Below are 115,343 nucleotides of genomic sequence, written 5' to 3'. Positions count from 1 at the left end.
GTCTGGACATCGGTTCGACGACGGTCAAAGCGGTGGTCCTGGCGGGGTCGACCACGCTCTACAGCGACTACCGGCGCCACAACGCCGACGTCCGTGGCGAGCTGCGCAGCCTGCTGGGCGAGATCGCCGAGCGGTTCGGTGACCAGCAGTTCCGGACCGCCGTCACCGGCTCGGCGGGCCTCTCGATCGCCGATCTGCTGGGGGTGGAGTTCGTCCAGGAGGTGATCGCCAGCACCGCCGCCATCGAACGCTTCAATCCCGAGGCGGACGTGATCATCGAACTCGGTGGCGAGGACGCGAAGATCACCTACCTGCACCCCGTCCCCGAACAGCGGATGAACGGCACCTGCGCCGGTGGGACCGGCGCCTTCATCGACCAGATGGCCACCCTGCTGCACACCGACGCCCAGGGCCTCAACGAGCTTGCCGCGCAGTACCAGCACCTCTACCCGATCGCGAGCCGTTGCGGGGTGTTCGCCAAGTCCGACCTGCAGCCGCTGCTCAACCAGGGCGCTGCTCACACCGACCTGGCCGCTTCGGTGTTCCAGGCGGTCGCCACCCAGACCATCGCCGGCCTGGCCTGCGGCCACCCGATCCGCGGCAACCTGGTCTTCCTCGGTGGGCCGCTGCACTTCCTGCCCGAACTGCGTCAGGCCTACGTCCGGTCGCTGGAAGGGCAGGTGACCTCGTTCACCACGCCGCAGGACGCCCAGCTCTACGTCGCCATGGGCGCAGCCCTGCTGGCCGGCGACACCTCCCGGCACATCCCGGGCCGCGGTAGCGGGCAGCCGCTGCGCGGCGGTTCGCCGGACGGTACCGCCACCGCCGCCGAGCTGGCCGGACGGCTCAGCCCCAAGGTGGTGATCCCGCTGGTCAGCCACCGGATGCGTCCGCTGTTCGCCGATGCCGACGAGCGGGCAGCCTTCGACGCCCGGCACGCCCAGCACGCCGTCGCCCAGGGCAGCCTGGACGAGGCGTCGGGCCCACTGTTCCTCGGCATCGACGCCGGCTCGACCACCATCAAGGCAGTGGTGCTGAATGCCGACGACACCATCGTCTACTCCCACTACCAGAGTTCCAATGACCCGGTGACCTCGGCGATCCGGATCCTGCGCGAGGTGCTGACCGGCCTGCGCCCGGACGCCTGGCTGGCCCGCGCCTGTGTGACCGGCTACGGCGAGGGCTTGGTCCAGGCTGCGCTGCGAGTCGACGACGGCGAGATCGAGACCATGGCCCACTACCGGGCCGCCGAGCACGTCAGCCCCGGGGTCACCTCGGTCATCGACATCGGCGGGCAGGACATGAAGTACCTGCGGATCCGCGGCGGCGCGATCGACTCGATCGCGGTGAACGAGGCCTGCTCATCCGGGTGTGGCTCCTTCCTGCAGACCTTCGCCGTCACGATGGGCACCGACATCGCCTCGTTCGCGCAGGCCGCCCTGGAGTCGCAGGCGCCGGTCGACCTCGGCAGCCGGTGCACGGTGTTCATGAACTCCTCGGTCAAGCAGGCCCAGCGCGAGGGCGCCTCCCAGGCCGACATCTCCGCGGGGCTGAGCTACTCGGTGATCCGCAACGCGCTCTACAAGGTGATCAAGCTCAAGGACGCCTCCCAACTGGGCGAGAAGGTGGTCGTCCAGGGCGGCACCTTCCTGAACAACGCCGTGCTGCGGGCCTTCGAACTGCTCACCGGGGCGGAGGTCGTCCGTCCGGACATCGCCGGGCTGATGGGGGCCTACGGTGCGGCGCTGACCGCCCAGAAGAACTGGCCGATCGGCGAGAAGTCGCAGGTGATCGGGCTGGACGAGCTGGACGGGTTCACCGTCGAGACCAGCCTGGACCAGTGCCGGCTGTGCCAGAACCACTGCCAGCTCACCATCTCGACCTTCAACGACGGCAGCCGGCATGTCTCCGGTAACCGCTGCGAGCGCGGCGCCAGCACCGAGGCGCGGCCGAAGAAGAGCGAGCTGCCCGACTTGTTCGACTACAAGTACCGCAGGCTGTTCGGCTACCGCCGGCTCACCGAGGACAAGGCGACCCGTGGCGAGATCGGCATCCCGCGGGTGCTCAACATGTACGAGAACTTCCCGCTGTGGTTCACCATCCTGACCAGGCTGGGCTTCCGGGTGACGATCTCGGGCCGCTCCAGCCACGACCTGTTCGAGCGCGGGATGGAGTCGATCCCGTCCGAGAACGTCTGCTACCCGGCCAAGCTCGCCCACGGGCACATCGAGTCCCTACTCGACCGCGGGATCACCACGATCTTCTACCCTTGTGTGCCGTTCGAGGCCAAGCAGGTCGAACAGGCCGACAACAACTTCAACTGCCCGGTGGTCGCCTTCTACCCGCAGTTGCTGGAGAAGAACGTCGACCGGCTGCGGGAGCCCGGGGTGCGCTACCTGGCGCCCTTCCTCAACCTCAACGACCCGGTCAAGCTCGCCGAGCGGCTGGTGGAGGTGTTCGCCGACTGGAACGTCAGCCTGGAGGAGGCCAGGGACGCCGTCCAGGCCGGCTACGAGGAGGACGCCAAGGTCAAGGCCGACATCCGGCAGGAGGGACGCCGGGCGCTGGCCTACATGGCCGAGCACAAGGTGAAGGGAATCGTGCTGGCCGGGCGTCCGTACCACGTCGACCCGGAGGTCAACCACGGCGTGCCGCAGCTGATCAACAAGCTTGGCATGGCAGTGCTCACCGAGGACTCGATCATCGATGTCGCCACCCCGGTGCTCACCCGGCCGATCCGGGTGCGCGACCAGTGGGCCTACCACACCCGGCTCTACGAGGCGGCAGCTGTCACCGCCCGCGACCCCGAACTGCACCTCGTCCAGCTGAACTCCTTCGGCTGCGGGGTGGACGCGATCACCACCGACCAGGTACAGGAGATCCTGGAGGCCGCCGGCGACGTCTACACCGTGCTGAAGATCGATGAGGTCTCCAACCTCGGCGCGGCCACCATCCGGCTGCGATCGATGAAGGCGGCCGCGGCCGAGCGCCGCGGTTCGGCAACGGTGAGCACCTTCGGCCCGCTGGTGGAGAAGAAGCTGTTCGACGAGCACGCCCGCGACAACCACGTCATCTACGCCCCGCAGATGTCGCCGATCCATTTCCGGCTGATCGTGCCGGTGATGCGCAAGGTGGGTCTGGACGTCCGGCTGCTGGAGAAGGCCTCGGCAGAGGACGTCGAGATCGGGCTGAAGTACGTCAACAACGACGCCTGCTTCCCGGCGATCATGGTGGTCGGCCAACTGGTGAACAAGATCCGGTCGGGCGAGGCCGATCCGGACAACATCTCGGTGGCGATCACCCAGACCGGCGGCATGTGCCGGGCGACCAACTACGTCGGCCTGCTGCGCAAGGCGCTGAAGGACGCCGGCTACCCCCAGGTGCCGATCCTGGCGATCAGCGTGCAGGGGCTGGAGAACAACCCGGGGTTCAAGCTCACCCCGTCCATGCTGCACCCGGCGCTGCAGTCCTTCGTGCTGGGCGACCTGCTGCAGAACGTGTTGCTGCGGGTGCGTCCCTACGAGGCCGAGGAGGGATCGGCCAAGGCGCTCTACGACAAGTGGGACCTGATCTGCCAGGAGTGGCTGCAGCACAGCGGCTACAGTCCCACCCTGGGTGGCTCGGTCGGCTACGGCCGGCTGGTCGAGCAGATCGTCCGGGAGTTCGACGCGCTGCCGCTGCTGCCACTGGCCCGCAAGCCCCGGGTTGGGCTGGTCGGCGAGATCCTGGTCAAGTTCCACCCGGACGCGAACAACCACGCCGTCGACGTGATCGAGCAGGAGGGCTGCGAGGCCGTCCTGCCCGGGATGCTGCCGTTCTTCCTGATGTCGATGTACTCGGCCGACTACCAGTACCAGACGATGGGGATCGGCAAGAAGTCGCGACACATCAAGAAGGCCGCGGTCTGGCTGATCGAGCAGTACCAGCGTCCGGTCTGGAAGGCGCTGCGGAAGACCAACGGCAAGTTCGACTCCCCGCCCACCATGGAGGCGCTCGGCGAGCGTGCGGAGGGCGTGATCTCGCTGGGCACCCGCGCCGGTGAGGGCTGGCTGCTGACCGCGGAGATGGTCGAGCTGATCGAACTGGGGGCGCCGAACATCATCTGCGCCCAGCCGTTCGCCTGCCTGCCCAACCACGTTGTCGGCAAGGGCATGTTCGCTGAACTGCGGCGCCGGTTCCCGCAGGCCAACATCGTCTCGGTGGACTATGACCCCGGGGCCTCGGAGGTGAACCAGCTCAACCGGATCAAGCTGATGGTGGCCACCGCCCACAAGCACCACGACCAGGCATCTGGCCAGGCGGCTCAGGGGGAGCCGGCATCGTCGAACCGGCTGCCGTTCGCCCCGGAGATGCTGACCGTCCCGGAGATGTTGGGGCATGTGGTCTCACCGGTGGACGACTGGGAGGCCGAGCGCTCCGAGCCGATCGGACAGGGTTCCGTCCTGCGCCGCTGACCTGCAAAGCTGGCGGGCATGACAGCACTGCCTCCTGGAGTACCCACCGACCTGTTCATCGGCGGCGCCTGGCGCCCTGGCAGTGGGGGCTGCCGGTTCGCCGTCGAGGATCCGGCCACCGGCGACGTCCTGGCCCAGGTGGCTGATGCGTCCCCCGAGGACGCCACTGCCGCGCTCGACGCAGCCTGCGCGGCCCAGCAGTCGTGGGCGAGGACGGCGCCGCGGGAGCGGGCCGAGTTGCTGCGTGCCGGGTTCGAGGAGATCCAGCGCCGCGCGGATGACTTCGCGCTGCTGATGACCCTGGAGATGGGCAAGCCGCTGGCCGAAGCCCGCGGCGAGGTCGACTACGGCTCGGAGTTCCTGCGCTGGTTCTCCGAGGAGGCCTCCCGGATCAACGGTCGCTACACGATCGCCCCCGACGGCCGGCAGCGGCACCTGGTGACCCGGCGTCCGGTGGGGCCGTGCCTGCTGATCACGCCGTGGAATTTCCCGCTGGCCATGGCCACCCGCAAGTCGGCACCGGCGCTGGCGGCCGGGTGCACGGTGGTGATCAAACCGGCGGCACTCACCCCGCTGACCACCCTGCTGTTCGCCGAGGTGATGCGCCAGGTGGGACTGCCCGACGGTGTCCTCAACGTGATCCCGACCTCGCGCTCGGCGGCGACCACGGCGCCGCTGTTCGCTGATCCGCGGCTGCGGAAGCTGTCCTTCACCGGCTCCACCGAGGTCGGACGGCAGTTGTTGCGGCAGGCCTCGGACACGGTGCTGCGCACGTCCATGGAACTCGGTGGCAATGCCCCCTTCCTGGTTTTCGACGATGCCGACCTGGACGAGGCGGTGACCGGGGCCTACGCCGCGAAGCTGCGCAACGGCGGCCAGGCGTGCACGGCCGCCAACCGGCTCTATGTGCAGGCCGGCGTTGCCGAGGAGTTCTCCGCCCGGCTGGCTGCCCGGGTGGGCGCGATGCGGGTCGGCCCCGGTGTCGCGGACGGCGTCCAACTCGGTCCGGTGATCGACGCGGCTGCCCGGCAGCGGCTGGGAGAGATGGTCGGTGACGCGGTCGCGTCCGGTGCCCGGCTGCTCACCGGCGGCCATCCGGTGGCTGGCCCCGGCTACTTCTTCCAGCCGACCGTGCTCGCCGACGTCCCCGGAACCGCGCGGGTGATGACCGAGGAGATCTTCGGACCGGTGGCCCCGATCACCACTTTCGAGACCGAGGACGAGGCGGTTGCCCTGGCCAACAGCACCCCCTTCGGCCTGATCTCCTATCTGTACACCCGCGACCTTGCCCGCGCGCTGCGGCTGCCGGAGCGCATCGAGACCGGCATGCTGGCGGTGAACTCGGGGGTGATCTCCAACCCGGCGGCGCCCTTCGGCGGAGTCAAGCAGTCCGGCCTGGGCCGCGAGGGTGGTGCCGAGGGCATCGAGGAGTACCTGGAGACCGTCTACGTGGGGATCGCCGACCCCTTCGCCTGAGTCGGGCGCGTTCGCCGCTCTGTTCCCCACGCCCGCCACCGGGCGGTCACGCCTGTCGGCTGGTGCTCTCTCCCGTCGGCTGGTGTTCCCTCCCGTCCCCCTTCGGCAAGGCGCGCGATGTGGGTTCGTGGTGCGGGGGAGGCGACTGGACGGCCGGGCGAAGGGGTGGCCTTCAGCCGCGCAGCTTCGTCAGGGTGGCAGCGATCCGGCGGGCGCGGGTCTCGGCGGCCTTGGCGGAGGCGATCGCCTCGGCATGCTGGCGCTGGTGGCTGTAGGAGAGCTTCGCCCAGGCGGCTGCGGCGTCCGGGTCGGTGGCCAGGGCCTCGGCGAGCTCGGGCGGTACCTCGACCACCCGGGGTGCGTCGTCGTAGTCCACGGTGACCTCGACCTCGTCACCGGCTCCCCGTCCGGTCGCCTTGCGGGTCTGGGCGTTGAAGCTCAGCAGGAACTGCCCACCCATGGACGTGATCGTGTTGCGGTAGGAATAGCCGCCATCGATCGTCACCACGACAGGGACGCGCTTACCCTTCCCGAAGGAGGCGACCACATCCTCGGGCACCACAATCCCGACGTTGTTCCCGCCAAAGCTCTTCAGGACGGTGCGAAAGTTCGGCATCTGACCTCCTCGGTAGTGGTGTCGAGCCTAGAGAGCGTGTCTCTCTATTCCCACGGTGGCCTGCCGCGCGGTGCCCCACGGGTGTCTCGCGGCGTTGTCGGCGGTCGGCGGTGCGCCGCATCGCCTCCCTCCTGTGCCTGGCGAGCCACTCCGCGGAACCCCGCTCGCGACGGCCAGGGACAGGCAGACACGCTCAGCCACGGGGTCTTCCGGAGTCGACGGAGGTCAGCCAAGGAATTCTGCCACCGGGGTGTGGTCGCGCCCGAACGCCTCCGCCACGGCCGGGTAGGTGATCCGTCCGGCGGCGGTGTTGAGCCCCTTCGCCAGGGCGGGGTCGTCGGCCAGGGCCCGCTTCCAGCCGGAGTCGGCGAGCTTCACCGCATAGGCGAGGGTGGCGTTGGTGAGCGCCCAGGTGGAGGTGTTCGGTACTGCTCCGGGCATGTTCGCCACGCAGTAGAACACCGAGTCGTGCACGGTGAAGGTCGGATCGTCGTGGGTGGTCGGGTGGGAATCCTCGAAGCAGCCGCCCTGATCGATCGCGACGTCGACCAGCACCGAGCCCGGCCTCATCGCGGCCACCATCTCGTTGGTGACCAGTTTGGGCGCCTTCGCACCGGGGATCAGCACCGTCCCGATCACCAGGTCAGCGGCCAGCACCTGCTCGCGGATCGCCAGCCGGGACGAGACGATGCCGTGTACCCGGTTCTCGTAGCGCCAGAAGGTGGTCCGCAGCTTCTCCAGATCGGTGTCGAGGATGGTGACGTCGGCGCCCATCCCGAGCGCGACATTGGCCGCATTCTGCCCGGCCACGCCACCGCCCAGCACCACCACCTTGGCGTTCGCCACGCCGCCGACGCAGCCCATCAGCACGCCCCGGCCGCCCTGGGCCTTCATCATGGCGTGGGCACCGACCTGCGGGGCCAGGCAGCCCGCCACCTCCGACATCGGGTAGAGCAGCGGCAGCAGGCCGTTGGGCAGCTGGACGGTCTCGTAGGCGATCGCGGTCGTCCCGGCCGCCAGCAATGCGTCGGTCCCCGGACGGTCGGCGGCCAGGTGCAGGTAGGTGAACAGCACCAGGTCGTCGCGCAGCCGGTGGTACTCCTCGGCGACCGGCTCCTTGACCTTCATCACCAACTCGCCGGCCGCCCAGGTGGCATCGGCGTCGGGCAGGACGGTGGCGCCCTGGGCGACGTACTCCGCGTCGGAGATCGACGACCCCAGCCCTGCCCCGGACTGGACGAAGACCTCGTGGCCGTGGCCGACCAGCTCGGCAACCCCGACCGGGGTGATCGCCACCCGGTACTCGCGGTTCTTGACTTCGGCGGGTACGGCGATGCGCATGAGGGTCCCTTTCTGTGGCCGTTCTCATGCTGGCACCAGTGCCGCCGTCCGCGCACCTGTGCGCGCGGCATTGTTACGGCCCCGCAATCTGGTGGCGGCTGGTCGGACGGGCGGAGAGACGATGAACCCTGCCCTGCCGACGGCGCCGAGGGTCTACCATGGTGGCGAACGTGCTCCGGGGTCGGTGTAATTCCGAACCGGCGGTGACAGTCCGCGACCCGGCCCGCACCTGCGGGACGGTTGAGCTGGTGGAATTCCAGCGCCGACGGTGAAAGTCCGGATGGGAGGCAGCACGGGCCCTCGGCCGCTGTCGCGCGGCCGAGTCGCTCACGCACCCCGGTCCACGCCTGGACCGGAGGATCGATGAGACCGCAGCAGCCCTGGCGGGGCACCACCGTCACCGCTCCCGTGCTGCTCGCCGTCATCCTGCTGCTCGGCTGGTGGCTGACCACCAGCCTGGGGTCCGTCCCGGCCTACCTGCTGCCCTCGCCGGGCGACGTCGCGGGCCGGCTGGTGGCCGATCTCGCCGTGGGAGAGCTGTGGCCCTACCTCGGCCTCACCCTCGCCGAGGCCTTCGGTGGCTGTCTGCTGGGCGCCGCGGTGGCGCTGCCGCTCGCGGTCGCGATTCATCGCTCGCGCTGGTTCAGTGCCGCCGTCCAACCCTTCCTGGGCGCCACCCAGGCCATTCCGGCGATCGCCCTCGCCCCGCTGCTGGTGCTCTGGGTCGGGTACGGCCTGTGGCCGGTGATCCTGCTGTGCTCGCTGATGGTGTTCTTCCCGATCCTGGTCTCCGCCGTCCTGGGGCTGCGCCATGTCGACCGCGACGTGCTGCGGGCGGCGCGGGTGGACGGTGCCGACACCGTCCGACTGCTCACCGAGATCGAACTGCCACTGGCCTGGCCGGCCGTGCTGGCCGGGCTTCGCAACGGCTTCACGCTGTCGATCACCGGCGCGGTGGTGGGCGAGATGGTGATGGGCGGACGCGGGCTCGGCCAGGTCCTCACCGTGCAGCGGGACGCTGTCGACACCGCGGGCATGTTCGCCACGATCGTCGTCCTCTGCCTGGCCGCCGCCGGCATCTACAGCCTGATCTACGCCCTCGAACGACACTCCCGTTTCGCCGACTGAAGGAACCTCATGCGTCTCACCTGGCTGCTCGTCCCGCTGCTCGTCCTGTCCGGCTGCACCGCGGCCGCCCTGCCACCCGAATCGCCGTCGGCGCCGACCAGTTCCGGTACCGCCTCCAGCCCCGCGCCGGTGGCGCCGGCCCGGATCGGCCTGAGCTACATCCCCAACGTCCAGTTCGCGCCGTTCTACCTGGCCGAGGCGGACGGAGGGTTCGCCGCCGGCACAGGCACCCCGGCTACCCTGCGCCACCACGGCGCCCAGGAAGGCCTGTTCACCGCGATCGCCGCCGGACAGGAAGACTTCGTGCTCGCCGGCGCCGACGAGATGCTCCAGGCCCGTGAGTCCGGCGCCGACCTGGTCGCCGTGGCCACTTACTACCGGCAGTACCCGGTGCAGTTGATCGTCCCGGACGCCGGGGACATCACCAGCCTGGCCGACCTGCGCGGCAAACGGATCGGCGTCCCCGGGCGGTTCGGATCGAGTTGGTTCGCCCTGCTGGTCGCGCTGCACACCGCGGGGCTGACCACCGACGACGTCGACGTGGTTGAGATCGGCTACACCCAGCGGGCGGCACTGGCCACCGGCAATGTGGACGCGGTGATCGGCTTCACCAACAACGACCTGGTCCAGTTCCAGCTGGCCGGCGTCGCCGTCCGCGCGCTGCCGATCGCGGACGGCACCCCGCCGCTGGTCGGCGCCAGCCTGGTCACCACCCGGGCCTACCTGGCGGCCAATCCCGAGCTGGTCCGGGGCGTGGCCGAGGCGATGGTCGACGGGATCAACGCCGCCGCCCAGGATCCCGACCGCGCGCTGGCGGTGACCCAGACCCAGGTGCCCGGGCTCAGCGGCGAGGCGCTGGAGGCGGCCCGGGCGACCCTGACCGCCACGCTCGCGATCATGACCGACTCCCAGGGCCGGACGGACGGCCGGCTCGACCTCGACGCCTGGCAGGCGATGGCTGCTTTCATGCTCGACGCCGGCCTGCTCACCGCACCGGCTGACGTTGCAGCCGCGACAGCCCCCGAAGTACTGCCCTGACAGCGGCCTCGTCCCACTACTGTAGGCACATGACGAGCGAGCCGACGGTGGTCGTCCCGGGGTGGGACGACTACTTCCTCGGCATCGCCCAGGCGGTCTCCGCCCGGGCCAAGTGCACCCGCCGCCGGGTCGGGGCGGTGCTGGTCCACGACCGGCGGATCATCGCCACCGGCTACAACGGTGCCGCGCCGGGTCACCCTGACTGCCTGGAGGGCGCCTGCCCGCGGGGTCAGCTCAGCTATGACCAGGTGCCCGGTCTGGGCGACTACGACCGTCCCGGCACCGCCGGCTTCTGCATCGCCATCCATGCCGAGGTGAACGCCCTGCTGTTCGCCACCCGCGACACCAAGGGCGCCACCGCCTACATCACCGACCCGCCCTGCCCGGGCTGCCGCAAGGCACTGGCCGCCGCCGGGATCGTCCGGGCGGTCTGGCCGGACGGGGAGCACGACAGCGCCGGCCTGGTCGACTGGAGCCGTTGAGGACAGCCGTGGGTACCCCGACTCCACCAGAACTGACCGCCTGGGTCCACCGCGGTGTGGCGCTGTTCTGTCTCGGCAGCCTGGTGCCCGCCGCGTTCATGGCCGCCGGCCAGATCCAGTATCAGGCGGGCTGGTGGCTGCTGGTCTTCGGGCTGGGCACCATCGCGGTGACGATCGGGATGACGCTGTGGTCGGTGGCCGGCCGGTCGGTGGTCTGGCTGGCCAGGAGCTACTGCGTGCTGATCCTGGCGGCGATCGCCACCTGGCCGCTGGGCTGGACGTCCTCCGAACCGGCCGACGGCAGCCCCTGGTTGTGGATGTGCCTGGGTGTGGCCAGCGTCTGGGCAGCACTGACGATCGGCACCCAGTGGGGGTTCATCTACGCGATCGTGTCCGGGGCGGTGTTCGCCTGGGTGCGGTTGACCCCGTCCGGCCAGGCCATCTCGCTGGTCTCGGCCATGCAGGACATGCTCGTGCTGGTGATCAACCCCAGCGCGGTGATCATCGGGATCAGCCTGCTCACCGACTCGATCCGCCGGCTCAACGCCACCCTGGAGACCTCCCAGCAGGAGCAGGCCAGGGCAGCCGTCGAGCACGCCCTGGTCGAGGAGCGCCGCCGGCTGGACAGCATCGTCCACGACGAGGTGATGACCACGCTGGTCAACGCGGCACTGACCGGCACCCAGCGGGATCCGCAGGTGGCGGTGCTCGCGCAGCATGCGATCGATCAGCTGGAGACCGCCGGACGCGAGCCCGACAACCGGGTACCGGTCTCGGTCGACCACGTCGCCTGGCTGGTCGAGGATGTGGTGAGCCAGCTGCTGCCGCAGGCCCGGTTCCGGGTCGAGCTCGGCGACAACGCCCTGCTGGTGCCGGCGTCGGTCGCCAGCGCGATCGGCCAGGCCAGCCGCGAGGCGGCGATGAACATCGCCCGGCACGCCGAGGCCGACCGGGTCGACGTCCTGATCGGCGACCCGGCCGAAGGCCAGGCCGGCGTCCGCGTGGTGGTGTCGGACGACGGGGTGGGCTTCGACCCGACCACGGTTCCCTCGGACCGGTTCGGGTTGCAGCTCTCGGTGCTCGACCGCATGCAATCGGTCGGCGGTCAGGTGGAACTGCGCTCGGCGCCGGGCAAGGGCACCACGGTGGAGCTCAGCTGGCTGTCGTCGCCGGAGGTCGACTACGTCCTGCCGCCGCAGCTGAAGAACCTGCGTGAGCAGTACCCGGCGCTGGCCACGATGCGCGGCCGCACCCTGGCCGGGTTGATCTCACTCCTGATCAGCCTGCACTTCGTCCTGGGCTGGACCACTCTCGACCAGGTCACCCTGGCCTGGCCGGTGTTCGCCGCGCAGGCGCTGGCCGTGCTGGCCACCTGGCTGTCGCTGCGCGACATCGACCACAATCCGCTGCCGATGACCTCGGCGATCGCGGTGGTGTTCCTGCTGAGCGCCACCACGCTGCTGGTGCAGTCGGTGCTCCCGATGGGACGGTGGCCGGGGTATGCCACCTGGTACTCCAGCGTGGCGATGGTGATCCTGATCGTGCTGCTGTTCCGAGGCAGACCGTCGGTGGCCTGGGCCGGCGTCGGCCTGTTCGTCGCCGAGTCGCTGTACTGGGCGTTCACCCATGGCCTCGGCCTCGGCGAGGTGGTGCGGGTGTCCTTCGGCCCGGTCTCCTGGATGATCGTCGCCCAGCTGGTCAGCCGCTGGCTGATGGAGATCGGCACCGGGGTGATGACCACCCAGGAGGCGTCCTACACCGCCAACCAGGCAATCGCCGAGAGCTACTCCCGGCTGGTGCTGCGGGACATCTGGCTGCGACAGCTGAAGACCCAGGTCGGTCCGCTGCTGTCCACCCTGGCCGACCCGACCGCCCCGCTGACCGAGACCGACCTGGAGACCGCACTGGCCACCGAGCGCCGGCTGCGTGACGGGCTGCGCGCGTCCAACCTGCTGGCCGAGGGCACCCAGGACGTGGTGGAGGCGGCCCGGATGCGCGGCGTGGAGGTGACCCTGGTGGACAGCCGCGGCTCGGCTCTGCCCGAGGTGGTCAGCAAGGCGCTGAAGCAGTCGCTGACCACCCAGCTGAGCGACCGTACGGTGAAGAAACTGGTTGCCCGCGCGGCTCCGGAGGGATATGACGATGTGGTCACGATCCTGACCGTTCGCACCGATGGACGCACCGAGATGCTCGGTCTGGACAAGAATGGCATCTACCAGTCCCGCTGACCAGAGAGCTCAGACATGATTCACGCTGCTGTCATTGACGACCATGAGGCGATCCGGTTCGGGGTGGCGGCGGCGCTGGCCGGTCATGCCGCCGGACGGATCACCGTGGTGAGCGAGGACGCCACCGTCGACACCTTCCTGGCGCGCCAGCTCCGGGCGGACGTGGTGCTGCTCGACCTCCAACTCGCCGACGGCAGCGACCCCAAGCAGAACACCGAGGATCTGATCGCCGCCGGGTACACGGTGCTGGTCTACTCGATCGCCGACAACGTCCGGCTGTTGCGGAGGGCGCTGGCCGGCGGCGCTGCCGGGGTGTGCCGCAAGGCTGATCCGATCGCCGACACGGTGGCGTCGATCGAGGCGGTGGCGGACGGTCAGATCGTGCTCTCGCAGGAGATCCTGGGCCTGATCGAGGGCGATGAGAGCTATGTGGCGGCCAACCTCGGCCATCGGGAACGTGAGGTGCTCGCGCTGTACGCCGGCGGAATGGAGGTGCCCGAGGTGGCGGTACGGCTCGGGATCGCCGAGAACAGCGTCAAGGAGTACCTCAAGCGGATCCGGGCGAAGTACACCATCGTGAACCGGCCGGCGACCAGCAAGCTCGACCTCTTCCGGCGGGCGATCGAGGACGGCATCGTCCCTCCGGTGGAGCCACGGGCCTGAGCCTTCGGGCCGCTGACCGGGGGCTGGACGGGCTTGAGCGGTAGCGGTCGGGTGAGGCGTTGCCGCTGAGAGTGCGGCAGGCGCATACCCTTGCGGGGTGAACAAGCCGCGCCGTCCGAGGTACTCCGAGCCCGCGGCGCTCGAGGCGTTGGGGGAGGGCAGCGATCCGATCGCGCAACTGCATGCCGCGCACGAGACCGCTGCCGTCCTGCTGCGGTGCGGGCGGGCGGCGTCGGATCCACAGACCGTGGAACGGCTGGTGGGGCTGGTCGACCAGGTGGGGATCGCCGACCTCGCCGACCTGTGGGCCGCCCGTCCGGCGCACAGCCTGCCCGGTGCACTGTGGCGGCTCTATCTGCTGCGGGAGTGGGTCCGCAGCGATCCGGAGGGGGCCGCTCGCGAGTATGCCGCCGGGATCCGGTTCACCGAACCGAACCATGCCGTCGCCGGGGTGGATCCGGCCGGACCGGAAGAGATCCGCCGGGTGGTCGACGCGATCCTGCGGGGTGCCTTCCAGGGGGATTTCGCGGTTGCCCTGGAGCGCGCGGCGGCGTTCTGCCTGGTGGTCTGCGCCGGAAGAGCGGAGGTGTCGGGCGGACACCGGGCGGTGATCCAGGCCGGACGGCTGCAGGCGATGGCCCAGGACCTGACGGCGTCAGCGCGGTTGTGGCGGTCCGGCCGGCTGCAGTGACCGAGCCTGCCGGTCAATGTTGGTGATCGGATCGGGCTGGCCTATCCTTCTACCCGGTGCCGGACCGCGGTAGCCCCGGGCTCCAACCTTCGCCGCTGCGAGCGGCCACGCGCCGAGAGGCGCTCCCGGTCCGGCGCCACAGCAGTTTCCAAAACCGGTTCCAGATCGCGGACCGAGGGGGATATTCCCTCGATCGGCCTCCATCAACCGGATTCTGCGGTGAGCAGGGTGAGCAGAGTTCAGTACCAGCCGTGTGAATCAGTACCAGCCGTGGGAGCGCTTGAACGACCACGCCTTGCACGGGGTGCCGTAGCGGTCTTTCACGTAGCCCAGGCCCCACTTGATCTGAGTGGCGGGGTTGGTCTTCCAGTCGTCTCCGGCGGAGGCCATCTTCTTGCCGGGCAGTGCCTGCGGGATGCCGTACGCGCTGGAGCGCGGATTGTCCGCGGACGGATCCCAGCGGCTCTCCCGCATGATGATCGCGTCGTAGCAGGCGAACTGATCCTCGTCCCAGTCGTACCAGGTGAGCATCATCTGGCGAGCGATCTCCTGCGGGGTGGTGGCGGTCTCGGGGTCGTACCCCAGTTCGAGCAGTTGCTGGGCCTGCAACGCGTCCAGGGCAGCCAGCCGGGCATCGACCGCCTGCGACCGGCGCTGCAGTTGGGCGGCCCGCTGGGCCTGCAGGGCTTCGACGTCCACCGGATCGGCCGACTGCGCGGTGCCGGGGGCGTGGCTGCCATCGACAGTGGCTGCGGCGAAGGCCGAGGCAGCATCGGCATGGACCACCAGGCCAGTGGCGAGGGCCAGTGTGGACAGTGAACTCACAACCAGGACGACCACCCTGGACCTGAGAAAACTGAGCACGGGCAGCAGTCTGCCACAGAGATTTCTCTCAGGAGGAATTCAGAAAAAATTGGGACGAAATCAGTGCCCGGTTCAGAGCCGGCGCAGGAAATCGGGGTCGTCGTCGGGTGCGCGGGGCGGGCGGCGACCGGGATCCTGGGGACGGTTGGTGGGCCGGCCGAAGAGCAGCCAGCAGATCGGGCCCACCGCCGGCACCATGATGATCGCCACTGCCCACAGCCAGCGCGGCAGCATCCGGACCCGGTAGGGATCGGACTGGGCGACCTCGACCACCGCGTAGATCGCCAGCAGCGCCAGCACGACTATCGGCAGAACCCGTCCCATAGCCTCCAATCTACTCCGTCGGGGTGAACGTATCGTTGGCTTGTGCATCTGCCACCACCGATCCCGGGCGCTCCGGCAGTGCCGGCCTCCGGCAGCCATCGGCCCGGGGTGTCGGAGGGGCCCGGGCTGACCCTCGTCGACCCGGCCGGCCTGACAGCGGCGCTCGCCCGGGCGCTCGCCGGGGAGGCTGTGGTCGCACCGTTGCCGGCCGAGGGCCGCGCCCGCTGGCTGGCGGCCCTGGAGCCGCAGCGTCCGGCCGGAGTCGAGGCCGGCGTGGTGGTGGCCACCTCCGGATCGACCGGCGCACCGAAGTTCGTCGTGCTCGCCGCCGACGCCGTCCTCGCCTCGGCGGCTGCCACCCACGAGCGGCTGGGCGGGCCCGGCGACTGGGTCTGCCTGCTCCCCACCCACCACGTTGCCGGCCTGATGACGGTGGCCCGTGCGGTGGCCGCCGGCACCTCCGTCCGGTTCGGGCAGGGCGATCTGAGCGACCTGCCCGAACCATCGGAGCGCTGCTACCTCTCGCTGGTCGGAGCCCAGCTGTGGCGGGCGCTGGCCGAACCCGAGCTGATGGCGCGGCTGGGAAGATATGCCGCCGTCCTGCTGGGCGGATCGGCGATCGACCCCGGGCTGCTGGCCCGGGCCCGGGACGGTGGCATCGCCGTGGTCACCACCTACGGTATGGCCGAGACCTGCGGAGGCTGCGTGTACGACGGGCGTCCTCTCCGGGACGTGGAACTCGGGTTCGATGCGACCGGGCGGATCTCGATCACCGCACCGCTGGTGTTCAGCGGCTACCGCAACGACCCGGCAGGGACCGCCGCGGTGCTCTCCGGGAACACGGTGCTCACCCGCGACCGTGGCCGGCTCGCCGCCGACGGGAGCCTGGAGGTGACCGGACGGATCGACGACGTGGTGGTCAGCGGCGGGGTGAACGTCGACCTCGCCGAGGCGCAGCGGATCAGCGACGCGCTCGTCGGCGCGCCGGAGGCCGGGGGAGTGGTGCTGTTCGCCGTGGACGACGAGCGCTGGGGGGCGCGGGTGGTGGCGGTCACCACCGGTCCGCTCGACCTGGCCCAGGTCACCGGGGTGCTGGGCACCCGGCTCGGCAGCGCCGCGCTGCCCCGGGAGTTGCGGCGCGTGGCCCGGCTGGCGTATACCCCGTCAGGCAAGATCGATCGGATCGCGTTGCAGCGCGACTGGCAGCAGGGGGGTAGCGATGGCGACGCCGGCTGAGTGGGTGGAAGGTGCCCGGCCCCGTACTCTGCCGGCCGCGTTCTCGCCGGTGATCGCCGGCAGCGCGGTGGCCTGGTTCGAGGGCGGCTTCGTCCCGCTGCTCGCCACCCTGGCGCTGGTGGTGGCGCTGGCCCTGCAGGTGGGGGTCAACTACGCCAACGACTACTCCGACGGCATCCGGGGCACCGATGCCGCCCGGGTCGGGCCGCTGCGGCTGGTGGGCTCGGGGGCAGCCACCCCCGGGCAGGTGAAGGCGGCCGCGCTGCTCAGCTTCGCGGTGGCGGCGGTTGCCGGGTTGGGCGTGGTGATCGTCACCGGACAGTGGTGGTTGCTCGTCGTCGGTGCGGCAGCCATCGCCGCGGCCTGGTTCTACACCGGCGGACCTCACCCCTACGGCTATGCCGGGCTCGGCGAGCTGTTCGTCTTCTGCTTCTTCGGCCTGGTGGCGGTCACTGGCACCGCCTACATCCAGCTCGGGGCTGTGCCGGCAGCGGCCTGGTGGGCGGCGATCGCCATTGGTGCCCTGGCCTGCGCAATCCTGGTCGCCAACAACCTGCGTGACCTGGCCGGCGACGCCCAGGCCGGCAAGCGCACGCTGGCCACCAGACTCGGTGATCGTGGCACCCGGTGGTTCTTCCTCGCCCTGGTGGTGCTCGCCACCGCCGGCGTGGCCGGGGTGGCTGCGACCAGCAGTTGGTGGGCGCTGCTGGGGCTGGCGATGCTGCCGGTGTTGTTCGGCCCCACCTCGGCGGTCCTGGCCGGCGCCGCCGGCCGGGAGCTGATCGTGGTGCTGAAGCGGGTGGGGTTCGCCGAGTTGATCTGTGCGATCGGCCTGGCGGCCGGGCTGATGATCGCGTGATGAACCTGCTGGAGCCAGCTGGCGTCTTCGCCCTGCCGCTGCGGACCCGGTTCCGCGGCCTGCGGGTGCGCCACGGGCTGTTGGTGCGCGGTCCGGCGGGCTGGGCGGAGTGGAGCCCGTTCGCCGAATACGAACGTCCCGAGACCGACACCTGGGCGCGTGCCACCCGGGAGGCGGCGTTCGAGGGCTTCCCGGAGCCGGTGCGAACCAGCGTCCCGGTGAACGTCACGGTGCCGGCCACCGACCCGACCAGTGCCCACCGGATCGTCCAGGAGTCAGGCTGCACCACGGCCAAGGTGAAGGTGGCAGAGAAGGGCCAGTACATCGCCGAGGATGTGGCGCGGGTGGAGGCGGTGCGAGACGCCCTCGGGCCGTCCGGCAAGCTTCGGATCGACGTCAACGGCGCCTGGAGCGTCCCGGACGCGCTGAGCCGGCTGCGGCTGCTGGCCCCCTTCGACCTGGAGTACGTCGAACAGCCCTGCGCGAGCGTGGCGGAGCTGGCCAGGCTGCGCCGGGAGCTGGCCAGGCGCGGACTCGACATCCTGATCGCGGCGGACGAATCGATCCGCCGCTCGGGAGACCCCGAACGAGTGGCTGCGCTGGAGGCCGCTGACATCGCCGTCCTGAAAGTCCAGCCGCTCGGCGGGGTGCGGCGCTGCCTGGAACTGGCCGAGAGCCTCGCGATGCCGGTCGTGGTGTCCTCGGCACTGGAGAGTTCGGTCGGTCTGCGCGCCGGTCTGGCCCTGGCGGCCAGCCTGCCGGAGTTGCCGTACGCCTGTGGGCTCAACACCGCCGCGCTGTTCACCCGGGACGTGAGCCGCCGGCCGCTGCTGGCCGAGGGAGGCAGCATCGAGGTGCGGGAGGTCGAGGTGGACGAGGCGGGCTCCTGGCGGGCCGACCCGACCACCTCGGGCTGGTGGCGGGAGCGTTGGGCCGGCCTGGCCGAGCCGCTGACCGCGGACCGCGCATGAACCGCGGACGGGCGACTCGCTACGCTCCTGGTCGGAGCCTGCGCTGTGACGTCCGTACCCGTCGGCCGGACCGTGTCGTGCTGGGTGCCTGTACCACGGAGGGGAGGGCTGGATGAGTCGGTCGTACGCCTGCGCCGAGGCAGTGGTGGCGACGTTGCTGGCCGGCGGCGTCACCGATCTCGTGCTGGCGCCCGGTTCCCGCTCGGCCCCGCTGGCGCTGGCTGCCCATGCCGCGCAGGCCGCCGGACGGTTGCGGCTGCATGTCCGGGTGGATGAGCGTTCGGCGGGCTTTTTCGCGCTCGGCCTGGCCAAGGTTTCCGGCCGGGTCGTGCCGGTGGTGACCACCTCGGGCACCGCTGTCGGAAACCTGCTGCCGGCAGTGATGGAGGCTCACCACTCCCGCGTCCCGCTGCTGGTGGTGAGCGCCGATCGTCCCGCTGACCTGGTGGGGACGGGGGCCAACCAGACCACCGTCCAGCCCGGCATCTTCGGTGTCTTCGTCCGCAGCGAACAGGCGGTCGATGCCGCCGACCGCCCGATGACCTGGGCGGAGACCGTCACCGCCGCCGTTTCGACTGCCTCGGGTGGCCAGAATGGTTACCCCGGACCAGTCCATCTCAACCTCGCCCTGCCCGAACCTCTCGTTCCCGATGATCCCGAGGGGGACTGGGGCCGGAAACGTCTCCAACTCGAGGTACCTGAGCCAGCGGTGGAGGCGGGTTTCGAGCCGGTGGTCCTCGACGCTGCACCACCGACGGTGGTGGTCGCCGGCGATGCCCCGCCGTCCGAGGGCGCGCGGGCGCGGGCCTTCGCTGAGGCGGCGGGACTGCCGTTGCTGGCGGAGCCGTCCAGCAATGCTCGTGGTGGAACGAACGCCCTGCGCTGTGGCCGGCTGCTGCTCGGGACGGAGCTGGCCGACCAGGTCCAGCGGGTGGTGATGTTCGGGCATCCGACACTCTCCCGGCCGGTGACCCGGCTGCTCACCCGAACCGACGTGGAACTCGTTGTGGTCGGGAGCGGCCCGGACCTGCCGAACCCGGGCCGGCACGCCACCCTGACGGCGAAGGCGGTGACGAGCGCCCCCAACACGGCACAGCAGCCGCGCTGGCTCGCCGCCTGGCTGGCGGCCGACCAGGCCTGCGGCCGACGGCTGGACGGGCTCCTGGCTGGGCTGAGCTACGTCAGTGGCCCGGCGGTCGCCGAAGCGGTGGTGCGCGGCACGGGCGAGGGGATCCTCGCCCTGGGCAACTCGATGGCGATCCGGGACGCCGACCTGGCTCCGATCCTCACCAAACCCGCGACGGTGTACGCCAACCGCGGGCTGTCCGGCATCGACGGCACCGTCTCCACCGCCGTGGGGCTATCCCTCGGCAGTGGCTGGCCGGTCACGCTGCTGTGTGGCGACCTGTCTTTCGTCCACGACATCAACGGCCTGGCGATCGGGCCGGGCGAGCCCCGTCCTGCTCTGCGGGTGGTGGTCGCCGACGACGCCGGGGGAGCGATCTTCACCACGCTGGAGTACGGTCAGGCCCGGTTCGCGGACTCCTTCGAGCGCGTGTTCGCCACTCCGACCGGCATCGACCCGGTGACGCTCGCGTCCGCCTACGGCGTGCCGGCTCGGCGCCTCGGCGGTCTGGTAGAACTGCGGGACGCGCTGGCGGTGCCCGTCCGTGGGCTGGAGGTGCTGGTGGTCGGGGTCGACCGTGCACAGCGTCGAGAACTCTCCGACGCCGTCGCCCACTGCGTGGATGGCTGAATGTAAAGACATTCTGTTGACTTATTTTCAGTGTCGGAGTTGAATGGTCCCGAACCCGGCCAGCGGCACGCTGTGCCCTCGATGAAGAGGTCCTCGATGACTGTCATGACTACTCCGCTCGGCGCGATGTCCCAGCGGGGCCCGAGCGTGTTGTGGAACGACTCCGCCGACCCGAGCGAGCTCGCGGAGTCGATTTCCTTCGGTGCCGTGGGCGCCACCTGCAACCCGGTGATCGCGCTGGCGGCCATTCGCGCGGACCTGCCGCGCTGGACGGCGCGGATCAAGGAACTCGCCGAGGAACTCCCCGAGGCCACCGAGTCCGAGATCGGCTGGAAGGTGGTCGAGGAGGTCTCGCTGGACGCCGCCAAGCTGCTCGAGCCCGCGTTCGAGCGCTACAACGGCTACAACGGCCGGCTGTCGATGCAGACCGATCCGCGGCTGGCCCGCAGCGCCACCAAGCTGGCCGACCAGGCTGTCTACTTCTCGAGTCTGGCGAAGAACATCATCGTCAAGGTGCCGGCGATCGAGACCGGTGTGGCAGCCATCGAGGACGCCACCTACCGCGGGGTCAGCATCAATGTCACGGTCTCGTTCACCGTCGCGCAGGCAGTGGCCACCGGCGAGGCGATCGAACGAGGCCTGAAGCGCCGTGAGGCCGAGGGCCTTGACACCGCGACCATGGGCCCGGTGGTGACGATCATGGTCGGCCGGCTGGACGACTGGATGAAGGACTGCTTCAACCGCGCGAAGCTGGCTTTTGACCCGGGCTATCTGGAATGGGCCGGGGTGGCGGCGTTCAAGAAGGCCTACGCGGAGTTCCAGGCTCGTGGGCTGCGTGCCCGGCTGCTGTCGGCGGCCTTCCGCAACACCATGCACTGGAGCGAGTTCGTCGGTGGCAACGTGGTGATCTCGCCGCCGTTCTCCTGGCAGAAGCGGATCCAGAACAGTGACCTGACCGCCGAGGACCGGATGGACGTTCCGGTCAACCCGCAGATCGTCGACACGCTCTACGCGCAGCTGCCTGAGTTCCGCCAGGCCTACGACGTGGACGGTCTCACCCCTGCGCAGTTCATTGAGTTCGGAGCCACCCGCAAGACCTTGCGGCAGTTCCTCGGCGCGGACGAGGAGCTCGACCATATCGTGCGTGACATCCTGATCCCGGCGCCCTGACCACGCCCCATCCCCTCAGCAACCCAGACAACCGGAGTCACCGATGACCTCTCCGCAGACCGTCCGGCTCACCGTCGCCCAGGCCGTGATCCGTTTCCTGGCCAACCAGTACTCCGAACGCGACGGGGTCGAGCAGCGGCTGATCCCGGGCGTGTTCGGGATCTTCGGTCACGGCAATGTGGCAGGTCTGGGCCAGGCGCTGCTGCAGGCCGAAGTGCAGCAGTTGGACGGCGTCGCCGACGCCCCCGACCTGCCGTACGTCCTGGTCCGCAACGAGCAGGGGGCGGTGCATGCCGCCTCCGCCTTTGCCAAGACCCGCAACCGGCTGCAGACCTGGGCGGTCACCTCATCGATCGGCCCCGGCGCGACCAATATGGTCACCGGTGCTGCCCTGGCCACCACCAACCGGCTGCCGGTGCTGTTGCTGCCGTCCGACATCTTCTCCACTCGCTACCCCGACCCGGTGCTGCAGCAGTTGGAGGATCCGCGCAGCCTCGACGTGTCGGTGAACGACGCGTTCAAGCCGGTGTCGCGCTACTGGGACCGGATCAACCGTCCCGAGCAACTTGTCCCCTCGCTACTCCAGGCGATGCGGGTGCTGACCGACCCAGCCGAGACCGGCGCGGCGGTGGTCTGCCTGCCGCAGGACGTCCAGGCCGAGGCCTTCGACTTCCCGGTGGAGTTCTTCGAGCGCCGGGTGTGGCATGTGGCTCGTCCGGTGCCCGAGCCGGCAGCGCTGGCCCGCGCGGTCGAGGTGATCAAGTCCGCCAAGGCGCCGCTGGTGGTTTCCGGCGGCGGCACGATCTACTCCGGTGCTTCCCAGGAACTGCGGGCCTTTGCCAACGCCACCGGTATCCCGGTGGCCGACACCCAGGCCGGCAAGGGCGCGATCAACTGGGACCACCCGCTGGCCGTCGGCGGCGTCGGATCGACCGGGTCGGGGGCGGCCAACGCCCTGGCCCGGGAGGCGGACGTGGTGATCGGCATCGGCACCCGCTACTCGGACTTCACCACCGCTTCGCACACCGTCTTCGCCAATCCCGAGGTGCGGTTCGTCAACATCAACGTGCTGGGTTTCGACGCCGCCAAGCATGCGGCGACCATGGTGGTGGCGGACGCCAGGGAGGCGCTGACCGGGCTCACCGGTGCGCTGGAGGGCTGGACGACCGAGACCGGCTACCAGCAGTGGGTTGCCGAACTCGACGCCGACTGGCAGAAGGTGGTCGACGAGTGCTATCACCGCAACCACCAGCCGCTGCCCGCCCAGACCGAGGTCTTCGGCGCGCTCAACGAGTTGCTGCGGCCACAGGACGTGGTGATCAACGCCGCCGGCTCGATGCCGGGCGACCTGCAGGCGCTGTGGCGCGCGCCGAACCCCGAGCAGTACCACCTGGAGTACGCCTACTCGTGCATGGGCTACGAGATTCCGGCGGCGCTGGGCGTGAAGCTGGCAGTGGGGCCGGAGCGTGAGGTGGTGGCGATCGTCGGCGACGGCACCTACCAGATGCTGCCGATGGAGATCGCCACGATGGCACAAGAGGGGATCAAGGTCATCCTCGTTCTGCTGCAGAACCACGGCTTCGCGTCGATCGGCGCGCTGTCGGAGTCGCGCGGCTCCCAGCGTTTTGGCACCCGGTACAAGGTGCGCTCGTCCTCCGGACGGCTGGACGGTGAGGACGTCCCCTTCGACCTGGCCGCCAATGCCGCCAGCTGGGGAGCGGACGTGCTGCGCTGCAACGGGATCGCGGGGTTCCGGGAGAACTACGCCCGGGCTACGGCCAACGATCGCACCACGGTGCTCTACATCGAGACCGACCTGCTCGGCCCGAACCCACCGGGGACGGCCTGGTGGGACGTCCCGGTGAGCCAGGTCTCGGAACTGGAGAGCACACAGCGTGCCTACGGCGAGTACGTCGCTGAGAAGGCTGCTCAGCGTCACTATCTGCGGCAGTAGGCTGCGGAGGTGCCCGACGTCCCTGCCCTGCTTGCCGGGCTGAGTGTGACGGACTGGGTCATCGTCGTCGTGGCGGCCCTGTTGGTGGGCTTCTCCAAGACCGCCATCGGCGGCCTGGCCATGGTGGCGGTGGCGATGTTCGCCTTCGTCCTGCCGACCAAGGACTCGACCGGAGCGGTCCTGTTGCTGTTGCTCACCGGCGATCTGGTGGCGATCTGGGTGTACCGCAAGCACGTCGACTGGCGGCTGATCGCACGGCTGATCCTGCCGGTGCTGGTCGGGATCGGTCTGGGCGCTGCCTTCTTGGCGATGGTGGACGACCTGGTGCTGAAACGGACGATCGGCATCATCTTGCTGGTGCTGCTGGTAGCCGGCTTCTGGAAGGAGAAGCTGCGACCGCACCACCCCGCGGTGGGCGCAGCCTACGGTGGTCTGGCTGGCTTCACCACCATGGTGGCCAACGCCGGCGGCCCACCGATGAACCTCTATCTGCTGGCAGCGGGCTACGACAAGTGGCGCTTCCTGGGGACGTCGGCGTGGTTCTTCTTCGCGGTCAACCTCACCAAGCTGCCGGTCTCGATCGGCCTGGGGATCATCCGCCCGGAGTTGGCGGCGCTGGCCGCCGTCCTGGTACCGGCGGTGCTGCTGGGCACCTGGGTGGGACGGATGGTGATCAAGCGGATCGACCAGAAGCTCTTCGAGGGTCTGGTCACGGTCTTCGTTGCCGTGACCGCGGTCTATCTGCTCTTCGCGTGAGACGAGCCTGCGCCAGGAGCCTGATGGGCAAGCGCCAATTCTGGCCCGACGTGAACGCATCACACCTTGTCAGTGTCCCATTGGTAGCTTGATCCCAGCGTCATTCAGCAATCTAGGGCCGGTACCGGTAGTTGCGTTCCCAGCCATGGCCGCGATCTACTTCGGCAATCCCGGTGATGGTTCGGCGAAGTCTCCAGCGCTGCCGATGAGCCTCGTGATGGTGGCTGGAACAGAGTAGATAGCCCTCGTCGAGGTTGGTCTTGCCGCCATCGCTGAAGGGAGCGCCGCCGTGGTGGGCCTCGCACCAGGCGGGTGGGCGGTCACAACCCGGAGCAACGCAACCGCCGTCCATCGAGGCCAGTGCGTCCCGCTGTCGTGGAGTAAAAAGTCGCTGATCGCGACCCAGGTCGATCGGGATGCTCGCTCCACCCAGGACTGCGGGCAGAATGCCGTGTCCGCAGGCCAGGCGGCGCAACTCGCCGGCGCTGATCCGCTCTCCGGTCGACAGCGTGGCTGCCGCCACCTCGCTACGCAGCTTGGCCTCATCGATCGTCACCACGATGCGTGCCGGCGTGCCGCCTGTCGTCGGGAATCCGTCAGTAGGAAGGTGCTCAACGAGGGCGACCAACGCGTCTCCGGCCTTGCGGTCGTAGGACTTCTCCAGTTCCAAGCGCAGCAACTCCTCAGCCCGAGCGGCCTGCACTCGGCTTTGTTGACTCGCTGCCGGTCGTTCTCGGCTTTGTTGACTCGCCGCCGGCTGTTCTCGGCTTGGCTGACTTGCCGCCGGCTGCCGGAGTTCGTCCGAGGCTGTCCCCCCGGAACCATCGGTCATTGCCGCCCGCAGCTGCGAACGCCGCGGTGCGGCCAGCGCATCGATCGCCGTCTTCAGCATTCTGGCTTGGAGTTCGGGCAGAACGAATCTCCCCGCCCAGGTTCCGTCCCGGTTGTCCCACATGGTCAGCGATGCGCTCCGGTAAGCCGCTGCTTCCCGCCGCTCGAGCTGCCTGCTCTCGGTCGAGTCTGTCTCCTCAGGCGTCTGCCACAGTTCGGTGACTCGTCGCGCCCGGGTCTGGAGGTCCTTGGGTGAGAGCCGGTGGGCATCGGCGACCAGAACCTGCTCGGCCCGAACGCGCTGCCCCGCTGTCGTTTCCTGTGGCAGCGCCGCGATCGCCTGTCCGATCACGGTGGCATGCGCGTGCGAGATGTCGCCTGCGGCCGCCGCCTGCTCCGCGGCGGGGGCGTTCGCCAGCGACCGTGCCTGCCGCAGCTCCCGGTGGGCGGCGCCAGCGTCCAGCCCGAAGTCTCCTGCGAGCAACTGACGCGTGTCACTGCTGGGGACGAGTCGCTCCACGGCACGTACCGCTGCCCCGGTGTGGGTGCGCACCATCGACTCCAGCGCACGCACCTGGGCGGCGACGCGCCGGGCCTCGGCCGGAGTCTGCCGGGCGTACTCTGACAGGGCGATCTGGGCCAGCGCGGCGCGCACCATCGCCAGTCGTTCGCTCAGTGGAACGACTGTGGGCTCGATCGCGACCGCGGCCATGACATGCGCCTCCTTCCCCGCTCTGGCGGCAGATTCTCCCGCACGACAATCACGCTACGGGCGGGGTCTGACGTTTCTGCGATCCTGGGGCCCTCCATCGGCGCAGGCCGGGTATCTGCACATTCGTGCAGCAGCGCTGGGAATGTGCTTGCCTGAGGCCGTCGGCGGGTGCGCAGTGAACGTCGCTGACGGCCGAACCAGGCTGAGGTAGACGGTCCGTGAGCGGTCCATCGGGCGCACCGGCCCACGTCGACGCCACTCTGGCCGATGGCGATGCCTCTCTGGCCGACGGCGATGTCATTCGACTCCGCCGGTTGCGCTACCCCTGCTACGCCTCCCCGCCAGGCTTCGCGGCCTGGCGCGCCTCCTGCGACGACTACCAGGACTCCCGACTTCCCAACGGCACCAGCACCGGCACTTCCGAAGAAGCCCTCGGCACCGCCTGCAACCTCTCAACGACCCCACCGCCTGGACAACCCCACCGCCAACGAACTGACGCAACCGACTGGTGGTGTCTACGAAGGTCCGAGACACGGCACCGATCGTCTCGAGTGTTCACTTTTCACCGTCGAAACCGTCCAGTTTTCAAACGTTGTCGACAGTCGTTGTCCGGCAAAACTCGGGAAGCCGAATAGCTACGACACCAGACAGGCGGGGGCGAGAGCGCGTCAGCGGTGGTCGGTGGGGAGGGCAGGCAGCCGCCCTGGCCCAGGCGGACCAGGCCGGCCGGTGACAGTACCGCTGTTCACCGGGGCAGGACCGCCAACGAACTATCGGACGTGACCACCAGATACAGGTGGGACTTGGTGTGGTGCCGGTGACGCGTGAGGCAGCAGCTCGCCGCCGCGAACAGCCACCCCACCAGAGGCACCAGATGTCCTATTGACAGCACAAACTTTTGACCGTACTTTTGACGTGAGCTGGGTGCCCGTCTCAATCTGGTGCGACGGTATCCGCCCCGCTCGGAGCGAGGATGCCATGACTCACACCGTCTCTCCAATCCCCGATCTGATGCGCGCGGCCGTCCTGACCGCGCCGGGAGCCCCGCTGGAGGTCCGGCGGATCCCCACCCCACGACCGCACGCCGGCGAGGTGCTGGTCAAGGTGACCGCGTGCGGCCTGTGCCATTCCGACCTGCACGTCATCCACGGTGCGATCGCCTTCCCGACCCCCGCCGTGCTGGGCCACGAGGTCTCCGGCGTGATCGTCGAACTCGGCCCCGAGACGCACAACTCCGGCCTCAGCGTCGGCCAGCAGATCTGCGGGGCCTTCCTGATGCCCTGTGGGCAGTGCCCGGATTGTGCCCGCGGCCGGGACGACCTCTGCTCGCCGTTCTACACCTACAACCGGCTCAAGGGGCAGCTCTTCGACGGCACCAGTCGGCTGGTCGACACCGACGGCTCGGTGATCGCCCAGTACTCAATGGGGGGCCTGGCCGAGTACTGCGTGATCCCGGTGACGGCGGTGACGCCCGCGCCTGACTCGCTCGACCCGGTGGCCGCCGCCATCCTCGGCTGCGCGGCGATGACCGGCTATGGCGCGGTGCGCCGCGGCGCCGAGCTGCAGTACGGCGAGACCGTCGCGGTGATCGGGGTCGGCGGGGTCGGCTCGAACATCATCCAGATCGCTGCCGAGTTCGGCGCGGGCGTGGTGATCGCGATCGACATCGACGACACCAAGCTGGCTGCTGCCCGGCGGCTGGGAGCCACCCACGGCGTGAACGGCCGGACGGTGAACGCCCAGCAGGCGGTGCTGGAGATCACCGGCGGCCGCGGCGTGGACGTGGCCTTCGAGGCGCTCGGCATCCCCGCCACCTTCACCCAGGCACTGGATCTGCTGGCCGATGGTGGACGGATGGTGCCGGTCGGCCTGGCGGCCGGTGCGCAGGCCGCCGACGTGCCGATCAACCGGCTGGTCCGCCGTGGCCAGGTGATCCACGGCTCCTACGGCGCCCGGACCCGCACCGACCTGCCGGCAGTGGTGGATCTGGCTGCCCGGGACGTCATCAACTACCGCGACGTCGTGTCGCTCCGCATCCCCCTGGAGAAGGCGGGGGAGACCTACGCTCTTCTCGAGGAGGGCCGGATCGCCGGGCGCGCGGTCGTGGATATGGCGCTGGCGGTCTAGCCGGCGGAAACTGCTGCCGGGCGAATCTCCCGGCTCATCTCAGGAAAGGTCAGCATGCAACGCTTCGCACTCATCGGCGCCGGTTTCATCGGCTCCGTCCACGCCGGCAACCTCGCCGCACATCCCGATATCGACTTCTCGGTGGTGTACGACGTCTCCACCGAGCGTGCCAGCGCCATCGCCGAGCGCTACGGCGCACGCGTGGCGGCCAGCCTGGCGGAAGCTCTCGATCCGGCAGCGGTGGACGCAGTGTTCATCGCGTCGTCCACCGACACCCACGCCGACACGCTCCGAGCGGCGGTGGACGCGGGTCTGGCGGTGCTGTGCGAGAAGCCGATCGACCTGGAGCTGGCCAGGGCGCGTGAGGTGGTCAGCTATGCCGAGGCCAGGGGCGCCCGGGTGATGATGGACTTCAACCGGCGGTTCGACCCCGACCACGCCGAGTTGAAACGGATCGTGGACGCCGGCGGGATCGGCACCATTGAATTGATTCAGATCACCTGCCGTGGGCCGGTGGTGCCACCGCTGGAGTACGTGAAGGTCTCTGGCGGCCAGATGCGCGACCAGAATGTGCACTTCTTCGACCTGGCGCGCTGGATCGCCGGAGCCGACCCGGTCGAGGTCTTCGCGGCCGGTTCGGCGCTGGCCGAGCCACGGCTGAAGGAGTATGACGACGTGGACACCTCGGTCTGCGTCCTGAAGCTGCCTGACGGTGCCCTGGTGCAGATCGACGCGAACCGGCGCACAGGCTACGGCTACGACGAGCGGCTCGAGGTGCTCGGCTCGCAGGCCCTGGTTGAGTCCCAGCGGCAGGGTGCCCGCAGGGTCACCCACTACACCGCGGACGGAGTGGCGCAGAGCCCGCTGCACGCCGGCTGGTTCGAGCGGATGCAGCCGACCTACGCGCGGGCGCTCGATCACTTCGTCACGCTGCTGGAGACCGGCGCGCCGATCGAACCGGGTCTGTCCGACGGCCTCAAGGCCCAGGCCATCGCCGAGGCCGCCACCCGCAGCCTGCACACCGGCGTGAGCGAGAAGATCGTCTACTGACGGTGTGTCGGGTTCCGCAAACCTGCCGCGAGGAGCCGCTGGAGGGCGGCGGCCGGTTGTAGGGCAGGCTCGACGACATCGGGGGCTGGTTGCGTCAGTGGCAGTCGCCTCCCGGGACCGCGCCACGACTCCCGGGAGGCGACAGGCGTGCCCGGTTTCCTCAGCTGGCGTAGACGGTGATGTCGAACTTGTACAGGTCGTAGCGGTAGCAGTGGTCGCCGAACTCGACTGGCTTGCCGGCAGCGTCGTAGGCACGGCGACTCATGGTCAGCACCGGCGCGCTGCGATCGAGCTTGAGCAGCTTGCGCTCGGCGGGTTCGGCAGGCCTGGCGCCGATCACCTGATGCCCGACGGCCGGGATCACACCTCGGGCGCGCAGCACGTTGTAGAGGCCGTCGGTGGCGATGGCGTCCGGGTCGAGGTCGGCGAAGGACGGCGGCAGCCAGTTCTTCATCAGCGCCAGCGGCCCCTGGTCGACCGAACGCAGGCGCTCGACGTAAACCAAGGGCGTCTCGGTGGGCAGGTCGAAGGCCAGGGCGGCCCGCTGGTCGACGACGGCGGGATCGAATTGGAGGATCTCGGTGACCGACTCCCGGCCGCCGCGACGCAGGTCGTCGTAGAGGCTGGTCAGCTCGTTGCGCCGGTGGATGACCTCCTGGGCGACCGTGGTGCCGATGCCGCGGCGACGCACCAGCAGACCGCGGGTGACGAGTTCGATGATGGCCCGGCGGACCGTCGGCCGGGAGAGGTCGAGACGGTCGGCCAGCGAGAGCTCGTTCTCAAACGCGTCCCCCGGCTTGAGCAACCCGTCGTCAATGGCGGCCGCCAGTTGCTCGGCCAGTTGGTGATAGAGCGGGACCGGGCTGGAGCGGTCGATACTCACCGGGATCTGCATTGCCATGGCGGAAGGATATCTACATTCAACCGTCCATCAATATATCCTAATGTCTTTACAAATATTGACAGTAGTGTGCCCTCCGGGGCAGGATGGTGGCCATGGCTGAACACTATGACGTGGTCTGTGTCGGCCGCGTCGGTGTGGACATCTACCCCCTCCAGACCGGAGTCCGGCTGGAGGACGTGACCACCTTCGGGAAGTTCCTCGGTGGGAGCGCCACCAACGTCGCGGTCGCGGCGGCCCGGCATGGGCACCACACGGCGATCATCACCCGGACCGGCAACGATCCGTTCGGCCGGTTCGTCCGCCGTACGCTGACCGAGTTGGGCGTGTCGGACGAGTTCGTCGGCACCGACTCCTGGCTGCCCACCCCGGTCACCTTCTGCGAGATTTTCCCGCCGGACGATTTCCCGCTCTACTTCTACCGCTACCCCCAGGCACCCGACCTGCGGGTGGCGGTGGACGACCTTCCGCTGACCGCGATCTCTGGGGCGGGCGTCTACTGGGCGACCCTGACAGGGATGTCCGCCGAGCCCAGTCGGTCGGCCCATCTTGCCGCCTGGCAGCATCGCGCCCGCCGGCCGTTCACGGTGATTGACCTCGACTACCGGCCGGTGTTCTGGCGCAACGAGGCCGATGCCACCAAGCAGGCCGAGAAGGCGCTGAGCTACAGCTCGGTCGCGATCGGGAACCGCGAGGAGTGCCGGGTGGCGGTTGGCGAGACCGATCCCCAGCGCGCCGCCGACGCCTTGTTGGAGCGGGGAGTCGAGCTCGCGATCGTGAAGCAGGGACCCAAGGGCGTCCTGGCCAGGACGGCGGACGAGACGGTCGAGGTTCCCTCGGTGAAGGTGGACGTGGTGAACGGCCTGGGTGCCGGCGACGCCTTCGGCGGCGCGGTCTGCCACGGACTGCTGCAGGGCTGGGGGCTGGAGCGGGTCATCCGGTTCGCCAATGCCGCCGGCGCCCTGGTGGCCTCCCGGCTGGAGTGCTCGACCGCCATGCCGACCCAGGACGAGGTGCTGGAACTGCTGGAGCGCGGGGGCCGGGGATGAGCAAGACCACGGTAACGGTCGGCGACCTGACCAGTCGGCGGGTGCGTGAGCCGGAAGCGATCGCCCAGGCCTGGCGCACCCGGAGGCCGGGCACCATCCCGCCGGACGGACGGCTGATGATCATCGCCGCCGACCATCCCGCCCGGGGGGCGCTGGGGGTGCGGGGCGACGCCTACGCAATGGCCTCACGGGCCGGCCTGCTGGAACGTCTGGCCGAGGCGCTGTCGCGTCCGGGGGTGGACGGAGTGCTGGGCACCGCCGACATCCTGGAGGACCTGCTGCTGATGGGCCTGCTGGAGGGCAGGATCGTCTTCGGCTCGATGAACCGCGGCGGCCTGCAGGGCTCGGAGTTCGAGTTCGACGACCGCTGGACGGGCTACGACGTCGCGACCATCGCCGACAATCGGCTCGAGGGTGGCAAGATGCTCACCCGGATCAGCCTGGAGGATCCCTCCACCGCCTCGGTGCTGGAGTGCAGCGGCAAGGCGGTCACCGAACTCGCCCGGCGCGGCCTGATCGCCATGGTGGAACCGTTCCTGTCGCGTCGGCTGCCCGACCGGAGAGCGCAGAATCTGCTCGACCCCGACTCGGTGATCAAGTCGATCAACATCGCCGCCGGCCTGGGCGCCAGCAGCGCCTACACCTGGCTCAAGCTTCCGGTGGTGGCCGAGATGGACCGCGTCCTGGCTGCCACCACGCTGCCGACCCTGCTGCTCGGCGGCGATCCCAGCGGCGACCCCGAAGGGATGTACCGGCAGTGGGCTGACGCCCTCGCCCAGCCGGCTGCCCGCGGGCTGGTTGTCGGACGGGCCATGCTCTACCCGGCCAGCGGCGCCCCCGCCGACGCGGTCGATACTGCGGTTTCGCTCGTCCATGGAGGTGGGAAATGAGTACCTGGGTCCGTCCACGCCTGACCGGAGGCTCCCAGATCGCCAAGGTGATGCCCGGTGACCCGGGCTGGTCCTGGACCGGTCTGGAGGTGATCGAGCTTGCTCCCGGTGCGCAGCGGTCGGTCGAGACCGGCGGCCTGGAGTACATCGTCCTGCCGCTCTCGGGGGCCGCGCAGGTCACCGTGGCTGGCGTGACCCACAGCCTCGCCGGCCGTCCGGACGTGTTCAGTGGGCCCAGCGACATGGTCTACGTCGGACGGGACAACAGCTTCACCCTCACCAGCCCGGCGGGAGGCCGGTTCGCGCTGGCGGCGGCCGTCGCGGCGACCTCCCGGCCCACCTGCTACCTGGCGACCGCCGACGTACCGGTCGAACTGCGGGGCGCCGGTCAGGCCAGCCGGCAGGTGCGTAACTTCGGCACCCCCGGTGTGCTGGAGGCGGATTCGATCATCGCCTGTGAAGTGATCACCCCGGCCGGCAACTGGTCGTCCTACCCGCCCCACAAGCACGACCAGGAGCGGCCCGGCCTTGAGACGCAGTTGGAGGAGATCTACTACTTCGAGTTGCAGGCCGAGGCCGGCGCGACCGCGGGTGAACCGATCGGCTACCAACGGGTCTACGGCACCACCGAGCGTCCGATCGAGGTGCTCGCCGAGGTGCGCAGCGGGGACGTGGTGCTGATCCCGCACGGCTGGCACGGCCCGGCGATGGCCCCGCCCGGCTACGACATGTACTACCTGAACGTCATGGCAGGACCGGGCGAGGAGCGCGCCTGGCTGATCTGCGACGACCCCGCCCACGCCTGGGTGAGGCAGACCTGGCAGACCCAGAAGGTCGACCCCAGGATCGCTCCGACCCCTTCCACCACACGAGAGGAATGACAGATGGTTCTGACGCACGAGGAGGCCACCGCCGTCGAGGCGGCCCCGGTGAAGCGGCTGCGCTATCTGGTGGACAACCAATGGCGTGAGTCCAGCAGCGAGAAGTACATGCCGGTGATGAACCCGTCGACCGGGCAGCAGATCGCCGAGACTCCCTGCTGCACGCAGGCCGAGGTCGACTCCGCGGTGGCGGCGGCCGCCCGGGCCTTCCCCGCCTGGTCGGCCACCCCGATCCCGAAGCGCATCCAGTTGATGTTCCGCTTCAAGCAGTTGCTGGACGAGCATCTCGATGAGCTCAGCGTGGTGCTGGCCACCGAGATGGGCAAGGTGCTGGACGAGGCCCGCGGCGACGTCCTGAAGGCCATCGAGGTGGTCGAGTGTGCCTGTTCGAGCCACTACCTGATGCAGGGCGACACCACGATGAACGTCTCGACCGGCTACGACACGGTCTCCTTCCGGGAGCCGCTGGGTGTCTTCGTCGGCATCGCCCCGTACAACTTCCCGGCGATGATCCCGATGGGCTGGATGCTGCCGTTCGCGATCACCACCGGCAATACCTTCGTGCTGAAGGCTGCCTCGATGGTGCCGCAGACCTCGATGCGGATGATGGAACTGCTGATCGAGGCCGGCCTGCCCGCGGGCGTGGCCAACCTGGTCACCTGCACCCGGGTGGAGGCTGACAGCCTGCTCACCAATCCGGAGGTGCGCGGCATCACCTTCGTCGGCTCCACCCCGGTCGGCAAGCATGTCTACGCCACCGCTGCCGGTGCCGGCAAGCGGGTCCAGGCCCTCACCCAGGCCAAGAACCACGCCCTGGTGCTGGAGGACGCGGTGCTGGAGCGGGCCGCGTCCGGCATCATCAACTCCACCTACGGCTGCGCCGGCCAGCGTTGCATGGCGCTGCCGGTGGTGGTGGTGCAGGAGTCGATCGCCGACGAGTTGGTCGCCCTGCTGAAGCAGAAGGCCCAGGAGCTGAAGCTCGGCCCGGCCTACCTGCCCGATTCCCAGCTCGGCCCGGTGGTCAGCGCCGCGCAGAAGGCGTGGGTGGAGGAGTGCATCGCCCGCGGTGTCGCCGAGGGCGCCGAACTGGTGCTGGACGGCCGCAACCCGGTCGTCGAGGGCTACCAGGACGGCTACTGGGTGGGTCCGACCATTTTCGACCACGTCCAGCCCGGCCAGTTCGTGGGCGATGAGGAGATCTTCGGCCCGGTGACCTCGATCAAGCGGGTGAAGGACTTCGAGGAGGGGCTGGCTGTGATGAACGCCAACTCCTACGCCAACGGGTCCAGCATCTACACCAGCTCCGGCTGGCATGCCCGTGAGTTCTCCCGCCGTACCCACGCCGGCATGGTGGGGGTCAACGTCGGCATTCCGGTGCCGTTCTCGACCTTCGCCTTCTCGGGCCACAAGGACTCCTTCTTCGGCGACCTGCACTCCATGGGCAAGGACGGCGTGCTGTTCTTCACCGAGGTGAAGTCGGTCACCTCGGTGTGGTTCACCGATGAGCACGCCGGCGAGAGGGTCTCCACCTGGGACGGGACACTGACCCGCGGCTGAGGCCAACCGCGATGCGGGTCCTCCCGATCGGGGAGGACCCGCATCGCATTCCTGGCGCCGACCGCGTGCTCGAACGCTCGCCCGGACGGCCCGGGTTCCAGAGCGCAACCGATCGAGGTGCCGTTGCGACAGATCCAGCCCCAGTTCGGGGAGTCCGGCTCAGTTGCGGCTCTCCTCGCCGGTGCGGCGCCGATTTCGTCTCACACAGGTCCGGCAGGATGCTGATGCGGCAGGATCTGGCCCGGCCCTGTACCGTTCGGGCGTGACGAATGACGCTCCGGAACAGTCTGAGGTCGGCGGTAGCGACCACCCCACCGGCTTCGCCCACCTCGGCCTGGCCGAACCGCTGCTGGGTACGCTGGCCGGTCTCGGCTACGAGACCCCCACCCCCATCCAGGCCGCCACCATCCCGGCGATGCTCGACGGGCGCCATGTGGTCGGACTGGCCCAGACCGGTACCGGCAAGACGGCGGCCTTCGCGCTGCCGATCCTGGAGCAGTTGGAGCACAGGCGGAAGGCGCCGCAGGCGCTGGTGCTCGCGCCCACCCGCGAGTTGGCGCTGCAGGTGTGCGAGGCTTTCCAGTCCTACGCGGCAGCGATGGACGAGGTCCACGTCCTGCCGATCTATGGCGGGCAGGGGTACGGCGTCCAGCTCAGCGCCCTGGCGCGAGGTGTGCAGGTGGTGGTCGGAACTCCCGGCCGGATCATGGACCACCTCGCCAAGGGAACCCTCGACCTGAGCCGGCTTCGCTTCCTGGTGCTGGACGAGGCCGACGAGATGCTCAACATGGGCTTCGCCGAGGACGTCGAGACCATCGTTGCCGAGACTCCTGCCGACAAGCAGGTGGCGCTGTTCTCCGCCACCATGCCGCCGGGGATCCGACGGCTGGCCAAGCAGTACCTCACCGACCCGGTTGAGATCCGGGTGCAGGGCCGGACGGCGACGGCGCCGAACGTCCGGCATCGCTACTTGCTGGTCTCCTACCCGCAGAAGGTCGAGGCGCTGACCCGCATCCTGGAGGTCGAGGACTTCGAGGGGATGATCGTCTTCGTCCGCACCAAGAACGAAACCGAGACCCTGGCGGAGAAGTTGCGGGCGAGAGGGTTCTCGGCAGCGGCGATCAACGGCGACATCGTGCAGCAGCAGCGGGAACGGACGATCGACCAGCTGAAGACCGGCAAGCTCGACATCCTGGTCGCCACCGATGTTGCCGCGCGCGGACTGGACGTGGACCGGATCAGCCACGTGGTGAACTTCGACATCCCCACCGACACCGAGTCCTACGTCCACCGGGTCGGCCGGACCGGTCGCGCCGGCCGCAGTGGTCAGGCGATCTCCTTCGTCACTCCGCGTGAGCGTCGGTTGCTCTCCGCCATCGAGCGGGCGACCCGGCAGGCGCTGACCCCGATGGAGATCCCGAGTGTCGCCGATGTCAATGCCACCCGGCTGAGCCGGTTCGACTCGGCGATCACCGCCGCGCTGGAGAACGACGAGTTGGAGTTCTTCCGCCAGGTGGTCGCCCACTACGTCAACGAGTACGACGTCCCCGAACTCGACGTGGCAGCGGCCTTGGCGCTCAACCTGCAGGGGGACGAGCCGATGTTGCTGGAGGCCGAGCCGGAGCCGGTCCGGACGCGACCGGGTTCGGCCCGTCCGGACGTCGCCGGTCGGGGCGAGCGCGCTCCGTCCGGCGGCCACCGTCGCGGCGGTGTGCCGATGGCCACCTACCGGATCTCGGTGGGCAAGCGCCACCGGATCGCGCCCCGCCAGATCGTCGGTGCCCTGGCCAACGAGGGGGGACTGGCGCGGGAGGACTTCGGACGGATCGAGATCCGTGCCACCCACTCCCTGGTCGAGCTGCCGGCCGAGCTTCCGCCCGAGGCCTGGAAGGCGCTTGCTGCCACCAGGATCAGTGGCCAGCGGATCGAACTGCGGTTGGACAGCGGTGCTGACGACACCGCCCGGCCCAGGCGTGGCGGGCCTCACGGCAAGCGCCGGGATTTCGGGGACGGACGTCCGGACAAGGGGCGCAAGCCCCGCCGCAAGCTGTGAGGTTGCTCCCGTCCTCGGATCGGGCGCCACATGTTGTTCGCTGCCGCGTGAAGGCGCGGATCGGGCGGATCAAGCTGTGAGGTTGCTTCCGTCCTCGGAATCCCTGCCACACCTTGACCGGTGCGGCGAGGCGGTCGCTCAGGACAGGCCGTCGGCGGGAGCCACCCAGGCGCCGTTGTCGTCGTGCGAGGCCAGCACGGCCTCGACGAACTGCACTCCGATCAGGCCGTCGATCCCGGTCGGGAAGGACAGTTCGCGAATCGTGCTGGGCTCACCGGCCTTGCGTGCCTGTAGTTCGTCGGCCAGATCGCGGTAGAAGTTCGCGAATGCTTCCAGGAACCCTTCCGGATGGCCCAGGCCCACGCGTGTCAGCCGGCCGGAGTCCTCCGACAGCGTGCTCATGCCGTGCGTGAGGATGCGGGTCTCGCCGGCAAGCTCCTGAACCACCAGGTGGTGGGGATCCTCGTGCTGCCATTCCAGGCTCGCCTGGTCGCCGAACACCCGAATGCGTAGACCGTGGTTGTGTCCGGTCGCCGCCATGCTCGCCCAGAGCCGGCCGGGAACATCATTGCTGAGCCGCAGCTGGACGGTGGCATTGTCGGGCACTCGGCGACCGGGCACCAGGGTGTGCAGCTGTGCTGACAGCTCCTCGGCCTGCAGCCCGGTGATGTAGCGGACCAGATGGTAGGCATGCGTGCCGAGGTCGCCGACGACGCTGCCCCGCCCGGCGACCGCCGGGTCGGTGCGCCACAGCGCCTGCTTGTTTCCGGTCTTCTCCAGCGCGGGGGCGTTCCAGCCTGAGGCGTGCTCGACGTCGACGTACCAGACCCGTCCGAGCGCGCCGTCGCGCACCAGCCGGGCTGCCTCGCGCACCATCGGGTAGGCCGAGTAGCAGTGCGGGACGGCGAGCACGACGTCGTACTCGGCTGCGAGCCGGACCAACTCGGCCGCCTCGGGGGAGGCCGGGGTGAGCGGCTTCTCGCAGACGACGTGGAAGCCGTGGCGCAGGAAGGTGCTGGCGATCTCGAAGTGAGAGTTGTTGGGGGTGGCGACCACGACCAGGTCGACCCGGTCGGGACGCGCGGCCTCACGCTCGGCCATCTCGGTGTAGCTGGAGTAGACCCGCCCCGGGTCGACTCCCAGGCCGGCAGCCACCTCGCGGGACTGCTCGGGATCCTGGCCAAAGACCCCGGCCTCAAGCCGGTAGCGGTCGTCCAGCCGCATGCCATTGCGGTGGGTCTTGCCGATGTCGGCGCCGAGGCCGCCGCCGACCATACCGGCGCTCAGGCGGATTGCAGGGATTGCTGTCATGGAAATCTCCACCTCGTTATGGACAGATCTGGACCGGTCCATCATGGGGCATAATCGTGTCCGGACGCAAGCGCCCAGGGAGGACGACGCAGGGTGCGACGACACCCGCCCCGAGGGCGCAGAGCACGAGGACGGTGGCGATGAACAGCGGGCAGCCGCGGGATGTCAGGCCTGCGACGATTCGCGATGTCGCCGCGCGAGCGGGGGTGTCGAAGTCGCTGGTCTCCCTGGTTCTGCGGGGGGACCCCCATGTCAGCGCCAGCCGCCGGGAAGCGATCCAGCGGGCGATGGACGACCTCGGTTACCGTCCGAACCTGACCGCACGGAGTTTGTCGCGCAGTCGCAGTGATGCCGTGGGCGTCCTGCTCAACGACCTGCGCAACCCGTGGTTCGTCGACCTGCTCGCCGGGCTGGCCACCACGCTACGCAGTGCTGGCCTGGTTCCCCTGATGGCCGACAGTCACACCGATCAGCGGATCGGGGTGAGGTCGGTCGACTCGCTGGTCCGCCAGGGCGTCGACGCACTGGTGGTGGTCGGTACCACCAGCGATCCGGAGGCGGTCGCTGCCGCCTCCCAGGAGCTCCCGGTGGTGCTGGCGGGCACGCGCGAGCCCGTGCTGCCCTCGGTCGACGTGGTGGTCAATGACGATCGGGCGGGCGCCGAACTCGCCACCGGTCACCTGGTTGAACTGGGGCACACGCGGATCGCCCATCTCCAGGGCCCCGGGCTGATCGGCAGCCTGCGTGCGCAGGGCTACCAGGCGGTGCTGCGGGAGGCGGGGCTGAGCCCGACCGTCTTCCTCGAGCCCGGCGGTATGAGCGAGGAGAGCGGCTACGCCGCCACGCGGCGCGTTCTCGATCGCCCGGAGCCGCCGACCGCCATCCTGGCGTTCAACGACATCGCCGCGATCGGTGCCCTGTCGGCGCTGGACGACCGGGGCCTCCGGGTGCCCCAGGATGTGTCGGTGGTTGGCTACGACAACACCTATCTGGCCCGGATCCGCCACCTGTCGCTCACCTCGGTGGACAATGGCAACTTCGCCGTCGGCGTCCAGGCCGGAAGGTGCCTGGTCTCCCGACTGGAAGGTCGTAGCGGGGACGGTGAACTCCACCTGGTGCCGTCCAGCCTGGTTGTCAGGGGCTCGACCGGCGCGGCGCCCAGGTGAGCGGATTTGCTTTATTGACAGAACAATGTGACAGCCATAGGCTCGCAATGGTGGCGTCGTGCCGCCGACAAAGGTCCTCGACAGGGCAGGTCGTCCGGTCTGCCAGGTTCCCGGCTCGGTGTCGAGCAGGGAGTGCCGGGGTTCCGTCCGTCTTGTTTCTGAAGGGAGACTCATGGCCGAGTCGAAGGCCCGCAATGCCAGCAATCCTCGCTACAGCAAACTGACCATTGGTGTGTGCCCGGACCAGTGGGGGGTGTGGTTCCCCTGGGACGAGAAGCAGATCGCCTGGGACACCGCACTCGCCGAGATGGCCGAGGCTGGGTTCTCGATCATGGAGACCGGTCCGCACGGCTATTTCCCGACCAATCCCAAGCTGCTCAGGGCAGTGATGGACGAGTACGGTTTCACGGTCGTCGCCGGCACTGGCTGGGGCATCCTGCACAAGGCCGAGGCCTGGTCAGAGACCGAGCGCTTCTTCCGCTCGATCGGCGAGACCCATGCTGCGGTGGGATCGGAGTTTGTCGTCCACCTGCCCCCGATGTACCGCGATGAGAAGACCGGCGGCTACACCGATGACAAGGTGCTCTCCACCGATGCCTGGAACCTCTACATCAAGAACGCCGACCGGCTCGGCCGGATCATGAAGCAGGACTACGGCCTGAAGATGGTGCTGCACCCGCACGGTGACAGCCATATCGAGACTCCCGAGGACATCGACCGGGTCTTCCAGGCAACCGATCCGGAGTATGTCGGCTTCTGCCTCGACACCGGGCACATCGTCTACGGCGGTGGCGATCCGATGGAGATCGCCCGCAAGTACCCCGAGCGGATCGAGTACGTCCACATCAAGGCGATGGATCCCGCGGTCGTCAAGCAGGCCCACGACGAGGACTGGCCGTTTGTGAAGGCCAACCTGAGCGGCTGTTCGGTGGCTCCGCCGGCTGGCCTGCCCGAGATGCGCGCGCTGATCGAGACCCTGGCCGACCTCGACAAGGAGCTCTACGTGATCTGCGAGCAGGACATGTACGGCTGCGCCAAGGACTACCCGCTGCCGAACGCCATCCAGACCCGCGAGTACCTGGCCTCCCTGGGCCTGGGCGTGCTCTGAGCCAGAAGGGATGCTGACATGACGGTACGGATTGGCATGATCGGCCCGGGTGGGATGGGCAAGGCCCACATCGAGCGGATCCACTCGGTGATCGCCGGTGGTCGTGTGGTGGCCGTCACCGACGTCAACCCGGACAACGCCCGGGCGGTCGCCAAGCAGATCGGGGGTACTGCCTTCGACGACAGCGTCTCGTTGATCAACTCCGCCGACGTGGACGCGGTGATGATTACCAGCTTCGGGCCGGCCCACGAGGTCGACGTGCTGGAGTGCATCAAGGCCGGCAAGCCGGTGTTCTGTGAGAAGCCGCTCACACCCACCGCGGACGGCGCGCTGCGCATCATGGCGGCCGAGCAGTCCGCCGGGCGCAAGCTGGTCACGGTCGGCTTCATGAGACGGTTCGACGCTGGCTATCGCGAGATGAAAGCCCTGCTGGACTCCGGCGAACTCGGCGAGACCCTGATGGTCCACTGCGCACACCGCAACCCCACTGTGCCCGAGTCGTACACCTGGGACATGGCGATCAACGACACCGCGATCCACGAGATCGACACCACGCGCTGGCTACTGGGGGAGGAGTTCGTCTCGGCCCGGGTCGACAAGCCGAAGAAGACCAGCCTGCGGTTCCCGCACCTGCAGGATCCGCTCGTGCTCATCCTCACCAGTGAGTCGGGGGTGCGGGTGGACGACGAGGTCTTCGTCAACCACCAGTACGGCTACGACATCCGTTGTGAGGCGGTGGCGGAGCGGGGCTGTGTCTCGTTGGCCGACCAGAATGTGATCGATATCCGAGACGCCCACGGCTCCCGCAACCGGATCACCCGCGATCACAATGACCGCTTCTACGGCGCCTTCGTGACCGAGGTCCAGGAGTGGATCAAGGCGGTGTCCGAGGGGCGTCACACCGGCTCGTCCTCCTGGGACGGCTATGCCGCGGCAGTGGTGTGTGACGCGGGCGTCCAGGCACTCACCGCCGATGGTGAGGTGGCGATCACGATGATCCCCAAACCGGAGTTCTACAGCTGAGGATCGGGCGGCCGCGCGACGATGCCGGATGTCTGCCGAGGGGTATCTCCACGGCAGGCATCCGGGGCGCCGAGCCCGGCCGGTCGAGATCAAATCGTGACCGGATCAATTGTTCCTACTATGTATGTATGTCTTGACACCATGTCAAAGCCTGACATAGGTTCAAGACCGCCGGCTACGAAGCAGTAGCCGTCGGAAGCGAGGAGCCCGCAGGTCAGCCAGCGAAGGGGACAAGGCACCCGGCATTGGCAACGACGGCCCCAGGGCTTGTGTCAGAGATCAAGAGAGGGATCATGGCAAAGAAGTTTGGACTCACAGCGGCGGCAGTGGTGCTCGCCTCGACTTTTGTCTTCTCGGCGTGTAGCGCACCGGCCGAGCCGGGGACCTCCGGGTCGCCGACCACGGGCGGCGCACCGAGCGGCAAGCTCAGGATCGGGGCGGCATTCCCGATTCTCGACCAGTTCCTGCAGACCGTGGCCGATGGCATGCAGGCCAAGGCCGACGAGATCGGCGCCGAGTTGGTGATCGTGGCGGCCCAGGAGAAGGCGGATACCCAGCTCTCCCAGGTGGAGAACTTCATCTCCCAGGGCCTTGACGGCATCATGGTGGTGCCGGTCGACACCGATGCGGCCGGTCCGATGACCGAGGCTGCGAAGAACGCCAACATCCCGCTGGTGTACGTGAACCGTCGTCCGGCCGATCTGCCTGATGGTGTCCCCTACGTCGGGTCGGACTCGCTGCTGTCTGGTCAGTTGCAGATGGAGGAGCTGGCCAAGCTCGCCGGTGGCAAGGGCAATGTCGTCGTCCTGCAGGGTGATCCGGCCAATGAAGCTGCCCGGCTGCGCACCCAGGGTGTCGAGGAGATCGTCGCCAAGAACCCCGACATGGCCGTCACCAAGACCCAGGCCGGTAACTGGTACCGCGAAGAGGGTCTGGCCATCATGGAGAACTGGCTGCAGACCGGTGACCAGATCGACGTCGTCGCCGCGAACAACGACGAGATGGCGCTGGGGGCAATCCAGGCGCTGAAGAACGCCGGGAAGCTGGATGACGTGCTGGTCGGAGGCATTGATGCCACCGCAGATGCGCTGGCCGCGATGGAGGCTGGCGAGCTGGAGGTGACCGTCTTCCAGGACGCAAAGGGCCAGGGTGCCGGCGGCGTCGAAGCGGTGCAGAAGTTGGCCAACGGTGAGACTGTCGAGGCCTACATCGACGTCCCCTACGTCCTGGTCACCCCGGACAACATCGCGCAGTTCAAGTAACCCGCGGCGCGGGCTGGCGGTTGAGGAGCCGAGGTGCCCTCAACCGCCGCCGCGTTCCGTTGACGACAACGATGGCGAGGTGGCCATGACAGACGAGTATCTGCTGCACATGAAGGCAATCTGCAAGAGCTTCCCAGGCGTCCGCGCGCTGGACTACGTCGACCTGGAAGTCCGTCCCGGAACCGTCCATGCCCTGATGGGCGAGAACGGGGCCGGCAAGTCGACCTTGATGAAGATCCTGATCGGGCTCTACACCGAGGACGAGGGGACGATCGTCCTGAACGGGCAGGAGGTGAAGATCCCCGACACGGCCACCGGCCTGTCCCTGGGCATCTCGATGATCCACCAGGAACTGTCGCCGGTGCCGGAGATGACCGTCGCGGAGAACATCTTCCTGGGTCGCGAGCTCCGCGGGAAGTCGGGTCTGGTCAGCCGGCGCCGGATGAACGCCGCAACCAAGGAGTTGTTCGGGCGTTGGGACATCGACATCTCACCGACTGCCCCGATGAAGAAGCTGAGCATCGCCCAGACCCAGATGGTCGAGATCGCCAAGGCGATCAGCTACGACTCACGGGTCATCATCATGGACGAGCCGACCTCGGCGATCACCGAGACCGAGGTCGCGCACCTGCACCGCATGATCCTGGACCTGCGTGCGTCCGGCACGGCGATCATCTACATCACCCACAAGATGGACGAGGTCTTCAAGATCTCCGACTACGTGACCGTCTTTCGCGACGGCAAGCATGTCGCCACCAAGCCGGCCGCCGAACTCGACCACGACAAGCTCATCGCCTTGATGGTGGGCCGGGAACTCACCCAGATGTTCCCGAAGCTGGATGCGGCGATCGGCGAGCCGGTCCTCCAGGTGAGGAACCTGAACCGCGGCAAGCTCGTCCGGGATGTCAGTTTCGACCTCCGCCGCGGCGAGATCCTGGGATTCGCCGGTCTCATGGGAGCGGGTCGGACCGAGGTGCTGGAGACCTTGTTCGGGATCGCCAGGGCGGATTCCGGTGAGATTCTCATCGGCGACCGGCCGGTGACGATCCGCGAGCCGAAGGACGCCATCGAAGCCGGAATGGGCCTGTTGACCGAGGACCGGAAGCTCACCGGCATCATGCCGGTGCTGTCGGTGCGGGACAACATGATCATAGCGGCGCTGCCGCAGTACAGCCCCGGCGGCGTGCTGCAGCGACGCAGGATCGAACAGGCGTGTCAAACCCAGCGCGAGGCGCTGGCACTGAAGACCCCCTCGCTGAATCAGCTGATCCAGAACCTCTCGGGAGGCAACCAGCAGAAGGTCCTGATCTCACGGTGGTTGCTCACGCTGCCCGACATCTTGATGATCGACGAACCCACCCGCGGCATCGATGTCGGGGCGAAGTCCGAGATCCATCGGCTGATGTCGACGCTGGCCCAGGAGGGCAAGGCCATCATCATGGTGTCATCTGAGATGCCCGAGGTGCTCGGTATGAGCGATCGGGTGGTCGTGATGCACGAGGGTCGCGTCAGCGGCATCGTCGATCGCGCGGACGCCACCCAGGAAAGAATCATGCAACTCGCGACCGGCACCGGTCTGGCCGCCTGAGAGGTTTGACGAATATGACAACCACAACCGCTGCGAAGGTCTCCAGGTTCGACCTCGGTTCCTTCACCAAGAAGTACGCCATTGTCGGCATCCTGCTCCTGATCGTGATCACGCTGTCGATCATGACCAGCGGAACCTTCCTTCGTCCGCAGAACCTGATCAATGTCATCGTGCAGGTCTCGGCGATCGGCATCATCGCCACCGGTATGACCTTCGTCATCATCATTGAGGGCATCGACCTCTCGGTCGGCTCGGTGATCGCGATGTCGGCAGTGATCTCAGCCAGCCTGGCCCAGCTCCCGTCCGCGTCCAACCTGATGTATCCGGGGCTGAACCTGCCGCTGATCGTTCCGGTTCTCGCCGGACTGGGGGTTGGTGCGCTCGCGGGCGCGATCAACGGCTTCCTGATCACACAGTTCCGGATTGCCCCCTTCATCGCCACCCTGGGCATGATGACCGCGGGTTCCGGCATCGCGTCGATCTACACCAACGGCCGCCCGGTCTCCACCCTGACACCCGAGTTCAACTTCCTCGGCCAGGGAGCGATCCTGGGGATACCGGTCCCGATCGTGATCTTCGCCGTGGTGGCCGTGCTGGGTCACCTGGTGCTGAACTTCACCCGGTTCGGACGGCATGCCTATGCGCTGGGCGGCAACGTTCAGGCCGCCAGGGTCTCGGGAATCAACATCAACCGGCTGAAGTTCACCATCTTCACCGCCACCGGTCTGCTGGCAGGCCTGGCCGGCCTGATCCTGGCCGGCCGGATCGGCTCGGGGCAGCCCACCCTCGGCACCGGGATCGAACTGGACGTGATCGCCGCCACCGTGATTGGCGGTACCAGCTTCACCGGTGGTGTCGGCACGATCTGGGGGACCGTGGTGGGTGCCCTGATCATTGGCACGATCAACAATGGCCTCGACCTGATGAACGTCTCTCCCTTCTGGCAGAAGGTGGTCAAGGGCGCCATCATCGTGACGGCGATCATCATTGATGAGTTGAAGAACCGGAGCAAGTGATGCCGGTCCTCGGTGCCGGTGTCATCGCCTTCGGATGGATGGGCCGGCTCCATTCCAGGGGGTACCGCTCGGTCGCCGAGCGGTACCCGGAGCTGGGTGTCAGCGCCCGGCTGGTCAGCGTGGCCGATCTGGTGGAAGCCAACCGCGCCGAGGCACTCACGCTGGGTTTTGAGCGGGCCGTGGCCGACTACCGCGACCTGCTGGCCGACCCCGAGATCGACGTGGTGTCGATCTGTGCTCCGAACTTCCTGCACCACGAGATCGCGATGGCTGCGATCTCCGCTGGCAAGCCGTTCTGGGTCGAGAAGCCGATGGGTGTCAACGCCGCCCAGAGCCGTGAGATCGCACAGGCGGCCGCAGCAGCCGGGCTGGCTACCGCGGCGGGGTTCAACTACCGGCACCAGCCGGCGGTGGCGCATGCCCGTGACCTGGTGCGGTCGGGAAAGCTCGGGCGCATCACCAATGCGCGGGTATGGCTGATCGCCGACTATGCGTCCTCACCGGAGGGCCCGTTCACCTGGCGTTACACCCGCGAGCAGGCCGGCGCAGGGGTGGTGGGCGACCTGCTGAGCCATGGCATTGATCTGGCACAGTTCGTCCTCGGGGCACGGATCGGTGAGGTCTGTGCCATGACAGACACCTTCATCACCACCCGTCCGGTTCCGCTTGGGGTCGGCGTGGGACATTCGGCAGTCGCGGTGAGCGAGGAGCGCCGGGAGGTGCAGAACGAGGACTATGTCGCGGCGTTGGCGCGCACCGAGTCCGGTGCCCTGGTGACCCTGGAGTCCTCACGGGTCGCAGTCGGTCCACGGGCGGAGTACGTCATCGAGGTCTACGGTACGCAGGGTTCGGTGCGCTGGAACTTCGAACACCCACAGCACCTGCAGGTGCTGATCGCCGAGGACGGCAGCCACCGCGGCTACACCAGCGTGATGAGCGAGGCCGGCCACGGCGACTACGGGCGCTTTCAGCCCGGGCCCGGTATGCACCTGTCCTTCGACGATTCCAAGGTGGTCGAGGCCAGGCTCTTCCTGGAGTCGGTCATCACCGGCCGCCAGCTCGCCCCGTCCGCCGGTGATGCCTGGGCGGCCGCCGAGGCCGACGAGGCGATCGTGGCGTCCGCCACCGACCGCGCCTGGCACGCGGTGGCAGAGGCGACCGGCACCACCTACGCCGCGTAGACCCATCACCACGTCGAAGGAGTAGCAATGGTGAAAATCCTGCTCGACCCGAGCATGTACCACCCGCATCTGTCGGTGGCCGAGGAGTGCCACAAGGCGGCCGACCTGGGCTACCAGTACATCGAGCTGTCGCCGCGGGCCGACTTCCACGAGTGGCACCACTACCCGAAGGTGAATGACGCCGACATCGCAAAGCTGAAGCGCGCCATGACCGAGTCGGGCGTGAAGATCTGGACCTTCAACCCGGTCTTCAACTGGTCCTCGCCGGACGAGTGGACCCGGAAGATGCACGTCCGGAACTTCCGCCGGCTGCTGGAGATCGCCAACGACCTCGAGGTCCCGATGATCGCCACCGAACTCTCCGGCGACCCCAACCGGCCGACCCAGTGCGAGTGGGCGTTCTTTGCCTCGATCGAGGAGCTGGCGCCCGACTTCGAGAGGTACGGGATCAGCTGCACCATCGAAGCCCACCCCTACGACTTCATCGAGACCAATGCCCGGGCGGTGGACATCGTCCGCGGGGTGAACAAGGACTGGTTCAACTACGAGTTCTGCTGCCCGCACGCCTTCCATCTGTCCGAAGGCAGGGGGAACATCCGCGAGATGCTGGCGTACGCGGGGGAGAAGCTCGCCCACGTACATGTCGCCGACGTGTTCAACCACCTCGCCAATGTCGGGAACCGGTACATCCTCAACCCTCCGGGGGTGGACGCCCGGATCCACCAGCACAACGAGATCGGCAACGGCGAGGTCGCCTGGGACGAGGTCTTCGGTTACCTCCGGGAGACGAACTACGACGGCCCACTGTCGGTCTGCGTCTTCGGCTGGGAGGAGGACGCCGACGCGATCCACGTCCGGATGCGGGAGCGGATCGAGGCGGAACTCGGCGGCAACTGAAGCCGTCTGGACAAGGCCGGCCGGAGCACGCCGGCCAGGCACAGGGGAGTCGTCCCCCGGTGAGGAGGATTCATGAGGATTGGACTGGTCGGTTACGGCGGTGGCGGACGATGGTTCCACGCGCCCTATATCGATGCTGCCGAGGGGGTGGACCTCGTGGGGGTGGTGACCCGGTCGCCTGCCCGAATCGCCGAACTCCATGCCGAACGTCCCGGGATGCCGGTCTACGCCAGCCTCACCGACCTGCTGGCGGCCGGCGTGGACGCGGTGACGATCACCACGCCGCCGCAGACTCGTTACGATCTGGTCCGCGAGGCGATCAATGCCGGCGTCCACGTGGTGGCGGACAAGCCGTTCGCCCCCAGCGCGGCGGTCGCCGCCGAACTCGGAGCCGCAGCGGACGCCGCCGGGGTACGGCTGTCGGTCTACCACCAGCGCCGGCGGGACGCCGACATCCAGACCCTCCGGCAGGTACTCGACAGCGGGGAACTGGGCGAGATCTGGCGGTTCAACTCCAGCTTCGACCTCGATGAGCCGGGCACACTCGAAGCCGGTCCGCACGGCGGTCTGCTGCGCGACCTCGGCAGTCACCTGGTTGACCAGGCGTTGTGGCTGTTCGGACCGGTGGCTCGGGTGAGTGCCCACCTGGAGTGGGTGGAGCTCACCGAAGGCACGACCGATGCCGGCTTCGTGCTGCGCTTGGACCACCGCTGCGGGACGGCGAGCTTCCTGTCTGCCTCCAAGCTGAATCGGGTCGTCCGCCGCGTCCTGGAGCTGTACGGCGCGGGCGGCGCCTATCTGGCCACCGGCAGTGACGTGCAGACCGGAGCGATCAAGGCTGGACGGCGTCCCGCGGACGATCCGGACGGCTGGGGCTTCGAGCCCGAGCAGCACTGGGGTCGGCTGATCACGGCGGCCGGTGAGCGGGTGGTTCCGTCCGTCCAGGGCAATCACGCCGACTACTACGCCGCTTTCGCGCGGGCGGTGGCCGACGGCACCGAAGTGCCCGTCCCGGTGGCGGACGCGGTTCAGGTGCTGGCCGTGCTGGACGCCGCCCGGACCAGCGCTGTGGAGCACCGCACCGTCGAACTGGTCTGACCGGGGTACGGTCAGACGTCCACCTGGGGTGGGGCAGTAGTCTCGCGAATCTCGAGGGAGGGGTGAAGGACCACCTCCCGTGGTGGCTGGCCACTGATCTGCTCCAGGGCCAGGGCGACCGCCTCGCGCATCAGCTCCGGGGTGTTCTGCGCAATGGTCGTCAAAGCGATATAGGGCAGCCGCGCGGGTCGGGAGTCGTCATACCCGACCACCGAGAGATCCGCGGGCACATCGATGCCTCGGCGGGCGGCGATGTCCAGCACACCGATCGCGGCGCGGTCGTTGAACGTCACCAGTGCGGTGGGCAGCCGGTCGCGGGTCATCAGCGAGGCCATGGAGCGAGCCGCGTCCGCCTCAGTGATCCCTGTCGGCACGATGTCGATCCAGGCGTCCAGCCCCGCGTCCCTCATGGCTTGGGCATAGCCTGCCTCACGATCGTCCGCCGCCACCACACCCGCGCCGGCGAGGTGGGCGATCCGGCGATGGCCCAACGACACCAGGTGCGCGACCGCCAACTCCGTCCCCGCCCGGTCATCGGCCCGGACGACGCTGAACGAGGCCGGTTCGAGCTTGCGGGACACCACGACCGTCGGCACCTGCTCGGCCAGGTGCGACAGTTCCCCAGCGTCCAGAGCAGGGGCCAACAGGATCAGTGCGTCGCAGCGCTCCTTGAGCAACGAGAGGGCGGCCTCGGCGTCTGACCGGGTGCCGGTCACGGCGCTCAGGGCCACCTCGTAGCCGTGCCTGGCGCAGCTGGCATAGGCGTCCTCGACCAGGTCGCTGTGGAAGGGGTCGCCGAGCCGGAAGACCACACCGATCAGTGCGGAGCGCGACTGGCGCAGTTTGCGGGCGCGGGCGTCCGGCACGTAGCCCAGTTCGTCGGCGACCTGCAGCACGCGCCGCCGAGTCGACTCACTGGCACCCGAGACGCCCCGCATGACGATCGACACCAAGGGACGAGAGACGCCGGCCGCTCGGGCGACGTCGGCCATGGTGGGATTGCGCTGCCCGGTTCGCGCCCGTGCGGCACCATCGCCAGCCATGGATCTCCTTCGGTTTCACCTGACCAGTAAGGAATAGCACGAGCTAGGCCAGTACCGCGAGTGTCTTGACGAGGACCATCCCGGAGGGTAAAGTAATGGCTACTAGCACGTGCTAGCCAACAGTAGGTCGATGCCTTGCGACCGACGTTGGCGCCGCTTCGGTACCGCGGGCCGGACGACGAGTAGCGTCGCCCGGCGGGTCGTCCTCTCTCGGCCCGTTCGGGTGGCGCATCATGGCCGGCCGGGGCAGTGCCCGGCTGCTCGACGCTCTTGCGCCGGGAGGGGCCGAGGGCCTTTCGGGACAAGGTTGGGGGAGGCCATGGCGGCTGCGGCGACTCACCTTGCGCCCGGCCGTCAGCCGGGGCTGGACGAACCGTCATCGCCCACTGGGGTGTCCAGCGAGCGCAGCCAGCGCCGCACCTGCCAGGTGGCCCGGACGTCGTCCTCGTTGTACTCCAGTACCCGGGTGCGGGCCTGGCTGCGAAGCTCGGCGGTCTGGCCGCCGACCGCGTCGGCGAACCACTGCATGCTGTTCAGGCCGCCGGGGTCAGGGTCGCGCCAGCTGAAGCCGGCGCCGACGTGGGCGACCACCTTCAGGCCCAGGCCGTTGGTGCCGAAGAAGTGCTGGCGGACGATCGGGAACAGGTCGACGAAGTGGGCCCGGGCGTACTCCACCGCCCAGCCGAGCATCGGATCGTCGCCAGCCCGGGCGAGCCGGGCGATCGCCCGCAACTCGTAGTCGGAGTAGTGGTAGATGCGGGCGTCGGTGCCGTCGGTCCGAGCCCGCAGCCAGGTCATCGCCTGGTGGGCCAGGGCCAACTCGGCCGCGTCGTCCAGTTCGCGGAAGTCGCTGAACTGCCGGTAGTGGGGTTCGCCGGCGGGGTCGTCCAGCCAGAAGCCCCACAGGTAGACCCGGCCCTCGGCGGAGGTCTCGATGTCGAGGTCGATCTCCAGCCCGGCGGTGGGGAGCTCCACCGGTGCCGGGTTGACCCGTTCGAGTTCGATCCCGTCGCGGACCAGACGGGAACGGTGTTGCGCCAGCCGAAGCCGCTCCTCGGCACCTTTGCGGTGGGTGATCCGGGCCAGGTAGTCGGGCAGCAGGGCATCGAGGTCGGCGTCGACCAGGTCGTTCACCGTCCACACCCCGGCCTGCCGCAGCACGGTGATCTCGAACACATCCAGCGGCGACCTGCTGATCCGCAGACTCAGGTCGTCCGGGTCGAGCCGGGGCTCGCAGACCGGCCACCAGGCGCACCCCCCACACTCCCGGCTGACCACCGGCAGCATGGCCGGGGGAGCGGACGGGTCGGACGCCTCGGCCTGCTCGGCAATCGCCAACCGGCCGGCGAACTCGAAGTCGTAGCGGGCCAGGGCGGTGGTCGCCTCGGTATCGCCGTCGGCAACTTGGCCCCCGCCAAGGCCGACCACCGGCTCCTCGAGGTCGACCCAGACCGCCGGCTGGGCGAGGTCGTCGAGCTCGTCGGTGCCGACCACCAGCCCCCAGGCTCCGGACGCCGGCGCCTGGCCGCAGGCCTGCAGGATGCGGTAGTAGTGCGCCAGCTGCAGGGCGTAGCGCCACCGGTACTGCCACCGGAACCGGTATCCCCGGACCTGCTCCCGGGTGCCCAGGTCGTCCAGCCGGGAGATGGTGGCAGTGGTGTCGTCGCGGCGCTGGTCGAGTTGCCGGAAGCCGCGCACCAGCCCGGGGACGTAGCCGCCGTCCGGGTCGCGGACCAGCAGGTGGGGACGGCCCACCCGGTGCCCGGCCAGATCGGCGGGAAGCAGCCCGCCGACGATCACCGCGGCTCCGGACGTCATCGCGGCCACACCGGCCTCCCGCTGGACGCCGGTCGGCTCGCCCCGCAGCACCCGCAGATCGACCACCCGTCCGGTGCCGCCGAGGATGCTCTGGTAGGCCTGCTCAACCAGTTCCTGCGCCTGCGGGACGCGGGGGACGAACGGCTCGGTTCGTGGCGGCAGGCTTAGCCCGGGGTGGAACTCGTTCTGGGTGCGGACCGGGCAGCTGCGGGCGGCGTGCGAGTGCAGCAGGGCCATCAGGCCCACGCCCGGTGCAGGGCGACGATCCCCCCGGAGAGGTTCTTCCAGCCGACCGAGCGCCAGCCGGCGGTGTGCAGCCTGTCGGCCAGGGTGCGCTGGTCGGGCCAGGCCAGGATCGACTCGCCGAGGTAGTCGTAGGCGCTCGGGTTGCTGGACGCCACCGCTGCCACCTTCGGCAGCATGGTGAGCAGGTAGCGCTGGTAGACCTCGCGGAACGGCTTCCAGGTCGGCGTGGAGAACTCGCAGATCACGATCCGTCCCCCGGGGCGGGTGACCCGCAGCAGCTCTTTCAGGGCGGCGCCGGTGTTCTCGACATTCCGCAGCCCGAACGAGATCGTGACGGCATCGAAGGCGTCGTCGGCGAACGGCAGCCAGAGCGCATCGGCGTTGACGAAGGGCAGCGAACCGAACCGCCGGCGTCCCTCGGCCAGCATGCCGAAGCTCAGGTCGGCCGGGATCACCGTCGCCCCGGCCGCGGCGAATGGCGCCGAGGAGGTTCCGGTGCCGGCTGCGAGGTCGAGGATGCGCTGCCCGGGTAGCGGGTCGACCGCGGCAACGGTCTGGGTGCGCCAGGCCCGGTCCTGGCCCAGCGAGAGCAGGTCGTTCATCAGGTCGTAGCGGCTGGCCACCTCGTCGAACATGGCGGCCACGTCGGCGCGCCGCCGATCCAGGCCTGCCCGGGAGTCGTTTCGCTGCACGACGACAAGACTGCCATGACCGTCCGACAGCCCGTAACCAGTGGGCAATCGTGGTCCCGGTGCAGCACGAGTTGTCCCGGTGGGAGAGAATCAGCCTCGTGGCAAAACGAACCCCGGTGCTCAAGGTCACCGCGCTGAAGAAGGCCTTCGGGCCGGTCGTCATCGTCGACGGCTTCAACCTCGAGGTGCATGCGGGCGAGGCGGTAGCCCTCACCGGACGCAACGGCGCCGGCAAATCCACCGTCCTGCGCTGCCTGGTCGGCGCCGACCGACCCGACGAGGGCACGGTCACCGTGAACGGCATCGCGGTCAACGAGACCAACCCGCAGGTCCGGCGCGAGGTGGCCACCGTGATCGACGACCTCGACTTCTTCCCCGACCTGTCCGTCGTCGAGCACCTCGACCTGCTGGCCCGGGCCCACGGCATCCCCGACCCGGAGGAGTCGGTGGACGAGGTGCTGCGCGAGGTGCAGTTGGTCCCGCAGTCCGGGCAGCTGCCCGCCACGCTGTCGTCGGGTCAGCGCCGCCGGCTGGCGCTGGCTACCGCCTTCGTCCGGCCCCGCTCGCTGCTGATTCTCGACGAGCCCGAGCAGCGGCTGGACACCGAGGGTGTGGAGTGGCTGGCCGCCCGGCTCAAGGCTGAGCGGGCCCGCGGACTGGCGATCGTGATGGCCAGCCACGAACCGGCCCTGGTGGACGCGGTCGCGACCCGGGTGATCCGCCTGGCCGGCGCCGAACTGGCCGGCGACGAGAGTGCCGAATGAGCAAGAAGTCGCGCAAGCTGATCCGGGCCGGGCTGCCCGAGGCGCTGCCGGTGGAGGTCGAGGTCGTCCCCGAACCGGAGTGGGACTTCCACTTTGTGCCCGACTTCGAACCCGTCGAGGTGGACGAGGCCGACCTCCACGAGCAGATCAAGCTCTGGCGGCACGGGCGCGCCACCCGCACCCTGTGGCAGGTGTTACAGGACGGCTACGTGGCGATCTTCAGCGTGGTGATGCTGGGTGCGATGGCGTTCAGCGTGGTTCAGAAGGCGCAGTCCGGCGCCGCCGCCTGTACCACCGCCGGCTGCGGCGCGGCCCGGCTGTTGATGCCGGCCACGGTGGTCTTCGCCGGTTTCGCGCTCACCCTGGCGGTGGCGCGGCTGTTCGGCCCGGTGCTGGCTTCGGCAGCGGAGGGCTTCTGGCTGATGGACGCTCCGATCAGCCGCCGGCGTCTGCTGGGCGGCCGGCTGCGGCTGCCGGTCATCCTCGGCGGGGTGATCCTGGCGGTGGTGGTGGCTCTGGTGGGCGCCCTGGTCGGGATGGGGCCGGCCTCGCTGGTGGTCTGGTCGCTGAGCGCCGGGCTGGGGGCTGCCGCGCTGATGGCGCTGGCGGCGGTGGAGCAGGCCCGGGAGCGCACCTGGCTGGTCCGCGGCCTGCTGTGGGGGTTCGGCGGGGCGATGGTGGTGGTTCTGCTGGCCGTGGTCTCGGTTGCCGCCGGCTGGTTGCCGATGACCGAGGTGGCCTCCGGTCCGGTGGCGGACGCCGTGGTCGGCGGGATCGGTGTGGCAGCGCTGGTCGGGCTGGTGCTCGGGCTGCTGGCCGCCAGGCGGCGACTGGAGTCGATCCGCCGGGCCCGGCTGCTCTCCGGCGGCTCCCTGGTCTCGGGCATGCAGGGCGCCATGTTCGCCCTCGACTTCGGGCTGATCCGCGACATCCTGGTCGAGCGCGAGGCCGCCGCACGCGGGCACGTCCGTCCCACCAAGGGCCGCGGACTCGGGGTGACCGCGCTGATCTGGCGTGACGTCGAGCGGCTGAAGCGCAACCCGAAGTCGTGGATCGGCCTGGCGTTGAGCCTGGTGGTGCCGTATGCGGCCGATGCGCTGCGGATGAGCCAGCTCAACCCGCTGTTGTCGGGGCTGGCGCTGTTCATCGCCCTGGTGCCCTTCCTGGGAAGCCTGCGGGTGCTCACCCGCACCGGGGGGCTGGCCCGGATGCTGCCGTTCAAGACCTCGACGATCCGGACGGCGGTGATGGCGGTGCCGGCGCTGCTCGCGCTGGTGTGGGCGGTGCTCGCCGTCCCGGCCTTCGTCGGGATCTCACAGACCGGTGCCGACCGCAGCCTCACCGAGGGCTTCGTGGTGGCCCTGGCGACGGCGATCGCCGGGTTGTTCGGTGCGGTGCGCTGGCAGACCGCGAAGAAAGTCGACTTCGGGGTGCCGATGATGGCCACCTCGTCCGGCGCAATGCCGCCGACGCTGTTGTTCAACCTGTTCCGCGGTCTGGACATGGTCGCGCTGATCACTGCGCCGTTGATCCTGCGCTGGCCGGTCACGGTGTCCCTCGGGGTCGCGGTGGTCGCCTTCGTCTTCCTCCGTGGCACCTTCAACATGGACGAACTCAAGGCCGAGCAGGAGGCGCTGCAGCGCGAGGAGGCCGCGAAGAAGTCCGGGACGGCGCCGAAGGTGAAGGTTCCGCCGCCGCGCCGCTGAACATCTGTCCGCTGTGCGGGGCCGGGCAGCGCCACAGCCGGCCGTGACCGGGCCGGGCGACAGTCGGCTGCCTGCTGTCGCGGATCCAGCCAGGTCCGTCCAGGGTTGACAACGGTCCGCTGACGCGGCAGGTTAGGTGGTACGGACCAGTATGGACCTATAGGAGGCGGGGTGCGGGGCGGCATCACCACGGGACCGGTTCCCAAGCACCTCCAGGTACGGGACCGGATCGTCGCCGTGGCCGTCCCCGGCCAGGCGATTCCCTCCGAGCGCGCCCTGATGGCCGAGCTCGGGGTCTCGCGCGAGACCGTCCGCCGGGCGATCGACGGCCTGGTCGCCGACGGGCTGCTGCAGCGCAGCCACGGGCTGGGCACCTTCGCCGTCCGTCCGGTGGTCGAGAGTCAGCTGCACCTGGCTTCCTTCAGCCACGACATGCGCCGCCGTGGCCTGGTACCCGGCACCCACCTGATCTCGGTCACCAGCGAACTCCCGATCCCCGAGGTCCAGGTCGCCCTCGGTCTGCAGCCCGGTCAGCTGGCGTGGCGGATCGTCCGGATCCGGCTCGCGGACGGCGACCCGATCGCCCACGAGGACGGCTGGTACCCGGCTGCCGAACTTCCCGGCCTGGACGGCCACGATCTCGCCGGGGACTCGCTCTACCAGATTCTCCGCGACGCCTACGGCCACCGGATCGATGCCGCCGAGCAGGTGCTGTGGGGGGAGAGCGCGGACGCGGCGATGGCGGCCGCCCTGGCGGCTCCGCTGCACACCCCGCTGCTGGTCTTCCAGCGTGTCTCGATGGCAGCCGGCCGCCCGATCGAATTCAGCGTTTCCCGCTACCGCGGCGACCGCTACCGACTCCACATGAGCCTGCGCGGCGACATGCTGCAGCCCGAGGCGGAGTGACCCGAGCCAACCCCAACCGACCGACCAAGGAGAAGACCAGCAATGGAAGTCATCATCTGCCCCGACGAGAACCGGGTGGCGCAAGTTGCCGCCGCCAAGGCCGCCAAACTCGCCGCCGCGATCGGCCCGGCGGTGGTGTTCGGCGTGGCCACCGGATCCAGCCCGGTGAAGACCTACAACGAACTTGCCAAGCTGGTCGCCGCCGGACAGCTCGACGTCTCGCAGGCGTCCGCCTTCGCCCTCGACGAGTACGTCGGCATCGCCGCGGGGCATCCGCAGAGCTACCACGAGGTGATCAACGCCACCGTCACCGTCCCGCTCGGGCTGGATCCGGCCAGGGTGCACGTCCCTGACGGTTTCGCCGCGGATCTCGAGGCGGCAGGACCCGCCTACGAGGCGGCGATCAGGGCCGCCGGTGGGGTGGACATCCAGTTCCTGGGGGTCGGCTCGAACGGCCACATCGGGTTCAACGAGCCGACCAGTTCACTGACCTCGCGCACCCGGATCAAGACCCTCGCGCCCCGCACCCGGGAGGACAACGCCCGGTTCTTCGCCTCCATCGACGAGGTGCCGCGGCACTGCATGACCCAGGGCCTGGGGACGATCATGGACGCCCGCAACGTCGTCCTGATGGCTACCGGGGAGAACAAGGCCGCGGCGATCGCTGCCGTCGTGGAGGGGCCGGTCACCGCGATGTGGCCGGGGTCGGTCCTGCAACTGCACCAGCACGCGACGATCGTCGTGGACGAGGCGGCCGCAGCCGGACTCGCGCTGCACGACTACTACCAGGAAACCTACGCGAACCTGCCCGACTGGCAGCGACTGGAGGTCTGAGGTAGCCATGCTGCTCAGCGCAGAACGCATCCTGCTCGACGACGCCGACGAGTTCACGCCCGGGTGGGTCGAGCTGGCCGGCGACCGGATCGTTGCGGTGGGCGTCGGTGTGCCGTCGTCCACCCCGGACGAGCGGCTCGACGGGACGGTCGTCCCCGGCTACGTCGACGTGCACAGCCACGGCGGCGGCGGAGCCACCTTCACCGAGGGAGCCGAGGCGGCACACACGGTGCTGGCTGTCCATCGGGCGACCGGAACCACGACCATGGTCGCCTCGCTGGTGACCGGGACGATCCCCGACCTGCACGCCCAGGTGGCAGCGCTGGTGCCGCTGGTGGAGGCCGGCGACCTGGCTGGCATCCACCTGGAAGGGCCGTGGCTGGCCGAGAAGTACAAGGGGGCGCATCCGCCCGAACTGCTGACCGACCCCGACCCTGCCGAGGTCGCCGCCTTGCTCGAGACCGGACGGGGGGCCGTCCGGATGGCCACCATCGCTCCCGAACGGACCGGCGGCCTGGAGTCGATCCGGCTGATGACCGCGCGCGGCTGCCTGGCGGCGATCGGCCACACCGACGCCGACTACCAGACCGCCTGTGCGGCGGTCGAGGCCGGTGCCCGCGGCGCCACGCACCTGTTCAACGCGATGCCGCCGCTGCTGCACCGGGCTCCCGGACCGGTGCTGTCGCTGTGGCACGACCCGCGAGTGACCGTCGAACTGGTCGCGGACGGGGTGCATGTCACGCTCGACCTGATCGCCTGGGTGATGGCCACTGCCCCCGGACGGGTGGCGTTGATCACCGACGCCATGGGCGCCGCCGCCGCACCGGACGGCGACTACATGTTGGGCGAGCTCGCTGTCGTCGTGCGTGACCGGGTTGCCCGGCTGGTCAGCAACGGCGCGATCGCCGGCTCCACGCTCACCCTTGACCGGGCGGTTCGCAACGTGGTGGCGGCCGGGGTGCCGCTGGTGCAGGCCGTCCGGTCGGCGACCTCGGTGCCGTCGGACTACCTCGGCCTGCCCGAGGTGGGACGGCTGGCAGCCGGCAAGCGGGCCGACCTGCTGGTGCTGGACGATGACCTGGCGGTCGCACGTGTGCTGTGGCGGGGCGCCTGGCAGTCCTGAGCCGTGAGCTGCCACCGTCGCCGGTGACTCGGGCCTTGTGCCCGGAACCTCCCAGAATGCGATTCCGTCAGCGTCCTGACGGCCAGGCTGCTCGGGCGTATGGCCTGGTCAGCAGTGAGTTGCACCGGCCTATGAGTTGTCTTGGCGGCCGGCCAAAAGCTTGGGAAAAAGGCCGTGCACGGTGGACGCACCAGAATCACAATGGGGGTTGACGCCCTTCCGATGGCTGAACTAACCTCTGATCCAGCCTGCGATTGACACGTTTCAGTGATGAACGTCCTGTCAACCTGCTGTGGGTCTGTGGAGATCTGTCATACGTTGCCGGAGAAGGGCATAGAAATGGTATCTACTAGGCTTGATGGGTCTTCCCGCCGTCGCTTCCGGGGGCTGGTCAGCCTGCTGGTTGGTGGCGGTATGATCGTTTCAACCATAGTGATCGCACCGCCGGCGGTCGCCGATGACAATCATGCGCCCGGCGCGCCCACCGGGCTTCGCACGGAATTGATGGCCAACGCGCTCTCGGTCGACACTCTTGAGCCCTCGGTCTCCTGGGTGGTGAACGATCCGGATGAGAACGAGGTGCAGACCGCCTTTCGCATCGTCGTCTCCACCTCGAAGGCGAATGGAGAAGAAGAGACGTATCTGCACGACACCCAGTGGGTGGAATCGGCGCAGAACACCGGAGTTGAGATCCCCGACATCGCCGGCGTCCTCTCCGAGGACTCGCTGTACTACTGGCAGGTGCAGACCAAGGACAAGGACGGTGCGGCCAGCCCGCTCTCTGAACCCCAGTCCTTCACCACCGGCACCGCGTGGGCGAATACCCAAGGAGTCTGGCTTGAGTCACCCGTCATTCCCGACGACGACGCCGAGGTGTACCTGAGCGTCCCCAAGGGCACGGCCAGCTACCTGACGGTGGCCGATAGCGACGCCCTGGGCACCGGCCTCGAGTCGGAGACCGCACCGACCAAACTCGCCGCCGCATCGTTGAGCCAGTGGACGAACTACGCCGTCGAAATGGACCTGAAGACGTCCACCGTGGCCGGTGTCGTGTTCCGCGACAACGGGACCAACAACTTCATGTGGCAGTTCCGGGCGTCCGACCAGAAGGTGACCCCCCACACCGGCCGTACCTACGTCGCCTTGACCGCCACCACGGTGACGGTACCGTCCGATACCTGGTTCCGGGTCCGCATCGAGGCCCAGGGCAACCAGCTCACCACCTTCATCAACGGCACCCAGGTCGACCAGCGCACCTCGACACACGCCACATCGGGCACCATCGGGTTCCGGACCGGCAGCAGTGAGTCGTTCTACGCCGACAACATCACGGTGCAGAGCCTCGACACCGGCAGATGGCTCTACGCCGAGGATTTCAGCGGCGAGGGCCTCGGCACCAGCTCGGCCTTCTCCGGCTGCACCGTGACCGATGGCACGACGACCGCGCTCAGCAGCCCCTACTTCCTCTTCCTGCGGCACTCGTTCGAACTGACCAACACAGCCACCATCGAGAAGGCAGTCATCCAGGCAACCGGGTTCAACAGCGAGTCGGTGAAGGCCTACGTCTACGACCTCTACGTCAACGGTGAGGCGATCGGCGCCGGCCCGGCCCGCCGCAACGACAGCACGTCCGCCGGCAACCTGCAGTACTACAACTCCTACGACGTCACCGACCTGCTCCAGGACGGCGAGAACGTCATCGCGGCCATCAACTACAACAAGGACGACTCCCGAGCGGTGTTGTTCCAACTGGAGGTCTGGCGCACCGACGGCAGCAAGCAGGTCGTGACGAACTCCGGCCGGGATGCTGCGGAGTGGAGCGCCTACAACGGCACGCAGACCTTCGGGAACGTGAGCCAGGGCAGCAGCGGCTACTACGAGCAGCACAAGGAGAACCTCAACGCGGCCGCCTATCCCGAGGGTTTTGCCGACATCGGCTACACCGAGAGCGCCGCCTGGCAGCCAGCGACGCTGCGCTCGGCGGCGATCAACGGCTCCCGCGTGCTGGTGCCCTATCCCGCCGAATCGGCGACCCGGGTGGAGATGCCGGCCGAATCGGTGCAGGCGATGGACGACGGCAGCTACCTGATCACGCTGAAGAAGGCCATCGTCGGCTCGCTGCAACTCAGCCTGAACAGCCCGGCAGCCAGCCAGATCACCGTCCGGTACGGCGAGGCGCTCAACTCCGACGGCAGCGTCAAGTACGTCGGCACCGGACATCCGACCTACGACGAGACCTGGACGCTGAAGGCCGGGCAGCAGACGTTGCGGACCACCCTGATGAAGAACTTCCGCTACATCCAGATCAGCGGTTCGCCGGTCGCAATCACGACCGACATGGTGACCGGGCTGGCTGATACCCAGCAGTTCGACTCTGACGCCTCCAGCTTCGATTCGTCCGATGCGTTCCTCAATGAGCTCTACGAGTTCACCAAGTACTCCGTCGAGGCGACCAACCAGGACCTGTGGACGGACTCCCAGGCGCGGGAGCGCCGCGCCTACGAAGGCGACGTCATCGTCAACTGGGGCTCCTCCACCGCCGTCAGTGCCAACTACGCGCTGGCGCGCCACACCAGCGAGTACCTGGTCGATCATGAGACCTGGCCGGCCGAGTACAAGCTGTTCTCCGTCATCGTGGCCTGGGACGAGTACCTGCACACCCAGAACGCCGACTCGATCAGCGCCTTCTACGCCAAGCTGAAGAACAAGTTCCCAGGCAGCTATGACACCACCTACAACCTGGTGTCGACCAGCAACAGCTGCGGCAACCAGGGCGGCTCGACCCCGCTGATCGACTGGCCGACCACCGAGCAGGACGGGCTGGTCTGCCTGCCGGTCTCCGGCCTGGCGGCCTTCAACACGCCGTACAACGCCATCTACTCCGCCGCAGCGCAGGCGATGGCCAATATCGCCGGGGTGCTCGGGGAGAGCTCCGACCAGGCAAGTTGGCAGCAGCGGGCGACCAACATCAAGGCGGCGCTGATCTCGCAGATGTACGACGCGAGCAAGGGTGCATTCATCGACTCGATGGCGACCAACGGCACCAAGTCGACCCATTACGCCCAGCACTCCACGGCTTTCGCGCTGGCCTACGGCATCTACGACAGCCCGGAGATGGCCTCGGCGCTGGGCTCGTACCTGGCGTCCACAGGCGGCTTCAAGGGCAGCATCTACGCCTCCTTCTTCGTGCTCTACGGTCTGTACGCGGGCAACAGCGGCCAGAGTGCGCTCGACTTCCTGCTGAACCCGGACAGCAGCAACGTGAAGACCTTCGCCCACGTCCTGAACACCCTCAACGCGACCATCTCGCCCGAGGCCTGGGATCCCTCGCGCAAGTCGAATATGACCTACTCCCATCCCTGGGGATCCTCGCCGGGCGCCGCGATCGCCCACGGCATGTTCGGCATCAACCCGACCGCCCCCGGCTATGCGGAGTTCACCGTGAAATTCCAACCCGGTGAGATCGCCACCGCGTCCATCACGGTGCCGACGTTGCGTGGCCAGATCTCGGCCAGCTCCGACACCACCGGTGACCATTTCGCCGGGACGGTGACCGTGCCGGCCAATACGGCCGCGACGGTGTCGGTCCCCGAGACCAACCCGACCTACGGCAATGTGCTGGTGGACGGTGAGGTGGTGGCCGCCACCCGCAGCGGTGGCTTCCTCACCGTCGAGGTCGGCTCGGGCACGCACACGGTCGTACCGGCACCGGGCGGCGTGGATCTTCCCGAGTTGTACAACGTGACGTTGACCGCGTCCGGAAAGTTGTTCGTCGGCACGGCGCTGACCACCGCGCTGTCGGTGGTCGATGAGACCTCGGCCGCCGCCGATCTGGCGGGCGCCACCGTCACCTACTCCTCCAGCGATCCGTCGATCGCCACGGTGGACGATGATGGCGTGGTCACTGGTGTCTCCGGGGGGACCGCGACCATCACCGTCACGGTCACCAAGGACAGCCGCACCGGGACAGCGACGGCGAGCGTGACCGTCTCCGACACGCCGAAGATCGCCACGCTGGAGGTCCGGGCGAACCTCGACTCGATCGGAGACATCGACACACCGAGGCTGGTCGGCATCCTGGAGGATGGTTCCGAACTGGTCTTCACCGATGTCAGCTTCACCTCCTCCGATCCGGAGGTGGCCGAGGTGCACGCCGACGGGTCGGTCGAGGTGAAGACCGAGGGCAGCTTCACCCTGAAGGCGACATCAACCGAGCACTATGAGGATCTCGCCGATGATTTCGACAACTCCGCCTTCGAGATCACGCCGTTCTTCAGCGACGACTTCTCCGGCACCAGCCCCTTCACCGCAGGCACGGCGAGGACGGTCCAGGACGGACGGATGCTGGTCGGTACCGGCGGCTACTCGGCGGTTCCGAAGTCGACGCTGCTGAAGGACGCCCCGGCGGGGGCCGATCAGACCGACTATGTGGTGAAGTTCACCGGTAGCGCCAACGTCGGTGGCACCAACACGCTGGGCTATGGCATCACCATGCTGGCGCACGCCGGGGAGACCCAGAGCACGGCGGCGAAGGGCAACTACTTCTACCAGCTCTTCAGCAGTCAGACCCTGAAGCGTGCCAGCGGTGTCACCGACGTCGGCACCACTCCCGGTGTCGTGGCCCGGGGTGCGGTCGTGACCGTGACGGGCGTGAACGGCGCGGGTGCGGACAACGAGATCATCCTGGCCATCGAAGGCTGCCGGGTGATGACCTACGTCAACGGGAAACTGGTCGACACTGCTCACTGGAGTGAAGACCTGTGCGCCCCGAGCGGCACCATCGCGGTGCGGAACGGGAGCCTGGACAACACCTACTACATCGACGATCTGGTGGTGGGCACCCGCGCCCTGACAGCTTCGGCCGACTACGAGATCTCCGCGGTGCCGGTGGTGACCGACAAGGCCGCTCTGGCCGAAGCCGTGGAGCGGGCGGGTGCACTCGCGGAGCCGGACTACACCTCGTCGTCGTGGGCCGGGCTGTCGGTCGCGCTCGCGGCGGCGGCAGCCGTGCTGGATGACGCCACCGCCACGCAGGCTGAGATCGATGACGCGACGGAGGCGCTGAACAGCGCCATCGCGCTGCTGGTGTCCAGGGGTGATCCGGCAGTGCTGGAGGCCCTGGTCTCTGCCGCCGGCGCGTTGAACGGCAAACTGTCCGGCTTCACTGACAGCTCGGTTGAGGCGCTGGCGGACGCACTCGCGGCTGCCGAGGATGTCCTCGCGGATGCGGCGGACACCACCCAGACCGGTTTCGACAGTGCCGCTGCGGTGCTGCAGGAGGCGTTGGCAGGGCTGACGGCCAAACCGGTCGCCTCGCCCGACAAGGCCCTGCTGCAACAGCTGTACGACGCGGCGGCGGAACTGTCGAACACCACCGGCAGGTACACCGCCGAATCGTGGTCGGAGCTCCAGACGGCGCTCGGCAGCGCGCAGGCTGTGCTGGACGACGACGCGGTGTCGCAGCCACAACTCGATGCCGCCGTCAAGGACCTGAATGACGCCGTCCTGGGGCTGGTGATTGCGCCTGACCCGACGGTGCTGCAGCAGGTGCATGATGCGGCGAAGGTCCTGTCGAATGCCGACGGCACCTACACCGTTGCCTCCTGGTCGATGTTGCAGGCGGCGCTCGAGGCTGCCGAGGCGGTGCTGGCCGACGCGTCGGCGTCGCAGACACAGCTCGACCAGGCCGCTGTCGCAGTGAATGCTGCGGTGTCGGGCCTGGTGATCGCCCCCATCACCACGGTGCTGCAGCAGGTTGTCGACAGCGCGAAGGCCCTGTCGAATGCCGATGGCACCTACACGGCGGCCTCCTGGTCGGCATTGCAGGCGGCGCTCAAGGCTGCCGAAGCGGTGCTCGCCGATGCCTCGTCGTCCCAGGCGCAGATCGATGCCTCGGCGACAACCCTGGCTGCTGCTCTGGCGGGCCTGAAGGTGTCGCCGGCGGTGGTGGCACCGAACCGGACGGTGCTGCAGCAGGTGTATGCCTCGGCAGCGAAGCTGACGAACTCGGATCACCTCTACACCTCCGCCTCGTGGTCGGCCTTCCAGGCCCAGCTCAGGAGCGCGAAGCAGGTGCTGGACAACTCGTCGGCGACGCAGGCACAGCTCGATGGCGCGGCGACGGCGCTCGCCGCCGCCATGGCTGGCCTTGTGCCGGTGCCAAGCACGCCGGTGGCAACGCCGGTGGTCGCCAAGGTGAAGCTGAACCAGGCCCAGCTGCGGCTGGTGAAGGGGAAGTCGTTCACCCTGGAGGAGGCGGTCTACTACACCGACGCCAGCCTGCATCCGGACTACTCCGGAGCAGTGGTCTGGAAGTCGTCCAATACCAAGGTCGCCACGGTTTCCAGCAGCGGCGTGATCAGGGCGAAGAAGACCGGTACGGTCACGATCACCGCCACCAGCAAGGCGAAGAACGCCGCCGGAAAGAAGCTGTCGGCGTCCATCAAGGTCACCGTGGTGAAGTCAAAGCCAAAGGCGAAGGTGACGAAGGTGACCGCTGCGGTACCCCGGACGATGAAGGTCGGCCAGATCGCCTACACCACCGGTAAGTACGCCTCCTCGAAGGCGACGGGAGTGAAGGTGACGTACTCCTCGTCGAAGCCGGACATCGTCGTGATCGACAAGGCCGGCCGACTGGTGGCCACCTCGAAGGGCACTGAGTACATCAAGGTCAAGGCTGGGGGAAAGACCAGAAGCTACAAGATCACGGTCACGTAACCTCACGATCGGATCTTCGGTCGTGGCGTTGAGGGTGGTTCTTCCCTGTCACGCGACTGAGCTTCGCCCCAAACCAGACCCAGGGTGAGCGACTGTGGGGTGGTGGCAGGTACCCTCGGCTGCGATGTCGGACACCTCAGATCCCCGGGCCGGGCTGGCCGAACTCAGCGAGGCACGGCTGCTGTCGACCTTCGGGCCGAACGCGGTCAGCGCCGGACGCCAGTACGTCGCCCTGGGCCGGGTGGGGAAGGTCTCGGCGGCAGCCGGAGCGGCCGGCCAGGTGCTGCAGGCGAACGTCCGCGGCACCCGGTGGCACAGCTACCAGACGGTGGTGCGAATCGGCGGCGACGGCACCATCAGTTCGTTCTGCAGTTGCCCGGTGCGGACCAACTGCAAGCACGGCGCGGCGGTTTTGGTGGCTTTCAGCAACCGCAGCCGGACGCAGGCCCAACCGCGCTGGCAGCAGGTGCTGGGCGCCTTCACCGAACAGGACCGGCGGGTCCGCAGCGGCGGCCAGCCGCTGGCGATCGAGTTTCAACGGTCGGACAGCGGTGAGATCCGGCTCCGGTTGCTGACCCTGGGTCGCAGCGGCCGGTGGATCCGGACCGGGGTCAGTTTCGACACCGTCGACCGCGGCTGGGACACCAGCTTCGACGAGGCCCAGCGCCGCGCGGTGGCTGCGCTGCGGCAGGCCTCGCGTTCGCCGCACGGCTACCAGGCCCGGGTCGACACGTTGTCGCTGTCCGAGTTCGGCCCGGCGGTCTGGGAGTTGCTCGCCGACGTCCGGCTCGCCGGCGTCGCCTTCCACGGGGTTCCGCCGGTGGACTCGGTCAGGCTGCTGGACGGGGTGGCCCAGATGGCGTCGTCGCTGCGCGGCAGGCAGGAGCCGGCACCAGACGGCCAGGCCACCGATCAGGTTCCGCAGCCGGCCGGCGACGAGCTCCCCGAGACCGTCGCGGACGGCGTCCCGCCCGCGTCCGGGCCGCAGACCGGCGTCGAGTTGCGCTCCACCCTGATTGCCGAGGGCCACGACTGGGAGCTCCATCCAGGTGCGCTGGTCGGCGACCCGGCCCACGGGGTGGCGGTCTTCCGGGCCGGTGAGCTCGTCCTGGGACGGCTGGCACATCCGCTGACCGCTGCCGCCCGCACCCTGCTGGTGCGCTACCCGCGGCTGGAGATCCCGGCCGCCGAGGTGTCCGCCTTCACCGCCGGCTTTCTGCCCAGCCTGCAGCGCTCGCTCGACCTGACGGTGGAGCCGGGCCTCGATCTCCCGCTGGCCCAACCCCCGGTGGTGCGGCTGGATGTCGAGTTCGGCGAACGGCACACCACCCGGCTGCGCTGGCGCTTCCGCTACCGGATCGGCAGCCAGGTGATCGACCTGACCGCCGCGCCGGCACCGGGGGAGCCCCCGGTGCGGGACCCGATCGCCGAAGCAGCCCTGCTGCGACTGCTGCCCGAGCAACCCTGGGCGGTGACCGATGCCGCAGGGCGCCCTGAGTTGGTGCCCGAAGCCACGCTGTCCGGGGTGGAGTCCGCGGGCTTCGTCACCGAATGGCTGCCCCAGCTGCAGGAACTCGACCAGCTGGAGATTGCGCTCTCGGAGCCGCCGCCGGTCTACCGCCGGGCCGAGGCCGCGCCGCAGGTCAGCGTCGGGGTCTCCGACTCCGATCAGACCGACTGGTTCGATCTCGCGGTCACGGTCAGCGTGGACGGCGAACAGGTCGAGTTCCGCGAGCTGTTCACCGCCCTGGCGCGCGGCGAGAGCCACCTGATTCTCGACTCCGGCACCTGGTTCAGCCTCGAACGCCCCGAGTTCGAGCAGCTGCGGGTGATCATCGACGAGGCGCTGCTGCTGCAGGCCGAGCCGGGATCGGGGCTGCGACTGCGCCTGGAGCACGCCGGGCTGTGGCAGGATCTGGTCGACCTCGGCGTCGTGGCCGAACAGTCCCGGGCCTGGCAGCAGGCGGTCGCCGGTCTGCTGAACACCGCCGACCTGCCTGCGGTGCCAGCGCCGTCCGGGCTGCGGGCCACCCTGCGCAGCTACCAGGTGGCCGGCTATCGCTGGCTGTCCTTCCTGTGGCGCTGTGGGCTGGGCGGCATCCTGGCCGACGACATGGGCCTGGGCAAGACTCTCCAGGTGCTGGCGGTGGTGGCCGCCGCCGCCGAACGCGGTGACCTCGATCACCCGGTGCTGGTGGTCGCGCCCACCTCGGTGGTCGGGACGTGGGCGGGGGAGGCCGAGCGGTTCGCCCCCGGCCTGCGGGTACGGACGGTCGAGGCAACCGCCGCGCGACGTCCCGAATCGCTGGCTGCGCTGCGGGACGGAGCCGACGTGGTGGTGACCTCCTACACCCTGTTGCGACTGGAGGACGAGGACTACGCCCGGCTGCCCTGGGCGGCGGTGGTGCTGGACGAGGCGCAGTTCGTGAAGAACCGCGCCACCCGCGCCTACAAGGCCGTCCGCCGGTTGTCCGCCCGGGTGAAGTTCGCGGTCACCGGCACCCCGCTGGAGAACAACCTGATGGATCTGTGGTCGCTGCTGTCGATCACCGCGCCGGGGCTGTTCGCCGACCCGGACGCCTTCGCCGAGTTGTACCGCCGTCCGATCGAGTCCGGACGCGACCCGGACGCGCTCGCCCGGCTGCACCGCCGCGTCCGTCCGCTGATGCTGCGACGCACCAAGGAGGCGGTGGCCACCGAACTGCCGCCCAAACAGGAGCAGGTACTGGAGGTGGCGCTGGGGCCTGGCCACCGGCGGATCTACGACCGGCACCTGGCCGCCGAGCGCAAGCGGGTGCTGCGGCTGGTGGACGACCTGGACCGCAACCGGGTGGCGATCCTGCGCTCGCTCACCGTGCTGCGCCAGCTCAGCCTGTCGCCCGCGCTGGTGGAGGAGGGGGCGCCCGCCCAGTCGGCCAAGATCGACACCCTGATCGACCTGGTCACCGAGTTGGCGGCCGAGGGCCACCGGACACTGGTGTTCAGCCAGTTCACCCGGTTCCTCAGGCTGGTCCGCGACCGGCTGGATGCCGAGCGGATCGGCTACGCCTACCTGGACGGCCGGACCCGGGACCGGCAGGCCAGGATCGACTCCTTCCGCGCCGGCACCGACCCGGTCTTCCTGATCAGCCTCAAGGCAGGCGGTTTCGGGCTCACCCTCACCGAGGCCGACTACGTGTTCATCCTCGACCCCTGGTGGAACCCTGCCGCCGAGACCCAGGCGATCGACCGCACCCACCGGATCGGCCAGGACAAGCCGGTCATGGTCTACCGGCTGGTCAGCTCCGACACCATCGAGGAGAAAGTGGTCGCCCTGCAGCGCCGCAAGCGCGAGCTGTTCGACGCCGTCATGGGAGAAGGCTCCGACCTGGCCGCGCCGCTGACTGCCGAGGACATTCGCGGCCTGCTCGACCTGGACTAGCTGCCTGCTCGACCTGGACCAGCCGCACCGTTCGGGGCGACAGTTCTGTCACGCGGGGGTCACCGCTGACCCGGAAGGCCCGCGCCGATCTGCTTCAGACGGTTCCGTCGCGCCGCTGACCGCCAGAAAGGTGACGGGGCGTCGTGGGGGTCGTGTCGCACCCGCGGGGCCCGGGTACGCAACTCTGCGGAGGGCAACCATTGGGCGGTATTGATAGAATGTCCTTACAAAGTCTCACGGAAGAGGATGCCATGTCCGCCCAGCCCACCCGGATCACCCACCTGATCGGCCACCAGCCCTGGCCGGGCGTGGCCGAGCGCACCTCCCCGGTATTCAACCCGGCTACCGGTGAACAGACCGGCGTCCTCGACCTGGCCTCCGCAGCACTGGTGGACGAGGTGGTCGACCAGGCCTCGGTCGCCGCGAAGCTCTGGGGGCGGACGTCGCTGACCCGCCGGGCACGCGTGCTGTTCGCTTTCCGGGAACTGCTCAACCAGCACAAGCAGGAGATCGCCGAACTGATCACCGCCGAGCACGGCAAGGTCACCTCCGACGCTCTCGGCGAGGTCACCCGCGGTCTGGAGGTGGTCGAGTTCGCCTGCGGCATCCCGCACCTGCTGAAGGGCGGCTACTCCGAGAACGTCTCCACCAAGGTGGACGCCTACTCGATCCTGCAGCCGCTCGGCGTGGTGGGGGTGATCTCGCCGTTCAACTTCCCGGCGATGGTGCCGATGTGGTTCGTCCCGATCGCGATCGCCTGCGGCAACGCGGTCGTCCTCAAGCCCTCGGAGAAGGACCCGTCCGCGGTCAACGCGATCGCCGAGCTGTGGGCCCGGGCCGGGCTGCCGCACCACGTCCTCAACGTCGTCCACGGCGACAAGGAGGCGGTGGACGCCCTGCTGGACAACCCCACCGTGAAGGCAGTCTCCTTCGTCGGCTCCACCCCGATCGCACAGTACGTCTACGAACGTGGAACCTCGGCCGGCAAGCGCGTCCAGGCGCTCGGCGGGGCCAAGAACCACATGCTCGTGCTGGGCGACGCCGACCTCGACCTCGCCGCCGATGCCGCGGTCAGCGCCGGCTACGGCTCGGCCGGCGAGCGCTGCATGGCGATCTCGGTGGTGGTCGCGCTGGAGGGCATCGCTGACGACCTGGTGGCCAAGATCGCCGAACGCACCCGAACCCTGCGCACCGGCGACGGTTCGAAGGGCTGCGACATGGGCCCGGTGATCACCAGTCAGGCCCGGGACCGGATCGCCGGCTACATCGACGCCGGAGTCGGCGCCGGTGCCAGCCTGGTGGTGGACGGCCGGCAGGACGCGTTCGACGGCGGGCCGGACGGCTACTTCGTCGGCCCCACCCTGTTCGACCATGTCGGCACCGACATGAGCATCTACCTCGACGAGATCTTCGGCCCGGTGCTGTCGGTGGTGCGGGTGTCCAGTTTCGATGAGGGGCTGGCGCTGATCAATGCCAGCCCGTACGGCAACGGCACAGCCATCTTCACCAACGACGGCGGCGCCGCCCGCCGGTTCCAGACCGAGGTCGAGGTTGGCATGATCGGGATCAACGTCCCGGTGCCGGTGCCGATGGCGTTCTACTCCTTCGGCGGCTGGAAGGCCTCGTTGTTCGGCGACTCGCACGCGCACGGCATTGAGGGCGTCCATTTCTTCACCCGGACGAAGGCCGTCACCCAGCGCTGGCTCGATCCCAGCCACGGCGGACTGCAGCTCGGTTTCCCCCAGAACACCTGATCTTCCTCCAGAACACCTGATCGTCGCGCGGGGAACGCCGACGAGGCCCTAGCATGGTCGGGCACACGAAGAGAGGTGGTCGTCGGAATGGGTGCAGTGAGTCGCCGGTCAGTGCTGGTGGGCGTGGCCGGGGTCGCGGGAGCGGCAGCAGTAGCCGGGTGTACCGGACAGCCCGCCCCGTCAGGGTCGAACTCGGCGCCGCCGCCGTCACCTGGCGGTTCAGCGTCTGAGACGCCGACCCCGTCGCCGACCCCCACCGGTTACATCGACACCACGCCACGCTGGCCGCTGACCGGCGTCCCGTTCAAGGACGGCGAGGAGAAGAAGGCCGCCCACTCCGCGGTGGCGGTCAAGGTGCCGGTGGAGAAGCGGTCGTTCCCGCAGAGTGGGGTTGACTCCGCCGATCTGGTCTTCGTCCAGGCGCAGGGCAAGTCCTACGACACCACCCGGTTGTGCGCTGTCTTCCACAGCAAGTTCCCCGCCGAGGGGGCGAACCCGGTGCGGTCCACCCGTCCGGTCGATGTCGCCCTGCTGGCGCCGCTGAAGCCCGTCCTGGCCTGCACCGGTGCCACCCCGTGGGTGCTCAAGTACGTCCGCAAGAACAAGAAGTACATCGAATTGCGCGAGAAGTACGGCGACCGCACCGACCGTTGGAAGCTCTGGAACCCCGGTGGCTGGTGGAAGGGCGGCAATCTCAGCGACAAATCGGTGGTGGCGATGCCCAAGGCACTGTCCCGGGACGCCAAGCTCGCCCCGGACGTCGTCCCGCCGGTGTACCTGCAGTACGCCCAACCCGACGAGGACGCCTCCACCGCCAACGGCACGGCGGTGAAGCGGATCACCATCACCTACGCCGGTTCGATGACCGAGTACCACCGCTGGACCTGGTCGGGCGACAGCTTCAAGAAGGCCATCCGGTTCCACGAGAGCGCCACCTGGTACGACTGGAAGGTCCGCAAGGGCAAGCAGGTCACTGCGCCGAACGTCCTGATCGTCTACTGCGCCTGGAAGATGGGTGTGCTCAAGGGCTATTCCGGGCACACCGAGCCGCTCTACTCGATCATCGACGGCAGCGACAAGTTCGTCTACCTCCACGACGGAAAGTACGTCACCGGCACTTGGAAGAAGGCTGGGGTGGCTGACCGCTTCGAGTTCACCCTGGACGACGGCACCCCGCTGAAGATGGCGCCCGGCCGCACCTGGGTGGAGATGCCGAACCACAACGCCAAGGTCGAGTTCAAGTAGCAGCCGCCTGCGGACTACGCCCCCGGCAGTCTTGGCGCCCAGCGGTCTTGGCGCCCGGCACCGGGCCGCTCGCCCCAGCGCCTGACGTCTCCACTGTGCGTGCCTTGCTCGACTTTGCGCGTGGTGTAGCGGCGGCAGAGTCGAGCACGAGCCGCAGGGTCGAGTTGAGGAGGGCTCGGCGGTTGCGGGATGGGCGGGGCCGTGGCTCAGGACGGAACGCCGAGGGCCTCCAGCATCGGGACCAGCTTGGCCTCGGTCTCGGCGTACTCCTCGGCCGGATCGGACCCGGCGACGATGCCGCAGCCGGCATAGAGCGTGATCGAACGCGGGTCGGCGGCGTCGATCAGTCCGCAGCGCAGGGCGATCGCGAACTCCCCGTCGCCGCGGGCGTCCATCCAGCCGACCGGGCCGGAGTAACGACCACGGTCGAGTTGCTCCAGCTCGGCGATGGTGGCGCGCGCGGTAACGGTCGGGGTGCCACAGACGGCAGCGCTGGGGTGCAGTTCGGAGGCCAGGTGCAGCGCGCTGATGTCGCCGTGGGCGACGGCGGTCACGTCCGAGGCCAGGTGCAGGACGTTGGGCAGTTCGAGCACATAGGGCGCGTCCGGGACGTTCATGCCCGAGCAGAACGGGGCCAGTGCCGCAGCCACCGAGTCCACCGCGAGTTCGTGCTCGATCAGGTTCTTGCTCGAGCGCGCGAGCGCGTGGGCGAGCTTGAGATCCAGTTCCTCGGCCCCGGTGCGGCGGATTGTGCCGGCCAGCACCCGCGACATCGCCAGCCCGTCCTCCAGCCGGACCAGCATCTCCGGGGAGGCGCCCACCAGGCCGTCCACGCAGTATGTCCAGCAGTTCGGATACCGGTCGGCCAGTGCCCCCACCAGCCAGCGTGGGTCGATCGGCGAGGCGGTGGCGATGTCGACCCCCCGGGCCAGCACCACCTTGCTCAGCTCGTTGCGCTCGATCCGTACGACGGCTTCGGCGACGATGTGCTGCCACTGCTCGCGATCCAGGCTGCGACCGGTCACGCCACTCACCCGGGGTCGTTCGATCACATCGCCGACCGGCACCGGCGCGGCGATCGGCTCCGAGCCGATGGTGGTCAGCCAGGCTTGACCGCGGCGGCGGCCCAGCACCACCTGTGGCACCACCATGACCGACCGGGCCGCGGTGTGGCCGGGGTCGAAGGGGAAGGACGCGAACACCATCGGCCCGCCGACGCCGGGCAGGTCGCTCTCGATGTCCAGGCCGTGGCAGAACTCCCGCCACCATCCGTCGGCCTCGTCCCAGCCGGCGCCCTCCAGCCGGGCGGCCTCGCCCAGTCCGATCATGCCGTCACCGCGTCGCAGCCAGGCCAAGGATGCGGCAGCCGGGAGATACGCCTCCAGCGGCCCGGGATCGTCGATCGCGATGGTCTGGGCCCGCCACGGTGGCTGGGGCGGGAATTCGCGCACCAGCGAAGGATAGACGAGCCCTTCCCAACCGCGAAAACCCCTCGCCCTCCCCCCACCCCTCCCCACCTCACTGCCCGTCGTCCACCGCCCTTGCCCGTCGTCCCCACGTCGTCGAGCGCGCTTCCCGTCGTCCCCACGCCGTCGACCGCCACCCTGGGCGTCGAGCGCCAGTCCCCTGGGCGGAGCGCTCGACGCCAAGGGTGGCGCTCGATGAAGGGGAGGGGATCGCGAGGGGGGCCGGAGGAGTGAGGAGGGGCCGGGAGGGGTGGGGAGGGTGGGGGAGGGGGCGGTGCGAGGGGAGTCGAAAGGGGGTTTATCGGAACGATCCAGTGACGAAAATCGGGCCGAATCCGCCAAATGGCTACGGCGGGAGGTTTTCCCTAGGATGACGAGGAGAGCGCAGAACGAGCTTGCTCGTTGTCGCCGACGAGGAAATCCATGGCGCGGTCATAAACTGGCTAGGCCGATCATTTTCAAGGAGCCCCAACCCATGTCCGAGACCCAGGCCGACGTGATCGTCGTGGGGGCCGGACCAGGCGGATCCACGACAGCCCGCTACCTGGCCGAGCGGGGTCTGGAGGTGGCGCTGCTGGAGAAGAGCAGCTTCCCGCGCGAGAAGGTCTGCGGCGACGGCCTGACCCCGCGGGCGGTCAAGCAGCTGATTCGGCTGGGCATCGACACCAGCGAGGCCAACGGCTGGGTGCGCAACAAGGGCCTGCGGGTCTACGGCGGCCGCACCGAGCCCTTCGAACTGCGCTGGCCGGAACTGGCCGAGTTCCCGCCCTACGGCCTGGTGAAGGGACGCGCCGACTTCGACAAGATCCTGGCCGACCATGCGGTGGCCGGCGGTGCCCGGCTCTTCGAGGAGACCACCGTCACCGGCGCGATCACCGGCCGTGGCGGCCGGGTCACCGGCGTGACCACCAAGGACGGCAGGACATTCAGCGCGCCGGTCGTGGTCGCCGCGGACGGCAACTCGTCCCGGCTGGCGCTCTCGGTCGGCCGGGAGAAGCGCAAGGACCGGCCGATGGGCGTGGCCGTCCGCACCTACTTCACCTCCCCGCGCAGCGATGACGACTACATGGAGTCCTGGCTTGAGCTGTGGGACGGCAAGCCGGGGGAGTCCAACCTGCTGCCCGGCTACGGCTGGATCTTCGCCATGGGCGACGGCACCTGCAATGTCGGCCTGGGCACGGTGAGTTCGTCGGCCTCCGGGCAGGGTGCCAACTTCCGCCAGATGTTCAAGGCCTGGCTGGCCACCACCCCCGAGGAGTGGGGCTTCCGCGAGGCCAACCAGGTCGGGACGATCGGCTCGGCCGCGCTGCCGATGAGCTTCAACCGGCAACCCGCCTACCGCGACGGTCTGCTGCTGGTCGGCGACGCCGGCGGCATGGTGAGTCCCTTCAACGGCGAGGGCATCGGCTACGCGATGGAGGCCGCCGAGATGGCCGCCGACGCGGTCACCGACGCCCACTTCCGCGGCTTCGGGACGCCCAGTGCCGAGCGCGCCCTGCAGGGCTACGTCAGCCGGCTCAAGGGCGAGTGGGGCGGCTACTTCCGGCTCGGGCAGGTCTTCGTCTCGCTGATCGAGCACCCGCAGGTGATGCATGTCTGCACGAAGTACGGGCTGCCGCGCCCGACACTGATGCGTTTCGTGATGAAGATGCTGGCCCACCTGTACGACACCCGCGATGGTGATTGGATGGACAAGGTGCTCACCACGCTGACAAAGGTGGCACCCTCGGCATGAGAACTTGCGCAGGAAGTCAGGAAAGGTCGAGCAGTCGATGAGTCCCTACATTCCCATCCTCGGCATCATGGCGTTGGCCGCGCTCTTCCTGGGCGCCTCGGTGACACTGAGCGCCTTCCTGGGTCCGCGACGGTACAACCGCGCCAAGTACGACTCCTACGAGTGCGGCATCGACCCCACCCCCCAGCCGGAAGGCGGCGGCCGGTTCCCGATCAAGTACTACATCATCGCGATGCTCTTCATCGTCTTCGACATCGAGACGGTCTTCCTCTACCCGTGGGCGGTCTCCTTCGGCCAGCTGGGCTGGTTCGCCCTGGTCGAGATGCTGCTGTTCATGGCGACGGTGTTCATCGCCTACATCTACGTCTGGCGCCGCGGCGGCCTGGAGTGGGACTGAGGCCCGCAATGCGATCAAGAAAGGGCAGGAACCATGGTTGGCGGTATTGAGGACAAGCTTCCCCAGGGTGTGCTCCTGACCACGCTGGAGGGCGTGTTCGGCTGGATGCGGCAGGCGTCGTTCTGGCCGGCCACCTTCGGTCTGGCCTGCTGTGCGATCGAGATGATGACCTACGGCGCTCCCCGGTTCGACTCCGGCCGGTGGGGCCAGGAGGTCTTCCGGGCCTCTCCCCGGCAGGCCGACCTGATGATCATCTCCGGCCGGGTGAGCCAGAAGATGGCCCCGGTGCTGCGCCAGGTCTACGACCAGATGCCCAACCCCAAGTGGGTGATGGCGATGGGGGTGTGCGCCTCGTCGGGCGGCATGTTCAACAACTACGCGATCGTGCAGGGCGGTGACCATCTGGTGCCGGTCGACATCTACGTCCCCGGCTGCCCGCCGCGGCCCGACATGCTGATCGACGCCATGTTCAAGCTCAAGAAGGACATCGTCGCCAAGCGTCCTATGGCCCAGAACGAGTTGGACGCGATCGAGGCCGCCGAGCAGGCCGCGCTGACCGCTCCCGCCACGCACGAGATGAAGGGGCTCATGCGATGACCGACGAGAAGTTGCCCGGCGAGGAGAAGACCATCGACACCCGGGTCACGGCGGACGAGTCGGCGCCGAAGGCGGGCCTGGAGCGCGAGGACGCCCAGCCCGATCCCGAACTGGTCTCGGCTGCCCCGGCTCCGGTTCCGACCCGCCGGGGGATGTGGTCCGAGGGCACTGGCGACACCTCCGGCTACTCCCGGATCGTCCGCGAGGTGGCGCGCCCCGTCCCGGCGACGCCGCCGCTGGGCTCCTGGTACGACGGTGTCCGCAACCGGCTCGCCAGCCTGGTCGAGAACCCGTATCTCAAGGTCACCCTCGAGCACGACGAGCTCACCTTCTACGTGCCGCGGGAGAAGCTCACCGCGGTGATGCAGGCACTGCGCGACGATGCGCAGTTGCGGTTCGAGTTCTGCGCCAGCGTCTCCGGAGTGCACTACCCCGACGATGGCGGCGCCGAACTGCACGCCGTCTACCACCTGGCGTCGATGACCCACAACCGCCGGCTGCGGGTGGAGACCACCTGCCCCGACACCGACCCGCACGTGCCCAGCGTGGTGGCCACCTACCCGGCCGCCGACTGGCACGAGCGCGAGACCTGGGACATGTTCGGGATCATCTTCGACGGCCACCCCCACCTCACCCGGATCCTGATGCCGGACGACTGGGTAGGTCACCCGCAGCGCAAGGACTACCCGTTGGGCGGGATCCCGATCGAGTACAAGGGCACCACGGTGCCGCCGGTCGACCAGCGCAGGAGCTACTGATGACAGCGCAGAACGCCGACTTCTACGCGGCCCCCGGGGAAGAGACCGAGGGCACCGTCTACACCGCGATGGGCGGCGGTGACTTCGCCAACATCGCCCGCGAACAGGCCGAGCGCAACGACGAGACCCTGGTCATCAACATGGGCCCGCAGCACCCGTCAACCCATGGCGTGCTGCGCCTGATGGTGGAGTGCGAGGGCGAGACGGTGAAGTCCATCCGTCCCGGCATCGGCTTCCTGCACACCGGTATCGAGAAGAACATGGAATACCGGACGTGGACCCAGGGCACCACCTTCGTGACCCGGATGGACTACGTCGCCCCCATCTTCAACGAGGCCGCCTACTGCTTCAGCGTCGAGCGCCTGCTCGGCATCACCGACCAGATCCCCGAACGCGCCCAGGACATCCGGGTACTGATGATGGAGCTGTGCCGGATCGCCTCCCACCTGGTGGCGGTCGGTACCGGTGGCATGGAGATCGGCGCGCTGACCGTGATGACGATCGGCTTCCGGGAGCGGGAGATGATCCTCGACTTCTTCGAGGCCGTCACCGGGCTGCGGATGAACCACGCCTACATCCGTCCGGGCGGGGTGGCCAATGACCTGCCCGACACCGGCATCGCCCAGTTGCGCGACCTGATCGACTGGCTGGAGAAGCACCTGCCGGAGTACGCGGCGTTCTGCAACGAGAACCCGATCTTCAAGGGACGGATGTGCGGCGTCGGTCACCAGGACCTCTCGGCCTGCTTCGCCCTGGGGGTGACCGGGCCGGTGCTGCGCTCGACCGGTTACGGCTGGGACCTGCGCAAGACGCAGCCCTACTGCGGCTACGAGAAGTACGACTTCGACGTGCCGACCTGGGATACCGCCGACGCCTACGGACGGTTCCGCGTCCGGCTGGACGAGATGTGGGAGAGCCTGAAGATCGTCAAGCAGGCCACCGACCGGCTGGAGGCCTCCACCGGGCAGCCGGTGATGGTCGACGACCCGAAGATCGCCTGGCCGGCGCAACTCGCGCTCGGCCCGGACGGCCAGGGCAACTCCCATGAGCACATCAAGCACATCATGGGCGAGTCGATGGAGGCACTGATCCACCACTTCAAGCTGGTCACCGAAGGCTTCCGGGTGCCGGCCGGCCAGGCCTACGTCCCGATCGAGAGCCCGAAGGGCGAGCTCGGCTGCCACGTCGTCTCCGACGGTGGCACCCATCCGTTCCGGGCGCACATGCGCGACCCCGGGTTCAACCACCTGCAGTCAGTCCCGATCCAGTGCGAGGGCGGCATGATCGCCGACATCGTGGTGGCAGTCGGATCCCTCGATCCAGTGATGGGAGGCGTCGATCGATGAGCGGGCACGAGTTCCAGTCCTTCTTCCCCGACTCGGGTGAGGTCGACATGACCGATACCTCGACCAACATCGACCAGACCACGCTCGCCGAGTTGCGGCAGATCGCCGCGCGCTATCCGCAGCCGCGGTCGGCGCTGCTGCCGATGCTGCACCTGGTGCAGAGCGTGGACGGACGGGTCTCCCCGGCCGGTATCGAGGCCTGCGCCGACATCCTCGGCATCACCACCGCCCAGGTGTCCGGGGTGGCGACCTTCTACACCATGTACCGCCGCCGTCCCGGTGGGAAGCACCACATCGGGGTGTGTACCACGGCACTGTGCGCGGTGATGGGCGGCGACGCGCTGCTGGAGCGGGTCGAGCACAAGCTCGGCATCAAGACCGACGAGACCACCGCCGACGGCACCTTCTCGCTGGAACGCATCGAGTGCAACGCGGCCTGCGACTTCGCCCCGGTGATGATGGTCAACTGGGAGTTCATGGACAATATGACCCCCGAGAAGGCCGACCAGCTGCTCGATGACCTGGCCGCCGGCAAGGACGTGTCGGCCTCCCGCGGGGCGACCATCACCAGTTGGCGCGAGGCCGAGCGGGTGTTGGCCGGCTTCCCGGACGGTCGCGCCGACGAGGGGCCGAGCGCCGGTGAGGCCTCGCTGCTCGGCAAGGGAATCGCCGACCGGCAGGGCTGGGCGGCCCCAAATCCTGAGGAGACGGCACTGTGACCGACCTGCTGACTCCCGTCCTCTCGGCCAACTGGGGCACCGAGAAGTCCTGGGGCATCCAGGCCTACACCGCCCAGGGCGGCTACGCCTCGCTGGACAAGGCCTTCGCGATGACCCCGACCGAGGTCACCACCCTGGTCAAGGACGCCGGCCTGCGCGGCCGTGGCGGCGCGGGCTTCCCGACCGGCATGAAGTGGAGCTTCGTCCCGCAGGACAACCCGAACCCGAAGTACCTGGTGGTCAACGGCGACGAGTCCGAGCCCGGCACCTGCAAGGACATGCCGCTGCTGCTGGCCTCGCCGCACACCCTGGTGGAGGGGATGATCGTCTCCTCCTACGCGATCAACTGCCACACCGCCTTCGTGTACGTGCGTGGCGAGGTGCTGCACGTGATCCGTCGGCTGCAGCAGGCGGTGGCCCAGGCCTACGCCGCCGGCCACCTCGGTAAGGACATCCACGGCTCCGGCTTCGACCTGGACATCATCGTCCATGCCGGCGCGGGCGCTTACATCTGCGGCGAGGAGACCGCCCTGCTGGACTCCCTGGAAGGGCGTCGCGGCCAGCCCAGGCTGCGTCCGCCGTTCCCCGCGGTCGCCGGCCTGTACGCCTCCCCGACGGTGATCAACAACGTCGAGTCGATCTCCTCGGTGCCGTGCATCGTCAACAACGGGTCGAGCTGGTTCTCGTCAATGGGCACCGAGAAGTCCAAGGGCATGACCATCTACTCCCTCAGCGGCCATGTGGTGCGGCCGGGGCAGTTCGAGGCGCCGCTCGGGATCACCATGCGGCAGCTGCTGGAGCTCTCCGGCGGCATCCGCGAGGGCCACGAGCTGAAGTTCTGGACGCCGGGCGGTTCGTCCACCCCGATCCTGACCCCCGAGCACCTCGACGTCCCGCTGGACTACGAAGGGATGGCCGGCGTCGGCTCGATGCTGGGCACCAAGGCGCTGCAGGCCTTCGACGACACCGTCTCGGTGGTGCGCACCACGCTGCGCTGGGTCGAGTTCTACAAGCACGAGTCCTGCGGCAAGTGCACTCCCTGCCGGGAGGGCACCTGGTGGCTGGTGCAGCTGCTGAAGAAGTTCGAGTCCGGCACTGCCGAGGAGGGCGACATCGACAAGCTGCTCGACCTGTGCGACAACATCGGCGGCAAGTCCTTCTGTGCGCTGGCCGACGGTGCGGTGGCGTGTGTCACCTCGGCGGTGCGGCACTTCCGTCCCGAGTTCGAGTCAGGTTGCCACACCCCGGCCTGGGAGTTGTTTCCCTACGGACGCAGCGCACTGTTCGCCGTGGGAGAAGGGAGCCACGCATGAGCGTCGTGACGAAGCCCGAGCAGGCGGTCGCGCCGGTCGACCAGATCACCGTCACCATCGACGGGACCGAGGTCCAGGTACCCAAGGGGACGCTGGCGATCCGGGCGGCAGAGATGATCGGGATCGCCATTCCGCGATTCTGCGACCACCCGTTGCTCGACCCGGTCGGCGCCTGCCGGCAGTGCATGGTCGAGGTACCCGATATGGGCAACGGACGCGGCATGCCCAAGCCGCAGGCCTCCTGCACCCTGGAGTGCGCCCCGGGGATGAAGATCAATACCCAGCTCACCTCGCCGGTGGCGGCCAAGGCCCAGACCGGCATGCTGGAATTTCTGCTGGTCAACCACCCGCTCGACTGCCCGATCTGCGACAAGGGCGGCGAGTGCCCGCTGCAGAACCAGGCGCTCAGCAACGGCCGCGGCGAGACCCGCTACGAGGGCGTCAAGCGCACCTTCCCCAAGCCGGTGCCGGTCTCGGCGCAGATTCTGCTCGACCGGGAACGCTGCATCCTGTGCGCCCGCTGCACCCGGTTCTCCGAGCAGATCTCCGGCGACCCGTTCATCACGCTGGTGGAACGCGGTGCGCTGCAGCAGGTCGGCAAGTACGCCGAGCACCCCTACAACTCCTACTTCTCCGGCAATGTCATCCAGATCTGCCCGGTGGGTGCGCTGACCAGCGTCTCCTACCGCTTCCAGAGCCGGCCCTTCGACCTGGTCTCCACCCCGTCCACCTGTGAGCACTGCGCGGGCGGCTGCTCGCTGCGGGTCGACCACCGGCATTTCCAGGTGAAGCGGCGGCTGGCCGGCGAGAACCCGGAGGTCAACGAGGAGTGGAACTGTGACAAGGGCAGGTTCGCCTTCGTCTCCGGACGCGGCGCCGACCGGATCACCCGTCCGCTGGTGCGTCGCGACGGCGTACTGAAGGTGGCCAGCTGGCCGGAGGCGGTCGACGCCGCGGTGGCCGGACTGCAGGCGGCCGGCAACTCCGCCGGTGTGCTGACCGGCGGCCGGCTGACCGTCGAGGACGCCTACGGCTACGCCAAGTTCGCCCGGGCGGTGCTCGGCACGAACAACATCGACTTCCGCTCCCGTCCGGCCTCGGAGGAGGAAACTGCCTTCCTCGCCGAGCGGGTGGCCGGCCGCAAGCTCGGTGACGGCGTCACCTACGCCGACCTCGAGGCCGCCAAACAGGTCGTCCTGGTCTGCCTGGAGCCCGAGGAGGAGGCCGCGGCCATCTTCCTGCGGCTGCGCAAGGCGGTCCGCAAGCGCGGCCTGACGGTGGTCACCGTCGCGCCCTACGCCTCGAACGGCTCGACCAAGCTGGGTGCCAGCCTGGTCGCCACCGCCCCCGGTGGCGAGGCCGAGGCGCTCGCCGGCCTGGCCGTCGATGCCGACACGATCATCCTGGTGGGGGAGCGCGCCGCGGTCTCGCCCGGCACCCTGACCGCCGCGGCAGCCCTGGCCGACGCTACCGGTGCCCGGCTGGCGTGGGTGCCGCGCCGGGCCGGCGACCGCGGTGCGGTCGAGGCCGGCTGCCTGCCCAACCTGCTGCCCGGTGGCCGCCCGGCGCGTGATGTCAGTGCCCGGGTGGACGTGGCCGCTGCCTGGGGAACCGACATCCTGCCCGCCGAGCCCGGCCTGGACGCCGCTGGCATGCTGGCCGCCGCCGCGCAGGGCACTCTGAAGGCTCTGGTGGTGGCCGGCTTGGAGCCGCGCGACTTCGCCGACGCCGCCGCGGCTCGCGCCGGCCTGGAGAACGCGGGCTTCGTGGTGGCCCTGGAGTCACGGCAGTCGGAGGTCACCGAACGGGCGGATGTGGTCTTCCCGGTCGCGTTGATCGAGGAGCACTCCGGCACCTTCCTCAACTGGGAGCATCGTCCCGGCGTGGTCAACACCGTGATCAGGCAGGCGAACGATCCGATGACCGACCTGCGTGTGCTGGCCGCCCTGGCCGATGCGCTGGCCAGCCCGTTGGGGGTGCGGACGGTGGGTTCGGCGGCAGCCGAACTGGCCGAACTCGGCGCCTGGGAGCCCGAGGACGACGCCGTGGCCTGGGACGACGTGTCCCGGGACGATGCACCGTCCATGCCGGTCGCGAAGCCGGCCTCCGGCGGTCTCCGGCTGGCCACCTGGCGGCAGTTGCTCGACGGCGGTCGCGGGATGGACTACGAGGACGCCCTGGCCGCCACCGCCAAACCGGCGGTGGCCCGGGTCAGTCCGGCCACGGCCGGCGCCGCCGGCCTGAGTACGGGAGCCGAGGTGGTGATCGCCGGCCCCGGCGGCAGCCTCAGCCTCCCGCTGGAGATCGCCGAGGACATGGTGGACGGCACCGTCTGGGTGCCCACGCACGCGCCCGGGATGTCGCTGGGCGAACTCGGCCTGGTCTCCGGTGACACGGTCGAACTCAGCCTGGGAGGTGTCGCATGACCCCGATGAACGATCCCTGGTGGCTGGTCCTGATCAAGGTCATCGTGCTGTTCGTCGTCCTGCTGGTGTGGACGATCTTCAACGTCTGGTACGAGCGCCGGCTGGTCGGCAAGATGCAGCACCGGCTCGGTCCGATCATGAACGGCCCGTTCGGGCTGGGCCAGGCCCTGGCCGACGGCATGAAACTCCTGATCAAGGAGGATTTCATGCCGCACATGGTCGACCGGGTGCTATTCGTCGCCGCCCCGATCATCGCCGGCACCGCGGCCTTCACCGCCTGGGCTGTGATCCCGTTCGGCGGTGAGGTGGAGATCTTCGGCGTGACCACCCGGCTGCAGCTGGCCGACCTGCCGATCGGCACCCTGGTGCTGCTGGCGGTCACCTCGGTGGGCATCTACGGCTTCGTGCTGGCCGGCTGGTCGTCCAACTCGCCCTACTCGCTGCTGGGCGGCCTGCGCTCCAGCGCGCAGATGATCTCCTACGAGATCGCGATGGGCCTGTCGCTGGTGGCGGTCTTCCTGTACGCCGGCACGATGTCCACCGCCGGCATCGTCGAGTTCCAGCGGGCGCCGCTGCTGCTGTTCGGCGGGCCGGATGTCGGGCTGCAACAGTGGATGTTCATCGCCCTGATCCCGAGCTTCGTGATCTACGTCATTGCCATGGTGGGCGAGACCAACCGCGCGCCCTTCGACCTGCCCGAGGCCGAGTCCGAGCTGGTGTCGGGCTACATCACCGAGTACTCCGGCTTCAAGTACGCGATCTACTTCCTGGCGGAGTACATCAATATGGCCACCGTCTCGGCGATCGCCACCACGCTGTTCGTCGGCGGCTACCTGACGCCGTGGCCGTTGAACCTGATCCCGATCCTCAACAACCCGTGGCTCGGCCCGATCTGGTTCGCGCTCAAGGTGCAGTTGTTCATCTCGCTGTTCGTCTGGCTGCGTGGCACGCTGCCGCGGTTCCGCTACGACCAGTTCATGAAGCTCGGCTGGAAGTGGCTGATCCCGATCTCGCTGGGCTGGATCGTCGTGATCGCCGTGATGCGCAAGCTGATGAGCGAGAACCTGCTGCAGGGTCCGCTGCTGTGGGGGCTGCTCGGCCTGATCGTGGTGGTGCTGCTGGCGATCGTCTTCCTCGGCGAGAAACCGGAGCCCGAACCCGAACCGGCACCCGACGGACCGTTCGACGCCTTCGCAGGCGGCTACCCGGTCCCGCCGATGCCCGGCCAGGTCCTTCCCGAACTGGCGGACGTGGTGGCGTCCACCATCGAGCCTGCCGAGGCCGCCGAATCGGCGGACGCCGGCGAGGTAGTCGAATCCATCCAGAAGGAGGCGTGATGGGCATCTTCGACCCATGGGCGGGATTCGGGGTGACCTTCCGCACCATCTTCCGCAAGACCTTCACCCAGGGCTACCCGGAGAAGGGCAAGGAGAAGGTCACCGCCCCGCGGTTCCATGGCCGGCACCAGTTGAACCGTTGGCCGGACGGCCTGGAGAAGTGCGTCGGCTGTGAGTTGTGCGCCTGGGCCTGCCCGGCGGACGCGATCTACGTCGAGGGCGCGGACAACACCGAGACCGAGCGCTACAGCCCCGGTGAGCGGTACGGCCGGGTCTACCAGATCAACTACCTGCGCTGCATCCTGTGCGGGTTGTGCATCGAGGCCTGCCCGACCCGGGCACTCACGATGACCAACGACTTCAAGCTGGCCGACACCACCCGCGAGAAGATGATCTACACCAAGGATCGGCTGTTGGCGCCGCTGCTGCCCGGCATGGAGGAGCCGCCGCACCCGCGCCGGTTGGGCGCCGAGGAGAAGGACTACTTCCTCGGCCTGCCGCGCACCGGCGAGCCGGACAACAGGACGCCGGTCGACGAGGCTGCCGGAGGTGCCCGATGATCCCGCTGGTCACCGGCGCCGACGTCACCTTCTGGATCTGCGGACCGCTGATGGTGCTCGGCACCCTCGGCCTGGTGGTGTTCCGGAAGGCCGCGTACGCGGCGCTGTCGACGGCGTTCGCGATGCTGAACCTGGCGGCGATCTACTTCGCGCTCGACGCTCCCTTCCTGGGCGCGGTGCAGATCATCGTCTACACCGGCGCGATCATGATGCTGTTCCTGTTCGTGCTGATGCTGGTGGGCGTCGACACCCCGGACTCGGTGGTGGAGACGCTGCGCGGGCAGCGCATCGCCGCGGTGATCGTGGCGATCGGCCTGTTCGCGCTGATCGTCCTCGGCATCGGTGGCGCGATCACCGCCCCGGCGGTCGGGCTGGAGGCGGCCAACGCCGCCCACCAGGGCCACATCGAGTCGCTGGCGGCGCTGATCTTCGGACGTTACGTCTTCGCTTTCGAGATCACCTCGGCGCTGCTGATCACCGCTGCCGTCGGCGCGATGGTGGTGGCCCACACCCGCCGGGTGCACCCGGTGCCCGGGCAGGCCGAGCGTGCCGAGGCGCGGATGAAGGACTACGCCGCCAAGGGCACTCACCCCGGCTCGCTGCCCAACTCCGGTGTGCTCGCCCGGAACAACTCGATCGCCACTCCGGCGCTGCTGCCGGACGGCTCGGTGGCACCGGAGTCGATCTCGCAGACCCTGGCCGGCCGCAGCGCCGTGGTGGACGCCCCGGCGCTGTCCAGTCAGACCGCCGAGACCTTCCATGCGATCGAGCGTGTCGCCCAGGAGGAGGAGAAGTGACCACCGAGAACCTGCTCTACCTGGCGGCGATCGTCTTCACGATCGGCACCATCGGCGTGATGACCAGGCGCAATGCCCTGGTGATCTTCATGTCCATCGAGTTGATGCTGAACTCGGCCAACCTGGCGATGGTGGCCTTTGCGCAGCAACGCGGCGGACTGGACGGTCAGGTGGCCGCCTTTTTCGTGATGGTGGTGGCCGCCGCCGAGGTGGTGGTGGGGCTGTCGATCATCGTGACCATCTTCCGCACCCGGCGATCGACCTCGGTCGATGCTGCCAGCCTGCTGAAACTCTGACCGTGATGGAACTCTGAGGAGAGTGACGTGATTCTGGAGACGATCGTCCCGGTCGCCGCGACCGGGGTGTTCAGCTGGGCGTGGCTGATGATCGCGGCGCCGGCCCTCGGCGCGGCCATTCTGCTGCTGTTCGGCGGGCTGATGCGCAGTGTCGGCCCGAAGATCGCCGTCGTGGCCGTGCTGGCCTCGTTCGCGGTCGCGGTCACACTGTTCGTCCTGCTGCTGCTTGCCCCGGCCGAGCAGCGTTCGGTGGGGGTGCCGCTGTACGAGTGGATAGCCGTCGGGTCCTGGAGCATCACGATCGGGCTGCAGGTCGACACCTTGTCGATCCTGTTCGCCCTGCTGATCACCGGTGTCGGCAGCCTGATCCACATCTACTCCCTGGGCTATATGGCCCACGACCCGCGCAAGCGCCGGTTCTTCGCCTTCCTCAACCTGTTCATCGCGGCGATGCTGCTGCTGGTGCTGGCGGACAACTACCTGGTGCTGTTCGTCGGCTGGGAGGGTGTTGGCCTGGCGTCCTACCTGCTGATCGGCTTCTGGCAGCACAAGCCGTCCGCCGCCGCAGCGGCCAAGAAGGCCTTCGTGATGAACCGGATCGGCGACCTGGGCATGACCATGGCCGTGATGGCGATGCTTGCCCTGTTCGGCTCCTCGGCCTTCACCGACGTCAATGCTCGCGTCGGTCAGGCCGACTCCTTCTGGGTGACGCTGATCGGCCTGCTGCTGCTGCTGGGCGCCTGCGGCAAGTCCGCACAGGTGCCGCTGCAGGCCTGGCTGCTGGACGCCATGGAGGGCCCCACCCCGGTGTCGGCCCTGATCCACGCCGCCACCATGGTGACAGCGGGGGTCTATCTGGTCGTCCGCTCGCACGAGATCTTCGAACTGTCGGCCGCGGCCAGCACCGCGGTGGTGGTGGTCGGGACGGTGACCCTGCTGGTCGGCGCCTGGATCGGTACCAGCAAGGACGACATCAAGAAGGTGCTCGCCGGTTCCACGATGAGCCAGATCGGCTACATGATCCTGGCGGCCGGTATCGGCCCGGCAGGCTACGCCTTCGCGATCTTCCACCTGCTCACCCACGGCTTCTTCAAGGCCAACATGTTCCTCGGCGCCGGCTCGGTGATGCACGGCATGAACGACGACGTCGACATGCGGCACTACGGGGCGCTCGCCAAGGCGATGCCGTGGACCTTCTGGACCTTCGCGATGGGCTACCTGGCGATCATCGGCATCCCGCCGCTGGCCGGCTACTTCTCCAAGGACCACATCATCGAGGCGGCCTTCGAGCACAGCGCCCTGGTCGGCGCCTGCGCCCTGGTCGGTGCCGGCATCACCGCCTTCTACATGACCCGGCTGATGCTGATGACCTTCTTCGGTGAGCAGCGCTGGCAGCCCGGCGTCCACCCGCACGAGTCGCCGAAGTCGATGACCGTCCCGCTGGTCATCCTGGCCGCCCTCTCGGTGGTCGCCGGGGTCGCGATGAACGCCTGGATCCAGGACTGGCTGGCGCCGTCCACCGGGGTCCACGCGCACGACGTGTCCTGGTTGCCGACCCCGATCGGCTGGTCGACGATGGCGATCGTCCTGATCGGTGTCGCGATCGGCTGGTACGTCTTCGGCCGCAAGCCGGTTCCCGCCGTCGCCCCCGCCACCGCGAACCCGTTCGCGATCGCCGGCCGCAACGACCTGTTCGGGGACGCGATCAACAACACCCTGGTCGTCAGGCCGACGATGGTGCTCGCCGACGGCGTCACCCAGATCGGTGAGCAGACGGTCTTCGACGGTGGTGCGGACGGCATCGCCACGATGTTCGCGGGGCTGTCGGCGCAGGGCCGCAAGCTCCAGTCCGGACAGGTCAGGCGGTACGCCCTCGGCGTGGCCGCCGGAACAGTCCTGCTCGGTGTCATCGTCGTCCTGAGCCAGCTGGCCTGAGGAAGGAACCACTGAGATGACTGTTCCCTGGCTCACCCTCCTCGGGCTGATCCCCTTGCTCGGCGCCGCCGTGCTCTGTCTGCCGCTGAAGCAGGTCGCCAAGGGCGTGGGCATGGCGTTCGCGCTGGCGACCGCCGGCGTGGCCTTCGCCGTGGCCGGGCTCTACGGCAGCGGAACCCCGCTGGCCGAACTGGTGCCCTGGATCCCGCAGTTCGGCGCCTCCTGGGCGCTGGGCGTGGACGGGATGTCGCTGATGATGGTGCTGCTCACCGCCGTCCTCACACCGGTGGTGCTGCTGGCCGAGTGGAAGCTCGCCGGCACCAGCCTGTCCAGGTGGGGCTCGCAGGCCTTCTTCGGGCTGGTGCTGCTGCTGGAGAGCCTGGCGCTGTTCGTGTTCCTGGCTGACGACGTGCTGCTGTTCTACCTCTTCTTCGAGGCCACGCTGATCCCGATGTACTTCCTGATCGGCGGTTACGGCGGCGCGAAGCGGTCATACGCGGCGGTCAAGTTCCTGATCTTCAGCCTGGCCGGCGGGCTGATCATGCTGGCCAGCGTCGTCGGGCTGTACGTCGAATCGGTGCGGCAGCTCGGTGCCCCGAGTTTCCTGCTGTCCGACCTGGTCGGGCTGACCTACAGTCGCGAACTCGGGCTCTGGCTGATGGCCGGTTTCCTGGTCGCCTTCATCATCAAGGCGCCGATGGTTCCCTTCCACAGCTGGCTGCCGACTGCCGCCGAGGAGAGCACCCCGGGCACCTCGGTGCTGCTGGTCGGTGTGCTGGACAAGATCGGCACCTTCGGGATGATCAAGTTCTGCCTGACCCTGTTCCCGGACGCCAGCCGCGAGATCGGCCCGGTGATGATCGTGCTCGCGCTGATCTCGATTCTCTACGGCGCGGTCGCCGCGATCGGCTCGAAGAACCTGCTCCGGCTGGTGGCCTACACCTCGGTCAGCCACTTCGGCTTCATGGTGCTCGGCATCTACACCTTCACCACCGGCGGCATCAGCGGGACCATCTTCTACATGCTCAACCACGGCTTCTCCACCGCCGTGCTGTTCCTTGTGCTGGGCTTCCTGATCAGCCGCCGCGGAACGGCTGCGGTCAACGCCTTCGGCGGGGTGGAGAAGGTTGCCCCCGTCCTGGCCGGCTCGTTGCTGCTGGCCGGCCTGTCGGCCCTCGGCCTGCCCGGCATGTCGACCTTCGTCAGCGAGTTCATGGTGCTGGCCGGAACCTGGTCACGGGAGCCCTGGGTGGCGGCGGTGGCCGTGCTCGGCACCGTGCTGGCGGCGGTCTACGTCCTGCTGATGTACCAGCGAACCATGACCGGCCCGCCCACCGAACAGGTGCTCGACACCGTCACGACCGACCTCGGCGTCCGTGAGAAGACTGTCGCCGGGCTGCTGGTGGCGGTGATCCTGGCCCTCGGCTTCGTGCCGCAACTCGCCCTGACCACCATCGAACCCACCGCGGTCACCGTCCTGACCCGGGCCGGGATCTCCGATCCGGTGGCTCCGTTCGGAGAGGAAGCCAAGTGATGACGCTCTTCGATATCCCGGCCCCGAGCTTCGAGTGGTTCGAACTCTCCCCGGTCCTGGTCGTCCTGGTCGCGGCCTGCCTCGGGATCCTGCTGGAAGCCCTGCTGCCCCGGCAGGCCCGGTTCACCACCCAGTTGGTCGTCGTCGAACTGGCCACGCTGGTCGCGTTCGTGATGCTGGTGCTGAACTGGCGACGGGACAACAGCGGGGTGCTCGCGATGGGTGCTGTCACCCTGGACGGGCCGACCTACATCATGTGGGGTGCGTTGCTGGTGTTCAGCCTGCTGGCGATGCTGGTCTTCGCCGAGCGTGACCTGGACAACGGCGTCAGCGCCTTCTCCGCGGCCGCCTCATCCGTGCCCGGCAGCCAGCTGGAGGCCGAGGCCACCCAGGCCAGGCTGGAGCACTCCGAGGTCTTCCCGCTGGCGCTGTTCTCGCTGTCGGGCATGATGATCTTCGCCGCCTCGAACGACCTGCTGACCATGTTCGTGGCGCTGGAGGTGATGAGCCTTCCGCTCTATCTGCTGAGCGCGATGGCGCGTCGCCGCCGGCTGCTGAGCCAGGAAGCCGGCCTGAAGTACTTCATGCTGGGTGCGTTCTCGTCGGCGTTCTTCCTGTTCGGCATCGCCATGCTCTACGGCTACTCCGGTTCCTTCCAGCTGTCGGCCATCGACGCGGCGATCGCCTCCCCGGTGTTCGGCAGCGGCATCCTCTATCTCGGCATGGCCATGCTCGCAGTGGGGCTGCTGTTCAAGGTCGGTGCGGTGCCCTTCCAGTCCTGGGTGCCGGACGTCTACGTCGGCGCTCCGACGCCGGTGACCGGCTTCATGGCGATCTGCACCAAGCTGGCGGCTGTCGGTGGTCTGGCCCGGGTGTTCTACGTCGCCCTCGGCGCCGAACGCTGGAGTTGGCAGCCGCTGCTCGCTGTGGTGGCGCTGATCACCATGGCGGTCGGTGTCGTGTTGGCGCTCACCCAGACCGACATCAAGCGGATGCTCGCCTACTCCTCGATCGCCCACGCCGGCTTCCTGCTGGTCGCGGTGGTCGGTGCGCTGGCCGACGTCCCGTCCGGGCAGATGAACTCGATGGCCTCCATCCTGTTCTACCTGGTGGCCTACGGGTTCGCGACCATCGCCGCGTTCGCGATCGTGACCATGGTGCGCGACCAGACCGGCGAGGCGCACGGCATCGCGCGCTGGGCCGGGCTGGGCAAGAAGAACCCGGTGCTGGCCGGGATCTTCGCCGTGCTGATGCTGAGCTTCGCCGGGATCCCGCTGACCGGCGGCTTCATCGGCAAGTGGGCGGTCTTCCAGGCCGCCTGGCTGGGTGGCTACTCGTGGCTGGTGCTGGCGGCGATCGGCTTCAGCCTGGTGGCGGCCTACTTCTACATCAAGGTCATCGTCGTGATGTTCTTCTCCGAGCCCGACGAGACGGTCGTGGTCGGCAAGGCCAGCGGCCTGACCTGGGTGCCGGTCGTGGTGGGCGCGGTTGCGTCGGTGTACCTCGGCCTGTTCCCCGGACAGCTGCTCAACCTGGTCTCCCAGGCCGGGATCTTCCTGCGGTAAGGACGTACTCCCTGAGATGACCGTCGACAGTCTTGGCAGCGGCCAGATCGCCGGGGTGGACCCGGCGTTCAGCGACCAGGTGGTGGCGCAGCTCGAGGTGATCGAGCAGCGGCTGCTGGACGCTGCCGTGGCCCGGTCGCCCTTCGTCACCGAGGCCGCGCAGCACATCATCAACGCGGGCGGGAAGCGCTTCCGTCCGCTGCTGGTGGTGTTGGCGTCCCTGCTCGGCGGCCGGCCCGCTCCCGAGGACGTCACCCGCGCGGCGCTGGTGGTCGAGCTCACCCACGTCGCCAGTCTCTACCACGACGACGTCATGGACGAGGCCGACCTGCGCCGCGGCGCCGCCAGCGCCAACCAGCGCTGGGACAACTCGATCGCGATCCTGGTGGGCGACCTGCTGTTCTCCCGGGCGTCGACGATCGTCGCCGACCTCGGGGTGGAGTGCGTCCGGCTGCAGGCGGAGACCTTCGCGCGGCTGGTGCAGGGCCAGATCGCCGAGACCCGCGGGCCGCAGCCCGGCGACGAGCCGCTGGCGCACTACCTCGCGGTGGTGGCCGACAAGACCGGCTCGCTGATCGCCACCTCGGCCCGGTTCGGCGGCATGGTGGCCGACCTTCCCGCCGATCAACTGGCAGCATTGAGCGCCTACGGCGAGGAGATCGGCGTGGTCTTCCAGCTCAGCGACGACCTGATCGACATCGCCTCCGACAGTTCCGGGAAGACTCCCGGCACTGACCTGCGGGCCGGCGTGCCGACGCTGCCCACCCTGCTGGCCCGGCGCTCGACCCGCCCGGAGGACGCCCGGTTGGTGCAATTGCTGGCCGGCCCGATCTCCGACGAGGCGGAGGTGGCCGAAGCCCTCGGTCTGCTGCGTGCCCACCCGGCCCTGGACGAGGCACGTACCGAGATCGCCCGTCGCTCCGAGGTCGCTCGGGCACACCTCGCCGCCCTGCCCGACGGCCAGGCGAAGAACGCCCTGGCCGCGCTCTGTGACACCGTGATCACCCGCTCGGCCTGACCGAACCCGGCGGCGCGACCGCAGGCTGTTGCACGTCGCTTGCCGACGTCGCCGGAGCTGCCGGCGGTGGGATTCCCCGGCCACCGGCGGTCAGTTCACCCGCGCGAGGCGTCTGAAAGACGAGCGTCCTTCGTTCGTTACCCGATGCTGGCTAGGCTGGATGCATCGATGACGGAAGGTCGCCATGAATCGTGCACGGGTAGTCATCATCGGTTCGGGCTTCGGCGGACTGTTCGCCGCCCGGGGTCTGGCCACCGCGCCGGTCGAGGTCACCCTGATCTCGCGGACGGTATCGCATCTGTTCCAGCCGCTGCTCTACCAGGCTGCGACCGGCATCCTGTCCACCGGGGAGATCGCCCCGGCCACCCGGGACATCCTGAAGAAGCAGCGCAACGCCACCGTGTTGCTGGGTGAGGTGACCACGATCGACCTCACCGAGCGCACCGTGGTCTTCGAGAAGCTGGGCAAGACCGTTCGGGTCGGCTACGACCACCTGGTCGTGGCCGCCGGTGCCGGGCCGTCCTACTTCGGCAACGACCGGTTCGCGATCTTCGCCCCCGGGATGAAGACCGTTGACGACGCCCTGGAGTTGCGGGCCAGGATCTTCGGCTCGCTGGAGGTCGCCGAACTCACCGACGACCCCGAGGAGCGCGCAGCACTGCTGACCTTCGTTGTCGTCGGTGCCGGGCCGACCGGGGTGGAGATGGTCGGGCAGATCGCCGAACTCACCCGCGACGTCCTGGTCCGCAGCTTCCGGCGGATCGACACCCGGCAGGCCAGGATCGTGCTGCTGGACGCCGCCGATGCCGTGCTGCCCGGCTTCGCACCGAAACTGTCGGCCTCGGCCCGGGTCAGGCTGGAGAAGATCGGCGTCGAGGTGAAGCTGGGCGCCCGGGTGACCGGGGTGGACGAGACCGGTGTCGACGTCAGCTACACCGACGGCAGCACCGAGCGGATCTCCGCCAGCTGCAAGGTCTGGGCTGCCGGGGTGGCCGCCAGCCCGCTGGGCAAGCAGTTGGCCGAACAGTCCGGGGCCGAGATCGACCGCGCCGGACGGGTGGCAGTCCAGCCCGACCTCACTCTGCCCGGCCATCCCGAGGTGTTCGTCCTGGGCGACATGATCAGCCTCGACAAGCTGCCCGGCGTCGCCCAGGTCGCGCTGCAGGGCGGCAAGTACGTTGCCCGCAAGATCGCGGGCGACATCGCCGGCCAGCCGGTCACCGAGCCGTTCAGGTACAAGGACAAGGGCTCGATGGCGGTGGTCAGTCAGTTCGGCGCGGTGGCCCAGATCGGCGGGTTGAAGCTCACCGGGCTGCCGGCCTGGGCGGCCTGGCTCGGCGTCCACCTGGTCTATCTGGTGGGCTTCAAGAACCGGCTCTCCACCCTGCTGAAGTGGGCGATCACCTTCATCGGCCGGTCCCGGTCGGAACGCGTGACCACCGAGCAGCAGCTGACCGGCCGGCTGGCCCGCAAGCAGCTGGGCGACGACTTCCAGCCCACCATCTGGGCGACCTCCGACCCCGACCGGATCCAGCCCTAGCGGAGCGGCTGCGGACCGACGAGCCGGAAGCGCCACAGACGAGTACCGTCGAAGCCACAACGGACACCCAGGAGGATCGATGACGACGCACCTGTCGGAACTCACCGCGCTGCAGACCGCCGAGGCGGTTCGCGCCCGGCAGGTCAGCGCCACCGAGGTCGCCGAGGCCGCCCTGGCCCGGGCCGAGGAAGACGTCTGGGGCGCGTTCGTGACCCTGGCTCCCGAACTCGCCCTCACCCAGGCTGCCGAACTCGACCGCCGGCTGGCCGCCGACCCGGAGTTCGACCTGCCGCTGCTCGGGGTGCCGTGCCCGATCAAGGACCTCAATCCGGTCGCCGGGGTGGGTTTCGAGGCTGGAAGCGCCGCGCTGCGGGGCAGCGTCGCTGACGTCGATGACGGCATCGTCGAGTGGCTGCGGGAGGCCGGTACGGTCATGGTCGGCAAGACCGCCACGCCCGAGTTCGGCTTCCCCTGCTACACCGAGCCGGACGGCCGTCCGGCTGCGGTCACCCCCTGGGACCCGACCCGCTCGGCTGGCGGTTCGAGTGGGGGAGCGGCCGCCGCGGTGGCCGCCGGGATCGTCCCGATCGCCCAGGGCTCGGACGGTGGCGGCTCGCTCCGCATCCCCGCCTCGGCCTGCGGACTGGTGGGCCTGAAGCCCAGCCGGGGACGGGTGCCGTCCGGGCCGCTGCGGGAGGCCGGCCCCGGCCTGACCACCTCCGGGGTGCTCACCCGGACGGTCGCCGACACCGCCGCGGCGCTCGACGTCCTCGCCCGACCGCAGATCGGGGAGACCTACTACGCCCCGCCGCCCGCGTCCGGCTTCCTGGCGGCGACCACGCGGCGTCCGTCCGGCCTGCGGGTGGGCGTGCTGACCACCCCGGTGATCGCCGACGCCGACGTGGACCCGACCTGCCTGGACGGCGTGGACGCGGCGATCTCGCTGCTGGAGAGCCTCGGGCACCACGTCGACCAGGCGCCAGTGCCGTTCACCCCCGACCGCTGGGAGAGTTTCATGGCGCTGTGGACCTTCGGCGCGACCATGCTCCCGCTGCCGCCGCAGGCCGACCCGCTGCTCACCCCGATGACCCGCTGGCTGCGGCAGGAGGGCCGCAAGGTCACCGCCACCGAGTTCGCCACCGCGCTGGACGGGCTGCAGCGGCTCACCCGCCAGGTGGCACTGGCCTGGCAGCCCTTCGACCTGGTGCTCACCCCGACCCTGGCCCAGCCGCCGGCGAAGCTGGGCAGCCTGCGCGACGACGCCGACCCGGCTGCCGACTTCGCCGCCCAGATGCGGTTCACGCCGTGGACCAGCGTCTACAACCTCAGCGGCCTGCCCGCGATCTCGCTGCCGCTGCACGTCGCTGCGGTGGAGAACGCCCGGCTGCCGATCGGGATCATGCTGGGCGGCCGATTCGGCGCCGAGGACGTGCTGCTGTCGGTGGCGGCGCAGCTGGAGGAGGCCGTCGGCGGCTGGCAGCGGCCCGGGTGATGACCCGGAGGTCGACCGGCTGAGTGGCGTCGGACGGCGGCTGGCAGCGGGCCGGGTGAGACCTCAGGCGTGCGGCAGCCGGCTGAGGTGCGAGGCCGCGTCCACCGCCTTGCGGCGGTCAGGGTGGGTGTGCGGCGGCTTGCCGCCGACGTAGAGCCAGCCCAGCAGTTGCTCGTCCGGGCCCAGCCCGTGCAGCCGGGCGACCGGCGCGGAACGGGTGTAGTGCCCGGTGCGCCAGATCACGCCCCAGCCGGCTTCGTCCAGCAGCAGGCTCAGGGTGTGCGCCACCCCGGCCGCCACCGCCTCCTGCTCCCAGTGCGGCACCTTCTCGCTGGGCTGGAAACTCGCCACCACCGCGATCAACAGTGGCGCCCGCAGCGGCTTGGCCGACGGCTTGTCGTCCCCGGTGGCCTCGGCGATCGCCTCACCGAGCCGCACCCGGTCGTGGCCGCGCAGTTCGATCAGCCGCCAGGGCCGCAGCGAGGAGTGGTCGGCCACCCGTCCGGCAGCGCTGACCAGCGGCAGCAGTTCGGCGCGAGTGGGAGCATCGTCGGTCACCTTCGACCACGAGCGGCGGTTGCGGACGGCAGCCAGCGCGGGCCCGGTCAGGTGATCTGGTTCCATGCCGCCATTGAACCCGACCGGACAAGCCGGCCACCGCCACGTTCACACCGGGTGGCAAGGGTTGACACGCCAAGCCGGCGGTCAGGCTACTCGCTGCGCAGCGCCTCGACCGGATCCTTGCGGGAGGCGGCTGAGGACGGGATCAGCCCGGCGATGAAGGTGAGCACCATGCTGATCCCGATCAGCGCCAGACCGGCCTGCCAGGGCAGTTGGGCGACGTTCGCGATCCCGAACCGGTCGTACACGATCGCGTTGGCCGGGATGGTCAGCAACAGGGTGATCGCGATGCCGAGTACGCCGGCGACGAAGCCGACGATCAGGGTCTCGGCGTTGAACACCCGGCGGATGTCGCGCTTGGAGGCACCGATCGAGCGCAGGATGCCGATCTCCTTGCGGCGTTCCAGCACCGAGATGTAGGTGATCACGCCGATCATGATCGAGGAGACCACCAGCGAGATCGCCACGAAGGCGGTGAGTACGTAGCTGATCACGTTCACGATGTCGGTCACCGACGACATCAGGGTGCCGACGATGTCGGTGTAGGTGATCACCTTGTCGTCCTGCCCGCTGTCGCGCATCTGGGCGTTGTAGTCGTCCAGGACCGCCAGCACCCGGCCCTTGCTCTCGAAGTCGACCGGGTAGATGTCGATCCGTGAGGGTTTGTCGAAGTCGGCGTAGCCCAGTTTCACTAGGTTGGCGTCCAGGCTGGCAGTGCGTCTGGTCATCATGGACGCCAGCAGGTCAGCCAGTTCCTCGGGATCCATCTTCAGTTTGAAGGCCTCGGCAAAGGTGTCCTGGTCGATGTTCATCGCCTTCGACATGTTCTGGGAGAGCTGGCCCATGGCCTTCTCCATGGCCGCGCCGAGCTGGGTTTTCAACGCGGTGCCCAATTGCTGGGAGATCTGGCCGGAGACCGCCTTCATGGCCTTCTCCATGTACTGGGCCATGCTCTTCTGCAGCTGGGCCTGGATCTTGTCGGTGCTGGCGGTGAGCTGTTTGGTGACTGCCTCGCCAATGCTGGCGGTGAGTTTCTCGACGAGCGCGGTCTGCTGCTTGCCGAGGTTCTCCTGCACCTGGGCCAGGGCGTCCTGGGCCTCGGCGGCGATCGCCTTGCCGCCATCCGATTCGAGGAAGAGCGGGAAGTTGTCCTGGGTGTTGGACGGATCCAGCCCGCCTGCGACACAGAACTCCAGGTAGCCCTGCAACAGCCGGGTGGCCAGGGCGGTGACCGCCTCGGAGTCCAGCCCGAGGTCGACACCGGCCAGCAGGTCGGCCGGGTCGACGGCGGCAATGATCGCGCTCAGGTCGATGCCGGACACCAGCTCGTCGACGTCAATTCCGCCGAGCATGTCGCCCAGGTCGAGCGAGGGCAGCGTCGAGGGGTCGATCTTCAGCCCCGGCAGCTTCAGGTTCAGCGCCGACAGGTCCAGCTTCAGCTTGGAGGAGTCGAAGCTGAACGCCTTGGTGATCGAGTCGGAGTCGAACTCGACCAACTTGCTGAGGTCGAGGTCGTCGCGCTGCGGATTGGCCTGCTCGTCGGCGAAGCTGCGTCCGGTGAAGACGTTCACCTTCGGCTTGGCGAGTTGGCTCTGCACGATCGGGGTCTGCTCGGCCTGCTCGACCAGGTGTGTCACCAGGGCCGGGGTGTAGTAGATGCCCGAGCTCAGCGCGGTGGCGGTGGCGCCCTGCTTTGGCGCGACGATGCCGGCGATCCGCAGTTCCTCGCCATCGGCGACCAGGTCGCGGAGGAATTTCTCGTCGCCGCTCTTGTCCGTCCAGACGTCGTACTCGGCATCATGGACGTAGTAGTCGGTGGCGTTGACCAGGGTGAAATCGACCGCCATCAGCTGGTCGTAGGTGAACGACCGGCTGTCGGACGGGGTGACGATCTCCTCGTCGTCGGCCATCTGCTTGACCATCTCGTCCAGCTCGGCCGGATCGCGCAGCCCCATGGCATACAGCAGGAAGTCGCTGACCCGGCCACCGGGGCTGAGCACCAGCACGGTCTCGTCGTAGCTGGTCGGCCAGTGCCCGGCCAGCACGTCGTACTGGCCCTCGACCAGGCGGGTGTCGTCCGGCATCGCGGCGAACACATTGGTGCTCATCGACGCCGACAGCAGCGCATTGGTGGAGTCGGCGGCGCTGAAACCGAGCGGGCTGAACGAGTTGTCCGGGTTGACCTGGCGGACCTTGCCGCCCGCGGTGCTGAAGATCTGCGGGGTGACGTTGTAGGAGTACTGGATCGAGTTGACCGAGGACGAGATCCCGCCGCCGTCACCGTCCAGGTATTTCTTCAGTGACGCCAGGTCGTTGGCACCGATGCTGGAGAACATCCGTTTCAGCGTCCGGGCCTCCCGCACCTCGCCGCTGCCGTCGGCGGCGGGGGAGTCGGCGGAGTCGTCCTGGCCGCCGCCGGCGGAGGCGGCGAGCATCGCCGTCATGTCGAAGCCCTGGCTGGCGATGGTCAGCGGATAGACCGAGAGGGTGTCCTCCTCGACGTGCTTGATGTAGGCGTTCACGCCGTTCGCCAGCGCGAGGATGGCGGCGATCCCGACGATCCCGATGCTGCCGGCGAAGGCGGTCATCAGGGTGCGGCCCTTCTTGGTCATCAGGTTGCTGAACGACAGCGCGATCGCGGTCAGGAAGGACATCGAGGTCCGCCGGCCGGGTTTCTCGCTGGTGCCGGCCTGCTCGGGCAGGTAGGGGTCGGAGTCGGCGACGATCACGCCGTCCTTCAACTGGACCACCCGGGTGGCGTACTGGTCGGCGAGTTCGGCGTTGTGGGTGACCATGATCACCAGGCGGTCGCCGGCGATCCGGGTGAGCAGGCCCATGATCGCCACGCTGGTCTTCGAGTCGAGCGCGCCGGTCGGCTCGTCGGCCAGCAGGATCTCCGGGTCGTTGATCAGCGCCCGCGCGATCGCCACCCGCTGCATCTGGCCGCCGGAGAGCTGGCTGGGCAGCTTGTGAGCGTGCTCGGCCAGCCCGACCTGGTCGAGGGCAGCCAGCGCGCGTTCGTGGCGCGCCGACCGCGAGACCCCGGACAAGGTGAGCGCCAGTTCGACATTGGCCACCACGGACTGGTGGGGGATCAGGTTGTAGCTCTGGAAGACGAAACCGATCCGGTTGTTGCGGTAGCTGTCCCAGTCGCGGTCGCGGTAGTTCTCGGTCGGGATGCCGTCGATCACCAGGTTGCCACCGTCGTAGTGGTCCAGCCCGCCGACGATATTCAGCAGCGTCGTCTTGCCCGAGCCGGACGGGCCAAGGACGGCGACGAACTCGTTGTCCCGGAACGACACCGACACGTCGTCCAGCGCGACCTGCGTGAAGCCGGCAGTGGTGTACGACTTGCGGACGTCGTGGAGTTGCAGCATGCGGGGCGGCCCTTCCGGCCGGGGTCGGGATCAGCGGACGACGTGGCGCAGCGGGAGGTGGAGGCGCTGCAGCGACACGAACGCCTTCCAGCCTACCCAGTCCTCACAGCCGCTCCGCCGCGGCAGCAGGAGCGGGTGGCCCGGCCCCGTCACGGGCGGTGTTTCCCCTGCCGGTCACAGCCGGGCCCGTCGGCAAGGTTCACCGCAGTCTCGACCGGCCGCTCCGGCTCACCAGATGCTGACCCGCTGCTGCGCCGGCAGCCAGGCCGCGTCGGCCTCGGTGACCCCGAAGGCGGAGTAGAAGGCGTCGATGTTGCGCACCACCTGGTTGGCCCGGAACTCGTTGGGTGAGTGGGGGTCGGTGGCGACCCGCTGGGCGAGGGCCTCGTCGCGGGTCTTGCTCTGCCAGATCCGGCCATAGGAGAGGAAGAAGCGCTGGGCGCCGGTGAGCCCGTCGATCGGCTCGGGCTCGACCCCGCCGGTGGCCAGCCGCCATGCCTGGTAGGCGATGCCCGCGCCGCCCAGGTCGCCGATGTTCTCGCCCAGGGTGAGCGAGCCGTTGACGTGGACGTCGGGCAGCTGCGCGGGACAGAGCGCGTCGTACTGGGCGACCAGAGCCGTAGTGCGGGCGGTGAAGGCGTCCTTGTCGGCGGGCGTCCACCAGTCGCGCAGCCGTCCGTCCCCGTCGCAGCTGGACCCCTGGTCGTCGAAGCCATGGCCGATCTCGTGGCCGATCACTGCACCGATACCGCCGTAGTTGACCGCATCGTCGGCCTCGGGATCGAAGAACGGCGGCTGCAGGATCGCGGCCGGGAAGACGATCTCGTTGCGCAGCGGGTGGTAGTAGGCGTTGACGGTCTGCGGGGTCATCAGCCATTCGTGGCGGCGGATCGGCCCGCCCAGCTTGGAGATCTCGTCGGCGACGACGAACTCGTGGGCTCGCAGCACGTTGCCGAACAGGTCGTCGGGGACGATCTCCAGCCCGGAGTAGTCCTTCCAGATCTCCGGGTAGCCGATCTTCGGGGTGAACTTCGACAATTTGTGCAGCGCCTCGGCGCGGGTCTGGTCGGTCATCCAGTCGAGGCTGCCGATCGAGGACCGGTAGGCCTCGATCAGGTTGGCGACCAGGACGTCCATCCGCTGCTTGGCGACCGGCGAGAAGTGCCGCTCGACGTACAGCTTGCCGACCGCCTCGCCGAGGAAGCGCTCGACCAGGTCGACGCCGCGCTTCCAGCGGTCCCGCATCACCGGGGTGCCCTGCAGGACGGTGCCGTAGAAGTCGAACCGGTTCTGCGCCATCGCGTCGGGCAGGTAGGGCGACATCGAGGACACCAGCGTCCAGCGCGCCCAGGCCTTCCAGTCCTCCAGCCGGGAGGGGGTCAGCAGGCCCGGCAGCGCCTCGACGAAAGAGGGCTGGGCGACGATCACCGTGTCGAGGCTGTCGATCGGCACCCCGGCGGCGGCCAGGATGGCGCTCCAGGGCAGGCCGGTAGCGTCGAGGTCGGCCAGCGGGGTCGGGTTGTACAGCGCCACCAGGTCACGGGTGCGCACCTTGTCCCAGTGGTGGCCGGCGACCTCGGCCTCCAGCCCGACGACCACCGGGGAGGCGCTCGCGGTCAGCCCGGCCATGGTCATCGTCTGGTCGACATGGTCGCGGTAGGAGGTCAGTACCGAGGCGTGCTGCTCGAGGCGGAAGTACTCCTCGTCCGGCAGGCCGATGCCGTCCTGGTAGAGGAACAGGGCGTACCGGCTCGGGTCGCCCGGGTCGGAGTCGATGTCGAGAGTGAACGGAGCGCCGGTGCCGCGGCGCAGGCTGCGGGCGAAGTAGCCGAACAGGTCGTCCAGCGAGGCGATCGCGTCGATCTCGGCCAGCAGCGGCGCCAGGGGCTCCAGGCCGAGGTAGTCGACCCGCTCGCTGTCCATGAACGAGCCGTAGAGGTGCTCGACCTTGGCCGCCTCAGAGCCCGGCTCGGAGCCGGACAGGCCGGTGACGATATCCCGGATCGCCACCTCGGCGGCATCCCGCAGCTCGTTGAAGGCGCCGGTGGCGGGCTTGTCGTCCGGGATCTGTGCGGTGGCCAGCCAGGGTCCGTTGACGTGGCGGTAGAGGTCGTCCTGAGGGCGGATGGTCAAGTCGAGGTCGAAGGCAGTCACGTCCGCCACACTACCGCCGGCTGTTCTGGGGCAGCGGGCCCCGGTGGGCGGGCTGCTAGGTTCGCGGGGTGAGTTGCGTCATCTGTGACATCGCCGCCGGGACGGTACCAACCGAGTGCGTGTGGCGGGACGACCAGGTGGTCGCCTTCCTGGACCACCGTCCGCTGTTCAAGGGGCACGTGCTGGTCAGCCCGGTCGACCACATCGAGACCCTGCCGGACCTTCCGGCCGAACTGCTGGCTCCGGTCTTCGGCGTCGTGCAACGGGTCGCCGCGGCGGTGGTCGCCGGGCTGGGTGCCGGCGGCAGCTTCACCGCGGTCAACACTGTCGTCAGCCAGTCGGTGCCGCACCTGCACGTCCACGTCGTCCCACGGACGAAGGGGGACGGCCTGCGCGGCTTCTTCTGGCCGCGGACCAGGTACGCCGACGGCGAGGCCGCCGAGTACGCGGCCCGGCTGCGAGCGGCGCTGGGTTGAGGTCTGCGCTCAGCCCACCTCGATCTCGGTGTGGTCGCCGACCCAGCGGGTGTGGAAGCTGCCGGGCCGGTCGACGCGCTGGTAGGTGTGGGCGCCGAACAGGTCGCGCTGCCCCTGGATCAGGGCAGCTGTCGAGCGGGCCGCGCGCAGCCCGTCGAAGTAGGACAGGCAGGACGCGAATGCCGGGGTGGGGACGCCGTGCAGTGCGGCCTGGGCGACGACGGTGCGCCAGGCCGGTAGCCCGGTGGTGACCACCTCGGCGAAGTACTCGTCGCCGATCAGCAGGGGCAGGTCGGGGTCGCGTTCGTAGGCCTCGGTGATCCGGTTGAGGAAGCGGGCCCGGATGATGCACCCGCCCCGCCAGATCCGTGCCAGATCGCCCCGCTTGACGTTCCAGCCGTACAACGCGGACGCGGCCTGGATCTGGTCGAAACCCTGGGAGTAGGCGACCACCTTGGACGCGTACAGGGCTTGGCGCACCTGCTCGATGAAGCCGGCCCGGTCGTCGATCTGCCACGACCCGGAGCCGGTGCCGAAGGCGGCGCGGGCGGCCTCGCGCTGCGGCAGCGCGCTGGACAGTGCACGGGCGAAGGTGGCCTCGGCGATCCCGGTCACCGGAATGCCGAGTTCGAGGGCGTTCTGGACGGTCCAGCGTCCGGTGCCCTTCTGCCCGGCCTGATCCACCACGATGTCGATGAACGGCGTGCCGGTGGTGGCGTCGACCTGGGACAGCACTTCGGCGGTGATCTCGATCAGGAAGGATTCCAGATCTCCGCTGTTCCACTCGGCGAAGATCTCCGCCAGTTCAGCCGGGCTCGCGCCCAGTCCGTTCCGCAGCAGGTCGTAGGCCTCGCCGATCAACTGCATGTCGGCGTACTCGATGCCGTTGTGCACCATCTTCACGAAATGGCCCGCACCGTCCGGACCAATATGGGTGCAGCACGGCACGCCGTCCACGTGCGCAGCGATGTCTTCCAGGATCGGGCCCAGCTCGGCGTAGGCCTCGACCGTTCCGCCCGGCATGATCGCCGGCCCGGTCAGCGCGCCCTCCTCACCACCGGAGATCCCCGAACCCACGAAGTGCAACCCGGCCGCGCGTGCTGCCGCCTCTCGCCGGATGGTGTCGGGGAAGTGCGCGTTGCCGCCGTCCACGATGATGTCGCCGTCCGACAGCAGTGGCACCAGCGCATCGATCACCGCGTCGGTGCCTGCCCCGGCCTGCACCATGATGATCACCTTGCGCGGCCGCTTCAGACTCGCCACGAAATCCTCCAGCCGCTCTGACGGCACGAACGCACCCTCCGACCCGTGTGCCGCCATCACCTCCACCGTGCGGGCGTAGGTGCGGTTGAACACCGCGACCGTGTACCCGTGATGGGCGAGGTTGCGGGCCAGGTTGCTCCCCATCACCGCCATTCCCACCACACCGATGTCGGCCGTGGCAGTGACGGGGGCGCTGGGCGTGGGTGAAGTCATCGTTTCTCCTTGACGGGCGGCATCGCGAAGGCCATGGCCGCTGGCTCTCGGACAACAATCAACCAGCCCGGAGCCGGCCTGGCAACTGTCCGGTCACGGGTCCACCTGATGAAAGGGCCGGCAGGCCCACTTCGGGCAACGAGGGTCGCCAGCCGCCCAGTGTGACCTGAGGCCGTCCGCTGGCTAGGATTACCCAGTCTGTCTACTTCCGATCAGGAGTCCTCTCTTGCCCAGCACCGTGGAGAAGCTCGGTTCGTCCCGGGTGAAGCTCACCGTCGAAATTCCCTTCAGCGTTCTCAAGCCCCACCTCGACAAGGCCTACCGCGAGATCGCCCAGCAGGTCACCATCCCTGGCTTCCGGAAGGGCAAGGTGCCGGCGCTGGTGATCGACCAGCGGTTCGGCCGCGGCGCTGTGCTGCAGGAGGCGATCAACGCCGCCCTGCCGAGCGCCTACGAGACGGCGGTGAACGAGGCTGAGATCATCCCGTTGGGCGAGCCCGAGGTCGAGGTCACCAAGCTCGAGGACGGTGACCTGGTCGAGTTCACCGCCGAGGTGGACGTCCGTCCCGACTTCGAGGTGCCCGACTTCGCAGGCGTGAGCGTCACGGTCGACGAACTGCCCGACACCGATGCGGAGGTGGCCGAGCGCATCGAGGTGCTGCGCAGCCGCTTTGCCACCACCACCGAGGTCGACCGTCCGGCAGCCGAGGGCGATGTCGTGACGATCAACCTGGTCGGCGCCCGTGACGGCGAGACCCTGGAGGACGCCACCGCCGAGGGCATCACCTACAAGATCGGCAGCGGCGGCATGCTGGACGGGCTGGACGAGGCGGTCACCGGGCTGGCGGCCGGCGAGTCGGCGGAGTTCTCCTCCACGCTGGTCGGCGGCCCGCTGGAGGGCGAGCCGGCCGACATCACCGTCACCGTCACCAAGGTCTCCGAGCAGGAACTGCCCGAGGTGGACGACGACTTCGCGCAGCTGGTGTCAGAGTTCGACACCGTCGAGGAGATGAAGGACGATCTGGCCTCCTCGGTCGCCGAGCTGGCCACGCTGGAGCAGGCAGCCAAGGGCCGCGACAAGGTGCTGGAGGCACTGGTCGATGCCACCGAGCTGGAACTGCCCGAGCACCTGCTGACCGGAGAGATCGAGGCCCGCAAGGAGCAGATCAACGAGCAGCTGAAGCGCGCCGGGCTGTCGCTGGAGCGCTACCTGGAGCGGGCCGACGAGGAGGCCAAGACCCCGGAGGAGTTCTGGGCCGAGCTGGAGACCTCGACCGAGCGCGGCCTGAAGGCTCAGCTGATCCTCGACAAGATCGCCGACGACGCCGAGGTCGGTGTCGAGCAGGCCGACCTGTCCGAGCTGCTGGTGCGCAAGGCCGCCCAGGCCGGGACCACTCCGGAGCAGGAGGCCCAGCACATGATGGAGCACAACCACACCATGGCCTGGATGCAGGAGATCCGCCGCAACAAGGCGCTGGCAGTGGTGGTGGCCGCGGCGACCGTCACCGACGCCGCCGGCAACCCGGTCGACGTCTCCGGTGGTGTCGATCAGACCGAGGACGAGGCCACCGCCGAGTAGCCGGTCCCACCGACAGGGCCGTCCACCGCGGGCGGCCCTGTCGCATGTCCGGCCCTGGAGGGCGATGTCGCAATCCTGCAGGTCGATCCTGCCTCGGCGGCCGATCTGCCCGCTGAGGGTCATCGAGCGGCAGGATTGCGTCACACCTCGGCGCGACGCTGCTCGGCAGACCTGCGACGCGGCATCCTGCGGGCCGGCAGGCAGCCGCGGTAGTTCGCACAGCCGCCTGCCGGGCTGCGCCGTCAGCGAACAGGCGCCCGGACACCACCGGATCGTCGGACCGAGCGGGTAGGTTCACTTTCGTGACTGATTTCCGACCCCTCACCCGCGGCCTCACGATGGCCGCCGGCGTCAGCCCTGCCGGGATGACCGACTCGGTGTACCAGGCGCTGTTGGCCAACCGGATCATCTTCCTCGGCTCCGAGGTGCGCGACGAGAACGCCAACGCCATCTGTGCGCAGATGCTGCTGCTCAACGCCGAGGATCCCGGCAAGGACATCTACCTCTACATCAACAGCCCCGGCGGCTCGGTGGACTCCGGCATGGCGATCTTCGATACCATGCAGTGGATCTCCAACGATGTCGCGACGGTGGCGATGGGCCTGGCCGCGTCGATGGGCCAGTTCCTGCTCAGCGCCGGTACCAAGGGCAAGCGGTTCGCCCTGCCGCACAGCCGGATCATGATGCACCAGCCGTCCGGTGGTCTGGGTGGTACTGCCTCCGACATCCGGATCCAGGCCGAGCAGAGCTTGCACATCAAGAAGACGATGTCGGGGCTGATCGCCGAGCACACCGGACAGACGGTGGAGCAGATCGAGGCCGACTCTGACCGCGACCGGTGGTTCACCGCCGAGCAGGCGCTGGAGTACGGCTTCATCGACCACGTCTTCGAACGTGCGTCGCAGATCACCTCGTCCGCCCCGAACAAGTGAGTAGGCCTGCCATGACCACACCTGTGCTGCCCGGTGGCCTCGCCCCGGCCGGTCCCTCGATGGACTACTACATCCCGCAGTGGGAGGAACGGACGAGCTACGGCGTCCGCCGGGTCGATCCGTACACCAAGCTCTTCGAGGACCGGATCATCTTCCTCGGCACCCCGATCAGCGACGACATCGCCAATGCGGTGATGGCGCAGCTGCTCTGCCTGCAGTCGATGGACCCCGAACGCCAGATCAGCATGTACATCAACTCGCCCGGCGGCTCCTTCACCGCGCTGACCGCGATCTACGACACGATGCGCTACATCAAGCCCGATGTGCAGACCGTCTGCCTGGGCCAGGCCGCGTCCGCGGCCGCCGTCCTGCTCGCCGCCGGCACCAAGGGAAAGCGGCTGGCGCTGCCGAACAGCCGCATCCTGATCCACCAGCCGGCCACCGAGGGCGGCTACGGGCAGTCCTCCGACCTGGAGATCCAGGCCAGGGAGATCCTCCGGATCCGCTCGCTGATGGAGGGCATGCTGGCAGCCGACACCGGTCAGAGCACGGAGAAGATCAGCAAGGACATTGAACGCGACAAGTACCTGACCGCCGAGGAGGCAGTCGAGTACGGCATCGTCGACGACATCCTCACCTCGCTGAAGGACGCGCCGCGCTGAGCGCGGCGGCGGGCGAGTCCAGTCGGATTCGCCTCCTCGGCGACTAGGGTGGATCCACCGGAAAGGGGAATGGCGCGTGGCTCGCATCGGAGAGACCTCTGACCTGCTGAAGTGCTCTTTCTGCGGCAAGAGCCAGAAGCAGGTCAAGAAGCTGATCGCTGGTCCAGGTGTCTACATCTGTGACGAGTGCATCGACCTGTGCAACGAGATCATCGAGGAGGAGTTCTCCGAGACTCCCGAGGTGGGGCTGCTCGACGAACTGCCCAAGCCGAAGGAGATCTGCGCCTTCCTGGATTCCTACGTGATCGGCCAGGAGATGGCCAAGAAGGCCCTCTCGGTCGCGGTCTACAACCACTACAAGCGGGTTCAGGCCCAGGCTTCGGGCCCGGCCCGCCGGGTGGCCGACGACGAACTGGTCGAACTCGGCAAGTCGAACATCCTGCTGATCGGTCCCACCGGCTGTGGCAAGACCTATCTGGCCCAGACCCTGGCGCGGATGCTCAACGTCCCCTTCGCGATGGCCGACGCCACCGCGCTGACCGAGGCCGGTTACGTCGGTGAGGACGTGGAGAACATCCTGCTGAAGCTGATCCAGGCTGCCGACTACGACGTCAAGAAGGCCGAGACCGGCATCATCTACATCGACGAGATCGACAAGGTGGCCCGCAAGAGCGAGAACCCGTCGATCACCCGCGATGTCTCCGGTGAGGGCGTGCAGCAGGCGCTGCTGAAGATCCTGGAGGGCACCACGGCGTCGGTGCCGCCGCAGGGCGGACGCAAGCACCCCCACCAGGAGTTCATCCAGATCGACACCACGAACATCCTGTTCATCGTCGGTGGTGCCTTCGCCGGCCTGGAGGAGATCATCAATGCCCGGGTGGGCAAGCGCCCGCTGGGCTTCAACAACGACCCGGGCGTCCGCAAGCAGGCCTCCAACAATCCGTTCGAGGAGGTTCGGCCCGAAGACCTGCACAAGTTCGGGCTGATTCCGGAGTTCATCGGACGGTTGCCCATGATCTCCACCGTCGAGGCGCTGGACTCCACTGCGCTGACCCGCATCCTGGTCGAGCCGAAGAACGCGCTGATCAAGCAGTTCCGCAAGCTCTTCGAGTTGGACGGGGTCGACCTGGAGTTCTCCGACCCGGCGATCGCGGCGATCGCCGAGATGGCGCTGCGGCGCGGCATCGGCGCCCGTGGACTGCGGTCGATCCTGGAGGAGATCCTGCTGAACGTGATGTATCACGTCCCCAGCGACGAGCAGGTGGCGCAAGTGCTGGTGGACGCCGACGTCGTCACCAGCGGCGTCGCGCCCCAACTGGTCTCCCGGGCGCAGTTGGCGCGCCGCGAGAAGAGCGCCTGAGCCTGACAGCTCCGCCTCAGCCGAGGCCCGCTTCGGCCAAGCCTGGGGGTACCCCTGGTCAGGAACGCCGGCTGCTGGTCAGGAGTGCTGGCCGCCCGCCGGGCGAGCCGAGGCGGACACCGTCGCCGATTCCGGCAGCAGCCCGTGAGCCCGGGCAACCCCGACCGCCACCAGCCGGTCGTGCACCCCGAGCTTGCGGTAGATATTGCCGAGGTGCTTGTGCACGGTCCGCGGCGACAGGTTGAGCCGGGAGGCGATGGAGGTGGCCAGCAGGCCACGGGCCAGCAGTTCCAGCACCTGCCGCTCCCGCTCGGTGATGTTGAGATCATCGCTGGCAGCGCGCTCCTGGGCATAGGCCTGGGCCGCGCGCGGCCACAGCACGGTCAGCGGGCGGCAGGCCCGGTGCAGCATCCGCAGGGTGTCGTCGTCGTAGGGTTCGGCACGGTTGAGGGCGATGATCCGGCCGAAGCCCTCGGGCGGAGTGGACTCGTCCTGGGGACGGATCAGGACGCAGACGACGTGGCCGAGGCCGTCAGCCTCGGCGATCGTGAAATGGTGCCCTTCGAGTTCGTGGGCGCTGTGGCTGACGTAGTCCAGCAGCGGATGCGCCGTCTGCTCATCAGGGACGGTGGCGATCACCTCGAAGGACTCGTCCTCGTCCACGTCGTAGTAGACGCTGACGGCAGACTCGGCTCCGATGGCCTGGGCCAGGTGCTCGATCACCGTGGCGTCGGCCGAGCGACCCTTGTTGAGTGCGTCGATCGTGTCCGCGAGCATGTCGAGCACCATCGAGGCCGGTTCCACAGCCACCAGCACTCCCCTCGCTAGACCGGGCAATAATACGAATCACATCATCACCGAGCAAGGCTACCTCTGCCAAGCCCGGACACACGGTGAGATGACCTCGGCTCCTGGGCGTGGCCGTACCGGCTGCTGTGACAGCGCGTGGGACGACCTGTGCCGAAGGGTCGCCGCGGGAGTCCGCCGGGCGCTAAGTTGGGCCTACGTCCTGGAGTCCAGAGAAGGAGTTCCCATGCCAAGCCGTGACGTCGCCATTGCTTCCTCGGTCGGCCTGCACGCCCGCCCCGCGTCCCTGTTCGTCCAGGCCGCAACCGCCACCGGGCTTCCGGTCACGATCGCCAAACAGGGCGGATCGCCGGTCGACGCCCGCAGCATCCTGATGGTGATGGCGCTGGGTGCCAAGCACGGTGAGACCGTGACCATCTCGGCCGAGGGTGACGGGGCCGATGCGGCGCTCGACTCTCTGGTCGAGCTGCTCTCGCGGGATCTGGACGCGGAGTAGTCACGATGTCCGGCTCCAGCGGTCCGCGAACCTTCCACGGAATCGGTGTCAGCGTCGGGACGGCGGTCGGGCCACTGGTGGTCGTGCGGCCGGCGCCAGCGGCGCCCGCCGACGAACCCGTCCCTGCCGATCCGGTAGCGGCCACCGACGCCGTCAAGGCGGTGCTGGAGCAGGTCGCCGCGGGGCTGGATGCCCGCGCCGCGTCCGCCGACGACCACGCCCGCGCGATCCTGGAGGCCGGCGCCATGATGGCCCGTGACCCGGGCCTGGCGATGGGCGTCGAGAATCAGCTCAAGGCGGGCAAGGGCCCGGCCAACGCGGTGACCGCCGCGGTCGAGGAGATTGCCGCGATGTTCGAGGCGCTCGGCGGGTACATGGCCGAGCGGGTGACCGACCTGCGCGACGTCCGCGACCGGACGGTGGCGCGGCTGCTCGGCGAGCCCGAGCCCGGCGTCCCGACACTCACCCAGCCCAGCATCCTCGCTGCCCATGACCTCGCACCCGCCGAGACCGCGACGCTGACCGCGGAGACCTGCCTGGGGATCATCACCGCCGCCGGCGGCCCGACCAGTCACACCGCGATCCTGGCCGCCCAGCTCGGAATCCCGGCGGTGGTACAGGCGTCCGGGATCACCGAGGTGCCGGCCGGCACGATCGTGGCGCTCGACGGCGGCGTCGGTGAGGTCACGGTCAACCCGACCCAGGAGGAGCAGGAACTGCTGGTGGAACGCAAGCGCCGCCGCGAGGCAGCACTGGCAGGCGGTACCGGGAAGGGCTCGACGAAGGACAGCTACCCCGTCCAACTGCTTGCCAACATCGGCACGGTTGCGGACGCCCGCAAGGCCGCTGCCCAGCCGGTGGAGGGGGTCGGGCTGTTCCGTACCGAGTTCCTCTTCCTCGACCGTGACACCATGCCGACCGTCGAGGAGCAGACGAAGACCTACACCGAGGTCTTTGAGGCCTTCGGCGACCGCAAGGTGGTTGTGCGCACCCTGGACGCCGGCGCCGACAAGCCGCTGAAGTTCGCCGACCTCGGGCCGGAGGAGAATCCCGCCCTCGGGCGCCGCGGGCTGCGGCTGGGGATGATCCGCACCGACGTGATGGACGCCCAGTTGCAGGCGTTGGCAGCTGCCCAGCAGGCCACCGGTGCCGAGGTCTGGGTGATGGCCCCGATGGTGGCCACCCAGGACGAGGCCAGCTGGTTCGCGCAGCGGGTGCGCGCCCTCGGTCTGCCCAAGGTGGGCGTGATGATCGAGGTGCCGGCGGCGGCGATCCGCAGCCGGGGCATCCTCTACCACGTCGACTTCGCGTCGCTGGGCACCAACGACCTGTCGCAGTACACCATGGCGGCCGATCGGATGCAGGGCGAGCTCGCCCCCCTGCTGGACACGTTCGAACCGGCGCTGCTGGACGTCGTCGCGCTCGCCTGCGAGGGCGGCCAGGCGATGGGCAAGCCGGTCGGGGTCTGCGGCGAGGCCGCCGGCAACCCGGCGGTGGCCCTGGTACTGGTCGGGTTGGGAGTCTCCAGCCTGTCGATGGCGCCGTCCAAGGTGCCTGCGGTGCGGACCGCGCTGCGGCTGCACACCCGCGAACAGTGTCAGCAGATGGCTGCCGCCGCCCGGGCGTCGACCTCGCCGGCCACCGCGCGGGCAGCGGTGCTCAAGATGGCTGACCCGGTGCTGCTCGACCTGATGTAGCCCGTCCAACCACGGCTGACTCTCAAGGCGGGGACGTGAGGTTACGCCGCGGCTCCCTTGAGGGTGCCGGTGACACCGCCGTCGCGGGAGCCGGCCAAACAGGTGACGGCGCGGTCGCCGGCGGAGGTCCAGGTCTGCTTGGTGGGCTGCAGGACGATCAAGTGGTAGCCGGACTTAGCCACCGGTTTGCCGACAAAAGACGTGAACTGGTCGTTGCAGAACGCCTCGGCCTGACTCTGCACCTTGACCGCCCCGGGGAAGTCGTCGCCAGCCAGGTCCGTGGCGGCGAAGACCTCCCAGGAGTGCTCCTCGCCACAGGGCAGCAGCGTGAACCGGCTGGCAGACCCGGTGGTGACCGGCCCGGTGCAGTCGCCGAGGCGCAGCGCATAGGCGTCAACATCGGCCGGGGCGGTCACCGTCCCGCCGCTGTCTCGCGGCCCCGGATCGGCACCGCACCCGCTCAGCAGCGCGCACCCCAGCAGCCCGGCGGCGAGCGCCGGGCCGAGCCGGGAGGCGACTGCGATCACTGTGCAGCCGGGGCGAGATCGATACTGACCGCGAGCGGGGCCTCGGTCGTGGTCCACTCGATCGTGCCGGTGATCCGGCCGACCGCCCGCAGGTCGCGCTCGACCTGCTGCAGGGCGGCCACCACCTCCGCAGACCCGGTGAACTCCGCGTGCGTGACCTCGGTCTTCATCGACGCCTTCGCCTGCGACTTGGCGCCGCGGATGCCCACCAGCGCTGCGGCGATCGCCTCCAGCAGGCTGGCATCACCAGCCTCGGGCAGGTCACCGGCCAGCGGCCAGGTGCTGCGGTGGATCGAGCCCTCCCGCCACCACGACCAGACCTCCTCGGTGACGAACGGCAGGAAGGGTGCGAACAGTCGCAGCAGGACGTCCAGCGCCAGCCGCAACGCCGCCTGCGCGGACGCGGCGGCAGCCTCGCCGGCAGCGCCGTAGGCCCGTTCCTTGACCAGTTCCAGGTAGTCGTCGCAGAACTGCCAGAAGAACTTCTCGGTCACCTCCAGCGCACTGGTGTAGTCGAAGGCCTCGAAGGCGTCGGTGGCGTTGGTCACCACCTGCCGCAGCGCTGCCAGCATCGCCAGGTCGGCGGCCTCGGTCACTGCGGCGACGTCCTCACCGGAGCCGATCGCCAGGATGAACCGGCTGGCGTTGAGCACTTTCATGGCCAGCCGGCGGCCGACCTTCATGCCGCTCTCCTCGAACGGCGAGTCCATGCCGGGCCGGGTCATGGCAGCCCGCCAGCGCACCGCGTCGGAGCCGAACTTCTCCAGGATCTCGGTGGGCACCACCACATTGCCCTTGGACTTGCTCATCTTCTTGCGGTCCGGGTCCACCACGAAGCCGGAGATGGTCGCGCGCCGCCAGGGCAGCCGGCCGTGCTCAAAGTGCGACCGCACCACTCGCGAGAACAGCCAGGTCCGGATGATCTCGTGGGCCTGCGGGGCGATGTCCATCGGGAAGGTCAACCGCCACAGCTCGTCATCGGCCTCCCAGCCGCAGGCCAGCTGCGGGGTGAGCGAGCTGGTCGCCCAGGTGTCCATCACGTCCGGATCGCCGACGAAGCCGCCCGGCAGACCGCGCTGCGACTCGGCGTAGCCGGGTGGGACGTCGGTGGCCGGATCCACCGGCAGGGTATCCTCCGCGGCGATGATCGGACGGGCGTAGTCCGGCTCGCCTTCGGCGTCCAGCGGGTACCAGACCGGGAAGGGGACACCGAAGAACCGCTGCCGGCTGATCAGCCAGTCGCCGTTCAGGCCGTTCACCCAGTTGGCATACCGGTGCCGCATGTGCTCGGGCACCCAGGCCAGTTCATCGCCCCGGGCGAGCAGGGTCGCCTTGAGTTCCTCGTCCCGGCCACCGTTGCGGATGTACCACTGCCGGGTGGAGACGATCTCCAGCGGCTTGTCGCCCTTCTCATAGAAGTTCGCCTTCCGCGAGGTCGGCGTCGGCTCGCCGTCAAGGTCGCCACTGGCGCGCAGCAGGTCGACCATCGCAGCCCGGGCGGAGAACGAGGTCTTGCCGGCCAACTCGGCGTAGGGCCCGGGGTTGGTCAGCCAGTCCGGGGTCTCGGCGGTCAGCCGGCCGTCCCGCTGGATCACGGTGCGGGTCGGCAGTTGCAGCTCCCGCCACCACTGCACGTCGGTGGCGTCGCCGAAGGTGCAGCACATCGCGATGCCGGCACCCTTGTCCGGTTCCGCGGCCGGGTGGGCGAGCACCGGGATCGGCACGCCGAAGATCGGCGAGGTCACCGTGGTGCCGAACAGGCCGGCGTAGCGCTCGTCGTCCGGGTGGGCGATCAGCGCGCAGACCGAGGGAATCAGCTCGGGGCGGGTGGTCTCGATGTAGACCGGCTCGCCGCCGGGGCGGTGGAAGGCCACCCGGTGGTAGAAGCCCGGGTAGTCGCGCGCCTCCTGCTCGGCCTGGGCGACAGCGGTCTGGAAGGTCACATCCCAGACCGTCGGCGCCTCGGCGAGATAGGCCTCGCCGCGGCGATGGTTGCGGACGAAGGCCAACTGCGAGATCCGCTGGGTGGCTGGCGACACCGTGGAGTAGAGCAACGTCCAGTCCACGCTCAACCCGAGCCGCCGCCACAGCTCCTCGAAGGCCTGCTCGTCCACCTCGGTGAGCCGCACGCAGAGCTCGATGAAGTTCTTCCGGCTGATCGGCAGCTGCCGCTTCGGATCCGGCTTCTCCGGCGGGGTGAAGTCCGGGTCGTAGGGGATGGACGGGTCACAGCGCACCCCGTAGTAGTTCTGCACCCGTCGTTCGGTGGGCAGGCCGTTGTCGTCCCAGCCCATCGGGTAGAAGACCTGCTTGCCCTGCATGCGCTGGTAGCGGGCGATCAGGTCGGTGTGGGTGTAGCTGAACACGTGCCCCACATGCAGCGAGCCCGACACGGTCGGCGGGGGAGTGTCGATGCTGAACACCTGCTCGCGTGAGTCCGGGCGGACGAAGGCGTAGGTGCCCTCGTCCTGCCAACGCTGCGCCCAGGTCGCCTCCAGCCCTTCCAGCACCGGACGCTCCGGTACCCCCGCGCCGGCGGTGGTCGCGGCGGGCAGGGTGATCAGCGGCGTGTCAGTCATGGGGTGAATCTTACGAACCGCCGGGAACTGCCGTCACATCGCCCACGCCCGCCGTCCGGTGCGAACCCGGCTGCCGTGAGCTCTGACGCGAATCCGGCGCCAGACCGCCACGGTTGCTCCCGAGCCGCCGTTCGGCCGTCGACCGGCGCTGGATCAGTCTGCCGGCGACGCTCGCGGAGAGGTTAGGCTGATGCCCACCATGAGCCCTCCCTCGCACGCAGAGATCGTCGCCTCGCTGACCGCCCGGTGGCCGGAGCACCGGATCGCCCGCAGCCTCACCCGGATCGAGGCGCTGTGCGACCTGCTCGGCTCGCCCCAGGACGCCTGCCCGGTGATCCAGATCGCCGGCACCAACGGCAAGGGCTCCACCGCCATCATCATCGACACCCTGTTGCGCAGCCTGGGGTTGCGGGTGGGACGGTTCTCCAGCCCGCACCTGGAGGACATCACCGAACGGATCGTGATCGACGGCCAGCCGATCGCTGCCGACCGCTTCGACGAGCTCGTCGAGGAGGTGATGCCCTACGTGGAGATCGTGGACGCCCGGCAGACCCGCGGGGGTCGGGAGCAGAACGAGCTCGCTCGCGCTGCCGAGTCGAGCCAGAGTCGTGACGAGCGACGCGAGGAACAACTCGACGGCGTGCCGATGACCTTCTACGAGGTGATGACCGCCCTGGCCTATGTCGCCTTCTCGCAGGCCCCGGTGGACGTGGCGGTCGTCGAGGTGGGGATGGGTGGTGGCTGGGACGCCACCAGCGTCGCCGACGCCCAGGTGGCGGTGATCTGCCCGATCGACTACGACCACACCCAGATCCTCGGCACCACGCTCACGGCCATTGCCACGGAGAAGGCCGGGATCATCAAGCCCGGCGCCAGTGCCGTCCTGGCCGGCCAGCAGCCGGAGGCGGCGGAGGTGCTGATTTCGCGCGCGGCCGAGGTCGGCGCGAAGGTGTCGCTGGAGGGGGTCGACTTCGGCCTGATCGACCGGCAGCTCGCCGTCGGCGGCCAGGTCCTGCGGCTGGAGACCGCCGATGGCCCGCTGGGCGACCTCGCGCTGCCGCTGTTCGGCGCCCACATGGCGCGCAACGCCGCGCTGGCGGTAGCTGCCTGCGAGGCCTTCCTGGGTGGCCGCCCGCTGCCGGCCGAGGTGGTCGCCGAAGGTCTGGAAGCGGTCGTGGCCCCGGCCCGGCTGGAGGTGGTGCGGCGCTCTCCGAGCGTGGTGCTGGACACCTGCCACAACCCGCACGGCGCACGGGCGACCATTGACGCGCTCACCGAGGCCTTCGACTTCAACCCGCTGATCGGGGTCGTGGCGATGATGGCCGACAAGGACGTCCGGGGGGTGCTGGAGGTGTTCGCGGAGGCGATGACCTCGGTGGTGGTGACCGGCATCGCCGGGAGTGACCGTGCCCTCACTCCCGAGGCGCTGGGCGACCGGGCGTCCGAGGTGTTCGGCCCGGAGCGGGTGAGCGTCCGCCCGGGGCTGGCGGAGGCGATCGATGAGGCCGTCCGGCTGGCCGATGAGGCTGGTGCCGGCGCAGGCGTCCTGATCGCCGGCTCGGTCTACGCTGCCGGAGAAGCGCGGACGCTGCTGGTGCACCACGCCGAGGCGACCGCCGTCCCGGCCGATGACGATCAGGACATGTGATGTTGGCTGCGAAGAACCCGATGACCAGGGTGCAGATGGTCACCTTGCTGTTCGAGGCGCTGATCGCGCTGCTGGCGATCGCCGGCATGGTCCAGGTGGAGGCGCACAGCGTCGCCCTGGCGGTCGGTTCCACGGTGGTGGTGGCGGTAGTGGCGCTCGCCGCGGCAGCGCTGCTGCGCGGTCCGGTGGGCTGGGTGCTCGGCTGGATCACCCAGGTGGCCCTGATCGGCCTGGGTTTCCTCACCTCGTGGATGTTCTGGCTGGGCGGGATCTTCGCCCTGCTCTGGGTGGTCGGCTATGTGCTGGGACGGCGGCTCGTGCCGGCATCGGCGGAACCCGCGAGCCGGTAGTCTCGGCCCATGAGCGATGAACGCACGCTGGTCCTGATCAAGCCCGACGCCGTCCGGCGCGGCCTGACCGGGGCCATCCTGAGCCGCTACGAGGCCAAGGGGTTGCGCCTCGAGGCGCTCGAACAGCGCCGGATCGACGGCGCGATGGCCGACCGGCACTACGCCGACCACACCGAGCAGCCGTGGTACCCGCCGCTGCGGGAGTTCATCACCTCCGGCCCGCTGGTGGCGCTGGTGCTGCAGGGCCCGTCGGCGATTGAGGTCGTCCGCCAGATGAACGGCGCGACCAACGGCATGGTGGCTGCCCCGGGCACGATCCGCGGCGACTTCTCGCTCTCCAACCGGGAAAACCTGGTGCACGCCTCCGATTCGGAGGAGTCCTCGGTACGGGAGATCGGATTGTGGTTCCCGGGCCTGGCGTGACGGACTGCTGAGATGGCCCAACCCGAGGTTCCCTGGTACCCGCCGATCGCCTATCCGGCGGCCGCGAAGCCGTCCGTCCTGCCGGTGGTGGAGCGGGAGTACCACGAGTTCTACCGGGCGCCCGCCTTCCGCTGGTGGAAGCCGCTGGTGGCGATCGCGATGTTCGCCGGCACGTGGTTCCTGGCGAGCTTTGCTCTCACCATCCCGGCGCTGGCCTACGACCTGAACCAGGGCAACCTGGTCTGGAGTGAACTCGCCGCCGGCGAACTGAAGGTCACCCCGGTGCTCTTCCTGGCCAACAACCTCACCATCGTGGCCGCCATCCCGCTGGCGTGGGCCGCCCACCGCGTCGTCTTCGGGCAGCGGGTACGGTGGCTCAGCTCGGTGGAGGGCAGGTTTCGCTGGCGTGCCTTCTGGCGGTTCACCGGCGTGATCGCCCCGCTCTACCTGCTGAGCCTGGTGGTGGAGACGGTGGCCGGCGGTGGGTTGGACGGGCTGGCGATCCTGCCCGAGACCTGGTTCCTGCTGGCGTCCATCCTGCTCACCACGCCGCTGCAGTGCGCCGGCGAGGAGATCTCGCTGCGCGGTCTGGGCTCGCGCGCGATCGGATCCTGGTTCCCGTCCCGGCGGGCCGGGCTGGTGGTGGCGACAGCGGTGACGGCCGTGGTGTTCATGCTGCTGCACGGGGCGGGTGACCCCTGGCTGAACGGCTTCTACCTGGTGTTCGCGGTCTGCTCCAGCTATCTGCTGTGGAAGACCGGGGGACTGGAGGGCTCGATCGCCCTCCATGTGGTGAACAACCTCACCTCGATGGTTTTTCTGCCTTTCGTCGGCGTGGACGGCATCTTCGACCGCGAGGCGGGCGTCGGCAATCCGTGGGTACTGCTGCAGATGGCCGTCATCCTCGCAGCCGGCGCCCTGATTCTGTGGCAGGCTAGGCGTTTGGGCCTCTCCACCAGTGCGGCGCCGGCGGCTCCCCGCGGCCCCGCGAACGACAGCAGCCTCCCGGCTCCAGGCCCGGCCGGGAGTCCCAGAGGTGTATGAGATGAACAGCGATGTGGTGACCAGACTGGACGCCGCAGCGGGAATGAAGCAGCTGCGAGCCAGGCTCCGCAGTCGCACCGGGCGGACCCTCGTCGGGATCGACGGGGTGGACGGCGCCGGAAAGACCACCTTCGCCAACGATCTGGCCGCTGTGCTGGACGAGTGCGGCTGCGAGGTGATCCGGATCTCCCTGGACGACTACCTGAACCCCCAGTCCGTCCGGTATGCGCAGGGACGGACCTCGCCGCGGGGGTTCTTCGAGGACAGCTACAACTACCAGAAGTTCCACGACGAGGTGCTGGAGCCACTCGGCCACGAGGGCTCCGG

86 protein-coding genes, 2 pseudogenes and 1 riboswitch (1 of these 89 running past the window's edge) are annotated in these 115,343 nt (G+C 68.9%); of the genes and pseudogenes, 70 read left to right on the top strand and 18 right to left on the bottom strand.

Translation table 11 applies throughout. From position 1 onward, the window contains the following. Positions 1 to 4,454, top strand: the 3' portion of a protein-coding gene (locus tag VB080_RS05140; RefSeq protein ID WP_323417359.1) for an acyl-CoA dehydratase activase-related protein. The gene continues 22 nt to the left of window position 1, outside the view; the window shows 4,454 of its 4,476 coding nt (coding positions 23-4,476); the start codon falls outside the window, past its left edge; it ends in the stop codon at positions 4,452 to 4,454. Positions 4,455 to 4,472: 18 nt separating this feature from the next. After that, a complete protein-coding gene (locus tag VB080_RS05135; RefSeq protein ID WP_323417358.1) occupies positions 4,473 to 5,930 on the top strand; it encodes an NAD-dependent succinate-semialdehyde dehydrogenase in 1,458 nt (485 codons plus the stop codon). 172 nt (positions 5,931 to 6,102) lie between these two features. On the opposite strand, the gene VB080_RS05130 is transcribed toward VB080_RS05135, so the two are convergent. After that, the gene (locus tag VB080_RS05130; RefSeq protein WP_323417357.1) at positions 6,103 to 6,546 is read right to left on the bottom strand and encodes a YdeI/OmpD-associated family protein; all 444 of its coding nucleotides are present in this window, start codon (positions 6,544 to 6,546) and stop codon (positions 6,103 to 6,105) included. Between the two features lie 225 nt (positions 6,547 to 6,771). Further along, on the bottom strand, positions 6,772 to 7,887 hold the full coding sequence (gene ald, locus VB080_RS05125) for an alanine dehydrogenase (protein WP_323417356.1): 1,116 nt from the start codon (positions 7,885 to 7,887) through the stop codon (positions 6,772 to 6,774). Between the two features lie 167 nt (positions 7,888 to 8,054). Further along, positions 8,055 to 8,184: riboswitch (FMN riboswitch) on the top strand. 66 nt (positions 8,185 to 8,250) lie between these two features. Between ald and VB080_RS05120 the strand changes: the two genes are divergently transcribed. The 6 genes from VB080_RS05120 to VB080_RS05095 all read left to right on the top strand — a co-directional run bounded on the left by VB080_RS05120 (position 8,251) and on the right by VB080_RS05095 (position 14,117). Beyond that, the gene (locus tag VB080_RS05120) at positions 8,251 to 9,015 is read left to right on the top strand and encodes an ABC transporter permease (protein WP_323417355.1); all 765 of its coding nucleotides are present in this window, start codon (positions 8,251 to 8,253) and stop codon (positions 9,013 to 9,015) included. Between the two features lie 9 nt (positions 9,016 to 9,024). After that, a complete protein-coding gene (locus VB080_RS05115) occupies positions 9,025 to 10,053 on the top strand; it encodes an ABC transporter substrate-binding protein (RefSeq protein WP_323417354.1) in 1,029 nt (342 codons plus the stop codon). A 29-nt stretch (positions 10,054 to 10,082) separates the two neighbouring features. Further along, positions 10,083 to 10,535, top strand: coding sequence for a dCMP deaminase family protein (locus VB080_RS05110; protein ID WP_323417353.1), 453 nt, complete (start codon positions 10,083 to 10,085; stop codon positions 10,533 to 10,535). Positions 10,536 to 10,543: 8 nt separating this feature from the next. Next, positions 10,544 to 12,763: an ATP-binding protein gene (locus VB080_RS05105; protein ID WP_323417352.1), complete on the top strand. Its 2,220-nt coding sequence runs from the start codon at positions 10,544 to 10,546 to the stop codon at positions 12,761 to 12,763. 15 nt (positions 12,764 to 12,778) lie between these two features. Further along, the gene (locus VB080_RS05100; protein WP_323417351.1) at positions 12,779 to 13,426 is read left to right on the top strand and encodes a LuxR C-terminal-related transcriptional regulator; all 648 of its coding nucleotides are present in this window, start codon (positions 12,779 to 12,781) and stop codon (positions 13,424 to 13,426) included. Between the two features lie 97 nt (positions 13,427 to 13,523). Beyond that, complete coding sequence (locus tag VB080_RS05095; RefSeq protein WP_323417350.1) at positions 13,524 to 14,117, top strand: hypothetical protein; 594 nt, start codon at positions 13,524 to 13,526, stop codon at positions 14,115 to 14,117. A gap of 258 nt (positions 14,118 to 14,375) precedes the next feature. On the opposite strand, the gene VB080_RS05090 is transcribed toward VB080_RS05095, so the two are convergent. Both VB080_RS05090 and VB080_RS05085 read right to left on the bottom strand, forming a co-directional pair. Next, positions 14,376 to 14,981 carry a hypothetical protein gene (locus tag VB080_RS05090; protein WP_323417349.1) on the bottom strand — a complete coding sequence of 202 codons (606 nt, stop codon included), beginning with the start codon at positions 14,979 to 14,981 and terminating at the stop codon, positions 14,376 to 14,378. 72 nt (positions 14,982 to 15,053) lie between these two features. After that, positions 15,054 to 15,305 carry a PLD nuclease N-terminal domain-containing protein gene (locus VB080_RS05085; protein ID WP_323417348.1) on the bottom strand — a complete coding sequence of 84 codons (252 nt, stop codon included), beginning with the start codon at positions 15,303 to 15,305 and terminating at the stop codon, positions 15,054 to 15,056. Positions 15,306 to 15,347: 42 nt separating this feature from the next. Between VB080_RS05085 and VB080_RS05080 the strand changes: the two genes are divergently transcribed. The 7 genes from VB080_RS05080 to VB080_RS05050 all read left to right on the top strand — a co-directional run bounded on the left by VB080_RS05080 (position 15,348) and on the right by VB080_RS05050 (position 24,007). Continuing rightward, the gene (locus VB080_RS05080) at positions 15,348 to 16,541 is read left to right on the top strand and encodes an AMP-binding protein (protein ID WP_323417347.1); all 1,194 of its coding nucleotides are present in this window, start codon (positions 15,348 to 15,350) and stop codon (positions 16,539 to 16,541) included. Beyond that, positions 16,525 to 17,400, top strand: coding sequence for a 1,4-dihydroxy-2-naphthoate polyprenyltransferase (locus VB080_RS05075; protein WP_323417346.1), 876 nt, complete (start codon positions 16,525 to 16,527; stop codon positions 17,398 to 17,400). The genes VB080_RS05080 and VB080_RS05075 overlap by 17 nt, the downstream gene beginning before the upstream one ends. Further along, the gene (locus VB080_RS05070; protein WP_323417345.1) at positions 17,400 to 18,371 is read left to right on the top strand and encodes an o-succinylbenzoate synthase; all 972 of its coding nucleotides are present in this window, start codon (positions 17,400 to 17,402) and stop codon (positions 18,369 to 18,371) included. Before VB080_RS05075 ends, VB080_RS05070 begins: the two co-directional genes overlap by 1 nt. Positions 18,372 to 18,483: 112 nt before the next feature. Beyond that, positions 18,484 to 20,127, top strand: coding sequence for a 2-succinyl-5-enolpyruvyl-6-hydroxy-3-cyclohexene-1-carboxylic-acid synthase (menD, locus tag VB080_RS05065; RefSeq protein ID WP_323417344.1), 1,644 nt, complete (start codon positions 18,484 to 18,486; stop codon positions 20,125 to 20,127). Between the two features lie 96 nt (positions 20,128 to 20,223). Then, positions 20,224 to 21,297, top strand: coding sequence for a transaldolase family protein (locus tag VB080_RS05060; RefSeq protein WP_323417343.1), 1,074 nt, complete (start codon positions 20,224 to 20,226; stop codon positions 21,295 to 21,297). A gap of 43 nt (positions 21,298 to 21,340) precedes the next feature. Next, a complete protein-coding gene (iolD, locus tag VB080_RS05055) occupies positions 21,341 to 23,251 on the top strand; it encodes a 3D-(3,5/4)-trihydroxycyclohexane-1,2-dione acylhydrolase (decyclizing) (protein WP_323417342.1) in 1,911 nt (636 codons plus the stop codon). A gap of 9 nt (positions 23,252 to 23,260) precedes the next feature. Next, a complete protein-coding gene (locus VB080_RS05050) occupies positions 23,261 to 24,007 on the top strand; it encodes a sulfite exporter TauE/SafE family protein (RefSeq protein ID WP_323417341.1) in 747 nt (248 codons plus the stop codon). Positions 24,008 to 24,119: 112 nt separating this feature from the next. On the opposite strand, the gene VB080_RS05045 is transcribed toward VB080_RS05050, so the two are convergent. Further along, on the bottom strand, positions 24,120 to 25,550 hold the full coding sequence (locus tag VB080_RS05045; protein ID WP_323417340.1) for an HNH endonuclease signature motif containing protein: 1,431 nt from the start codon (positions 25,548 to 25,550) through the stop codon (positions 24,120 to 24,122). 978 nt (positions 25,551 to 26,528) lie between these two features. On the opposite strand from VB080_RS05045, the gene VB080_RS05040 reads away from it, so the two are divergent. Together VB080_RS05040 and VB080_RS05035 are read left to right on the top strand one after the other, a co-directional pair. Beyond that, on the top strand, positions 26,529 to 27,677 hold the full coding sequence (locus VB080_RS05040; RefSeq protein ID WP_323417339.1) for a zinc-binding dehydrogenase: 1,149 nt from the start codon (positions 26,529 to 26,531) through the stop codon (positions 27,675 to 27,677). A gap of 54 nt (positions 27,678 to 27,731) precedes the next feature. After that, complete coding sequence (locus VB080_RS05035; protein ID WP_323417338.1) at positions 27,732 to 28,727, top strand: Gfo/Idh/MocA family oxidoreductase; 996 nt, start codon at positions 27,732 to 27,734, stop codon at positions 28,725 to 28,727. A 160-nt stretch (positions 28,728 to 28,887) separates the two neighbouring features. Here VB080_RS05035 and VB080_RS05030 read toward each other — a convergent pair whose 3' ends face one another. Next, a complete protein-coding gene (locus VB080_RS05030) occupies positions 28,888 to 29,628 on the bottom strand; it encodes a GntR family transcriptional regulator (RefSeq protein ID WP_323417337.1) in 741 nt (246 codons plus the stop codon). Between the two features lie 95 nt (positions 29,629 to 29,723). Here VB080_RS05030 and iolC point away from each other — a divergent pair, with 95 nt between their 5' ends. The 5 genes from iolC to VB080_RS05005 all read left to right on the top strand — a co-directional run bounded on the left by iolC (position 29,724) and on the right by VB080_RS05005 (position 36,058). Next, positions 29,724 to 30,677 carry a 5-dehydro-2-deoxygluconokinase gene (gene iolC / locus VB080_RS05025; protein WP_323417336.1) on the top strand — a complete coding sequence of 318 codons (954 nt, stop codon included), beginning with the start codon at positions 29,724 to 29,726 and terminating at the stop codon, positions 30,675 to 30,677. After that, positions 30,674 to 31,567, top strand: coding sequence for a deoxyribose-phosphate aldolase (locus tag VB080_RS05020; protein ID WP_323417335.1), 894 nt, complete (start codon positions 30,674 to 30,676; stop codon positions 31,565 to 31,567). The genes iolC and VB080_RS05020 overlap by 4 nt, the downstream gene beginning before the upstream one ends. Beyond that, positions 31,564 to 32,448, top strand: a complete 885-nt coding sequence (gene iolB, locus VB080_RS05015) for a 5-deoxy-glucuronate isomerase (RefSeq protein WP_323417334.1) — start codon at positions 31,564 to 31,566, stop codon at positions 32,446 to 32,448. The genes VB080_RS05020 and iolB overlap by 4 nt, the downstream gene beginning before the upstream one ends. Before the next feature lie 3 nt (positions 32,449 to 32,451). Continuing rightward, positions 32,452 to 34,005, top strand: coding sequence for a CoA-acylating methylmalonate-semialdehyde dehydrogenase (locus VB080_RS05010; protein ID WP_323417333.1), 1,554 nt, complete (start codon positions 32,452 to 32,454; stop codon positions 34,003 to 34,005). A 262-nt stretch (positions 34,006 to 34,267) separates the two neighbouring features. Further along, the gene (locus tag VB080_RS05005) at positions 34,268 to 36,058 is read left to right on the top strand and encodes a DEAD/DEAH box helicase (RefSeq protein WP_323417332.1); all 1,791 of its coding nucleotides are present in this window, start codon (positions 34,268 to 34,270) and stop codon (positions 36,056 to 36,058) included. Between the two features lie 138 nt (positions 36,059 to 36,196). Here the strand turns inward: VB080_RS05005 and VB080_RS05000 are convergent, their stop codons facing one another. Continuing rightward, positions 36,197 to 37,369, bottom strand: coding sequence for a Gfo/Idh/MocA family oxidoreductase (locus tag VB080_RS05000; protein WP_323417331.1), 1,173 nt, complete (start codon positions 37,367 to 37,369; stop codon positions 36,197 to 36,199). 140 nt (positions 37,370 to 37,509) lie between these two features. On the opposite strand from VB080_RS05000, the gene VB080_RS04995 reads away from it, so the two are divergent. From VB080_RS04995 to VB080_RS04955, 9 genes are all read left to right on the top strand, one after another. Further along, the gene (locus tag VB080_RS04995) at positions 37,510 to 38,535 is read left to right on the top strand and encodes a LacI family DNA-binding transcriptional regulator (protein WP_323417330.1); all 1,026 of its coding nucleotides are present in this window, start codon (positions 37,510 to 37,512) and stop codon (positions 38,533 to 38,535) included. A gap of 172 nt (positions 38,536 to 38,707) precedes the next feature. Then, positions 38,708 to 39,643 carry a TIM barrel protein gene (locus tag VB080_RS04990; protein ID WP_323417329.1) on the top strand — a complete coding sequence of 312 codons (936 nt, stop codon included), beginning with the start codon at positions 38,708 to 38,710 and terminating at the stop codon, positions 39,641 to 39,643. 18 nt (positions 39,644 to 39,661) lie between these two features. Beyond that, positions 39,662 to 40,666, top strand: a complete 1,005-nt coding sequence (locus VB080_RS04985; protein ID WP_323417328.1) for a Gfo/Idh/MocA family oxidoreductase — start codon at positions 39,662 to 39,664, stop codon at positions 40,664 to 40,666. A 293-nt stretch (positions 40,667 to 40,959) separates the two neighbouring features. Next, a complete protein-coding gene (locus VB080_RS04980) occupies positions 40,960 to 41,928 on the top strand; it encodes a sugar ABC transporter substrate-binding protein (RefSeq protein WP_323417327.1) in 969 nt (322 codons plus the stop codon). Positions 41,929 to 42,013: 85 nt separating this feature from the next. Next, positions 42,014 to 43,516, top strand: coding sequence for a sugar ABC transporter ATP-binding protein (locus VB080_RS04975; protein WP_323417326.1), 1,503 nt, complete (start codon positions 42,014 to 42,016; stop codon positions 43,514 to 43,516). Positions 43,517 to 43,530: 14 nt separating this feature from the next. Further along, complete coding sequence (locus tag VB080_RS04970) at positions 43,531 to 44,532, top strand: ABC transporter permease (RefSeq protein ID WP_323417325.1); 1,002 nt, start codon at positions 43,531 to 43,533, stop codon at positions 44,530 to 44,532. Next, positions 44,532 to 45,713 (top strand): Gfo/Idh/MocA family oxidoreductase, encoded by a 1,182-nt coding sequence (locus tag VB080_RS04965; RefSeq protein ID WP_323417324.1) that lies wholly within the window; start codon positions 44,532 to 44,534, stop codon positions 45,711 to 45,713. The genes VB080_RS04970 and VB080_RS04965 overlap by 1 nt, the downstream gene beginning before the upstream one ends. A 27-nt stretch (positions 45,714 to 45,740) precedes the next feature. Then, positions 45,741 to 46,610: a sugar phosphate isomerase/epimerase family protein gene (locus tag VB080_RS04960; RefSeq protein ID WP_323417323.1), complete on the top strand. Its 870-nt coding sequence runs from the start codon at positions 45,741 to 45,743 to the stop codon at positions 46,608 to 46,610. A 72-nt stretch (positions 46,611 to 46,682) separates the two neighbouring features. Then, positions 46,683 to 47,708 carry a Gfo/Idh/MocA family oxidoreductase gene (locus tag VB080_RS04955; RefSeq protein WP_323417322.1) on the top strand — a complete coding sequence of 342 codons (1,026 nt, stop codon included), beginning with the start codon at positions 46,683 to 46,685 and terminating at the stop codon, positions 47,706 to 47,708. A gap of 11 nt (positions 47,709 to 47,719) precedes the next feature. Here VB080_RS04955 and VB080_RS04950 read toward each other — a convergent pair whose 3' ends face one another. The 3 genes from VB080_RS04950 to VB080_RS04940 form a co-directional block, all read right to left on the bottom strand. Continuing rightward, positions 47,720 to 48,751 carry a LacI family DNA-binding transcriptional regulator gene (locus VB080_RS04950; protein WP_323417321.1) on the bottom strand — a complete coding sequence of 344 codons (1,032 nt, stop codon included), beginning with the start codon at positions 48,749 to 48,751 and terminating at the stop codon, positions 47,720 to 47,722. Positions 48,752 to 49,105: 354 nt separating this feature from the next. Beyond that, positions 49,106 to 50,806: a TM0106 family RecB-like putative nuclease gene (locus tag VB080_RS04945; protein WP_323417320.1), complete on the bottom strand. Its 1,701-nt coding sequence runs from the start codon at positions 50,804 to 50,806 to the stop codon at positions 49,106 to 49,108. Further along, entirely contained in the window at positions 50,806 to 51,507 is a 702-nt protein-coding gene (locus VB080_RS04940) for a demethylmenaquinone methyltransferase (protein WP_323417319.1), read from the bottom strand. The genes VB080_RS04945 and VB080_RS04940 overlap by 1 nt, the downstream gene beginning before the upstream one ends. Positions 51,508 to 51,596: 89 nt before the next feature. Here VB080_RS04940 and VB080_RS04935 point away from each other — a divergent pair, with 89 nt between their 5' ends. The 9 genes from VB080_RS04935 (at position 51,597) to VB080_RS04895 (ending at position 69,977) form a co-directional block, all read left to right on the top strand. Next, positions 51,597 to 52,271 carry an ABC transporter ATP-binding protein gene (locus VB080_RS04935; protein ID WP_323417395.1) on the top strand — a complete coding sequence of 225 codons (675 nt, stop codon included), beginning with the start codon at positions 51,597 to 51,599 and terminating at the stop codon, positions 52,269 to 52,271. Further along, positions 52,268 to 53,977 (top strand): DUF6297 family protein, encoded by a 1,710-nt coding sequence (locus tag VB080_RS04930; protein WP_323417318.1) that lies wholly within the window; start codon positions 52,268 to 52,270, stop codon positions 53,975 to 53,977. Before VB080_RS04935 ends, VB080_RS04930 begins: the two co-directional genes overlap by 4 nt. A gap of 171 nt (positions 53,978 to 54,148) precedes the next feature. Further along, positions 54,149 to 54,883, top strand: coding sequence for a GntR family transcriptional regulator (locus VB080_RS04925; RefSeq protein ID WP_323417317.1), 735 nt, complete (start codon positions 54,149 to 54,151; stop codon positions 54,881 to 54,883). A 42-nt stretch (positions 54,884 to 54,925) separates the two neighbouring features. After that, on the top strand, positions 54,926 to 55,717 hold the full coding sequence (gene nagB, locus VB080_RS04920) for a glucosamine-6-phosphate deaminase (protein ID WP_323417316.1): 792 nt from the start codon (positions 54,926 to 54,928) through the stop codon (positions 55,715 to 55,717). Positions 55,718 to 55,724: 7 nt separating this feature from the next. Continuing rightward, positions 55,725 to 56,840, top strand: a complete 1,116-nt coding sequence (locus VB080_RS04915; RefSeq protein WP_323417315.1) for an N-acetylglucosamine-6-phosphate deacetylase — start codon at positions 55,725 to 55,727, stop codon at positions 56,838 to 56,840. A gap of 432 nt (positions 56,841 to 57,272) precedes the next feature. Continuing rightward, positions 57,273 to 63,557: a family 78 glycoside hydrolase catalytic domain gene (locus tag VB080_RS04910; protein WP_323417314.1), complete on the top strand. Its 6,285-nt coding sequence runs from the start codon at positions 57,273 to 57,275 to the stop codon at positions 63,555 to 63,557. Positions 63,558 to 63,681: 124 nt separating this feature from the next. After that, entirely contained in the window at positions 63,682 to 66,978 is a 3,297-nt protein-coding gene (locus tag VB080_RS04905) for an SNF2-related protein (RefSeq protein ID WP_323417313.1), read from the top strand. 251 nt (positions 66,979 to 67,229) lie between these two features. Then, positions 67,230 to 68,732, top strand: a complete 1,503-nt coding sequence (locus VB080_RS04900) for a CoA-acylating methylmalonate-semialdehyde dehydrogenase (protein ID WP_323417312.1) — start codon at positions 67,230 to 67,232, stop codon at positions 68,730 to 68,732. An 87-nt stretch (positions 68,733 to 68,819) separates the two neighbouring features. Beyond that, complete coding sequence (locus tag VB080_RS04895; protein WP_323417311.1) at positions 68,820 to 69,977, top strand: DUF3048 domain-containing protein; 1,158 nt, start codon at positions 68,820 to 68,822, stop codon at positions 69,975 to 69,977. A gap of 206 nt (positions 69,978 to 70,183) precedes the next feature. Here the strand turns inward: VB080_RS04895 and VB080_RS04890 are convergent, their stop codons facing one another. After that, positions 70,184 to 71,428 (bottom strand): isochorismate synthase, encoded by a 1,245-nt coding sequence (locus VB080_RS04890; RefSeq protein WP_323417310.1) that lies wholly within the window; start codon positions 71,426 to 71,428, stop codon positions 70,184 to 70,186. Between the two features lie 490 nt (positions 71,429 to 71,918). Between VB080_RS04890 and VB080_RS04885 the strand changes: the two genes are divergently transcribed. The 18 genes from VB080_RS04885 to VB080_RS04800 all read left to right on the top strand — a co-directional run bounded on the left by VB080_RS04885 (position 71,919) and on the right by VB080_RS04800 (position 92,808). After that, a complete protein-coding gene (locus VB080_RS04885; protein WP_323417309.1) occupies positions 71,919 to 73,178 on the top strand; it encodes a geranylgeranyl reductase family protein in 1,260 nt (419 codons plus the stop codon). Between the two features lie 37 nt (positions 73,179 to 73,215). Beyond that, positions 73,216 to 73,575, top strand: coding sequence for an NADH-quinone oxidoreductase subunit A (locus VB080_RS04880; protein WP_323417308.1), 360 nt, complete (start codon positions 73,216 to 73,218; stop codon positions 73,573 to 73,575). Positions 73,576 to 73,608: 33 nt separating this feature from the next. After that, positions 73,609 to 74,172 carry an NADH-quinone oxidoreductase subunit B family protein gene (locus VB080_RS04875; RefSeq protein ID WP_323417307.1) on the top strand — a complete coding sequence of 188 codons (564 nt, stop codon included), beginning with the start codon at positions 73,609 to 73,611 and terminating at the stop codon, positions 74,170 to 74,172. Beyond that, the gene (locus VB080_RS04870; RefSeq protein WP_323417306.1) at positions 74,169 to 74,930 is read left to right on the top strand and encodes an NADH-quinone oxidoreductase subunit C; all 762 of its coding nucleotides are present in this window, start codon (positions 74,169 to 74,171) and stop codon (positions 74,928 to 74,930) included. Before VB080_RS04875 ends, VB080_RS04870 begins: the two co-directional genes overlap by 4 nt. Positions 74,931 to 74,998: 68 nt before the next feature. After that, positions 74,999 to 76,276 carry an NADH-quinone oxidoreductase subunit D gene (locus tag VB080_RS04865; RefSeq protein WP_323417394.1) on the top strand — a complete coding sequence of 426 codons (1,278 nt, stop codon included), beginning with the start codon at positions 74,999 to 75,001 and terminating at the stop codon, positions 76,274 to 76,276. Next, positions 76,273 to 76,995 (top strand): NADH-quinone oxidoreductase subunit NuoE, encoded by a 723-nt coding sequence (gene nuoE, locus VB080_RS04860; RefSeq protein WP_323417305.1) that lies wholly within the window; start codon positions 76,273 to 76,275, stop codon positions 76,993 to 76,995. The genes VB080_RS04865 and nuoE overlap by 4 nt, the downstream gene beginning before the upstream one ends. Next, a complete protein-coding gene (nuoF, locus tag VB080_RS04855; protein ID WP_323417304.1) occupies positions 76,992 to 78,308 on the top strand; it encodes an NADH-quinone oxidoreductase subunit NuoF in 1,317 nt (438 codons plus the stop codon). Before nuoE ends, nuoF begins: the two co-directional genes overlap by 4 nt. Further along, positions 78,305 to 80,734, top strand: coding sequence for an NADH-quinone oxidoreductase subunit G (locus tag VB080_RS04850; RefSeq protein ID WP_323417303.1), 2,430 nt, complete (start codon positions 78,305 to 78,307; stop codon positions 80,732 to 80,734). Before nuoF ends, VB080_RS04850 begins: the two co-directional genes overlap by 4 nt. After that, positions 80,731 to 82,071: an NADH-quinone oxidoreductase subunit NuoH gene (gene nuoH / locus VB080_RS04845; protein ID WP_323417302.1), complete on the top strand. Its 1,341-nt coding sequence runs from the start codon at positions 80,731 to 80,733 to the stop codon at positions 82,069 to 82,071. Before VB080_RS04850 ends, nuoH begins: the two co-directional genes overlap by 4 nt. Further along, positions 82,071 to 82,631, top strand: a complete 561-nt coding sequence (gene nuoI / locus VB080_RS04840; RefSeq protein WP_323417301.1) for an NADH-quinone oxidoreductase subunit NuoI — start codon at positions 82,071 to 82,073, stop codon at positions 82,629 to 82,631. Before nuoH ends, nuoI begins: the two co-directional genes overlap by 1 nt. Continuing rightward, complete coding sequence (locus VB080_RS04835) at positions 82,628 to 83,428, top strand: NADH-quinone oxidoreductase subunit J (RefSeq protein ID WP_323417300.1); 801 nt, start codon at positions 82,628 to 82,630, stop codon at positions 83,426 to 83,428. The genes nuoI and VB080_RS04835 overlap by 4 nt, the downstream gene beginning before the upstream one ends. Then, entirely contained in the window at positions 83,425 to 83,724 is a 300-nt protein-coding gene (nuoK, locus tag VB080_RS04830) for an NADH-quinone oxidoreductase subunit NuoK (RefSeq protein WP_323417299.1), read from the top strand. Before VB080_RS04835 ends, nuoK begins: the two co-directional genes overlap by 4 nt. 87 nt (positions 83,725 to 83,811) lie before the next feature. Continuing rightward, complete coding sequence (gene nuoL, locus VB080_RS04825; protein ID WP_323417393.1) at positions 83,812 to 85,659, top strand: NADH-quinone oxidoreductase subunit L; 1,848 nt, start codon at positions 83,812 to 83,814, stop codon at positions 85,657 to 85,659. Between the two features lie 16 nt (positions 85,660 to 85,675). Further along, positions 85,676 to 87,193 (top strand): NADH-quinone oxidoreductase subunit M, encoded by a 1,518-nt coding sequence (locus VB080_RS04820; protein ID WP_323417298.1) that lies wholly within the window; start codon positions 85,676 to 85,678, stop codon positions 87,191 to 87,193. Next, positions 87,193 to 88,758, top strand: coding sequence for an NADH-quinone oxidoreductase subunit NuoN (gene nuoN, locus VB080_RS04815; protein WP_323417297.1), 1,566 nt, complete (start codon positions 87,193 to 87,195; stop codon positions 88,756 to 88,758). The genes VB080_RS04820 and nuoN overlap by 1 nt, the downstream gene beginning before the upstream one ends. A 16-nt stretch (positions 88,759 to 88,774) precedes the next feature. Further along, a complete protein-coding gene (locus tag VB080_RS04810; protein WP_323417296.1) occupies positions 88,775 to 89,776 on the top strand; it encodes a polyprenyl synthetase family protein in 1,002 nt (333 codons plus the stop codon). 184 nt (positions 89,777 to 89,960) lie between these two features. Beyond that, complete coding sequence (locus tag VB080_RS04805) at positions 89,961 to 91,316, top strand: NAD(P)/FAD-dependent oxidoreductase (protein ID WP_323417295.1); 1,356 nt, start codon at positions 89,961 to 89,963, stop codon at positions 91,314 to 91,316. 79 nt (positions 91,317 to 91,395) lie between these two features. After that, complete coding sequence (locus VB080_RS04800) at positions 91,396 to 92,808, top strand: amidase (RefSeq protein WP_323417294.1); 1,413 nt, start codon at positions 91,396 to 91,398, stop codon at positions 92,806 to 92,808. A 63-nt stretch (positions 92,809 to 92,871) separates the two neighbouring features. Here the strand turns inward: VB080_RS04800 and VB080_RS04795 are convergent, their stop codons facing one another. From VB080_RS04795 to VB080_RS04785, 3 genes are all read right to left on the bottom strand, one after another. After that, positions 92,872 to 93,432, bottom strand: coding sequence for a nitroreductase family protein (locus VB080_RS04795; protein WP_323417293.1), 561 nt, complete (start codon positions 93,430 to 93,432; stop codon positions 92,872 to 92,874). An 86-nt stretch (positions 93,433 to 93,518) separates the two neighbouring features. Next, a complete protein-coding gene (locus VB080_RS04790) occupies positions 93,519 to 96,806 on the bottom strand; it encodes an ATP-binding cassette domain-containing protein (RefSeq protein WP_323417292.1) in 3,288 nt (1,095 codons plus the stop codon). A 228-nt stretch (positions 96,807 to 97,034) separates the two neighbouring features. Next, entirely contained in the window at positions 97,035 to 98,960 is a 1,926-nt protein-coding gene (locus VB080_RS04785; protein WP_323417291.1) for a M13 family metallopeptidase, read from the bottom strand. Positions 98,961 to 99,028: 68 nt separating this feature from the next. On the opposite strand from VB080_RS04785, the gene VB080_RS04780 reads away from it, so the two are divergent. Beyond that, a complete protein-coding gene (locus VB080_RS04780; protein WP_323417290.1) occupies positions 99,029 to 99,436 on the top strand; it encodes an HIT family protein in 408 nt (135 codons plus the stop codon). Between the two features lie 9 nt (positions 99,437 to 99,445). Here VB080_RS04780 and gndA read toward each other — a convergent pair whose 3' ends face one another. Beyond that, the gene (gndA, locus tag VB080_RS04775; protein ID WP_323417289.1) at positions 99,446 to 100,912 is read right to left on the bottom strand and encodes an NADP-dependent phosphogluconate dehydrogenase; all 1,467 of its coding nucleotides are present in this window, start codon (positions 100,910 to 100,912) and stop codon (positions 99,446 to 99,448) included. A 226-nt stretch (positions 100,913 to 101,138) separates the two neighbouring features. On the opposite strand from gndA, the pseudogene tig reads away from it, so the two are divergent. From tig to clpX, 4 genes and pseudogenes are all read left to right on the top strand, one after another. Next, positions 101,139 to 102,488: pseudogene (tig, locus tag VB080_RS04770) on the top strand (trigger factor); the annotation flags it as partial. Positions 102,489 to 102,829: 341 nt separating this feature from the next. Next, entirely contained in the window at positions 102,830 to 103,423 is a 594-nt protein-coding gene (locus VB080_RS04765; RefSeq protein ID WP_323417392.1) for an ATP-dependent Clp protease proteolytic subunit, read from the top strand. Positions 103,424 to 103,434: 11 nt separating this feature from the next. Then, a complete protein-coding gene (locus VB080_RS04760) occupies positions 103,435 to 104,085 on the top strand; it encodes an ATP-dependent Clp protease proteolytic subunit (protein ID WP_323417288.1) in 651 nt (216 codons plus the stop codon). Between the two features lie 76 nt (positions 104,086 to 104,161). Beyond that, on the top strand, positions 104,162 to 105,445 hold the full coding sequence (clpX, locus tag VB080_RS04755; protein WP_323417287.1) for an ATP-dependent Clp protease ATP-binding subunit ClpX: 1,284 nt from the start codon (positions 104,162 to 104,164) through the stop codon (positions 105,443 to 105,445). 78 nt (positions 105,446 to 105,523) lie between these two features. Here the strand turns inward: clpX and VB080_RS04750 are convergent, their stop codons facing one another. Beyond that, positions 105,524 to 106,255 (bottom strand): helix-turn-helix transcriptional regulator, encoded by a 732-nt coding sequence (locus tag VB080_RS04750; protein ID WP_323417286.1) that lies wholly within the window; start codon positions 106,253 to 106,255, stop codon positions 105,524 to 105,526. A 223-nt stretch (positions 106,256 to 106,478) separates the two neighbouring features. Between VB080_RS04750 and VB080_RS04745 the strand changes: the two genes are divergently transcribed. Both VB080_RS04745 and ptsP read left to right on the top strand, forming a co-directional pair. Further along, positions 106,479 to 106,748, top strand: coding sequence for an HPr family phosphocarrier protein (locus VB080_RS04745; RefSeq protein WP_323417285.1), 270 nt, complete (start codon positions 106,479 to 106,481; stop codon positions 106,746 to 106,748). A 5-nt stretch (positions 106,749 to 106,753) separates the two neighbouring features. Continuing rightward, positions 106,754 to 108,445 (top strand): phosphoenolpyruvate--protein phosphotransferase, encoded by a 1,692-nt coding sequence (ptsP, locus tag VB080_RS04740; RefSeq protein ID WP_323417284.1) that lies wholly within the window; start codon positions 106,754 to 106,756, stop codon positions 108,443 to 108,445. A gap of 41 nt (positions 108,446 to 108,486) precedes the next feature. Here ptsP and VB080_RS04735 read toward each other — a convergent pair whose 3' ends face one another. Next, positions 108,487 to 108,972: a septum formation family protein gene (locus tag VB080_RS04735; protein ID WP_323417283.1), complete on the bottom strand. Its 486-nt coding sequence runs from the start codon at positions 108,970 to 108,972 to the stop codon at positions 108,487 to 108,489. After that, positions 108,969 to 111,551, bottom strand: coding sequence for a valine--tRNA ligase (gene valS, locus VB080_RS04730; protein WP_323417282.1), 2,583 nt, complete (start codon positions 111,549 to 111,551; stop codon positions 108,969 to 108,971). The genes VB080_RS04735 and valS overlap by 4 nt, the downstream gene beginning before the upstream one ends. A gap of 199 nt (positions 111,552 to 111,750) precedes the next feature. Here valS and VB080_RS04725 point away from each other — a divergent pair, with 199 nt between their 5' ends. From VB080_RS04725 to VB080_RS04705, 5 genes and pseudogenes are all read left to right on the top strand, one after another. Beyond that, a complete protein-coding gene (locus VB080_RS04725) occupies positions 111,751 to 113,199 on the top strand; it encodes a folylpolyglutamate synthase/dihydrofolate synthase family protein (protein WP_323417281.1) in 1,449 nt (482 codons plus the stop codon). Further along, on the top strand, positions 113,199 to 113,549 hold the full coding sequence (locus VB080_RS04720) for a DUF4233 domain-containing protein (protein WP_323417280.1): 351 nt from the start codon (positions 113,199 to 113,201) through the stop codon (positions 113,547 to 113,549). The genes VB080_RS04725 and VB080_RS04720 overlap by 1 nt, the downstream gene beginning before the upstream one ends. Positions 113,550 to 113,558: 9 nt before the next feature. Continuing rightward, positions 113,559 to 113,972, top strand: coding sequence for a nucleoside-diphosphate kinase (gene ndk / locus VB080_RS04715; RefSeq protein WP_323417279.1), 414 nt, complete (start codon positions 113,559 to 113,561; stop codon positions 113,970 to 113,972). Positions 113,973 to 113,984: 12 nt separating this feature from the next. Beyond that, positions 113,985 to 115,016 (top strand): CPBP family intramembrane glutamic endopeptidase, encoded by a 1,032-nt coding sequence (locus VB080_RS04710; RefSeq protein ID WP_323417278.1) that lies wholly within the window; start codon positions 113,985 to 113,987, stop codon positions 115,014 to 115,016. A gap of 1 nt (position 115,017) precedes the next feature. Further along, a pseudogene (locus VB080_RS04705) lies at positions 115,018 to 115,343 on the top strand (hypothetical protein); the annotation flags it as partial.

Source organism: Propionicimonas sp., from assembly GCF_034927565.1.
GTDB lineage: Bacteria > Actinomycetota > Actinomycetes > Propionibacteriales > Propionibacteriaceae > Propionicimonas.
This window is presented reverse-complemented; position numbering and strand designations above follow the sequence as displayed.

What these genes read in the sequence shown, in the direction of transcription:
- VB080_RS04790 (WP_323417292.1), bottom strand. Translation starts at nt 96,806, where the DNA reads ATGCTGCAACTCCACGACGTCCGCAAGTCGTACACCACTGCCGGCTTC.
- menD (WP_323417344.1), top strand. Translation starts at nt 18,484, where the DNA reads ATGAGTCGGTCGTACGCCTGCGCCGAGGCAGTGGTGGCGACGTTGCTG.
- VB080_RS05115 (WP_323417354.1), top strand. Translation starts at nt 9,025, where the DNA reads ATGCGTCTCACCTGGCTGCTCGTCCCGCTGCTCGTCCTGTCCGGCTGC.
- VB080_RS04725 (WP_323417281.1), top strand. Translation starts at nt 111,751, where the DNA reads ATGAGCCCTCCCTCGCACGCAGAGATCGTCGCCTCGCTGACCGCCCGG.
- nuoI (WP_323417301.1), top strand. Translation starts at nt 82,071, where the DNA reads ATGGGCATCTTCGACCCATGGGCGGGATTCGGGGTGACCTTCCGCACC.
- VB080_RS04955 (WP_323417322.1), top strand. Translation starts at nt 46,683, where the DNA reads ATGAGGATTGGACTGGTCGGTTACGGCGGTGGCGGACGATGGTTCCAC.
- VB080_RS04985 (WP_323417328.1), top strand. Translation starts at nt 39,662, where the DNA reads ATGACGGTACGGATTGGCATGATCGGCCCGGGTGGGATGGGCAAGGCC.
- VB080_RS04810 (WP_323417296.1), top strand. Translation starts at nt 88,775, where the DNA reads ATGACCGTCGACAGTCTTGGCAGCGGCCAGATCGCCGGGGTGGACCCG.
- VB080_RS04835 (WP_323417300.1), top strand. Translation starts at nt 82,628, where the DNA reads ATGATCCCGCTGGTCACCGGCGCCGACGTCACCTTCTGGATCTGCGGA.
- VB080_RS04885 (WP_323417309.1), top strand. Translation starts at nt 71,919, where the DNA reads ATGTCCGAGACCCAGGCCGACGTGATCGTCGTGGGGGCCGGACCAGGC.
- VB080_RS04720 (WP_323417280.1), top strand. Translation starts at nt 113,199, where the DNA reads ATGTTGGCTGCGAAGAACCCGATGACCAGGGTGCAGATGGTCACCTTG.
- VB080_RS05120 (WP_323417355.1), top strand. Translation starts at nt 8,251, where the DNA reads ATGAGACCGCAGCAGCCCTGGCGGGGCACCACCGTCACCGCTCCCGTG.
- VB080_RS05030 (WP_323417337.1), bottom strand. Translation starts at nt 29,628, where the DNA reads ATGGCAATGCAGATCCCGGTGAGTATCGACCGCTCCAGCCCGGTCCCG.
- VB080_RS04795 (WP_323417293.1), bottom strand. Translation starts at nt 93,432, where the DNA reads ATGGAACCAGATCACCTGACCGGGCCCGCGCTGGCTGCCGTCCGCAAC.
- nuoN (WP_323417297.1), top strand. Translation starts at nt 87,193, where the DNA reads ATGACGCTCTTCGATATCCCGGCCCCGAGCTTCGAGTGGTTCGAACTC.
- VB080_RS05085 (WP_323417348.1), bottom strand. Translation starts at nt 15,305, where the DNA reads ATGGGACGGGTTCTGCCGATAGTCGTGCTGGCGCTGCTGGCGATCTAC.
- VB080_RS04980 (WP_323417327.1), top strand. Translation starts at nt 40,960, where the DNA reads ATGGCAAAGAAGTTTGGACTCACAGCGGCGGCAGTGGTGCTCGCCTCG.
- iolB (WP_323417334.1), top strand. Translation starts at nt 31,564, where the DNA reads ATGAGTACCTGGGTCCGTCCACGCCTGACCGGAGGCTCCCAGATCGCC.
- nuoE (WP_323417305.1), top strand. Translation starts at nt 76,273, where the DNA reads ATGAGCGGGCACGAGTTCCAGTCCTTCTTCCCCGACTCGGGTGAGGTC.
- VB080_RS05130 (WP_323417357.1), bottom strand. Translation starts at nt 6,546, where the DNA reads ATGCCGAACTTTCGCACCGTCCTGAAGAGCTTTGGCGGGAACAACGTC.
- ptsP (WP_323417284.1), top strand. Translation starts at nt 106,754, where the DNA reads ATGTCCGGCTCCAGCGGTCCGCGAACCTTCCACGGAATCGGTGTCAGC.
- VB080_RS04960 (WP_323417323.1), top strand. Translation starts at nt 45,741, where the DNA reads ATGGTGAAAATCCTGCTCGACCCGAGCATGTACCACCCGCATCTGTCG.
- VB080_RS04990 (WP_323417329.1), top strand. Translation starts at nt 38,708, where the DNA reads ATGGCCGAGTCGAAGGCCCGCAATGCCAGCAATCCTCGCTACAGCAAA.
- ndk (WP_323417279.1), top strand. Translation starts at nt 113,559, where the DNA reads ATGAGCGATGAACGCACGCTGGTCCTGATCAAGCCCGACGCCGTCCGG.
- VB080_RS05035 (WP_323417338.1), top strand. Translation starts at nt 27,732, where the DNA reads ATGCAACGCTTCGCACTCATCGGCGCCGGTTTCATCGGCTCCGTCCAC.
- VB080_RS04900 (WP_323417312.1), top strand. Translation starts at nt 67,230, where the DNA reads ATGTCCGCCCAGCCCACCCGGATCACCCACCTGATCGGCCACCAGCCC.
- VB080_RS04895 (WP_323417311.1), top strand. Translation starts at nt 68,820, where the DNA reads ATGGGTGCAGTGAGTCGCCGGTCAGTGCTGGTGGGCGTGGCCGGGGTC.
- VB080_RS04945 (WP_323417320.1), bottom strand. Translation starts at nt 50,806, where the DNA reads ATGGCCCTGCTGCACTCGCACGCCGCCCGCAGCTGCCCGGTCCGCACC.
- VB080_RS04745 (WP_323417285.1), top strand. Translation starts at nt 106,479, where the DNA reads ATGCCAAGCCGTGACGTCGCCATTGCTTCCTCGGTCGGCCTGCACGCC.
- VB080_RS05135 (WP_323417358.1), top strand. Translation starts at nt 4,473, where the DNA reads ATGACAGCACTGCCTCCTGGAGTACCCACCGACCTGTTCATCGGCGGC.
- VB080_RS05070 (WP_323417345.1), top strand. Translation starts at nt 17,400, where the DNA reads ATGAACCTGCTGGAGCCAGCTGGCGTCTTCGCCCTGCCGCTGCGGACC.
- VB080_RS05100 (WP_323417351.1), top strand. Translation starts at nt 12,779, where the DNA reads ATGATTCACGCTGCTGTCATTGACGACCATGAGGCGATCCGGTTCGGG.
- VB080_RS04875 (WP_323417307.1), top strand. Translation starts at nt 73,609, where the DNA reads ATGGTTGGCGGTATTGAGGACAAGCTTCCCCAGGGTGTGCTCCTGACC.
- VB080_RS05045 (WP_323417340.1), bottom strand. Translation starts at nt 25,550, where the DNA reads ATGGCCGCGGTCGCGATCGAGCCCACAGTCGTTCCACTGAGCGAACGA.
- VB080_RS05040 (WP_323417339.1), top strand. Translation starts at nt 26,529, where the DNA reads ATGACTCACACCGTCTCTCCAATCCCCGATCTGATGCGCGCGGCCGTC.
- VB080_RS04930 (WP_323417318.1), top strand. Translation starts at nt 52,268, where the DNA reads ATGAGCAAGAAGTCGCGCAAGCTGATCCGGGCCGGGCTGCCCGAGGCG.
- VB080_RS04995 (WP_323417330.1), top strand. Translation starts at nt 37,510, where the DNA reads ATGAACAGCGGGCAGCCGCGGGATGTCAGGCCTGCGACGATTCGCGAT.
- VB080_RS05010 (WP_323417333.1), top strand. Translation starts at nt 32,452, where the DNA reads ATGGTTCTGACGCACGAGGAGGCCACCGCCGTCGAGGCGGCCCCGGTG.
- VB080_RS04915 (WP_323417315.1), top strand. Translation starts at nt 55,725, where the DNA reads ATGCTGCTCAGCGCAGAACGCATCCTGCTCGACGACGCCGACGAGTTC.
- VB080_RS04850 (WP_323417303.1), top strand. Translation starts at nt 78,305, where the DNA reads ATGAGCGTCGTGACGAAGCCCGAGCAGGCGGTCGCGCCGGTCGACCAG.
- VB080_RS04970 (WP_323417325.1), top strand. Translation starts at nt 43,531, where the DNA reads ATGACAACCACAACCGCTGCGAAGGTCTCCAGGTTCGACCTCGGTTCC.
- VB080_RS05020 (WP_323417335.1), top strand. Translation starts at nt 30,674, where the DNA reads ATGAGCAAGACCACGGTAACGGTCGGCGACCTGACCAGTCGGCGGGTG.
- iolC (WP_323417336.1), top strand. Translation starts at nt 29,724, where the DNA reads ATGGCTGAACACTATGACGTGGTCTGTGTCGGCCGCGTCGGTGTGGAC.
- VB080_RS04880 (WP_323417308.1), top strand. Translation starts at nt 73,216, where the DNA reads ATGAGTCCCTACATTCCCATCCTCGGCATCATGGCGTTGGCCGCGCTC.
- nuoH (WP_323417302.1), top strand. Translation starts at nt 80,731, where the DNA reads ATGACCCCGATGAACGATCCCTGGTGGCTGGTCCTGATCAAGGTCATC.
- VB080_RS04800 (WP_323417294.1), top strand. Translation starts at nt 91,396, where the DNA reads ATGACGACGCACCTGTCGGAACTCACCGCGCTGCAGACCGCCGAGGCG.
- VB080_RS04950 (WP_323417321.1), bottom strand. Translation starts at nt 48,751, where the DNA reads ATGGCTGGCGATGGTGCCGCACGGGCGCGAACCGGGCAGCGCAATCCC.
- VB080_RS05060 (WP_323417343.1), top strand. Translation starts at nt 20,224, where the DNA reads ATGACTGTCATGACTACTCCGCTCGGCGCGATGTCCCAGCGGGGCCCG.
- VB080_RS04760 (WP_323417288.1), top strand. Translation starts at nt 103,435, where the DNA reads ATGACCACACCTGTGCTGCCCGGTGGCCTCGCCCCGGCCGGTCCCTCG.
- iolD (WP_323417342.1), top strand. Translation starts at nt 21,341, where the DNA reads ATGACCTCTCCGCAGACCGTCCGGCTCACCGTCGCCCAGGCCGTGATC.
- VB080_RS05110 (WP_323417353.1), top strand. Translation starts at nt 10,083, where the DNA reads ATGACGAGCGAGCCGACGGTGGTCGTCCCGGGGTGGGACGACTACTTC.
- VB080_RS04710 (WP_323417278.1), top strand. Translation starts at nt 113,985, where the DNA reads ATGGCCCAACCCGAGGTTCCCTGGTACCCGCCGATCGCCTATCCGGCG.
- nagB (WP_323417316.1), top strand. Translation starts at nt 54,926, where the DNA reads ATGGAAGTCATCATCTGCCCCGACGAGAACCGGGTGGCGCAAGTTGCC.
- VB080_RS04820 (WP_323417298.1), top strand. Translation starts at nt 85,676, where the DNA reads ATGACTGTTCCCTGGCTCACCCTCCTCGGGCTGATCCCCTTGCTCGGC.
- ald (WP_323417356.1), bottom strand. Translation starts at nt 7,887, where the DNA reads ATGCGCATCGCCGTACCCGCCGAAGTCAAGAACCGCGAGTACCGGGTG.
- valS (WP_323417282.1), bottom strand. Translation starts at nt 111,551, where the DNA reads ATGACTGACACGCCGCTGATCACCCTGCCCGCCGCGACCACCGCCGGC.
- VB080_RS04865 (WP_323417394.1), top strand. Translation starts at nt 74,999, where the DNA reads ATGGGCGGCGGTGACTTCGCCAACATCGCCCGCGAACAGGCCGAGCGC.
- VB080_RS04905 (WP_323417313.1), top strand. Translation starts at nt 63,682, where the DNA reads ATGTCGGACACCTCAGATCCCCGGGCCGGGCTGGCCGAACTCAGCGAG.
- VB080_RS05000 (WP_323417331.1), bottom strand. Translation starts at nt 37,369, where the DNA reads ATGACAGCAATCCCTGCAATCCGCCTGAGCGCCGGTATGGTCGGCGGC.
- VB080_RS04765 (WP_323417392.1), top strand. Translation starts at nt 102,830, where the DNA reads ATGGCCGCCGGCGTCAGCCCTGCCGGGATGACCGACTCGGTGTACCAG.
- VB080_RS04870 (WP_323417306.1), top strand. Translation starts at nt 74,169, where the DNA reads ATGACCGACGAGAAGTTGCCCGGCGAGGAGAAGACCATCGACACCCGG.
- VB080_RS04975 (WP_323417326.1), top strand. Translation starts at nt 42,014, where the DNA reads ATGACAGACGAGTATCTGCTGCACATGAAGGCAATCTGCAAGAGCTTC.
- VB080_RS05075 (WP_323417346.1), top strand. Translation starts at nt 16,525, where the DNA reads ATGGCGACGCCGGCTGAGTGGGTGGAAGGTGCCCGGCCCCGTACTCTG.
- VB080_RS04805 (WP_323417295.1), top strand. Translation starts at nt 89,961, where the DNA reads ATGAATCGTGCACGGGTAGTCATCATCGGTTCGGGCTTCGGCGGACTG.
- gndA (WP_323417289.1), bottom strand. Translation starts at nt 100,912, where the DNA reads ATGACTTCACCCACGCCCAGCGCCCCCGTCACTGCCACGGCCGACATC.
- VB080_RS04965 (WP_323417324.1), top strand. Translation starts at nt 44,532, where the DNA reads ATGCCGGTCCTCGGTGCCGGTGTCATCGCCTTCGGATGGATGGGCCGG.
- nuoL (WP_323417393.1), top strand. Translation starts at nt 83,812, where the DNA reads ATGATCGCGGCGCCGGCCCTCGGCGCGGCCATTCTGCTGCTGTTCGGC.